The sequence below is a fragment of the Polyangiaceae bacterium genome, assembly GCA_020633205.1.
GTDB lineage: Bacteria > Myxococcota_A > Polyangia > Polyangiales > Polyangiaceae > JAHBVY01.
On the sequence record JACKEB010000010.1, the window covers coordinates 403,701 to 519,043 of the forward strand.

Sequence of the window (115,343 nt, forward strand, 5' to 3'; positions counted from 1 at the left end):
CGGTGGCACGGGCTGCCTGGCTGAACCTCGAGCGCGGCCGCGTGGCCTTTGGCGGCTCGACGATCACCCAGCAGCTCGCGGGCTTGATCGAAGCCCGTCCTCGTACGTTTCCGGGCAAGGCAGCTGAGGCGCTCGACGCCCTCGGGCTCGAGCTTCGACTGTCCAAGAGCGAGATCCTCGAACAGTACTTGAACCGCGCCTACTACGGCCGCCTGGCGTACGGCGTCGAAGCGGCAGCCAATCAGTTCTTTGGCAAGTCGGCGAAGGACTTGACCCTGGATGAGGCTGCGCTGCTCGCGGTGCTGCCGCGGGCGCCTAGCTACTACGACCCGGACAAGCACCCGGCGCATGCCCTCGAGCGCCGACGCTATGTACTGGGGAACATGGCGGCCCGAGGCTGGATCAGTCGCGCGAGCGCCGAAACGGCGGCCAGCCAGCCCCTTCGCATCATTCCGCGCGGCAAATTTCGACACGCACCGCACGCCCTCGACTACCTCGCGCAGCACAGCTCCACCGCACCACGCGAGGTGAAAACGAGCTTGGATCTGCAGCTGCAGCGCACGAGCGTCATCCGGCTGCGTCAGCACTTGAGCAATCTGGAAGCGGACGGGGCGACCCAAGGGGCGGTGGTGGTGATCGAAAACTCGACCCGCCGTGTGCTGGCCCTGGTTGGCTCTCGGGATTATGAGCAGCGTGAGCTCGCCGGCGCGGTGAACGGCGCGCTGAGCCCTCGGCCCCCAGGGTCGACGCTCAAACCTTTCGTGTATGCCCTCGCGCTCGAGAGCGGCGCGACGCCCGACAGCCCGGTGCTGGACGCTCCGCTCCATTTTGACGGTTACGCTCCGCGGAGCGCCTCCGGGGAGCACCACGGTTGGGTACGCTTGGACCAAGCGCTCGGAAGTTCCCTCAACACGCCAGCGGTGTTGGTAGCCCAGCGGGTTGGCGCCAGGACGCTCAAGCGGCGGCTGGTGGATCTAGATCTGATCCCTGAGGATACAGAGCCTAGCCTCGCGCTGGCCCTCGGTGGCTCGAGCGTGCGCTTGCTCGATCTCACGAACGCCTACGCCACCCTTGCCCAAGACGGACAGCATCAGACCTGGACGCTGCTCCGTGCAGACTCCGGGAGGCCAACTCGAACGGTGTTCTCTCCCCGGGTCGCCCGCGGCGTGCTCGCTATGCTTTCCGACGCGAAAACCCGGGAACTCGAGTTTGGAGTCGAGACACCCCTCGGTAGCGAATCCAGCGACCAGGTACTTGCGGGCAAGACCGGAACGTCGCAGTCGTTCTGCGACAACTGGGCGGTGATCGTGACTCCGCGTTTCAGCGTGGGCGTCTGGATCGGAAACTTCGACGGAGAGCCGTTGCGGGGCCTGCTCGCGATGCGTGGGGCTGCTCCGCTGGCGCGCGCGATCGCGCTCTCGTTGCCGGCCGGGTCAGCCCCCCCCTGGCGTCGACTGCCGCCCTCCACGCCTTCGGCGTGGTCGGTGCTAGCAGGCAGACCGCTACTCGAGCAGCCCAGCCAAGGAGCGCGCTTTCGCATGGATCCGCTCCTGCCGCGCGCCGCCCTCGCCCTCGAGCTTAGAGCCACACCTCGGGCCGGCCTGCGCGCGCGCTTCGAGGTCGACGGCCAGCGCGTCGAGGGCGACCAGTACCGCGCCAGCTGGCCTCTGACTCCAGGCGATCACGTCGCTCGCGTCGAGCTACTCGACGACGAAGGACACATCGTCGAAAGCTCCCAGGACCATGATTTCCACGTGGAAGGAACATGAACATGAGAACCCATAGGTTGTTGCCACTGAGCCTTGCGCTCTGCTTCTTTGGTTGTGAGACACAGCCGACGCAGGAGCTGCTCTTGTCAGCGCAGGAAGAGCTCCTACCTGGCACCAATCAGGTGCAGAACCTGCCCCCGCCGAGCATCAACATGCCAACGGGGCAGGTCGTGCTCGGGCCCGCGGGCAAGCTGCCAGTCGTGATCAAAGGGGTGGAGAGCGCGCGCCTGCGGGTCGTGCCGATCAGCGCCAGCGAGTTCGCGTTGGCGAGCAAATATGCCGGGTTCCATCCTCCAGAGCAGGACGTCCTCGACCAGGTGGCACACGGCTTCGCGGCACGCGCCACGACGCGCTTCGTCGCTGCGGAAGACCCAGCCAAGGACAGCCGCATCGAGCTCGACCCCTTCGTCGCGGTAAAAGAGGCTGGCGGGAAACGGGCCGAGCTGCTGTTCGTCGTGCTCGACACACCCGGGACCTATAGCCGCGCGAGTGTGGTTCAGCGTGGTGGTCTCGCGAGCCTGCTAAAGCTCGGGGCGGAGAGTGGCGTGGCATGGGTCACGCGAACGACCGACGGCAAGCCTCAGGCCAATGCACGAGTGACGCTGACTCAAGGCTCCAGCGTACGCTTCTCTGGGTTCACGGACCCTTCGGGGATCCTGAAGCTACCCAGCCGCTCGAAGCTGTATTTGCCCAGCGCTGCCAAGGACGCCGAAGAGCCTCTCATTCTCCGCGCGGAATCACAAGGTGCACTCGCGCTGCAGACCGAACGCTGGAACGACGGCGTCGACAGCTGGAGCTACGGTCTACCAACGGCGTACTACGAATCTGGAGATGCGCTGCGGGGCATGGTCACTGCGGAGCGCGGTATCTTCCGTCCGGGCGAGACCGTCAACCTCTTGGGCATCCTGCGCCAGAGGGACGCAAAAGGCAAGCTCCAGGTAGCCCGAGGCTCCTACCAGTTGAGCGTGCGTGATCCTGACGGAAACGAGATCCTGAGCCAGAAGTTGCAACCAACACGCTTCGGGACGCTGCGCTCCGAGCTCAAGCTGCCCACCAGCTCACGACTCGGCAGCTATCGGGTGCGCCTCGCCTCGGGCAAGGGTGACCTGAGCAGCAGCTTCGAGGTTGGCAAGTATCGCGCTGCGCGCTTCGAGGTGAAGCTCGGCGCCGCCGTCGCAGACGGCGAAGGTGGCGGCCTCGTCATTCCGGTGAGCGCCAACTACCTCTGGGGTGCTCCCGTCAAGCAGGGCAAGGTGCACTACTCCGTGAGCACCCGGGCACACCGCGCGTACAACGACGCGGGCTTCGATTTTGGTAACAGTCGGGGCAGCAGCTACTACGAGCACATCGACTCCGACCTCGAGCTCGACGAGCATGGCAACGGCAAGATCCCGGTCACGGCGAACTTGATCCGCGGGGAACAAAGTGCCCAAACCGTCGACCTGATGGTCAACGCAGATGTGAGCGATGTCGGAGGTGACAGCATCAGCACCCAAGCCGCGGTTCCGCGTGCAACGACGAGCGCCGCGGTTGGCCTACGCAACACGAGCTGGGCAGTGGATCCGAACCGCGGTTGGGATATCGACGTGATGGCAGAGCTCCCCGACGGCAAGCCGACCCAGAAGAACGTCGAGCTCACGCTGCATCGTCGCTACTGGAAGAGCTACACCGAAGAGACCAGCTATGGCAGCCGCTACCGCGGGGGCTGGGAAGACGACGAGGTAGAAACGAAGCGCGTGAGCACTCAGGTGGGTGGCTCACGGGTTCACTTCGCGTTGCCCTCAGGGGGCCAGTACCGCATCGAGGCACGAGTCGAGGGTGAGCAGGCCTATGCAGAAGCACGCGTTTGGGCCTACGGAGGTGGCGCCTACGGAGCGGCGGACAACAACCCGCGCATGGACATCAAGGCAGACAAGCAGAGCTACGACCCGGGAGATACGGCCAAGCTCTTCGTCGCATCGCCTTACGCGAAGTCCACGGCGCTAGTCACCCTGGAGCGCGAAGGGATCCTCAGCGCGTACACGACGGAGCTCGACGGTGCCTCTCGGCCCGTCGAAGTCCCCCTCACCGATACTCACCTTCCCAACGTCTTCGTCTCCGTGGCCACCGTGCCAAACGGCTTGGACCGTGGGGGCCCCTCAGCGGGAACACCTTTCCGCATGGGATATACCAACTTGGAGGTGAGCCCAAGAGAGCGCCGGCTCGCGGTGGAGCTCCGCCCGGCGAAGCAGATCTACGAGCCGGGACAGGAAGCCCTGGTGGACGTGCTGGTCAAAGATCAGTCCGGTCGCCCTGCCTCCGCCGAAGTCACACTGTGGGCCGCAGACGAGGGCGTGTTGATGCTCACCGGCTATAAAACCCCAGATCCGTTCGCACCGCTCTACGCGGAGCACGTGATTGACGTGAACACGTCGAGCAGCTTGATGCGCTTCGTCTCGCCCGATCCCCTGTACTGGGACGCAACCGGTGGTGACTCTGAGCCAGGCGCGGAGAGCGCATTCCGCTCGCGCTTCCTCGGGACGGCCTTCTTCTCCAAGCGCGGCGTCGTCACGGATCAGAGCGGCAAGGCTCGAGTCAAACTCCCGTTGCCGGACAACCTCACCCGTTGGCGGCTGATGGCGGCCGTGGCAGATGCCGGCCAGCGCTTCGGCCGCGGCGAGGCCAGCATCACGACGAAGAAGCACGTCCAGGTCGTGCCGGCGCTACCCCGCTTCCTCACGGCAGGAGACACCGTAGACCTTGGCTTCGTGGTGCACGAGCAAACGGGCAAGGGGCGCCAGGCAAAGCTGCGAGTCAGCCTCGAGTCTACAGACAAGGGCAAGACGCCGGCGCGCTTGGATGGCGACGCAACTCGCGAGTTCGATCTCACGCCAGACGGTCAAATGGCCCTCAAATTTCGCGTGAAGGCCGAAGAGCCTGGCGAGCTGGTGGTCAAGGCGAGCCTGACCGCGGGGAACGACAGCGACGCCGTCAAGCTGACACTCCCCGTGCACCCCAAGCTGCCCTACACCAAGCGCATGGTCGGCGATGGGCGGATCAACAAGTCAGCCAGCATCGCGGTGAAGCTCCCTGACAGCGCGCAGGCCGGGGTGGGCAGCCTGGAGCTGTCGCTCTCCTCGTCGGTGCTGGCGTCCTTGCAAGGCGGCATCGACTCACTCCTCGACTATCCGCACGGATGCGTAGAACAGACGACATCGCGACTCATTCCCCTCGTGATGCTCGAGGAGTTGATGCGGCGCTCAGGTGACTCAAGGCTTTCCGGAAAGGCGCATCACCGGCGGATGGACGCAGCGATCGCGCACGTACTCGAGCATCAGAACACCGATGGCGGGTTTGGGCTCTGGCCCGACTCCGACTCGGAAGGGTTCCTCACCGCCTATGCGCTCTGGGGCCTCACGACTGCGAAGAGCCACGGTTACGCAGTGCCCGGCGGTAGCGTGGAACGCGGCTTCAGCTACCTGAAGCAGCACCTCGAAGATGGCGACGACATGCACGGGCAGTTCTCGAGTCTCGAGACCAAACCGTTCGCAGCATTCGTCCTCGCGGACGCTGCGCGCGAAGACGCAGGCCTTGGCAAGCGCCTCGCGGGGACCCAAGGACTCTCCCGCTTCGCGAGCGGGCTCCTCGGCGCGGCGCTGACCAGCAAGCCAGAAGGCACCACGTTGCTCAAGGCGCTCGAGCAGGCGAAGCAACCCCTGGATGGCGGCGGAGCCGTCGTGCCCGAGCTGAAGAGCCTCGACACGTTTGCATACGGAAAAGACCTACGGTCGACTGCGGTCAGCGTGCGCGCGTTGGTCGACGCAGGCAAGCAGGCTGAAGCCGAACCGCTCGTCCTTGGAGTGCTAAGCCAACGCGCGCCGGACGGCAGCTGGGGCACGACGTACAACAACCTCTGGGCCCTCTACGCCTTGACCAGCTACGCCGAGAAGGCGACAGGAGACGGCTACGGACAGGTGAACGTCTTCCTGGGAGACAAGCGCATCGGCAGCGCAACGCTTGACGCAGCGCATCCGACCAAGCGCTTCGAAATCAACGCGAAGGATCTACCAGCACCGGGCCAATCGCTCGCACTGCGGCTCGAGACGCGCGGCGGCTCGCCACGCTACAGCGCGCTCCTACGCTACGTGGACACGGACCTCGGCAAACAACCGGAAGAACACGGGCTGACCGTCACTCGCAGCTTGCTCGACGCTGAAACGTCACTTCCCGTCACGGAAGTGAAGCAAGGCCAGCTTCTGAAGGTTCGCCTGTCCGTCTCGAGCCCCGAGCCTCGCGCGCAAATCGCAGTTCAGGACGCGCTGCCAGCTGGCTTCGAGGCGATCGACACGCGGCTCAAGACGGCGACGCAGAGTGCGGACACGGACAGCAGCTATGTTTGGAACTGGCGCGAGCTGCACGACGAACGGGTGACCTTCTTCGCTGACTGGCTGCCTGCGGGAACTCGCACCGCCGAGTACCTGGTACGCGCCACCCGGAGCGGGAGCTTCATCCGCCCGCCGGCTCGTGCTGAGGCAATGTACGACCCGGCGGTGTGGGCGTTCTCAACGTCTCAGAGCCAAGTCGTCCGCTGAGGGTCGAAGGGATCGACAAGCTCGGCCATGGGTACTAGCGTCCTCCCCGCGTCCACTTGTGGGTCGCGGGGAAGCGAGCGCTGGAATACGCGCTGGATTAACAGCGCCGTTGTTGGGGAACCATGGCCCGGAGTGACGCGAAACAAGTAGTTGGCTGGCGCGAGTACGTGGCGCTTCCGGACTGGGATATCGGCGGCGTCCTGGCCAAGGTCGACACCGGCGCCCGGACCAGCTCGCTGCACGTGGAAAACATTCGAGAACTGCCGAGCGGCCGCTTGGCCTTCGATGTGGTGCTGGATCGATCGGGTCGTTCCAAACACGTGATCGCCACGCCGGTTCGGGTGAGTCGGGTCCGCCCCTCTACGGGCCAGCTCCAACAACGCCACGTGGTGCTCACCACGCTGCGCCTCGGAAATGTGACGAAGCAGATCGAACTCTCCCTCGTCTCCCGAGGTGACATGTTGTGCCGCATGCTGATTGGTCGGACGGCGCTCGAACGCGACTTTCTGGTCGACGTCTCGAAACGCTACCTATGCGGCAAGCCGAGCGGTATGAAGCGCGTCCCTCACCCCCAAAAGAAAAAAGCTCCCTAGCTTCTGCACCGAGACTCGGTGCTCAATAAGGCAAAAGAAGCACCTCGCTGAGGCACCACAACATCCACAGGTGAGTTCGCGCGAAGGTCGCACGAACCCCCGACAGTCCCGACGCGCCGATGGAGTTCAACGCCCGGCGCAGCTACTTCCAAACGTCGCCAAGGTCAGCCGCGATGAAGATCGCCATCCTCTCTCGAGCCAAGGACTCATACAGCACGCGTCGTCTGAAGCTTGCCGCGCAGCAGCGCGGTCACAAGACGCTGGTGCTGGACACGACGAACTTCGCCATCTCCCTGGAGCGCGAACACCCCGAGCTGTATTTTCGAAGTAAGCGGCTGTCGACCTACGACGCCGTGATCCCGCGTATCGGCGCGAGCATCACCTACTTCGGTACCGCCGTCGTGCGCCAGTTCGAGCAAATGGGCCTGTTTTGCCTGAACTCGAGCAACGGCATCAGCAACAGCCGCGACAAGTTGCGGTCATTGCAGATGCTGAGTCGCCACGACATCGGCATTCCGCCGACGACCTTCGTGCGCGACCGCAGCGACATCTTGCCGGCCATCGTGCGGGTCGGCGGTGCGCCGGTCATCATCAAGCTGCTGGAGGGCACTCAAGGCGTCGGTGTGATCCTTGCGGAAACAATGAAGGTCGCAGAGGCGATCATCGAGACGCTGCACAGCGCCAAGCAAAACGTCTTGATCCAGGGCTTTGTCTCCGAGAGCCGCGGCCGGGACATCCGGGCCTTTGTGGTGGGCGACCGCGTCGTGGCTGCCATGCGCCGGGTCGCCCAAGGTGGAGAGTTCCGAAGCAACGTGCACCGGGGCGGCAAGGCAGAGCTGGTTGAGCTCGAACCGGAGTACGAACGCACCGCGGTACGCGCCGCGCAGATCATGGGCTTGAAGATGGCCGGCGTGGACATGTTGGAGTCCAACGAGGGCCCCAAGGTGATGGAGGTCAACTCCTCCCCCGGGCTGCAAGGCATCGAGACTGCGACCAACCTCGACATCGCTGACAGCATCATTCAGTACATCGAGGATCAGGTCGCTTTCCCAGAGCTCGACCTGCGGCAACGCCTCACGGTCACTAAAGGGTACGGCGTGGCCGAGCTGATGGTCCCCAAGGATTCCGACCTGGTGGGTAAAGCCATCTCTGACTGCGGGCTGCGGGAGAAGGACATCGTCGTGCTCAAGCTCGAGCGTCGAGACAAGATCATCCCGAATCCCAAGGGGAGCCGCGAACTGCGCGCGCACGACCGCCTGCTGTGCTTCGGCAAGCTCGAGGAGATGCGGGCGCTGTTGCCCAAGCGCAAGCGCCGGCGCTCCCGCAAGCTGCGCAAGCAAGATCTCCCCCCGTCGATCGTGCCGCCGCCAGTCGACATCGAGAGCGACGACCGCTGATTCTCGCTCGGCCGATCAGAGCCAGTGGCGCCTGCGGAAGTAGAACAGCAGCCCCAGGCTCACCGTAAGCATCGCGCCGAGCGCAGCGAAGTAGCCCCAGCGCCAGTGCAGCTCCGGCATGTAGTCGAAGTTCATTCCGTAGAGGCCCGCGATGAAGGACAGCGGAATGAACACGGTGCTGATGATGGTCAGGAGCTTCATCACCTCGTTCAGGCGCTGACCCTGGATGCTGTGGCCAAGCTCCACCAGGCCATCGGCGTTCTCTCGCAAAGACTCGATGAGATCCAACACTCGCGCGACGTGGTCCTGCAAGTCGCGGAGATAGGGATTCAGCGCGTCTCCGATCAGGTCCACTTCGTCACGGGCCAACGCAGCCGCTACCTCGCGCAGCGGCCACACCACCCGCCGCTGAGTCACTAGCTCACGCCGAATCGCATACACCTGCTGGATCGCCGATCCTGTGGCCGTCTTTTGCACGGTTTCTTCGAGCTGGTCGATCTGATCGTCCATATCCGCAAGGATATCGAAGTAGCCGTCCACCGTGACGTCGATCAAGCGATACGCCAGGTAGTCTGCGCCGTGCTGACGAATGCGTCCGCGGTCGGTGCGGATGCGCTCCCGCAGCGCGTCGAAGACGTCTCCTTGGTGCTCTTGAAAGGTGAGCACGAAACCGCGACCGAGGACGATGGACAGCTGCTCATCGATCACCCCGAAGTCGGCCTGTCGGTGCAGCATACGCAAGACGATATACGCATAGTCGTCGTAGCCTTCGAACTTCGGCCGCTGCCCCACGGATGCGATATCCTCGAGCACGAGGTCGTGCAATCCGAAGCACTTCCCCATCTCCTGCAAGAGTTCGACATCGTGGACGCCTTCCACGTCGACCCAGAGCACCTTGTCTGGGTTGCGACGCAGGCGACTCACCGCCTCCGGGCTGACCTGGCGCTCCGTGTGTCGCTTTTCGTCGAACTCGAAGATACGGACACGAACGGGTTCGTCCCGGTCTTCACCTGTGTAGACGATGGTGCCCGGCGGTAGCCCGCGCTTGGTTTCGCTGGGCTCCGCGTCACCGCTGAGGTTCAGTCCTCGACCAACTCGCTTGGCGAGCTCTCGTACCCACCGGCCTTGTCCTCGATTCCCCATTCCTTCAGACGGTACTGTATCGTGCGCCGGCTGATATCCAACACCCGAGCAGCCCGGCTGGTGGATCCATCGACGGCTTTCAAGGTCTGAAGGATGGCGTAGCGCTCGATCTCGGCCATCGTGACCCCAGGGATCATCAGCTTGAGGGCGTTGTCCTGGGTGTTTGGCAAGCTGAGGGGCAAGTCGGTCGCGCTGAGCGTGTCCCCCTCGGCGAGTACCACCGCCTGCTCGATTGCGTTCTCGAGTTCACGAACGTTCCCTGGCCACGGATAGTCCACGAGCACGCGCCGCGCCGCCTCGTCGAAGGCCGCCACGTGACGCTCGTTCTCTTCGGCGAAGCGCCGCAAGAAGTGCTCCGCGAGCAGCAAGATGTCGCTTGGTCGCGCACGCAGTGGCGGCACGTCGAGGCGCACGACGTTGAGGCGATAGTATAGATCCTCACGGAACTTGCCGTCGCTGACGAGCGCCTTCAGGTCACGGTTGGTGGCGCCCACGATGCGCACGTCCACCTTCAGGGTCTCGTTCCCGCCAACCCGCTCGAACTCCCGCTCCTGAAGGAAGCGCAAGAGCTTCACCTGGAGCGGCATCGGGATCTCGCTCACCTCATCAAGAAAGAGCGTGCCGTTGTCCGCCTGCTTGAAGCGACCTTCCCGGCGGGCGATCGCCCCGGTGAAGGCGCCCTTCTCGTGGCCGAAGAGCTCGCTTTCCAGCACGGAATCGGCCAGCGCTGCGCAGTTCAAGCGCACGAAGGGTCCCTCGCGGCGTCGCGAGTTGAAGTGAAGCGCGCTGGCGATCAGCTCTTTTCCAGTTCCGCTTTCCCCGTGGATCAGCACCGTGGAGCGCGTGGGTGCGACGTGGGCCACCTTGGTCAGCAGCTGTTGCATCAACGGGTGGTTTCCCAGGATGCGCTCGAAGGAAGCGAGGCTGAGTGTCTCTTGTGCAACCCGCTCGAGGCGCGCCGCGCGACGGGTGGCGCGCACCTTGTCAAAAGCGCGCGACACCATGAAGTCCAAGCACTCGATGGCGTTCGCGCTATCGACGAAGACGTCAGCACCAGCCTCCAGGGCTGCGCGCGGTTGGGCCCCGTCTGCCAGCAGCGCGATGAACCCCGCGCCTGGGCAACGCCGACGTGCAGCCCGCAACGTCTGGAGGCCCGGGTCGCCCAGCGCGCCCAGGTCGATCACGAGCACCTCGGGGTCCAGTTGCTCGATACCCGACGCGAGGTGGTCATCACGTTCGAGTGATGTGACGTCATGGGCATCTAGGCTCTGCGCCACCTCCGGGGATGTCCCGACGGCGACCACACGAATCGCGCTCATCTCCTCCCCACTATGCCGAGAGCGGGACGCAAATGACCACGAGTTCGTGTCTTCAGCCTGATTTCCGGGTGAAGGAGGCTCTTCGACGCCTTCGATCAGTGGCAACTCAGCTCCCGCGCTTGCTGCGGAGTGCGGTCGGCCGTGCTCGCGGGGCGCGCGGCAAGGCAGGCTGAGGCTCGAGCCCGGACGGCTGGTCCTCTTCCACCGCCTCGAGAACCGCATCGACGAGCCCTAGGGTGTTGTCGAGAGCGCAGCCAAGCTCTTCGGCGCGCGTCAGTGTGCGCGAAGGGTCACCCGCTCGCGCCGCGTCGAGCACGCCGTCGCGCAAGCGCTTGAGGCGCGTGAGTTCGACGCGAATGCGTTGCGCCACATCCAGTGAGATGATCATGCGATGGTCCTCGGCCTGGCTGCGGAGGTCCTCCCCCCAAAAGCAACCGCTCCGGAAAGCACCAAGCAGGTTCCGTGCCGCAGGCGAGCCTGGTGGGAAGAGATGGAAACGCGCCACAAGCGGGCAGTGCGCTCCGTGGAGCACTCGACGCCTGCGCACGCGGTGCACGCCATGCGCAACGCCTGTGTTCTGCGCTGAGTCAGGCCTTACCGGCGCGCCGAAACAACACGAACGACAGATCGTCGGGCTTGCCAGGGAGGTCGGCGTCAGTCACCTGCATGCGCTGAGCACACAGCTCAATCAGCGCCTCCCCGCAATGGCCCAGCGCACCAGCCCGCACGTGGCTCGCAACCTCTTGTTGGCGGAGATTGTCGAACAGGCCGTCACTCGCGACCACCACCGTATCGAAGCGATTCAACGGACGCCGCGGCCCGATCTCGATGCGAAGATCCGCGAATCCAATCAGGTTGTTCACGACGTTTAGATCGCGATGAATCAGCGCGTCTTCCTCGTCGATGAATCCCGCTTCGACGGCGTACGCAACCGGTGCGTGGCTGAGCGTCACGAGCTTGAGTTTGCCCAAACGGCCTGTAACCAACACCCCTGAGTCCCCGGCGTGGTAGCTGCGGACCCAATCGCGTCCGACCTCGGCGACGGCCAACGTCGTCGCGGCGCCAATACCCAAATTCATTACCGCGCGGTTAGCGGCTTCGAAGCCATCCAGGATCGCGTCGCGGCGATTGCCTTCGCGGGACTTCTCGAGGGCGCTGGTCAGCGCACGTACCGCGGCCTTGGAAGCGTCTGCGCCACCGGGGTGCCCACCCGCCCCGTCGGCCACCGCAAGCACGATGGGGCCCGCCTCGTCATCGAAGACCAGCATGCTGTCTTCGTTGATGCGGTCGGCAGGCACTGGACTCGGCTGGGTGAAGGCGCAAGCGACACCATGACTGAGCGAGAACCCGACTACGGCCTTCAACACCTCCGCGGTGTAGAGGCAGCGGGTGGTCACCTGCGTTTCCTCCCGCACCAGGGACAAAAATCCCAATAGTCGTCGAGTACTCCCCAGCCGCAGCCTTTGCAGCGATTCCCCGCCTGAACCTCCCACTCTTGGGTCACCTTGCGATGGCACCAAGGGCAGTAGCGCATGAACGGCATCAAACCGCCGGCGCAGTGCTCACAATGTGCGGAGTAGCGCTTGTCTGAATACTTCCTCTCGGAAACATCTCGGAATGCAGGTCCCCAACAGAACGCGCAGTAGCGCCAGTCGGGCTTGCGACCGCGACCGCAACGTTGGCAGCGAGCCTTGAACTCTGATGGTCCCGCGTACTTCGCTCGCGCCTTACCGCACCAAGGGCACCACAACATGCTCTCGGCCGTCGGCCCGTGGCACTGCTCGCAGGTTGCTCGCGTCATCAGCGGTTTGCCGTAGCGCCGCATGAACTCCTTGAGGCGTACCGTGCGCCAAGCGCTGGGCGTCCCCAGCTTGCTCGACATGCGCTTCTTCTTCACCCCTGGCTTGAGCGCACGAGACCGCAGGCGACGGAACGCCGCGAGCACCTTGGTCGCGTCCGCTGGGCGCTTCTTCTCGTCGACCTCGAGGCAGCGGCGCAACAGCTCGGCAAAGTCCGGATGAATCGTAGCCCTGAGCTTGGCGATGCCTGGAGGAGGCCACTTGAAGGGCCACTCCGGCAGCTCCCCCGTGAACATCTGGTACGCCATCAACGCCAGGGAGAACACGTCGCTACGTAGGCTTGGGCGCCCCAGAGCTTGCTCCGGAGCGATGTACCCGATGGTCCCCGAGCCGCTCAGAGAGCGCGTCGCCAGGGCGATCTTCGCGATGCCAAAGTCCGTCAGACGCACTCGATCCCCGCGGAACAGAATGAAGTTCTCAGGCTTCAGGTCGCAGTGGATGACCTTGTTCTTGTGAGCGTGAGCCACGGCCTCGAGCATCTGCTCGAAGTACTCGAGGGCTCGCTTCGCCGACATGCGGCTCGCCATGCGATCGCCGAGGGTCTTTTCGCCCAGCGGATAGGCGATCACGAAGACGCCGTCGATGGACTGCGCGTTCTTCACCGGGAGCACATTGGGGTGATCTAGTCGCGCCGCCAGCCGCACCTCGTGGGTCACCTGCGCCTCGCGCCCGGTCACCAGCTCAGCCCGCGGCACCTTGAGCGCCACCCGGATCCCTTCGACGGTATCCATCGCGCGGTACACCGTCGCGAAGCCCCCCTCTGCGAGCTGACGCTCGATGCGGTACTTACCCAGGCGTTGGCGCGATCTCAGAGTGCCTTTGGCGGTCACTCCCACGTTCATACCATTCGTTGCGGGTGGGCGTGGCTGCTTTCGCGCTTGCGACCAAGGATCCGCAGGCCAACGTCGAGTCGCAAGAACGCAAACATGGCGAGACCCACCGCCACGATCACCCCGACGACCAGGCGCTCGTCGTACTCGGCCCTGACGAATACCCTGGAAACGCCCACCTGCGGCGTCTGTTGGGGTGGTACGGGCAAGCCGTAGCGCTCGGCGATCACCTTGACGTTCGAGAGGTGGATCACCGGAACTCCGTCTTCGGCGAAGCGCAACATCACGGAGTCGATCGCGCCATAGGGGACCTCGGTGTTGAGTCCCGGCTTGAATAGCTTCTTGCCGACGTGAGTGCCGGTGGAAGCCGCGCCACCACCGATGTTGATGTACGCCTTGATCGGTCGATCGCCGGCCTGCTCCTGATAGATCTGCATGCGCTGATCCACGGAGTCGGTGAGGTTTTTGGGGGTGAGCTTGCGCTGTCCGTGACGCTCGATGAGTGAGTCGATCAGGTGACGACCCTCGGGAGACAAGCCAAAGCCCCGATCGTCGATGCCTCCTCTGGAAGCCGCAAAGGCGCGGAAACTGACGAGCTTGGAGTCGAACAACACCTGCTCCATGTCGAGCCACATCAGCTCGACGTCGTTCGCTCCCCACTCCGACGAAGCCGCGCTGGCGATCAGGATCGGCTTCAGCTTCAGCACCTCGAGCGCTGCGTAGGTGGACACGTTGAGGCCGGGGAAAGAGCCGCTCAGCCCAACCGCGACCACATCGCCACTCTCGACCCCTGCGCGTTTGAGGAGGTGGACCACCACCGCAGCGAAGTTCGGGTTCGTACTGGTCTGCTTGCTCTCGATGTAGCCTGTGTTGGAGGTCACTGGCGTGACCGAGTGTCCGATCATACCAGTTCCGAGCGGATCTGATTCGTTGTCGATGGAGATGCCCCTCCGCTGCTTCTCCTCCTTGATGCGATTCATCGCGACTCGCGCGAGCTGAGCAGCAGCGATCTTCTCCTTGTAGAAAGACTGCTTTCGCTCCTGGGGAAAGGTCTCCACCAGGCTCAACCCGACCAGCGCAACCGCTGCAATCAGTGCAAGCGCAGCACGAGAGATGCTCGGCGGCCGCCAATAGATCTTCTTCACGTGCCCAGCTCCAGTCCAAGCAGGATCAGAGTCATGCGTACCAAGACGCTCGCAACTGTCATCGCAGACAACGTCTCGACCACGCCCTGACGGTCGAGCCAGATCGCGATCAGACCGGGAATGATGTAGCCGACCGCGCGTCCCTCGATGCCGTGGATGAAGCTCAACTGCGGAGCAACCCGGCTAACCAAGAGCCCCATGAGGAAGCCCACCAAGATCATCGTCACGGTGCGTCGCCGGCCAAAGATCATCACGAACGCACTGGCCGTGTGAACCACGAGGTAGGTCGCAAAAGCAGCGACCAACGTGAGGAGGATGTCCATCGGTCGTGTGATGTGCAGTGCGATGTAGCCAGGCACAATCATGCCGCCTGCAGCGATGCCGAAGAGCTCGGCGAGCAGCAAACTCACGAACAGACCGACCCCAATCGAAAGGGGTAGAAACTCTTCCATCTAGCTAGCTTCCATTGACCGCATCCGACGGCGGCGCGCGATTGGCAAAGAAGGAGACGAGCGGCAGCCCCTGACCGCCGATGTTGCCCATGCCCACGATCAGGGCGGAGCGACCGGAAAGGCCGATCACTCGCTCGAAGATCTCTTCCGTACGGTACCCCTCGACGAACACGACCTTGGCCGCGTCGCCGTGACGCTCAAATGAGCGAGCGAACGCATAGGTTCCGCTACCCATCAGCACCAGGTGATTCGGGGCGGTCCAGTCTCGGAGCGCCTCAGCGAGTTGCAGCGAGCGATCGGCGCGATCCGAACGACAGTTGAAGATGGCGACCCGGGTGTCCACATCAGGGAAGCGCTGCACCATGAGGTGCCAGAGCTGCCCGGTGCTGACAGGGTCGTTGGCGGCGAACGCGTTGACGAACACGATGCGCCGTCCGAAGAAGTCCAGCTCGTGCACCGTGAGCGCGCCCGGATCGGGTTGCGTCTTCGTCATGCCCCGCAGCGCAACTTCCCGACTGACCCCCACCGACTGAGCGACGCTGAGCGCCAGCGCAACGTTCTCGCGGTGCTCCGTGTAGCTGAACTGCGCGAGTGTCTCGTCGGGGATCTGCTCGACGGTGCTGTCATCGACGGCGATCAGCTCCGTCTGGCGGTCCTTTGCCGCCCGTTCGAGAACATCGAGGTTCTGCTGCTCGCGCGTAAATAGCTTGCCGCGCACTGGTGTCATCCCGGCGAGTGCTAGCGCGACGTCTCGCGGGCCTGGACCCATCACGTCCAGATGGTCCGGCCGTGCGTTGGTGATCACGCCGTGGGTCGCACGCACCAATCCCCGTTCGCTCAACACCTGGAGCTCGGGCTGCAACGCCATGCACTCGATGACCAGCGCATCCGCGCGGTAAGCAAGCGCAGTGGCAACGATGCGCTTCTGCTCCATGATGTTCGCCCCCGCCGGTCGGAATACAGGGAGCTCACTGCCGTCCGGCAGGATCACCCGGGCGAGCGTACCCGTCGTCTTGGCGAAGGTACGGAGACCGCCCTCGCGCAGCGCCGCGGCGATCAGCCGGGTCACGCTGGACTTGCCGCGAGTGCCATTCACGTGGATGCGGATCGGGATGCGCGCGAGGTTCCTGCGGTGGAGCAGGACCTCGACCACCCCAAGCCCGAACAGGACGCTGCTGGCTCCGCCAATGACGGTGGGCAGGCTCAAGGCCCAAGTGGACATACGTATCGGCTTTCCAGACTCCAACCCAGCTCCGGCCCGAGCGGCGGGTCGGAGGCGTGGCGTCGGCTGCTGAGCAGAGAGCGTGCCAGGCCGCAGTCGCCTCGCCCCGCAACGCAGAAAGGCGTTGCCAAAAGGGCTGCTTGGTTCCGTCCGGTGCCAAGCTGACGCTGCTCACGCCCGCCGGTTGACTAGGTCGAGCGCAGACCCTGCGCGGGGCCTCGGGCAAATGGTGCACGAGGCCTCCGCGAGGCCCGCGGCGAACGCCTCTAGCGCGTGGCACGGAAACTGCTCTACTACGCGCATCGTGCAGAAGAGCCTGTGCTGGTTCGTGGTCCTGAGTGGGTGCGCTTGCGCGCCCACGGTGCGCTCGACTCCTGTGTCCGAGCCCGACACCCCGGCCGTTTCGCAGCCGAGCTACGTCAAGCGCTCAGCGAGCCGTGACCCCGCGTTGCTGCGGGGCGACTGGGAGGCGCCGAGCACGCTGCTCATCGGCTGGGACTCCGATTGGTCGGAAGCCGTCGAGACCATCGTCGCCGCGGGGTCGAAGGAAGTTCAGGTGGACGTGCTGTTCGGCGAGGACCCGCCGGACGACGGCTATGAAAAGGAGCTTTCTGCGCTCGGAGCGAATGTGATCCACCTCGACCTGGACACGCCCTGGGTGCGCGACTATGGGCCACTTCAAATCCATACGGCAACGGGGGAAAGCCGCTGGCTCGACGCGCACTACTCGTTCGAGCGCGCTCGGGACGACCAGGTACCCCAGCTACTCGCACCTGGTTTTTCCGCCATTGTCGAGAGCATGCCCCTGGAGGTCGATGGCGGAGCGGTGATTGGCAGTGGAGACGGACTCTGCGCGATCACGGATCGCAGCCTGGCAGACGCCGGCCTGAGCGCGGACGACCCGGACATGGACGCGCTGCTGCACACCATGGGCTGTGACACGTTGGCTGTGCTTCCGAACCTCGCGGACGAAACCACGGGCCATGCGGACGTCATGGCGCAGTTCACCGCACCGGACCGCGTGATGGTGAGCGAGGTCGACGCCCAGCGCTACCCCACCGATGCGGCGGTGCTGGACGAGGCGGTGCGCGTGCTCCAAGAGGCCGCCGCGAGTCGCGCCAAGCCCTTGGCCGTCGTGCGCGTGCCCATGCACATCAACGGCAAGCGCTACTATTCCTACGTGAACGGCACGCCGCTCAAGGGCCACTACCTCGCACCGAGCTTTAGAACGCTCTCGTTGGACTTCGAGGCGAAGGCGCTAGCGGCGCTCGGTAGGGCGGTTTCCCCACGCAAGCTCGTCACCGTGCCTGCGGACGCCATGGTGCATCGCGGAGGGGTCATCCACTGCATCACCCTGGGTCTCAAGGAAGCGAACGCCGTGCGGGAACTGGACGTTTCCCCAGGGGACGTCGAAGAGCAGCAACCGCTCTAGCGTCGAGTCGTCGCCCAGCGATCAGCGTGTGGCGACCGTCGGCTTCGGCGTTGGAGCGGGCCGGGGAAACAGCGGACTACCCACCAAGTGGTCCAACATGCCGAGCAGCGCTGCGCTCTCCTGCTGGGACACATCCGTTGCCTCAGGGTCCGCGTCGTCCAGGCGATGCACCTCGGGGACGCCGCTCTCTAGAGGTACAACCAGCTTGAGGCGTCGGTCCGGGTCGATCACCCCGATGCGCAGGCGATCGGTCTTGTACCAAGCCTCCATCAGGATCGGCAGCCGACGCGCAGGCGGCTGCGGAAGGGCGTGTACCAGCAGATCTTCACCGTGATAGCCGGCGAGAGAGCGCGTCGGCTCGAGCGATCGCACGAGCGTGGGCGCCAAGTCGGCGAGGGAGATGGGCTGCGCGACCCTCTTGGGCGTTACCCCGGGGATACGAACTGCCAGCGGGACGTGGACCAGGCCCTCCCACAGAAACGTTGAGTGCACCCAGAACCCGTGGCGGCCAAGCGCCTCACCGTGGTCGGCCATGATGACCACCAGGGTGTTGTCCTTGAGCCCGCGCTTGTCGAGCTCCCGCATCAATCGCCCGAACTCTTCGTCAACGGCGCGCGCCACCACGCGGTAGCGCCAGATTGGGTCTTCCTTGTCGCCAACACCAAGCGTGGTTGCGCGCTCATTGACGTAGGCCTCATCGAGCTCACGCCAGTTGTGGACGTCGAAGTTGAAGATCCAGCCAAAGAACGGCTGCTCGGCGCGATCCAGGGCCTCGCGGCCCAAGCCCTCACGCCCCAGCCCAGGGGGGTTCGTCGCGCCAGGGCGTTTGAGTTCTTGTGTGGGCGCGGTCAAAGCGCGGTCCGCTGAGGGCAGTGGGGACTTCCCTTCCCCGTCGAGTAGCGTCGCGACAGCGCGATCAACGAGCTTGCCTGCCGTCGGCTGGGTCGCGCCGTAACCCCAGACCTGTTCACCGGGGTTGTAATCCGCGACGGTCTCCATGCGGTTGAACTTGAACGATGGCAGCTCGCGACCGAGGAACTCCCCCGCGCTCCGCGGGATGATCAACGTGGTCTCCCGCCCCGTGTTTTCGGCTTGTCCCAGCACCGTCGGCGCGTGCTTGTTGGGCCCGTCGAAACGCCCGCCCAGAACCACCGGGAGCGTGCTCACCGTGTCGCTGGCGGGGCTATAGGCGCGCTCAAAGCACAGAGATTCCTCACAGAAATGCACGAAGTTCGGCATGACCTTGGGATCGCTGGCGATATCTGCGCGCAACGTGTCCACGTAGTAGACGAGGACGTTCAACTTCTCTGAGTCGGGGCGCAGCTCGGCCAGCGCCGCCTCCGTCTCCTTCGGCAGCGCTGGCGGCGTGGACCACTCGGGCTTCTCGGCGGTGACGGTCAAGTCGTAGGTCCGCTTGAGACGCTTGACCCCAGGTGCGTCCGCCGACTCTTCACCAAGCAGGTCCTCCTCGACGGTCTGTACCCGCGCCATCAAACGGCCGACGTAGACGGGTTCGCGCCAGGCAGGACGCAGCTCATCGAAGAGGCGCGTGCGCCAGAACGGAAACGCCAGCAAGCTCACGGCAGCCACGCCCGCGATTACGTTCAGTGCCTGGCCCACCCGCCGGGCATCGCGCTCGAGCGCGGTGAGCAGGCACCACGCGGCGCCAATCAGCGCGAGCAGCGCGGTGGCTTCGAAGAGCGCATGCAGGGACGCGTAGAGGGAGATCAGGACCGTCAGGTCGAGGCCCATCGCAAGCACCGCGATCGCGAACAGCAGTCCGGCGAAGACCAGAGGGGTGCGGGGGCTGGCGCTGCGAGTCACCCGGAGGATGAGCCAGCGCGCGAGCACCACGGAGGAACCAAGCAGGAGCCCGACCGGCCATGCAAAGCGCGCGAGTCGCGCGGCTTTGCCATGACTCACGAGGGGCATGATCAGCGAGTGGGCGCCCCAGGCAGCGAGCAAGACCAGCAGCACGACTGGGAGCCAGCGCCCCAACCGGAGCGCGTTCCCTGCGCGGGTCTTGCGCAGCCCCTTCGCCACTTGCGACGAAACCAACTCGAGCAACAACAGGCCGACGCCAACGCCTACGCCCCAGGCTACGTACAGCGCAGTCGATGCACCCAGATGCCAACCCAGGTTGACTTGCTGCCAATCGTGGCGCGCCCAGACGTCGGCCAGCACGAAACACAGCCCGGCAAGCGCGCTCGCCGCCACCAAACGGCGGGCGCTACGGAACCAGCTGGGCCAAGAACGAGACTGATCGACGGACATGAGTGAGGGGCGGTGAAGCACCGCGTATGCCAAACGTTCCGGAACTGTAACAGAGGAGACTGGACTTTTTGGAGCGAGTCGTGCGTGGCACCTCAACCCGCCGCCAGCGGATTTGGGGGTGAGGTCCCCCGCTCAGAAACGCGAAACGCCGCGAACCTCGAAAGGCTGCGCGGCGTTGCGGAAACACCTCACTTGAGTGGGCGAATCACCCCAATTGTCCATGAGCCGCGGCGGATCTGCCCCAGCCCGTAACAAAGGAGGCTCTCTCAGTCGGCGAGGCGGACGTCGACGCGGCGGTCCGCCGCGTAGCTCGATTCGTCGCTGCCCGTGGCATCGAGCTCCCCGCGAGACGAGGTGGTCACCTGCTTCCCGCTGAGCTTACGCGCCACGAGCACGCTCTTGACGCCACCTGCACGGCGTCCGCCGAGCGTCATGTTGTACTCCTCATCGCCTCGCGAGTCCGCGTGTCCGACGAGCAACATCTGCTTGCCTTTCAACGGACCGGTGGAGAAGCAGTTCGCGAGCTTCGTCAGCACCGGGTAGTCACCCTGCTTCACGTTGGCCGAGTTGAAGTCGAAGTGGGCCTCCGAAGACGCGATCCCACACGCCTTGAGGATCTTGTCGTCGATGGCCAGCTGGGTGGGCGCGCTCTCGTCGTCGCCTGAGGCCTTGGGGCCCGCAACGCTCGACTGGGCGTCGCCTTGGGTCGCACCGCTCGGGGCGACGGCAGGATGAGGATCGGAGCCGCACGCCATCGCGAACAGCCCTAGGGTGGTGGCAAGGAGTAGATGCTTCATATCGTTGAGTTCTGGCTGAAAAACGGGGACTCTTGATTCCCCGCGGCATCGACCGAGGTCGCTGCACTGATGTCGGGAGTGAGCGTCGAGGCTCGAACGCTCCTTAAGCACTTCGCGTGCCGACCGTAAGGCTTGGCCGAGAGCCGGGAAATCCCTCGAAACCTCGGAGCTCACCGAAGACAGCGCGCAAAACCGTCGCCGCGCTCGCCAGCCGCCGCGCACCGGGTGCACCGGGGGGCTGCTGGGCCGACGCTCTCTTTCGCAGAGGCCCAGCGGTATTCAAACTAGGAGAGCGCGTCAGCCAACGCGTGCTCCAGCGCAGTGCTCAGCCTGGGCACTCCACGCTCGCCAACGAAGGCTTGATTCAGTTCGAGTTCGAGGCCGGCGTAGGCGGCTCCAACACGTTTACGCAATGCGGTCGGCAGCCCGTCCGCGACACCGCGATACGGATAGTTCAGGCGTACTCGGCAGCCAGCGCCCGACAGGTCAGTCTTGAGGCGCGCGGCAAGCTCCCGCTCGAGCTGGCGGCTCGGGTCGTAGAGCAGTCCGATGTCAGCATTGCGTCGCTCTCCGTCTAGCTCGGGAGTGAACGAGTGCACGGCGACGTGGAACACGCGAGGGCCCCAAGCCAGCACTCCCTCGAGGTGGTGCACCACTTGCGCCCAGTGGGCGGCGTGGAGAGCTAAGAGTCGCTGTCGCTGAGCCGCATGAAGCGGCTTGCTCCAGGGGGAAAACAAGCGTGGGTGGTGGGCGCTGCGATTCAGATCGATCACCAAGCGGGAGAAGCGACCCGCGACCAGCGGCACCTCGAAGACGCGACTCAAGTGGCGCGCGACCTGGAGCGCTCCCGGATCCCAGCCGCGGTGACTGCGGAGCACTGCCTCAGCTCCGCGAAACGCTACCTCAAGCGACTTTGGAACAGCATGGCTCGCATGCTCGCAGCTCAGCACGAGCGGGAGCCCTCGTGTTCGAATCGAAGAAAGGCGCGTCCCACTCAAGAAAAGGCGCGTCCCTCGCGCAGGCACTCGCAGAGCTGGCGATACACCTCACCCAACGCGGCCCGGGTGACACCGCCTTGCAAACGCGCAACGATGCGCTCTGCAAGGCTCCCCTGGCTGACCAGGAGCTCCACACCCGAGGCGACTTCTGCTGGGAGCGGGAGCGCTTCGGCGAGCCTCCCCCAAACCCGACGCGCGGTCATCGCCGGGCTCTGCAAGCCGAACAGTTCGAGGTACTCCGCGTGATCGAGGTACGCCTCCGATCCGCGCTCCGCGCAGGCGAGGAAGATCTCCTCCAGGGCGGGCGCTTCCCAGGCCCTTTGTTCCGCGTAGCTGGACCAACGCTCCTCCACCATGCCCCGCACGAGCTCGGTAACCAAGCTGGCGACGGCCAGGTCTTGCGCGGGGCACTCCTGAAGATCGAGCACGCGGATCTCGATACTGTCGCGCACGAAGCGCGCAATCGCGCCGCGAGCATTCACCCACTCCGGCTCGAGAACTTCATCAGCCTTCTGCTGAGCGAGATCTCTCGCGATGACCCCGAGGATGCGCTCGCGATACGCGGCCTCGTCGAAGACAGGCTCCGGGATCACGCGCCCAGTAACCGAGCGGATACTGCTGGCGTTCCGACGATAGAACTCGAGGCGGTTGTCCGCGAAGCCCGTGAGCTTGGCCTCAACGACCGGCGACGATGCGGCCAGTGCAGGCAGCAGTGGCAGCACCACGCGGATCGCTGCGTGCAAGCGACCGAACTCATCGTCCCCCTGAAAGGGCAGGTTGATGTGCATGCTCTGCAAATTCGACCAGCCGTGCCCTTTGCAGCCGAACAGGCGATCGAAAGCACGATAGATGTCGTTCTGTTCATGAGGCCAGAGCTTGGTCTCCTTCAGCGGATCCATCCAAGGATGCATCGCAGTGGGCATCAATCTGGCGCCGAGCGGAGCCAAGAAGCCCTGCATCGCATCAATTTCCTTCTGGAATTGATCCGCGAGTCCGACCAGGCTCGCTACCGGACGGGACGTCTTGAGTTCCACGACGTGCAAGGCCAGCTCGTTCGACCAGCTGATTTCGCCGCGCTCGACCTCGACCTCAGCACGGCCCGTGGCTGCCTCGAAGAGCCGATCGCAAATCGGCCGCACGGCGAGGTTCGCTCGGTCGACAATCATGTACTCGAGTTCGATGCCAAAGCCCTCGAAGAGGTGGAGCCCCGGTGAGCGATCCGAAAACTCGGTCATGAGTTGTCCTCGATTCCGCTCGGTACTCCGCGCTGTCGCGCCTCGAGGCGCTTCAGGAATACACCCATGATGCGGTCGTAGAGCTCATCGCCGAGCAGTTTGTCCTCGTAGGGCGACTCGATGGACGGATTGTCATTGACCTCCATCACGACCACGCGGCGTCCGAGCTGCTTCAAATCGACGCCGTAGAGGCCGTCGCCGATCGCACGCGCCGCCTTGAGCGCAGTCTTCACCACGCCGGGGGGAGCCTCGTCGACGGGCACTGAGACCACGCGACCCGAGCGTCGGCGACCGCTCTTCAGCGTCGCGGTGACCTGCCAGTGTTTCGGGGCCATGAAGTACTTGCAAACGTACAGCGGCTGACCGTCGAAGATCCCGACTCGCCAGTCGTACTCGGTTGGCGTGTATTCCTGTGCGACGATCAGCTCCGACTTCTCGAGCAGGCGGGCCGCCATCTCACGAAACTCCGCCTCGGTTTCAGCCTTCATTACCCCCTGACAGAACGCGCTGTCAGGCTGCTTCAGGATGCACGGCAGGCCGAGCTGAGGGATCACGTCGTTGATGTTCTGTTTGTGCACAACCAGGGTGCGCGGTGTGCCGACGCCGACCCGGTCCATCAGTTCCGCGAGGTACACTTTATTGGTGCAACGCAAGATCGACTCTGGATCGTCGACGACCACCAGCCCCTCCGCCTGAGCGCGCAGCGCGAAGCGGAAGGTGTGGTGGTGGACGTTGGTGGTCTCCCGGATGAACAGCGCGTCGAACTCGCCGAGCCGGGCGTATTCGTCGCGGTGCACGATCCACGGGGTGATGTCGTGGCGCCGCGCAGCCCGCATGAACTTCTCGATGGCGCGGGGATTGGACGGAGGCTCTGCTTCGTCTGGATTGACCAAGATCGCGAGATCGAAGCGCCCCGGCTTACGGCTCCGGTGTCGCTTCGGGGAACCGAAGTACTCCTTCGCTGCTTGCTCCACGAATTGCTTGTGGCCCTCAGGGATCTCCGCCGCCGCGATGGTGGAGAGCCGCACCAAGCGCCACTCTCCTTCCTCCGTGCGTTCGAAGCGCGCCCGCATCAGCGGCGTGTGGAACACTCGAAACAAGTGCGCTGCCAGGCGATCATAGCGCTTAGCGAGGTTCTTGCCGAAGTAGATGGAGAGCACGAACTCCGTCGCTCGGATGGGCTTCAGCGCCTGCTGGATCAGGTCCTCGAGCTCGTCGGAGCGGATACGCACGACCTCGTTGCTCTTGAGGTCCTGGATGGTCGCCATGCTGGGCACCGGCTTGTGTCCGCGAGCCGCCGCGAGCAGCGAGACGTAGTAGCCGGCGCTCTGGTAGCGGTAGGAACGACACAGATTGAAGACTCGCAGTCCCCGCTGCGCAAATCGATCCGCCCGCGTGATGTATTCACGCGCGGAAACGACATCAACTGATGGGATATCAAAGGACCAGTTGTCACTACGGTCCACTACGACCAACGATTTCACTTGGGATCCTCTCGTTTGACGGATACCGGTAACTTTCGCTCGCTCTCCCGCACCTTCTTGGTCGCGTGAGGCGGCGGCTCCAGGATCAACAGATTGGCGTCGTAGGTGACGATGCCAAGCAAGATCGAGTTGAGCACACGCCCAATGTCGACCCAGTAGTTCGGATCTGGCGAGACGGGATTCGGGTGCCACGGATCGGCCACGTGCACCTCGCGTTGGTCCGCGTGATAGCCGTGAAGCACCACGAAGTGCCCCACCGGGCCGCCAGCAACGTCGTCCACCCCGCCAGCGTCCAGCTCCCGCGCGCAGCGGTAAAGATAGGTCGAGCTGAGCCCCGTAAGTACGGGGATTTCCCGCTTGAGGTAGCGTCGCAAGAGCGCCCCCGTCAGCTCCTCGAAGCGCACCTCCCCCCCAAGCTCGAGGAACTCGAGGTAGTGATCCGTCGCCCCGCGGAGCTTTGCGTTGCGCTTCGCGCTGCGCTGCGCTCGGAGCTTCGCAGCCAGATCAACCTCAGGTGCAAACCAGGTTGGGTCGAAGACCTGCAGGTTGTACGTGAAAAGCTTGGCCTTGTAGCCGCGACGGAGCGCATGCAGCGCCAGAGTGACGGCGAGTGTGCCGCCCAAGGGTAGCTCGGGGACTTCGTCTACGACCTGACGCAGCGGCAGCGGATCACCGAAGTAGTCGTACACAGCGTGAAGACAGGTTGCGCCACAGGATGAGTCGCTTGGTTGTCGCCGGATCCCAACGGGGAGTCGAATGTGCACAGCTAGCCTCGATCGCCTTCGGAGAGAATCGCACTGGCGCCTAGCATCCGACGTGCCGAACCGACGTCCAGCGCAGTCGCTGCTAGTTGGCTCCGAGAATACTAGAGCTCGAGTTGCGGATCTCGGCGACCCGTTCAGCGAGTGGCGATCGCCTGTTGCGCAGGGCCATCGCGCCACGCGAGGGACGCCGCGCAGGACTTGCACACCCCTGTGGGCTGGACTTGGCCGCGTGGATGGTGTCAGTGTGGTCAATCAAGCGTGGGAAGTTCGAAGTCCACATCTGTCAAATCGTCCCCTGAGGCGAGCCCTCGGCCGAGCACGAGACCGCGACGCTCATCGCCCAACGCCAGTATCCCGCCGGGAAAGGCATCCGGCCGAGGCACCAAATCGGCGAGCACGCCGCCGCCACGAGCGGAGCGCCCCCCATTCGAGCTCGGGGATCACGCGATCGCCGCCGGGACGCTCGAGCACCTGGAGCTGCCGGTCGCGCGGCTACCCACGGGCACCCAGCTCTCACTCCCAGTAGCCGTGGCCCACGGCATCGAGCCAGGTCCCGTAGTGTGGGTGAGTTCTGCTATCCACGGCGACGAGCTCAACGGGCTCGCTGTCATCCGCAGCATCTTGCGGCAGCTGAATCCACGCGCTCTGCGGGGCACGCTGATCGCGGTGAGCGTGGTGAACGTGTTCGGCATCATCAACGCTTCCCGCTACCTCCCGGATCGGCGTGATCTGAACCGCAGCTTCCCGGGCTCCCCGCGGGGACCGTTGGCTGGCCAGCTCGCGCACTTGTTCATCGAACAGGTGGCGCGGCGCTCCAACGTCGGCATCGATTTGCACACTGGGTCCGACGGCCGCACGAACCTGCCGCAGATCCGCTGTGACCTGGAGGATCCGGAGACGCGTCGCTTGGCGCGAGCCTTCGGCGCGCCGGTGATCCTCCACGCATCGCTACGAGACGGTTCGCTCCGCGCCGCGGGGCGCGAGCTCGGCGTCCCGGTGTTGCTGTACGAAGGCGGCGAAGCGCATCGTTTCGATCGCGCGGCGATCGAGGTCGGAGCGCGCGGCGTGCTCAGGGTATTCGCCAGCCTGGGCATGCTTGAAGAAGCCTTGCCGGATCTGCGGCTCCAACCTGTAGAGGCGCACAAGAGCAGCTGGATCCGCGCCCGTCAGGCTGGCTTCTGCGAGCTCCAGGTCGAGCTCGGTCAACGCATTGCCCGCGACCAAGCTGTCGCGACCATTTTCGATGCCTCGGGGAAACGCGAGCATCGCGTCAAGAGCAAGCTGGAGGGGATCGTGATCGGGCGCTTGCAACAGGCGCTGGTTCACCGTGGCGACGCGTTGCTCAACGTCGCTCAGATCGATGGTGCGGAGTTACCGCGCACATTCTAGTGAGGAGAATCTCACGGACGCCGGTATGGGTTCTGCTTGTTGATCCCCGGTTCGCCGGTGCCAGCGGGTGCCCCGGTCTTGGCCGGGACTGACGTCGTCGGCGGCGCTGCAGTCTCGACCGGCGCGGCGGTCTCAGTCGGTGCGGCCGCTTCTACCGGAGCGGCAGTCTTTGGCGGAGCAGTGGTCCGGGGCGGCGCCGCTTTCCCTCGGGGGTTCTGAGATTCAGTTTCCGAGTTGGTGGCCGAAGCCGCTGGAGGCAGAGATCCTCCACCGCCAGCATCCGCATTTTCGTCAACGGCGCTGGACGGCGGCCGAGGAGCGTCCCCTAGCGCAGCTGAGTTTGCGGTCGGCTCTGGGGCGGCACTCACTCCTCCGCGAAGCCAGAGCAAGGCCACCAGGCCAAGCGCGGAGACACTGACAAGCAGCGCGGCGATCCACCACCGACCGCCGTTCAGTGGCAAAAGAGGAGGTGCCTCATCCCGCGCGAAGCGGCGCTCCTGGACCAGCGGCACCGGCGCCGTGAGCTCTCGCGTCACTGCTTCCCCAGGGATCTGCCCCTCGATGTCACTGTTGGTGGCCGCAGCGACGCTTCCGCTCGCCACAAGCGAACCACTGGGCTCGGGAAGGCTCTCCGGCGTTTCATCCGCCGGGTCGCGCAGGCGATTCTCAGCTGAGATGCGCCCCCGGCGACGCTCGAGGTCGACACCGCAGTGCGCCTCGACCAGCGCTGCGACGTCTCGATGGGTGGCCAACCAGCCGGTAGCTCGATCGAGAGCTTCGATCGCTTCGATCATTTGCAGCGCGTCGACGAAGCGGTCTTCCTGCTTGATCGCCGTGGCTCGCGCAATCAAGTCATCGATCGCCGCGGGGACCTGCCGCTTCGTGGAGACTCGGGGCACCCCCTTCAGCGTGATCTCCGTAACCAGCTGGCCTTCCGTTGCGCCGGGCCAGGGAGACTCGCCAGTGAGCGCAACCCACAAGCTGATCCCCAACGCATACACATCTAGCGCCGCGCTGGTCGGAGCTCGCGCCAGATACTCCGGCGCCATGAACATCAACTTCCCCACCAAGTAGTTCTGATCCGTCGTGACGCTGGCGATGGCGCTCTTTGCGATGCCGAAGTCGAGCACACGGGTGACGCCGTCCCGGCCCACGAGCAGGTTCTCTGGGGAGATGTCCCGATGCAGGATCCCGAGCGAGTTCCCAGCGTGGTCTCGCGCGGTGTGCGCGGCGTGGAGCCCGTTCAGCGCGTCTAACCCGATCCTCAACATCACCGGGATCGGCATTTGAGTCATGCGCAGCTCGACACGGTCGACGAGCTCATCGAGCGCCGCGCCTTCGACGTAGTCGTAGACGATGTAGTAACCCTGCTCATCGCGCCCGGAGTGTTGAACCCCGACGATGTTCGAGTGGTGCAGGACCGCGGCGACCTTTGCTTCCCCGAGGAACCTCTTGATCGCGTCTGGATGCTCCATCAGGTGGGGCAAGAGGCGCTTGATCACCACCAAGCGCTCGAAGCCTTCCGCCCCAAGCGCACGCGCGAGATGCGCGGAGCCCATCCCGCCCCGCCCCAGCTCGAACAGGTGCTGGTAGCCCGCGCCCGTCATATCACTTCGATCCTCGGCACTGACTGCGCAGCATAGCCCAGAGAGCAGCAGCGCTCGAACCCGCGCAGGCCAAGGCGACGAGCCTGCTAAAAACGCCCTCGCAGCTGCACCCACCCGAGACTGGCGCTCACCTCAGCGTCGCCCCAGTCGACCGCAAACAACCCGAGATAGAGCGTCGCGGCCACGCTCACCGCGGTGGCGCCTACGAGGATATCCGTGCGGTGGATCTTGTCCAGTGCGGCGTCTCGATCCTCTTCTCGTGGTGCGCGCCCAAGGTCGTTCTTGGCGGCGAGCGCATCCAGACCGCTCCAGGTGGTGACCCCTAGCAACACCACGCTTAGAGCCGCACCCGTATAGAAGGTCCACGGCGGCAGCCCCCCGCCCACGGAGTCAGGTTGGCGATCGAAGCGATTCTTGCGATCGAGCGAGCCTGCCTCCACTGGCTTCACCGCCGCTCCCTGTTGCTGACTGCTGAGCTCGAGCAGCTGCTCCCCTGCCTTGGCATCGGTTGTGCGAATCAGCACGCGGTACCTCGTGCCTGCAACCAGATCGAGTTGCTTTTGATTGCGTTGACCGTCACCCGCGATCGCAACCAGCTCGTGATTCCCCGGCAACACGTAGCGGGCACCAGCGGTTACGACTTCACCATCTAGCGCGATTCCACAGGGCAATGGCTCACAGCTAAGGTCGAGCTGCGCAAGCTTACTGCCCGCAAAAGCCAACGCCCGGCGCGCACGCGTGACGAGCTTGGGGTCCGTACCCTGGCGCGCAATCGCCCGCTGCGCGGCCTGGGTCACCATCAAGTGCTCCCCGCCGCGTACCCCAGCGGTGATCGCATTCGACAGGGCCTCGTCACTCGGAATGAGCGAGTCCGCGCGCAGAAACGCGACCACTGCGCGCTTGTACTCGGCGCGGTCGAACGCCTCGACACCCTCGTCGTAAGCGGCCGCCGCAGCATCCAACGCCTGTTCGTTCGCAGGTTTGGCCTGTGCGTGCGCCACCGAGGGAGCGCCACCAGATGCCACTGCGAAAGCGCTCACTAGGACGATAGAGGAGAATGCGTGGCGAGAATGCATGTGGAGAGGCAGTGACACGAAGGAGAGCGCCAGCTTTCCAGCGAGGAGGGGCTATATTCGCAGCTACCATGCCTCGCGTCCGCTTGCTTGTGTTGTTGGTCTCGTTGGTGGCACTGCCGAGCGCCTGTTCTTTAGTGGTGGGCGACATCCCCGAGGCGAGGAAGTCAGACGCGGGTGCGAGTGGCGGCTCCGCCGGGTCCGCATCGACAGGCGGGATTGGGGGTGAGGGCGCGACGGGTGGTGCCGGGAGCGACGCAGGCGCGGCGGCGGGCGCTGGCGGCGCAAGCGGCAGCAGTGCAGGGACTGGTGGCAGTGCTGCAAGCGGAGGCAGTGCTGCAAGCGGAGGCAGTGCGGGAAGTGGCGGCAGCGCTGGCGCTGGGTGCGTGCAGGAATGCGACTGCGATGACGACGGGCAGCAGTCGACCAAGTGTGGTGGGGACGATTGCGACGACAACGACAAGCGCGTGTTCAAGGGACAGACGGAGTACTTCACCGAAGCCTCCAGCAACGCCGCAGTGCTCTTCGACTTCAACTGCAGTGGCCAGATTGAGCGCAAGCCCGACTTGGATCACGAGGTGAGCTGCGGACTCTTGAGCTTGACGGGCTGCTCGGGCCAGGGCTTCTCAGTCAACGCGCCAACCTGTGGCAACGAAGCGGACTGGGGCGAGTGCCGCTCGAACGGCCTCGCGTGTAAGCACGTCCCGCTGAGCAAGCGCGTGATGGCGTGCCACTAGCGCGCTGACGGCTCGGCCGGTCGCGACTGGGCGTGCTCAGTCGTTTTGCTCAGCCTCGACGGCGATGCGCACAGCATGGAGCAGCGCCAAGGGCTCGATGGGCTTCTGCAACAACACACGCTCCGTGCGCGCGACCTCGCGTTCGATGTCGGGCGAGAGAATGCCACCGCTGCAAAACAGAAGGCGCGACGCGAGCTCCGGCTTGTTGTCGAGCAGCCAACGGTAGAGATCCACCCCGCCAAGCCCCGGCATGCTGATGTCGCACACCACAGCGTCGAACTCACTCTGCTCCAGCACGCTGAGCGCTGCTTCAACGGAGCCTGCAACTTCGATCTCGCAGTGCTGGTTCAGCGCGCGCTTGAAGGCCCTCAAGATCTGAGGCTCATCGTCCACCAGCAGGAAGCGAACGCGCCGCCCCTCCGTCTGGCGCTCGCCGTTTTCGGCCGGCTCAGGCCGCGCAACGGTCAGTCCCGTCTCGAACGGCAGTTCCATCACGAAGCAGGCGCCTCCGAGACTCGAATCTTCGACCCAGAGCTGACCGGAGTGGCGGCGCACATACTCGCGGCACAGCGCCAACCCCAACCCCAACCCCGCGGTTCGCGAAGTGAAAAACGGCTCGAAGACGCGCTCCCGCATGTCCAGCGGAATACCGGGCCCTGAGTCCTCGACGCGCACCTGGACCCGCCCCGATAATTTCTGCGTGGCAATACGCACGACCCCCTGAGCACCGACCGCCTTTGCGGCGTTGTCCAGGAGGTTGACGAGCACCTGTAACAGCTTGCTGCGATCGGCAACCACCTGCTGCTTGAACTCGAAGCGTGTCTCGACGCTCGCGTGCAGCCGCATGGTACCGGCCAGCAGCCGGATGGCGGCGTTGATCACCTCCTCCAGCTGCACCGGTTGTGGGTCCAATGGGCGCATCCGCGAGAACCGATGCATCTCGCGTACGATGTCCGCGATGCGCCGAACGCCCTCCAGGCTATCCTTGCACAGGGCGAGGAGCTCCCTCCCCTCCTCGCCGTCCGCTTGATTCGCAAGGCGCTCCTCGAGCTGACCAAGATTCACCAACACGAAGTTTGCGGGATTGTTGATCTCGTGAGCGACCCCAGCTGCGAGCTGACCAAGCGCCGCAAGGCGCTCAGACTGCTCCAGGCGCTGCTCCAGACGCAGGCTATGAGCTCGCTCCAGGGCAAGACCGATGACCCGCGCCAGCTCCGTTCCGACCAGAGCCTGCTGCTTGGAAATGTAGTCGGAGGCGCCAGCCTTCATCGCAGAGACGGCCAACCCCTCATCACCTCGCCCGGTGAGGATGATCAACGGCAAGTCGCAGGCCGCGTAGCGCTCCCGCAGCATGCGCACCAGCTCGATGCCATCGGCCCCTGGCAGGCCGTAGTCGATCAATGCGCAGCTCGGCAGCTCCTGCTCACACTCGCTGATGGCTTCGTCCGCGGTGCTTGCCTCACGGATACGCAGAGCTAGGCCACCGATCAGCTCGGAGTACAACTCGCGGTCACCGGGGTTGTCATCGACGATGAGCACGGTGGAGCGTTGCGCTCGCGATGTGGGACCGCCCTCGGAGTCGGGGACTCGCATCCGGCTCTGGGACTGGGCCGGGTGCTCAGCGGTGTTGGACAGTGCGGCGGCCATGGCGTTGGGCCCAGCGAGCGTATCATGGGTGCGCGGGGTGAACTCAACTGGCTTTCTCTCACTCCTCGGCTGGCGCGGAATCGATACCGCGCGGAGACTCGTCTGGCTGACCGTGGGAGATGGAACTCGGCGGCCTTGGCCCATGCTCGCTGAAGCGGGGCCAGGTTGATTGGGGTCGGGGTGTCTACTGCGCTTGGCTTTCACAGCATGTTTCGACTGCGGCGGTGCTCACGCCGCTTCTTCATGACTCTGGATCGTTCGGCACCGCAGCCACTTTCGAGAAGCATCTTCTAGCGATCGCGACCAGGCTGACCGAAGAATTAAGGCGTCGACGCGCGAAACAGCGATCGGTTTTGCGCTTTGTAGAGTTATTCCGGTTCCTGCTCGCAACCGTTGCGTGTGCGCCGTCCCAACTCAGGGGGTGGCCATTTTCGCCAGCCCTGAACTGCGGTGCGCAATCCAAGCTGTCTCCGGCTGGCGCGAAGTGTCACCGAGTCACTATTGCGATGGGAGACTCAGGATGAGTTGCGCGATGGCATCTTGCCCCGGCTGGTTCACCAGCTCGGTTCCCAGCGGAGGCATGGCCTCCAGGTCCCGGAGCCCGCTCCGCACCCAAAGCTGGCTCTGCGCCGGTTGTCCGGGAACCACGATGATGGTCGTCCCACCGATCGTGTGCTTGGCCGGTACCCCCGGAGCACTCGCGGCGAAGTCCGTCTGGGCGAAGGACGTGTCGCTGCTTCGCAACCCCAGGTGCAGTCCAAGCTTCTGCCCGAGCGGATGCTCTGCTCGGTGGCAGTGCCCGCAGTTTCCGTGAAGATACCCGAGCCCCGAAGCTTGCTCGCTAGTCCCTGGCGCGTGGTACTCCGCAGGTGGCGCAGCGTTGAACGCCCCGGTAGCGGCGAAGCGCTGTAGCTCGCTCTGGCTTCCGGCGGTCGAAAGCTGCACCAAGCTCAAGCCCAGGAAGTAGTCATGAGAGTTCGTGTGGCACTCTAGACACTGCGACTCCGAAGGTACGTCATGCGCCGTCCCGGACGCGTTCTCGAGGCCCTGGGGCGCCACGTCGGCGTCGCTCCCATCCGGCCGCCAAATGTACGCCACCGTGTCGAACCCGGCGACGGTCTTCTTCACGATGCGCGTCTCGATCAGCTTTCCATCGCGCTCGAACTGCTTCCACGCCGTAGCGCCAACCGGGAATACCCAGTGGTCAGGATCCGACACGTCGATTGTGGTTCCCGGAGGCAACATAAAGTAGCGGGTCTTCACGCTGCCATCGGACCACAGCGGATACTGCACCCCGTAGGTCACGACGCCCTCCGCCAACTCACGCGTGCCGATATCCCTGTAGAGACCAGTCTCCGACAGCAGCTGCGGGCCCTGGTAGTCGCCACCCGTGCCCCCCGTCGGCGTCGTTCCTGCGCTGCCTCCCACCTCGGCTCCGCCAGCGCCAGCTCCAGCCGCACCGGCCATCGCCCCAGCACCGCCGACCAGCGAGCCGCCAAACCCCGCGCTGCCGCCGGTCCCTGACGCCCCGGGTGTGGCTTCGCCGCCACTGCAGGCGCCGAGCACCAGGCTCATCAGCCAAGCCGCCGCTGGTATCTGCTTCCGCATGGTAATGTCGTTCAGTGTCCTGAGTGGCTCGGGGCTGGGTCGCTTGGGGCACTGCCCATGGACTTCCTGGGGGAGAGGGATAGCGTCGGGAGCCCCCCAGCAAGCAACTGTTCCAGCTCGGAGTGTAGCATCCAGTAGCTGCCGAGCGCTCGCACCGCCCGAACGCCCGCCGCAAACTCCGCCCTGCGAGCCGCCATCAACTCGAACACCCCGACACTCATCGCGTTGTACGCGAGCAACGTCTCGGCTGAGATCTTGCGGCGTAGCGGCAGCACCACGTCCTGGTAGTGACGTGCGAGATCACGAGCCAGCGCGAGCTGCGCGCGCACTCGGCGAACTGCCGAACGAACATCCGCCGCGGTAGCGCTGCTGTCTGCCCGAGCGCGCCGGCGCTCGCTCTCGGCTCGCCCCAGTGCGCCTTGGCCTTGATCGAACAACGGGATCTCCAAATGGACCGCCGGTCCGACGCCCCACTCATCATCCTGACGCTCGACACCGACGCCAGCGCTCACATCCGGTAGCGCGCCGCTCAGTCGAGCCGCATTGGATTTCCCAGTCGCTTCCGCGTAGCGCGCGCGACCGACGCTCAGCTCCACACTGGCTTCGAGTGCAGCTTTCTCCGCCGCAGGTTCGCTCAGGCGCTCGGCGGCGGAAGGCGGAGGCAGCGCGGGCAGCTGCCCACGCACTTGAAAGTCGGTTCCCAGTTGCCAAAAGCCGAGTAGGCGCCCGAGCTCGAGCTTCGCGCCGCGCTCGCCAAGCTCGGCCTCAGCCACGGCTAGCCGCGCTTCTTCGTACGCCGCTTGCTCCGTCGCGAGCTCCAAGTCGTTCAGGTTGCCCGCCTCATGCAGGCGCTTCGCCGCCACATAACTGGCGTTGCTTGCACCCGTTTGCTTGCGCAACAACCCGAGGACGCTGCGCTCGATTTGAAACTGGATCACCGCGCGCCGCACCCCGTAGCTCAGGTCGAGCGTCGCTCCGAGGACTTCGAGCCGCGCGCGGTCGAGGCCCGCATCAGCGGCGTCGGTGCGACTCGGAAGCGTGAGCAAACGTGTCAGGCTCATCGTCACATCGAACTTGAGTTCGGGATCGCTTTCGTTGCCGTAGAACGTAGCGTCGGCACCCAAGCGAGGATTGGGCAGCTTCCATGCGGATACTAAATCCGCACGCGCCATTCCGATGCGCTCGAACTCCGCCTGTATCCGAGGGTTGTTCAAGAGCGCGATTTGCACCGCTGCTTCTTGATCTAGGGGCTGCTTGACCAGCTCCCGGATGCGCTGCTCCGCTGCTTTGGTCCCGTCGAGATGGTACCAGCGCACCTCCTTTCCGGTGCGCGTTCGAACGTCTTGCTTGAGGTCGCCGTAGCCCGCTTGCTGAGACACGCAGCCCACCAGGGACAGGCAGCTCAAGAGCACTGTGAGTGCACGCTTCACTTCGCTCCTCCATGGGCGGCTGGTGCGGCGTCGCCAGGTGTCGGGGAGTGAGTCTCATGCCCGCTAGCATCCGGCGTGGAACCAGCGGTTTCCGGCGTGGGCTTGGCGGAGGACGCAGGCTGCGCAGTGGAGGATGGCGCAGCGGTTGAAGATGGCTGCGCGGTTGAAGATGGCACAGCGTGGCCACCATGCATGTGATGCTGGTGCCCTTCTGCGTCCCCCCCGCGGAGCTCTGGATACGCCACAAACGGGTCGAAGTCCTCGGCGAGGGCGCTCGGCGGCGGTTGCTCCTCACGGATTGCTGCGCTGGGGTCAGCCGCGCTCCCTGACACCACCGGCAGCTGCGAACTCGAGCACCCCGAGACGACCAAGCTCATCCCAAGCCAAGAGGCAGCTTGCACTGCCGCACGGAATCCGATTCCGGGCCTCATTTCTTGATCCCGTCTCGGCGTAGCTCGTCCAAGCTGGCTGGTCTCGCCTGGGTTCCAGCGGGCAACACGTACCACCCGGGGTCTTTGTCGTAGGAGGCGAGGTCGTCCCGCACCTTGAGGATCGTGAACATGCCGCCCATCGTGATGTAGTCGTAAGGTCCCTTGCCACCGACCATTGGGATGCTGTTCTTCGGCACAGGCATGCCCATCGTGCCCATATCCCCCATGCCGTCTTGCCCCATCGTCATGTAGCCCGGCGAGACCTTGCCCGCGCGCTTGTCCAGGTCGCCCTTCTTCACTCCAACCAAGCTCGGAACGCCGTGCCCCATCTGGTTCATCACGTGGTGGGTCATGTGGCAGTGCATGGCCCAGTCCCCGGGGGCGTCTGCAATGAACTCGACGTCACGGGTCGCGCCGGTCGGCACCAAGACGGTGGTCTGGGGCGTCTGAGCCTCTACCGGGATCTGCCCACCGTCGGTAGCCACTACCTTGAAATGGAATCCGTGTAGGTGGATCGGATGATGATCCATCGCGCTCAAGTTGCCGAAGCGGATGCGCACTCGATCCCCAGTCTTCACGACCAGTGGCTGCGTGCCAGGGTAACAACGAGCGTTCATCGTCAACACGTTGAAGTCGCTCATGGCGTTGGGATCAGGGCGCTTGCGCCCAGGCTTGATCGCCCACTCCGAGAGCATGATGGCGAAGTCTCTATCCACGCGGTAACCTGTGCTTGGCTTGCGAGGGTGTACGACGATCATGCCGATCATGCCCATCGCCATCTGGGTCATCTCGTCGTGGTGAGAGTGGTACATGAAGGTGCCGTGCTGACGGAACGTCCACTCGTAGCGGAACGTCTCCCCCGGCTTGATCGCCGCCTGATTCAGCCCACCGACTCCATCCATGCCATTCGGCAAATACACACCGTGCCAGTGCACCGTGGTCGGGGCCGATAGGCGATTGGTGACGTAGATGCGCACCCGGTCGCCTTCCACCGCCTCGATCGTCGGCCCGTGCACGCGACCGTTGTAGCCCCAGCACTTCGCCTTCAGCCCCGGCGCGAACTCGTGCTCGACTTCCTCGGCGATCAGGTGGAAGACCTTCACACCGTCCACGATGGTCCACGGCAGCGCCGCGCCGTTCGGTGTGATGACTGGCTTGTAGTCCTTGCCTGGCTGCCCCGGAGCTTGCGCTTGCTCCGGGCCGCCACTGTAGGACCGCTCCCAGCCTCCGCCGCGTGCATCGAGCTGCGATGCCTTGCTGGCGCGACTCACAAGGGCTGCGCCCCCCAGGGCGGCAGCGCCACTGACGAGGAGTTTTCGTCGACTGACCATGCACGCTTCCTCGTCAGATCCGGCGCCGCCGTCAACTAGCGACATTGCCACGCTGAGGCGTCGATCCCGCAGCGATCGTGCTGATCCGCAGCAAACTCAGCCCAAAACCAACCCTGGACCAAACCACAGACCTTGGCTCCGTTTTCTGCCAACCCTGTTGTTTCATACGGGCTCCTCCAGGCATTGTCAGGCCGCATTGCTGATGCATGCTGAGCGGCGTCCCGCAGGTCGTGCGCGAACCCGCACAGGACCAACAGAGAAATCCCGCCGGCAATCCGGCGCGAATTTCGCAGGTGGATCCGTGGAAATGAACGCCAAGCACTCGTGTTGTCACTCACCCCCTGCCCTCGAGCCCGAGGCGCCCCCGAAGCCGTGCTGCAAGAGTAAGCACAACACACGCTCCGCGGAGCCGTTGGTCGAGGCCGAAGCGCCGCACCAGAGCGAGCACACCCCAGCTTGCGAGCACCACGCCAAGAAGGCGGAAGCGCATCAGCACCACGGGCCGGCCTGCCACGCGGACCGAGCCCTGGTGTCAGCTCCCGAGCCAGCTCCAGATGCTTCCGCGGGGCACTGTTGTCACACGCACACCCCGCAAAAGCCGAAGTCGGCGGCCGAGGCCGCTCGCCTAGCTGACGTCGAGCACATCTGTCCCATGCACCCCGAGGTGCGCCAAATGGGGCCCGGCACCTGTCCCAAATGCGGCATGGCACTTGAGCCCGTCGCGTTCAGCCTGAGCGACGAAGAGGACCCGGAGCTCGTGGACATGCGGCGGCGCTTCTGGCTGAGCTTGGTGTTCTCCGTGCCGCTGCTCGTGCTCGCCATGGGGCCGATGTTGATTCCGAGTCTCAGCCACAGCGCGCCCACATTATTTTCCCCATGGATTCAGCTAGCGTTGGCTACCCCCGTCGTGCTCTGGGCCGGTGCGCCGTTCTTCCAGCGCGGCTGGCAAAGCGTGCGTTCGCGCCATCTGAATATGTTCACGCTGATTGCCCTGGGTACCGGGTCCGCATTCGTGTTCAGCGCGCTGACGACGCTCGTCCCTGGGCTCTTCCCGGATTCCATCCGTGACGAGCACGGTATGTTGCCGGTCTACTTCGAGTCCGCGGCGGTGATCATCAGCCTTGTGTTGTTGGGGCAGGTGCTCGAGCTCCGGGCGCGTCAGCGCACAGGCGCCGCGATTCGTGAGTTGCTCGAGCTCGCCCCCAGCACCGCCGTCCGCATCAGCAAGCAGGGCGTGGACGAAGAAGTCGAGATCAGCGAAATCACTCACGGCGATCGCCTGCGAGTGCGCCCCGGCGAGAAGCTGCCGGTCGACGGCGTCGTCGAGAGCGGCAAGAGCCAAATCGACGAGTCGATGCTCACTGGCGAGCCAATCCCCGTGCTGAAGTCGGCAGGCGACAGCGTGGTCGCCGGCACTCTCAACGGGCAGGGCGCGCTCGTCATCGAGGCCACCGCGGTGGGTTCTGAGACGCTCTTGAGCCGCATCGTCCAGCTAGTGGGTGATGCGCAGCGCAGTCGCGCTCCCAGTCAAAAGCTCGCAGACTCCGTTGCCGCGTGGTTTGTCCCGGGCGTCGTCGCGGTCAGCGTAGCCACGTTCGTGCTCTGGTTCTTCTTCGGGCCGGATCCGCATTTCACCCACGCCATCGTGAACGCGGTGGCGGTGCTGATCATCGCCTGCCCGTGTGCCCTGGGCCTGGCAACTCCCACGTCGATCACCGTGGCGATGGGGCGCGGCGCGCACCTGGGTGTGTTGTTCAAGAACGCCGAGTCGCTGGAGGCGCTCGCTCAGATCGATACGTTGGTGGTCGACAAGACAGGCACGCTCACCGAAGGCAAGCCTCGCCTGCACGATCTGCAGCTCGCAGATAGCTTCGCAGAAGCGGATGTCCTACGCTGGGCCGCTAGCCTCGAACGCGAGAGCGAGCATCCCCTGTCTCGGGCGGTACTTGCTGAAGCCGAGGAGCGAAACCTCGAGCTCTTCAACGCGCAAGACTTCGAGGCGGTCCTCGGGCGCGGCGTGTCCGGTCGAGTCGATGGGCGTGCGGTACTCGTCGGAAACGTGGAGTTTCTGCGGGAGCGCGACATCGATCCCGGCGCGCTGATCGAGGCCGCCGAGCGCAAGCAAACCGATGGGCGGGGCGCGCTGTTCGTTGCCGTGGACGGGCGCGCTGCAGGTGTGCTCCTGGTCGAGGATCCCATCAAGCAGAGCTCGGCTGAGGCGGTGCGGGTGCTCCAGGAACGCGGCGTGCGGGTCGTGATGCTCACCGGGGACAACGAGCGCACCGCGAAAGCCGTTGCCGCACGGCTAGGCATCGAAGAGGTTCACGCGGACGCCCGCCCAGAAGACAAGCAGCGCGTGGTGTCGGAGCTGCAGCAGAGCGGCCGCGTCGTCGCGATGGCCGGCGACGGAGTCAACGACGCCCCGGCTTTGGCTCGCGCGAACGTCGGCATCGCCATGGGCACCGGAACCGGCGTGGCAATCGAGAGCGCCGGAGTCACTCTGGTGAAGAGCGACCTCTCAGCGATTCAGCGCGCGATCGCCCTGTCCAAGGCGACCCGGCGCAACATCCGCCAGAACCTGTGGTTCGCGTTCGGATACAACAGCATCGGCGTGCCGCTGGCCGCCGGGATCCTGTTTCCGTTCTTCGGGCTCCTGCTGTCTCCCATGCTGGCAGGCGCCGCCATGAGCCTCAGCTCCGTCAGCGTCATCACGAACGCGCTTCGGCTGCGCCGCGCTCATGTCTGAGTCAGCGCGACGTGAGTCCTGAGTAACGAGCAACCGAGCGAGGCACCATTTCAGTGCCTCGCTCGATTTCTTTTTGGGGGGAGAGTAGCGACGGTGCGTTACTCGGCCGGCACGGGTGTCACCTCACGCTGGGTGCGTCGCACGCCCACGGCAACCACCAGCCATACCAGCGTGAGCATGCCAGCCCCGAACGTGATCGGAGAAAGGCTCTCCCCGTAGCCCTCCATTGGAATCCTCGCGGAACCGTCCCAGTCCTTGAGGCCGGAGACGTAATAGAACACCGTGGAGAGGTCCATGGCCATGGCGGTGAGGCTCGCGAAGCAGGTCGCGGTGCTCAAAGCGCGAATCAAGACCAGGCGCCGCTCCGAAGGATTCACGCTGAAGAGCACCGCGTTGATCAAGGCCGCCATGCTAAGCGCCAGTACCACCCACATGCCCCAGCCACCCGCACGGAAAAAGTCCACCATGTCTGCCTCCAAGTTCGCTAAGTCGCGCCAAGCAACGCGACGGTTGTCGGAGTCGCACGAGCGACCCAGAAGCACTGCGCAGACGCTTGGCGACGCCTGCTGACCGCGCTTCCTCACCCCAAACGAACTGGCGGCGTGAACGTGACCGCCCTGCTGCCTTTTTTTCAGGTGTCGCTCGCGAAACGAATATTTCGGGACCTTTTTCGGGGGTTCTGGTGTCTGCTGGCTCCGAACCACGGCCTGACTGAGCTCTGACCCCATGCCCACCGAACTGACCAGCGACGAGATGCGTCGCCTCGTGGCCGGCTTGCAAAGCGGTCGGCGTGAAGCCCTCGACCAGGCGTTCGACAGCTACCGACCGCGGGTGTTTTCGTTACTGGTGCGCATGACCAAAGATAGCGCGCTTGCGGAGGACCTCACCCAGGAGGCGTTCATTCGCCTGGCTCGCTCTGCACCCAAGTTGCTGCCAGACACGCGCCTCGATGCTTGGTTGATGACGGTCGCTCGCAACCTCGCACTGGACCACTTCCGCTGGCGCCGCATGCACCGCGCCCTGACCAGTGACACGAGCGTAGGTGAGAGTTTCGCAAAACCGGAAACACCGTTCGCCAGGGTTGCGCTGTCGCAGACTCAGCGCCGCGTGGAGCAGGCACTCGGGCTCTTGAACGATGAGGAACGAGAACTCTTGCTGAGCGTCGGCGTATCGGGGTCGACTCCAAGCGAATTGGCGCGCACACTAGGCTTGAGCGCGGGGGTCGTGCGTAAGCGACTGAGCCGCGCCCGAGCGAGGCTCCTGGCGCTGCTGGAGCAAACGGCATGACTGGCGACCGCGATTTTGAAACCCTTTCAGAGCTCGCTGACGAGCGTTTCCTCGCGGCGCTCGAGCACGAGGTGGACGAATCGGGAGATCCGCTGGTCGCACTGTGCGCGGCGCTGCCCGCCTACGACTTACCCCAGGCCAACGTCGCAAAGATGCGGGCTCGCCTGCACGCCGAGTTCGAGCTGAGCCATGCGGGCGCAGAGCAAGCCACGCGGCGCGAGCGCCTTGGCAGAGCGGGCAGACTGATCGAGTTCGCCGTGGTCGCCTCGGTATGCGTCATTCAGATCGTGTGGCTCTTCAGCATGCTGTCGCACCACTGAGCCCGCTGACGCCTCACAATTTCCTCAAGGGAATAGCGCCTAACCCTCGGGGCGCAGCAAGAACAACGCGCCCAGGACAACGAACAACACTCCGGCGCCGCGTCGCAACCACACGGGCGACACGTAGCGAGCGACGACGTCGCCCGCGAGCACCGCGAGGGCGCTGGTTGCGATCAGCGCGAGGGCTGCTCCAAAGAACACCGCCCAGCGAGAACGTCCTCCACCCGCAAGGGCCATCGTGGCGAGCTGCGTCTTGTCCCCAAGCTCTGCGAGAAAGACGGCGGCGAAGGTCGAACCAAGGAGCTTCCAGTCCATGGCGCTCCGTAGCACGCCCCAAGGCTTGCGTCGGCTAGCTCGACCACGGGGCCACGACCTCGGGGGGCGTGACAAACTCCGACGGCGCGCGACCCAAACAGGCGCGGAACGTACGCGTCATGTGCGCGTGATCCGCGAAGCCCGCTGCTTGGGCCACACTCGCTAGATTCCCACCAGGCAGGGTGAGCGCGCGTAAGAGACGGCCCCAGAGCACGTGTCGCCGGAGCACCAACCCCGTCTCGCGCCTCACCAAACGCGAAAGATGATCCAGGCTCACGCCGCAGTCACGAGCCAGCGCGCCAAGCCCTTTGCCTGGGTCAGCCTGCAGTGCACGCAAGCAGTGCGCCACCCGCGAGTCGACATTTTCTACTCCTCGCGGAAACAACTCTTCGGCACACAGCTCGACCACTTCCGAGCCTTGTCTGCCGTCCGCCGTGTCGAGGGGTAGACTGAGGAGGCGATCCACCATCCGGCCATCAAGCAACCGTGGACGCGCGTCGTCGCGCCAAGGCGCGTGACGACTGCCCGGCGCGAAGAACACGGCGATCGACCCGCCCACAGCGCCAGTCGAGTGGCTGAGATTGGGTGGGATCAGGATTCCGCGCACGCCTGCAGCCGGTGGAAGCTTCAGCTCGGGGCAATTCAACCAAACCGGCGCGTCGAGACCGAGATGCAGCTTCCACGCGTAGTGGGCGTGGGTCGTTGTGCGCTCTCCGCGACTCAAGTGAAGAGCCGCTTGAGAAAAGACGCGCGCCACGCCCGCTTCCCCGGAAACGTTCAAGCCGGCGGGGAGCGGATTTGCCATGCCTCCACTATGGCTCGCGATGCTCTCGCTGCCTACACGCTTTGTGTGGGCCTCCTGGTGTTGAAGTTCTTCATGACCATCTCGGTTCAAGCCTGGGTGCGCATGCGGACAAAGCGCTTCCAGTATCCAGAGGATGCCCGCGCGTTCAGAGGCGAGCTGGCGCCCGAAGAGGCCGACAGCGTGGTGCGCGCCCAGCGCGTGCTACGCAATGACGGAGAGAGTCAGCCATTCTTTCTGGCGGTGGCTGGTCTGTACGTGGTGTGCGGCGCCTGGCCCAGCGGAGCTTGGTTCTACTTCGGCACCTATGCGCTAAGCCGTTGGGTACATACTTTGTGCCTGCTGCGCCCAACGCAGCCGCTCAGAAACTTCGCGTTTGGCTGCGGCATCTTGTGCTTGTTCGCGATGCTGATCCACGTCGGGGTGACCCTTTGTTTCCGCGCGGCTTAGCGTTGCACGGTTCAGCTCAGCCAAATCAACGGCTCGCCAACGGAGTAGCCATCGTCTGTCGTGATGAAGCGCGTCGGCTTGCTGGGGTTATCCTCGATGGCACGGCGTAGCTTGCGCACCGCGGCCTGCAGGCGATTGTCATGACGCAGCGGGTGATACTCCCGCTCACCCCACGCCTCGAGCACGAGCTGTTCCTTGCTAGCCCGACCGCCATGGCTAACGAGCACCTGCAGCAGTCTGCCAAGCAGCTCCCTCTTGCTCAGGTCGACGACGCGGCCATCTGGCAGAGTGACCATCAAGGACTGGGCCCACATCCCCCACGCCTGCTCCCAGCGAATATCCTGCTGGTCACAAACCACGCGGATACGCTCCGCGTGCTGAAGCGCGCGGATGGCCTCCACGATCAGCTGGTCGTACGCGTCTAGCTCCACGCTCGCACCCAGCAAGGCGCGCACCCGGCGACTCGTCGCGGGCGAGACCAGCGATTCGCTCGCCAAGCGCCGCCAGAGCGCGATGTCCGGCTGATCGCTACGAGCGACTGCTGCGAAGAACTCCGCGTCGGACTGGCAGCGTTGAGAGCCGAGGCGGTCGGCGACCACCGACAGACGGCGGGCTTCTGCCGCGAGCTCGCCCACCCTCCCCAACACGCAGAGCACTTCACAGCGCCCAGCGCGCGTCGACCCGAGCGCCACCCCGAGATCGAGCTCCAGCGCCAGCTCGATGGCTTCGTCCACCAACTCGAGCGCGCGCTCCCCTCGCCCTGCGAGCAGCGCGGCCTCCGCCGCAACCCCCAGATTGACGACACCGACTTTGGGAAACTCCGCGCGCTGCACCCGCTGCAGAATGTCCGCGACAGTTGCGTCATCCGGCACCAGCCGCAGCGCGGCAACCTCCGGATCCCCAACAGCAACCGCAATGTGCAGCTGAGCCCGCAGCCTGTAGAGATGGAACATGCGCGCGTTCAAGCTCTGAGGGTCCGCGACAGGACACTCTCGCGTGACGACCTGCCCGGCGCGACCGAGGTCGACGGCCAACAGCAGTCGATAGTTCTCTGCGACGCAGCTCAAATTACTCGCACCGACACGCTTTCCGTAGGCACTCACCTCACTCAGCGCGTCGTCGAGACCATCTAGTTCCCCAAGGAAATACCTGCAACGCGCATCCAGCAACGACATATGCGGGCGCAGCATGCTCACGCTTCCGACGAAGGGCCAGAGCATCGCGAGGATATCCCGGCAGTCGTCCAGGTCCCCTCGCGCGTGCTCGATGCTCGCCCGCGCGAACAGGGCTTGTCGACCTTGCTCGCTGTAGAGCGCTGGGGCAGGACCAGCGTCGACTTCGTCCATGAGCTTGGACGCCTCGCTCACCCGACCCACTTCGTAGAGCGCCGACGCCAATCCGCACTTCGTCTCTGCCTGCAACTCGGCTGGCAACTTCGGCAGCAGGGTGGTCAGCGCCTCGAGTTCCCCTTCGGCTGCCGCGCGCTCGCCTGCGAGTGTCCAACTCCGAGCGAGTAGCAGTGACCGCCTTGCGCGGCTCGCAGGATCGTGCCCAGGGAAGGCTTTGAACGCTTCAGCGGCCTTCCCCCACTGAGCGGTGTTCGCGTAGCACCCTGCCAAGAGTAGCGCGGCCTCGAAGCCCAGTTCGGCACGCTGCTGGGAGCTTGCTTCGGAACTGGTGAGTTCCTGCATGACCGCAGCGGCGATCTCCAACGCGTCCTCGAACTGGCCGCGCCTAAACAAGACGCGCCCCCAGAGCAGCCGATCTTGGAGGTCGTGACTGCCAGGCGGGGAAAGCACCACCAGTTCCTTCGCGGAGGCCGCTTCGACAGCCACCCGCAAGCGCCAGCGCTCCAGATGCGGGCCGCTGGCTCCTTCGAGGAGCTGCCACAGGCTGCGGCCGTAGCCCTGTTGGATCCAGGTTTGCCCACGGCGCTCCAAAACGCCTGCAATCCGGGCGTCGAGACCGAGTTCATTCATCAAGCGAAGCGCTGCTAGCGCCGCCTCGGGATCCTCCGCATCGATCAGCGCCGCGGCGACTTGCCAATCGAACGCGGAGTCCGGCGCGCAGACCTTGGAGCGCTGAAGCTCCTCGCGCACCAACTCATGCACTCGGAAGCCATCCCCCTGGCGCTCGAGCATGCCCCGATCCTGGAGGCGCGAAAGGCTTTCCTCCCCGCAATCAATACCCATGCTCTCGAGCTGAGCGTCCGTTAGAGGCACTGCCGCACGGCACAGCGCGAGAAGCAGAGCGCGATCCGCCCCCGCCAGCTGCAACAAGTTACTCCCGGACTCGAGCGCCACACCCTCTTCCGCAGCCACCAGCTCCTGCTGCAAACGCCACGGCGATCCCTGCGCGGCAGACACAAGGCGTTCCCGTGCGCCCGCGTCGAGGGCTGGCGCGCGAAGCTCCAGGATTTGTTCGAGCTCCGGGCGGGTCAACTCGAGGAGTCGGACGGCTTCGGCGCCGAGCCGTGCGTCGAAGCCAGCGTCGTCGTGAAGGATCAGCCAACGACTGCGACTCGCGTAGCGCAGCAACAGGTGTGCGAACTCCCGCAGGGACGTCGGCTCCGCGCGCTGCGCGTCATCAACCACGATGCACAGCTCATGGGCCTCCGTGAGGTCGAGCAGCACGGCGCTCACGGCGTCCAGATCATTGAGCGCGCTGCGCCAAGTCTGCTCGTCGAGAATTCCCATGCGGAAAAACGCACTCCCGAGCACCAGCCTCAGGTCCTCCGCAGGCCGCGTCGCGGGAACCGGAACGTAGATAGCGGGTCCGCGAGTGGGAATTGCCTCATGCAGCGCGCGCGAGACCAGCGCGGTCTTGCCCATTCCCGGAGCGCCGAGCAGGAGTGTGAGAGGGTACGTGCCCAAGCGGAGAGCGAGGCGCCTGAGTTCGACATCACGCCCCGCGAACACCGGAGGGGGATTCGGCACGCGATACCGCAGCGGAATCCGCGGCAGCGGGGGGAGCGTCGAACGCGGTGGCTGGGAGAGCGTCTCCACCATCGAGATTGAGAGTAGGACCGCAGGGCCCCCCGCACAATCGCCCTGGCGCCGCTATCTGGCGCCACGACTGTGAGAGCCGGGCGGGCGTCGCCTCACATCAGACGTGTGATGACTGCGTCGGCCCGCAGCCATTCGGCGGGCGGAATGCGCACCCGCCCGAGGTCCAGCGGAAGCGCGGGAATGGAGCTATTCGCCGTTTCCTTCTCAACCCCAGTGAGGCTCCCCTGCTCTGGAACCCCCTCGAGCATCCCTGCTTGCAGCGCTCGCCTGACCGCGCGCTCGCGATCCTCGCCAAGCGTGAGCTGAAGCTCACGCAGCGTCGCACCGAGATCCAGCCCTTCGCGCAAGCGCAAGCCGAGCATCAGGCGCTCGGAGAGCAGCGTCTCCGCATGCAGCGGCTCAAGCTCACGCACGCCTTCTCCAACCGAGAACGCGCGGCCGAAGCCGGCCGCGAGGTAGCGCTCTGCTGACGGTTGATTGCGATACCGTACGGCGAGTGCCCCCTCCTCGAGTTCGCTTCCCCACGGTAGCTGGCTCCGCCCCAGGGCCAACGTTCCCCATGCTCCGCAACCAAGCCCCAGGTACGCGCTCCCACGCCAGTACCCCAGGTTGTGTCGCGACTCACAGCCGGGCTGCGCGTAGTTGCTGATCTCGTAGTGAACGAAGCCGCGCCGCGCGAGCTCGGCCTCCACCTCCAGATACGCCTCCGCCACCAAGTCATCGGGCAACTGCGGCAGGCGGCCCTTGCGCGCCAGGGCGCCGAACTGGGTCCCGGGCTCGATGGTCAGTGAATAGGCGCTTAGGTGCTCCACACCTAAGTCCGCAACCTGCGCAACTTCTTGGCGCGCCTCCGCCGGCGTCTGCCCAGCCACCCCGAAAATCAGATCGCCACTCACGCGCGGCACCCGGGAGGCGACCGCCTGAGCGAGAGCAGACAGCCCAGCCTCAGCGTCATGCAGGCGGCCAAGGAACTTCAACCGCTGATCATCCGTGCCTTGGATGCCGAGGCTCAAGCGATTCACCCCCACGTCCGCGAGGCGATTGGCGTGATCCAGGTCGAGGCTCGTCGGGTTGCACTCGACGGTGATTTCGCAGCGCTCGTGGTGAGGAAAGCGCTCCAGGATCCCCACCAGGACGCGCCCGAGGGCGCTCGGGTCCCACAAGGACGGGGTCCCCCCGCCGAAGAACACCGAACCTACGTTGCAGCCTCGGAGTTCCCCGAAACCCTGGTCCAAGCGCGCATCCAGCTCTCGCAGCACCTGGTCCGCGTAGCTCTCGTGGGGCAGTACGCTCCGGTCCGGCTGGGCCAGGCTGAGAAAGTCACAGTACGGACACTTCTTCAAGCACCACGGAAAGTGCACGTAGATGCCGAGCGCTGAAGCCACGCCGCGGGATGTAGCACTCGGTTCAGCGGGCGGGCCAGTTGGCCAGCCCGTGGGGCGGTGTTAGATTGTGACTTCGCGCAATCCTTGCGATGAAACCGCGCCCCTGGCGCATCCAACGACCCCGGCGGACCGCCTGGGGCACCCCGGCAAAAACCCAGTGCTAGCCGCACAAGACCTCGTCGAACGCGTCACCCACTACCACCCCAACGCCGACAGCGACCTGATTCGGCGCGCGTACGACTTCGCGCAGTGGGCCCACCGGGACCAAACCCGGAAGAGCGGGGACCCCTACTTCATCCACCCGGCGTCGGTGGCGGGCATCATCGCGGAACTTCGCCTGGACACCGCGAGCGTGATCGCCGGGTTGTTGCATGACGTCGTCGAGGACACAGAGACTTCCACTGCGGAAATTGCGCGAGATTTCGGCGACGAAGTCGCAGACCTGGTCGACGGTGTCACGAAGCTTGGCAAGATCAACTTCACCTCGAAGGAGGATCGCCAAGCGGAGAACTTCCGCAAGATGGTGGTCGCGATGTCGAAAGACATCCGCGTGTTGCTGGTCAAGCTGTGCGACCGTCTGGACAACATGCGCACCCTCGAGCACATGAAGCCCGAGAGCCAAGAGCGTATCGCCAGGGAAACGATGGAAATCTACGCACCCCTGGCGAACCGCCTGGGCATGCACGCGATCAAGAGCGAACTAGAAGACCTCTCGTTCCGCTACACCGAAGCCGTCGCCTTCGACGACATCAAGGGCAAGCTCTACAAGAGCCGTCGCGAGCGAGAGCGCTACATCGAGGGCGTCTGTCGCACCATCCAGTCGCGTTTGGCCGAGCAAGGCTTTGGCGCCGACGTCAGCGGCCGGGCGAAGCACGTCTACTCCATCTACCGCAAACTCAAGCAGCACAACTGCGACTTCGACAAGCTCTACGACCTCATCGGTTTCCGCATCTGCGTCGAGAGCGTCGCAGACTGCTACGCGACCCTTGGCGTGATTCACTCGAAGTGGACGCCCATCCCGGGTCGCTTCAAGGACTACATCGCGCTGCCGAAGCCCAATATGTACCAGTCGCTGCACACCACGGTGATCGGCCCGGGTCGGCAGCGCATCGAGGTGCAGATCCGCACCCACGAGATGAACCGGGTCGCTGAGCTGGGCGTCGCCGCGCACTGGCAGTACAAGGAACGCCTCTCCGGCGGCATCGACCCCAAGGATGCAGCCAAATTTGGCTGGCTGCGCGAGCTCGCCGACTACCAGCGGAACCTAAAGGATCCCGCCGAGTTCCTGGAGAGCGTGAAGATCGATCTCTTCCCCGATGAGGTCTATGTCTTCACGCCAAAGGGCGACGTCGAGGTGTTTCCACGCGGAGCCACTCCCATCGACTTCGCCTACTCGATCCACACCGAGGTGGGGCACCACATCTCCGGGGCCCGTGCCAACGGGCAGATCGTCCCCATCCGGTACAAGCTGCGATCCGGCGACGTCATGGAGATCATGACGTCACCGTCTCAACAGCCCAGCAAGGACTGGCTCGACGCCTGCGTCACCACCCGCGCCCGCACCCGCATCCGCAGCTACCTTCGCTCAGAGCAGCGCACGCGTAGCCTCGCCCTCGGCCGCGAGCTACTCGAGACCGAGCTCCACTCCGGCGGCATGAGCTTGACCAAGCTCCTCAAGAACGAGACCGAAGTGCGACGCCTGGTCGACCACTACAAGATGGGCAACCGAGACGAGCTGCTGCTGGCAATCGGCTACGGGAAGATCCAGGCCTACGACGTCGTCCAAAACATCAAGGCGCGCCAACCAGGCGTGGTGGAGGCCCCTCGGGAACTCAAGACCAGCATGGTCGAGAACCTGGTGCGCAAGGTCACCCGGCGCGACGCAACCGGCATTCGTGTCAGCGGCATCGACGACATCCTGATCCGCTACGCGAAGTGCTGTAACCCCGTCGCCGGCGATCCGATCATCGGCTTCATCACCCGCGGCCGCGGAGTGACGATCCACCGTAGGGACTGCATCAAGGCATTCGATACAGACCCGGAGCGCCGCATCGATGTGAGCTGGGACACCCGCACCGGAGTGCAGCGCCCGGTGCAGGTGCGCGTCACCACCCAGAACGAACCCGGGATCTTGGCGACGGTCAGCGAGACCTTCAGCGCACAGAAGATCAACATCAGCGAAGCCAACTGCCGCGCGACAGATGACGGTCGCGCTCAGAACGTGTTCACCTTCATGGTGGGCGATCTGGAACAGCTGAAGCGGGTGATGAAGGCGCTGCAGCGAGTGAAGGGCGTCGTGGGCGTCGAGCGCGTTTGAGCTGGCGGGCCCGTCTCCCACAAAGCAGCCCTCTCCCCCAAGAAGAACGCCCTCCCCTAGAACAGAACTCGAGGGGGCGCTAGATCAGCGAGCGGCACTCTAGGTGGTCGCTGATCACGCATATCCTCCCGGCATCACCGGTAAACGCGATACCGGTGATGGGCGCAGACACGGAGAACTCGGTCAGCTGCTCCTGGGAGTCTGCCTTGGCGACCTCCACATGCTTGCTCCGGGCAACCGCCAGTAGCTTGCCGTCAGGCGACAGCCTCGCGAAGGCGAACAGCGGCAACTTCAACTCCTGCGCCTTGCCTTTGACTCCACCAATATGCACCGCCTGCCCGCCGCATACCGCGAGGTAACGCTTGCCATCGCGGCTGAGACCAAGCTGGACCCCGCAGTTGTTGTCGCCAAAGCTCGAGTGACCATCGCGAAGCGGCTCCCAGCGCACGAAGCCTCCCGCTTGCTCGCCGGCGATTGCGTGATGCAGCAGTGCCTCGGTGCTTTCCCAGGCCATGGCACCACCGTCGAGTCCTGGTTGGTCGCGGCGCTTGACCAGACTCGCGTCGTTGACACGCCTGACCTCGGCGCTGCCCTCGCCGACCCCTAGCAGCAGGCGACCCGAGTCACCCAGGGCGACGTCGACGTAGTCGGCAGCGAAATGTCGCATGATACTGTGAGTGCCTACGTCCAAGAGCACGACAAAGCCTTTGCCCTGGTCCGATCGGTAAGCAACGGCGAGCACTCCGTCATCTGCTCCAACGGCCATGTCCTCGACGCGCGCGGGCTGTTCCGGACCCAGATTACTGAAGTCGAGCCGAACCAGCTTTTCCGGCTTTTTACTATCCGCAAGGAAAACTTCATGGGAAGAGTTCCGCAACGCGAGCCAGTGGTCCCCCGCGACCAGCTGCAATAGCTTGGGCTCCGCGTTCTCCTCGATCTCCGGCTTCACGGGAGGCGGAGGTCCAGGATCCACGTGCTTTTCCTCGCGGGAACAAGCAAGCAAGAGCAGCGCGATGACGAGCAACGTCCAGCTGGTGGAAGGGCAGGCTCCACGGAGCATGCGTACAGACTACCAGGCGTAGAAACGGACCTTCGAGTAACTCTGCTGACAGGAGGCTGTCAGCAGGGGGTCCGTAGAATAGCAGCATGAAAACCGTCACTTCGACCCAAGCTCAGCTCTTCCCATCAATCGACACACACATCACCGCACCCCCGCTCTCTCTGGCTCCATCCGCCAAGGCATGGGTCGGCGTGGTCTCGAAGGACCATGTGATGCTTGCTCTGCAAGGTGGCTTCGCCCAGGTGTGTCGTGGCAAGCGGGCTCCCCTCGCGCGGCTCAAGCCAGGCGATCTCATCACCTACTACTCTCCCCGCACCGAGATGTTTGGCGGGGGTGAGGCGGTGCAGTCGTTCACGGCCATCGGTCGCGTCGTCGATGATCACATCTTCCCTTTTCAGATGCCCGATGGTCGCGTCCCGTTTCGTCGGCGCCTGAACTTTCTGACGATTGCTCACGAACTCCCCGTCGCGCACGTGAACAAGCAGCTGGCATTCACTCAAGGGAATTGGGGGCTGCTGGCTCGGAGGGGCTTGTTCGAAATTAGTCACTCGGACATGCAGATCATTGCGGCAGGTTTGGGGGTGAGGGACACAACGGTGAGAGACGACACGGCGCTACAAGTCAGCGCGTGAACCGCAGGGAGCATCCAGCGGAGCCAACGTGTTTCCATGGGAGATCGTGTAGACTCCCCCCATGCGCTCCCGAATGCTCTCGCATCCACTGGTCCTGTTGTGCGTCACCTCCCTCGTTGCCTTGTCGGGGGTCACCGCCTGTGGAGATGACGACTCCGGCGGCAGCGGTGGCAGCGGTGGAACCGGCGGCAGCGGGGGACAACAGTCCGGCGGCAGCAGCGGAGCCGCAGCAACGGGCGGAACCAACACCAGTGGAGGCTCGCAGAGCGGCGGCAGCGGCGGCTCGACCGCAGGGAGCGGTGGTTCCGCAGGGCAGTCCGGCAGCGGTGGAACCGGCGGCAGCGGCGCAGGTCGCGGCTACTACTCGACGGATCGCAGCGAGTTCTTCGGGGCGCCTCGGTGCGCCGACCTGGAGGTCGATCTCTGCGACGACTTCGAGGCAGCCTCCCTCGACACCAACACCTGGACTGCCCGGGGCACCGTGACCTTGGACAACACCTTGGCCGCCCGAGGTAGTCAGTCGGCGCACTTCCACGCGGAAGGCAACGGCTTCGCGTACATCAGTGAAACCAAGACGTTTCCTGCAACGAACAATAGCTTCTGGGGGCGCATGTTCTTCTACATCGATGCACTCCCGGTGACTCCCGACTACGCCCACTTCACGCTGATCGAAGGCACCGGGACAGGCGACACGTCCCGGGTTCGTGTCGGCGGCCAGTATCGCAAGTTCGGCGTTGGGAGCGACGGCGGCCCCACGGGCGACTGGACCAACATCGACAAAGATCCGACCCAGCAGAGCGCCAAAGAAGTCCCCGAAAAGGAGTGGGTCTGCATCGAGTGGCAGTACGACGGCTCGAAGGACGAAACCCACTTCTTCTGGGACGGCGTGGAGCACCCGTCCCTCGCCACCTACCCCGCTGTGCCCCACGGGGGAAACTCTGGGGCGCAGTACCTGTTGCCCGACTTCAACGAGGTGTGGGTCGGCTGGTGGATGTATCAGGGCGGCTCGACGCCCGACCACTTCGACGTGTGGATCGACGAAGTGGCCATCGACGGCGAGCGCATCGGCTGCAGCCTGTAGCTCCGGTCGCTTCAGCAGTGCGCGCGAATCAGGCGTGCCGTCGCCTGCGGAGGGCCAAGATACTCATTGCCGCGAGGATCCACACGCCGTGGGCGGGGCCACCGCCGCTCGGGGTGCGGCAACCGCAGCCGGAGTCGCGAGTCGCGACTCCGCTACCATCGAGCATGTCACTGCCAGCGGAGCCACCTGTTGCAGGGGCGCCGGCGCCACCACCGTTACTGCTCGAGCCTCCCGAGCCGCTAGGCGTACAGTCTTCGTCAACCTCACCGTCGCAGTCATCGTCCAAGCCGTTGCAGATCTCGTCGCTGCACCCCGCTGCTTCCGACGCAGGGCCCGAGCTGAGCAGCGTCGCGCGATACTCCAACGCATCCCAGCCCCCTTGATCGGTGAACTCCTGCAACGTCCACTCACCCTCGAAGCCTGCGCCGGTGCTCAATCCGCAGCGCCACCCGAGCACCCCGCGCCCGCACCAGTCTGCGAGGCCATCTCCGTTCACATCGGCGAGGGCAAAACTCGAGTAGTACGCTTCACCCTTCCATTCAGCATCGTCGCTCCACGCGGGGCCGTCGATTTTCTCGAAGGTGCCGTTGTGGAAGACGTGACAGCGCACGCCGGCGTTCGCGCGGATGCATAGGTCCTGTCGTCCGTCGCCGTCGATGTCGCCAACGCGCAAGGTGGAGAAGTTCGACGGGTCGGACCAGCCACTTTCGTCGGTGTAGCCAGCTACTTGGATCTCGGGGTCAAAGCCGTTGCCGTTCGAAAACGCGCAGCTGAGCGAGGTCGCGCTCTTGCCGCATAGATCTGCCTTACCGTCGCCGTTCACGTCTGCGAGGCGCAGGGTGGACCAAGCCGAGAGCTTGTCCCACCCCTGATCGTTGCTCCAAGCCGGACCATCAATCTTATCCGTAGAGAAACCAGTGTCTGCCGCGAGCCAGCACACCACGCCCGCATTCGCACGGGCACACACGTCGCTCTTCCCGTCGCCGTTCAGATCGCCCATGCGAATCGTGCCGTAGTTGCGAGCGTGGTCCCAGCCGCTGTCGTCGGAGAGCGCCGGCCCCGGGAACTGGGTCCCGAAGCTCTTGCCATCACTCAGATGACACTCGAAGCTCGTCGCTGAGCGACCGCATAGATCTTCCATCCCGTCACCGTTGACGTCGGCGAGGCGCAGCGTGGTGTAGAACTTCGGGCGGTTCCAGGAGCCCGCGTCCGCCATGCCGTCATACCAGCGCCCGCTCCCGGGTGCGTCGAGCCCTTCAGCTGAGCCCAGGGAGCACTCCACGCCGTCGTTTGAACGGGCACACAGGTCAGCGAAACCGTCTCCGTTGATGTCGCCCATGCGGAACGTGGAGAAGTTGCTCACGTCATCCCAGCCTTGAGCGTTCCCCCAGCCTGGCTTCGTCTCGGTCTTGGCCGCCCAGCCGCTGTCTTGGGCGAAGTGACACCACACCCCCGAGTAGCCACGGCCACATACATCCGCCTGGCCATCTCCGTTCACGTCAGTAGTGGAGGGAGGCGCATAGGCTCCCGGCTCGTTCTGCAGCAAGCCGACTTCGCAAACGTCTCCTTCGTCGATCTCTCCGTTGCAGTTGTCGTCCTTGCCGTTGCAAGTCTCCGTCGCCGCGTTGCAGCAGCCGCCGCAGCCGCACTGGACGTACTCCATGAACTTCTTCCAGTCCCATCCAGCACCAGGATCGGTGTGATCGGAGCAATCGGGCGTCTCGCCGTGGCCGCGGATATGGGCGCGGTCACACGGAATATTGTTGCGGTCGCAGATCGACTTCACGAGCTTGGCGCTCGAGCAGTACATGGCGTCGGTGAACCACTTGTTGGGATCATCGACGAACCCTTCGTGCTCGATTCCAACAGAGTGCGTGTTGAAACACGCATCGTGGTAGGCGACGTCGTTCTCTTCTACGAGCTGCACTACCTCGCCGCCGGAAGACACCACGTAGTGCGCGCTGACTCCAGACGCGCAGTTCTTGAGCCAGCCCCAGCAGCCAGAGAAACCTCCCTGACAGGTGTGGATCACGATGTCCGTGATGTCCGAAGCACCACGATTGGAGGCGCTGTAGTTTCCGCTGCACGCCGGGCCAACCCAATTCGCTCCACTGTAGTCCGGCTTGAGTTCTGCACTCTGTTGCCCGAGGGATTCACCGCCGGAGTAAGCACCATCGAAAACGATGCTGAGGCCGTCGCTGTCCGTGCCGCGCACCCCATCCACGGCCACGCGAACCACGCGCCTCGCAAACTCAACACCGGCGTCCGGGTTCACCTCACCTGGCCCGAATGCTTGCAGCGCGGCCTCCCACGAGCCCTGACGTTCCCGCAGGTCAGCGAGAACGAGAGCCGCGCCGTAGATGTTGGCTTCGGCGTCATCACTCAGATCGTCCTCGCTCAGGCCCGAGAGTCGCGCTGCGCTGGTGAGGCTCTGCCGCTCGACCAGCTGCATCAAGCCGTGGCCACCCCAAGCAGACGGCTCCGAATGGCGCGTGGAAAAGCGCGTCTGCACGTAGGCAACACCCACGAGGTACTCCACGGGCACTCCGGTTTGCTCCGACACCCGTTGGAACGACGCCACCAACGGAGACGACCCGCGCAGCGCTCGCTGCGACGCGGAGCTGCTCGGCGCTGGGCTCTCCCCCGCGCTACAGGCACCGAGCGCGCCTGCGGAGAGCAACGTGAGACTCAACCCAAATACTGCGCTGCGAGCGCGCTTCCAAGAATGCACAACCAAGGCCATTGCCCGCCACGACTGCAGTTAGGGTGCCAAACCCGAGGAGCCGGCGCGCACTACACCCCGAACGTCGCTTGCTGCTGAGCTTGGAAGCTAGCGCCTGAGAACGGGCGAAACGGCGCAAGAATGCCCATAGCCGCTGGGTGGCCGGCCGCCTTCGCCGAGAGCGTTGTGCAAGCGCTTGTGCAAGTCGTGCAGGGATTTGTGCGCCGAGTGAATCCCCGCGGCACGAACGCCTATGTCTGTTCGGCCGGCCAGGTGAAATGGAATCGCGCTCCGCTGCCGAGCTCCGAGTCGACCGAGACGCGTCCCCCCGCGGCCTCCACGAGCTTCTTCACGATGGCCAGTCCAATTCCGGTGCCGTCCTCGGTGTCACCGCTCAGCGTCTGGAAGATCACCCAGATCCGCTCGTGGTGTCGTGGGTCGATGCCAGGGCCGTTGTCACTGACGGTGAAATGGACCGCCTTCCCTTCGAGTTCCGCGCTGACTTTGACCTCGGGAGCGGTTGGATTCGCGAACTTCGTGGCGTTGCTGATCAGGTTCAACAGCACTTGCTCGAGGGGCAGGCGTTGGGCGGAGATCTCGATGGCTGCGGGGACGGCCACCTCCACGTCCTTTCCCGACGGAACCATCTCGCAAACTTCAGCGATCAGGCGGGCAACGTCCAAGCTCTGATACTCGTGGGTCTGGCGTCCTGCGCGGCTGAAATCCAGCACGCCGTTGATCAGTCCTTCCATACGGGCCACGCGCTTCTTCATCAGCAAGAGATGTTCCTCGATCTTCTCGAAGTTGCCCTCACGTCGTTCCTCTTCGATCCACTCAGACAGCATCGAGATCCCGCGCAGCGGCGCTTTGAGGTCGTGGCTGACCACGTAGGCGAACTGGTCAAGCTCGCGGTTCTTGCGCTCGAGCTGACGGATCAGGCGGTCGTGCTCCTCCTGCAGACGCTTCTGCGCGTCGATGTTCGTGTTGGTGCCAAACCAGCGCAGGATGCGGCCATCGGCGTTACGGAGCGGCGCGACGCGGGTAAGAAACCAGCGGTACTCCCCGTCAGCGCCTTTGAGCAGGAACTCCATCTCGAACGGTTCCCCTGTTTCGAGACAACGATTCCAGCGTGCCAGCGCCTCTTCCAACAGGCTGGGGTGGTGCAGGTCCCTCCAACCCCAACCGGCAACGTCATCGAAGGTCTTGCCGGTATACTCGTAGAAGCGGCGATTGTAGAAGTCGATGTATCCGTCCGGTAACGCAGACCAAGCAAGGGCCGGGACGTTTTCCACTACCGCCCTGAACTGCTCTTCGCTGGCACGAGCTTGTTCGAGCAGCTCCTCTCGCTCCGCTTCCGTGCGCTTCTGTTCGTCGATGTCCGTACACGTACCGAACCACTTGACGATACGCCCCCGTGAGTCCCGCACGGCGACTGCACGAGCCAAGAACCAGTGATAGACACCGTCCCTCCGACGCCTCAGGTACTCCATCTGGAACGGCTCTCCGCTCGCGAAGCACATCTGCCACTGACGTTCGGCGTTTTCCCGGTGGTCCGGATGCAGGCTCTCAGCCCACTGCGTGGCGGCAGGGGCGTCCTCTGAGTAGCCGGTGTATTGATACCAACGCCGATTGAAGTAGTCGTGCACGCCGTTCGGCTCGGCCATCCACACCAGGTTCGGGATCGTTTCCGCAAGCAAACGATATTGGTGTTCTGAACCCTCCTCCAACCAGAAGCGCTCCACGCCGATGCTGAGCTGAGTCGCAAGGGACATCAGCGTCTCGAGCGAGCTCGGAGGCAGAGGGCGAGCCGTCCAAACCAAGAGCACGCCCACAGCGCGCTCTTCGACGGCCATTGGGAAGACTGATGCCGTGGAGATCACCGTACTCCCCAGGTGGATGCTCTCGTTGAGCAGCGGCCGACGTCGCTCCATCGAGCGCTTGAGCCAGTCCTCTAGCCCGAGCCGCTGGGGCGCCTCCGAGTTAGCACCTGGCGCTAGATGGGCCGCCTCCAGCACCAGCTCCGTTTCGGACTCGAAGGTCCAGACCGCGGCGCCCTCCGCCGCCAACCGCAAGCCGATCGCTCGGCAGCTGCTCGACAGCGCCGACTCGAGCGTCAGGGACTCCGAGAGCGCCACGCCCACGTCACCCGCCAGCGCCGCCGCCGCTTCGCTCTGCTTGCGCTCCGTTACGTCCAGTACCGTACCGATGAAGCGCAGCGGGGTGTCACTCACCACGCGACCACTGGCGGACAGCCAGTGCATTCGCCCCGCGTGCCCGAAGGTACGGTAGTCGATGTCGTACTCGCCGCCCTTGCCGGCTTGAAGCGCCGCCTGCACCGCGGAATCGACGCGCTCTCGATCCTCCGGGTGCACGCGCTCGAGGAACCGCGCGTAGCTCACCGCAGAGTCCGCCGTGAGTCCAAAGAGCTCTCGCGTGCGAGCGTCCCAGTTGAGCACCTCAGTGGAGACGTTGTAGTCCCAAATCCCGATACCAGAGGCCAACGTGGCCAGCTGCAAGCGCTCAGCGAGGTGCTCGCTGCGCGCCCGAGCAGCTCGCTGACGCTCGTAGAGCAACGCGTTGTCCAGAGCCATGGCACAGCGACTCGCGAGCTCTTCAGCGACGCGCAACGTACCCTGGCCGTGGCGTCGGCTAGAACCCCCGTACACCAGCGTAAGCACCCCGAGCACGTTTCCGTGTGAGACCAGCGGAACACGCGCCAGTGAGTCCACACCCAACGCTTGCAAGAGCTGCAGATGCTGTACGTCACCAGCTGCTGACTCCAGAACATCGCGGGGTACTTCGATGTTGAGCGCCGAGACGCCGCTCTGGGCGACCTCGTCGGCGCTCTTCATGCACGCCGGCGCAGCGCGGCAGTGGAGCAGGAGTTCGTCTGCCAGTCGCTGAAGCCCTGGGTCGCGGTGATGCACGACGACTCGTTCGAGGGCACCGCCGTCGACCACGAGGTCAAGCACGCTCCAGTCGCCCAGGCTCGGCACCACGAGGCGTGCGATCTTGCCCAGCGTAGCGCGGAAGTCCGTCGCGCCAGCGAGCAGCGCACCTGCTTCCAGCAGCAGGTTGAACGCGTCGGGCGGCTCATCGGAGGTGCGGGGGTCAGCCAGGGGACTTCTCCTTGAGGCTGTCGAGCAGCGTCATGAAGGCTTCGCGGGCTGCCTCCACGGTGTTCTTCGGCCCCGTGAGCTTCAGGAAGTAGTTCCCCGAGGATTTGGTCTGAGCGATCGCTCCAATCATCGCAAAGCCCGGCTTCGGCGGCTTGGGGGCCATCGGTCGCCCTGGCTGGTACGTCCCTTCAATGTCGAAGAGCGTGAGCTCGATCGCTCCCAGCGTTTTCTTGCTCTGCTTGCCGTCGGCGACGCTCTTGCCGAACTGCCCGGCCCAGCGCTTGAGGTTGGGGTCGGTGCCACCGCCCATGCTGGGACCGAAGTAGAAGACGCCGAGCTCTGCGTCTTCTGCGTCACCTGCTTGCTTCGGGTAGCGGTAGGCAGCGCGGCGCACGTCCCGCGCCTGGAGGGTTTCTACGATCCAGGGACTCGGTGCCTCCCACGCGATCTTCAGCTCCACGCGTGGGGCGCCGACGCCGCTCTTGCCGGAAGTTGGAGTGGTCACTGCAGTGGCGCTTGGCGCGCTGCTCACCGCCGCTCGGTTGGTTCCCCCTTGATCGTCGGTTCGCTCACAGGAACAACACTCCAGCAGCACGATGAGCGCTACTAGGCGCCGAGGTTCGAACATGGGGGAGAGTCTGAAGACGCCCGCGAGTTCGGTCCAGCGCATTGCGTCGTAGGCGCTGCAAGACGCTGGCTGGGACGCACGCGCGTATGGGCAGCGGCGCAAACGCCACGCTCCCTGCAGCATGTTGCGGCCGTCTCTTGCAGGAGAGACCTGTCCCGAAATCCTAAGCGGCGTCGCTTCATTTCCTTGTGGTTAGAAGGTGAACTGGCGACGCTGGGGCATGTCACGCCTCTCCTCCCCGCTCGCCGTTTTGCTTGGAGCCGCGGCTGTCTTCTCGTGCTCGACCTCCGAGTCAACACCCGAAGGCGATCCGAACCAGCTCATCGTGCAATCCGACGCCGTGACGGTGCCCGCCGGGAGTGAGCGCTACATGTGCTACGCGCACACGCTCACCGAAGACGTCTACGTCGACCGCTTCGAGTACAGCGCGCGACCGGTGGTGCATCACTTCCTGCTGGCGAAGACCCTCACCCCCGAACCCGAGGGTCTAACCGACTGCAGCGACGTGCTATTCCGCTTCAGCTGGCTTCCGCTATTTGGAGCTGGAAAAGGTGACTCGCAACTCCAGCTCCCTGACGACAGCGCCGTGGTACTGCCGAAAGGCACGCAGGTACTGCTCCAGCTGCACTTGCTCAACACGACGAACAAAGAAGTCACCGATCGCCCACAGATCACCCTACGCAAGACCCAGGACAAAAGCCGCATGCCTGCCGGCATCTACGCTTTTGGCACGGACAAGATCGCGCTTGGCGCCAACGCCAAGGGCAGCGTGGTGGACAACTGCACGATGACGGAAGACATCGAGCTTTTTGGGTTGCTCGCTCACATGCACTACCTCGGAGAGAACCTGACCTTCGAGACGGCCTCGAGTGGCGGGCAGCTCGAGCAGCGTTACCGCAAGGATCCATGGAACTTCGATGCGCAGATCATCGAACCGATTTCCTTGAAGCTCAAGGCGGGGGACCAAACCCGGGTGACATGTAACTACGACAACAGCACCCCAGGGGAAGTGGGCTTCGGGGAGAGCTCCAACGACGAGATGTGCTTCCTGGTGGGTTTCGCCAAGAACCGTACGTCCCTAGACGGCTGCTTGACCTTTGGTGGTGGCGGGGACCAGGACGCCGGGGTGCCCCCAGATCCCGATGCTGGGGTATGCGGAGAGCAGCAAGAGAACCCCACGGGAATCGGCCGCGCTTGCAGCAAAGGCGGAGGTGAGTGCGCCGACGGGCATGTCTGCTCCTCGGATCAGGGCCAGACCCCTGACGGGGCGCCCGGCTTCTGCCTGAAGATCGGCTGCGCCGACACGGCGGCTTGTGGCGGCGGCGGCGCGACCTGCTGTGCCCCGGCCGAGGGCGGAGGCGTGATCAAGATCTGCGTGCCTGAAGCCTGCCGCCCCGCGGATTGTATCCCCGCGGAATAAACTTCAAGTAAGCTACACCATCAGGGGCTGCAGACCATGCCGACGCTCACGTTGTCGAAGCGTCCGGTATACTGACCGCTACAGTTTCCGATGCAGCCCGCTTGGAAGTACGGTCCGCTGTAGTTCAGCGCCTCCCCGGTGTACGTGCCATCGACGGCTGTACTCGAGAACCCGTAGCTCCCCGACTTCGGATCGGCGAAGCTCGACCCGTCGTTGCGCGCCTCGAGGCGCCAGGCGTTGGTGCCCGCGGTGTAGGTCACGCGCGCGCTGAGATAGCTCTCGGTGCCAAACGTCCCGCTCTCAATCAGGCGCGTGATACTGCCGTTACGCAAGCCGTTGACGAACCGCACGAGCTGCACCCGCGGCGAGCTTGAGCTCCCAGGGGCAAAGATCACCGCGTAACCCTTGGAGGTCGCGCTCGCACTACACGTGGTGTGGCTCGCATCGAGTCCCGTCGCGGAGTCCGTGGCGAGCACGTACGCGAGACCGACGGTGACGCCGTTCTGGCTGCTCGCGGTGGAACAGCTGAAGCCGCCGTTCGTCGTGGTGCTGGGATTGCTACGCTGGAAGTTGAAGCTCCAGACGACGTCTTGGCCGGAGTTGGCGGACAACACCGAGTTGTAGAGCGAGGTGTCGTAAGCCGCGCCCGTGCCCGCAGTAGCGACGTAAGCGTAGCCTTGGCCGTGGTTGCCGTGACTACTCAACACCTCGAAGCGTCCGGAGTAGATGCGATCTCCGAAACCGGAGCGGGTGATCGCGCGCCAGGGGCTACCGCTGATCGGAACATCGGAGCCCGAGGTGTAGCTACTGGAAGAAGGCGTGGAGAACGCGTCGGCGAATACGCTGGTGAGCGTGGTCGGGCACGGCGGACGGCAGCTACCGTTTGTGTCACACGTGTCTCCAGGACTGCAGTCGTTCGACGAGAGGCACTCAACACAAGCGGAGCTCGTACCGAGGTCTTTGCAGTGCGGCGTCCCAACACCACATGCGGTGCAGCTGTCACCGCAGGCCGCATCCGACTTGCAAACCTGGCAAGCACCAGCGCTGCATTGCTGATTGCTTCCGCACGGCATACACGAGGCACCGCAGAAGGCGTTCGACGTGCAGGCCTGGCAGCTTCCGGAGACGCAACGCTTGCCGCTACCACACTGGGCGTTCGTCAGGCACTCCACGCAGGCGAAACTCGTTTGGTCGCAGTACTCCCCAGCAGCCTGGCAGTCACTGCAGGAAGCGCCGCAGTGGGTGTCGGTGTCACACACCGTGCAGCTTCCGGTCTCACAGTAGTTGCCGCTCCCGCAGCTTTGGTCCGTGGAGCAGTCGAGGCAGCGCGCGCCGCTGCAACCAAAGCTGCAGGTTTCGTCGGTGTACCCGTAGTCGCAAGTCCCGCCGCTGCAGGTACCCGTGGCGTCGTAGCGCCGAAGCGCGTTCGCCGACGCGCAGCTGTCAGCTGGCGGATTCGCGCAGCTCACGCCGGCGCACGGATCGTTGACGCAAGCGCCCGCAGAGCAGCCGTCTGCGCAAGTGAGCGTCATCGACGTGTAGTCACAGCTACCCCCGTTGCAGGTTCCCTGGGGATCGTACGCAACCAAGTCGTTCCCGCTACATTGGTTCGCTGGAGGAGTGTTGCAGGTCACTCCCACGCAGGGATCCCCGACGCAGGCATCATCGGCGCAACCATCACTACAAGGAACGCGTTGTTCGCTGTAGCTGCACGCTCCGTTGTCGCAAGTCCCTGGGACCTCATACGTGATGAGGTAGCTCGCGTCCGCAGGGTCGCAGTGGTTCTTGGGCGGCAGCGTGCAGGTGACTCCTTCGCAAGAATAGGTCGCGCCAGAGTTTCCCTCTCCCCCAACCCCGCTCGTCCCTCCCGCTCCACCTACGGAACCGCCTGAGCCTGCGTTGGCGCCCGTCCCCGCCGCGCCCCCGGCGCCGCCTTGGCCGTTCGGCGAATTAGAAGACGCAGCGCTGCACGCGCCCAGCAACGTCAGGCACAAGAAGCCAAGCAACCGTTTGGTCATCCCGCCATCCTAACAGAGGCCGGGCGGCCGGATTAGAGCCTTCTAACCAGCGGAGATGCTTGAAATATTTGGGAAACCTGGCGACAGGCTAGCGCACCTTGAGAACACCTAGCTCTTGGCCCCAGCGCAGCACGTGCTCCGACTCTCCGAGCCCGTCGTGGGAAATCCGCTTGGCGTAGTGGGGCAGACGTCGCGCCACCGCGGCCATCTCCGGGTGCTCCCCGCCAAGTCGCGGACGACTCAGGAGGCGAGAGCGCGAGATGGAGAGCTGCGGGAGCACCGGGGGCGGCGCAGGGTTCTCGAGATAGTACGGGTCGATGCACGCAGAGAAGTCGTTGGTCACCGCCACGCGATCGTTCAGGTAAGGGATCCCGAAGCGGGTAGACAGCGTCTTCGCGACTGAAGAGTGCTCGAGTTGCGCGCTCACGACGCATCCGCGCCGAACATGGGGCCCGAGCACCAGGCTCGGTACGCGGAACCCCAGCTGCTCGAACTCCGAGCGCTCATCGGTGGTCTTCGGAGGCGGAACGTGATCGTAGAAGCCGCCGTGCTCGTCATACGTGATCACGAACAAGCACTTATTCCACAGGGAACTGGAAGCGAGCGCCGCAACGATGGTTGAGATCAGCGCCTGCCCGAGCTGCACGTCGTGGTCCGGGTGATCGTCGTTGGCGCCTGCACCGAAGAACTGCGGGTCGATGAGCGAGAACTGGGGCAGCGTTCCCATCACGCAGGCCTCGAAAAACTTCGAGATCGAAGCATTGCCCGAAGTCTTTCCCAGGCCGCCGAGGGCCCACGCGAGATCGTGGTAATAGTTGGTGTTGGAGATGTTCGCGTCGTTGAGCCGCGCCCAGATCGATTTCGAATTCAGACCAAATTGAGGCAGATTCGACTTGCCACCGTTGGCTGAACCCGCGTGCAAGTAAAAGCGATTCGGCCACGTCGGCCCCATCACCGATGCGTAGTAGCGATCGCAAATCGCTCCCGCATCCGCCAGGGCGTAGGTGGTCGGGATCTGGCTCCGCACGTGATAGCCCATCACGTCCTCTTGGGAGCTGCCCGCGTGTTCCAACACGAAGCCGTCGTTCAGGCCACCGTTGAACTGGTTGTGACACGCATCCCAGCCGTGAGGCGGATCCTCCGGAGTGAAGTCGTCGAGCTGGTGAACGAATACCTGGCCACCGTTGGGAGCCGGGTTCGTTTCCGTGCCCGTGAGCCCGTCCACACTCATCCCCTCGAGGAATTTCAAGGAGCCCAGGTAGTGATCGAAGGAGCGGTTCTCCATGCACAGCACGACCACGTGGTCGATCTTCGAGAGCAGCTGGGAGGGCGTCAGGCCATTGGTCGCCGTGCAGCTCGGCTCTCCGCCTTCACCACCCGTACCACCAGTTCCCGCTTCGCCCGCGCTACCCGCAGAGCCGGCTTCACCACCTGCTCCACCGTTTCCGCCGGGATTCGTGCCACCGCTAGCTCCGATGCCCCCGTTGCCCGCGGTCGCACCGCCCACGCCTGCGGTGCCGCCGGACGTGCCTCCAGCGCCGCCCGCCCCGGTGTTGGCCGTGGTGGACTCCCCGTCAGAACCGCAGCCGACCACGCTGCCGCTCACTGTTGCCCCGATGCCCGCCAGCACCGTGCGTCGTGTGATCCCTCGCTTGCTCTTGCTCATGCCTCTCCTCACACGCCGTCTGTCGGCGTCTCCCGCACGGAAAGTATACTGACACCACGTGCACCGTGAGCACGCGTTCGCACTCGTCTCTTAGCGGCCCACGCACACCCCCGCCTGACACACGGCTTCCCGCAGGTACGGAGACCACAGGACGTCACCGCAGTGCTGCGCTTCCCAAGCGTCTTCGAGGGGACGCATCGCCCGAGCCGACGACTTCGCAACGGCGTCCGGACAGGTGCGCGCGAGGGCGTTCGGGCATTCGTGTCCCCCGTAAAGATCGCAGTCTGCGTCGCTGTCACAGGTTTGGGGGAGCTTCGCCAAGCGCGCCTGCTCACGCCGCACGTCTTGACGGATCTGCTCGCAAGACGCGCCAGGCGACGCCGATACAGTGGGCCGTGCGGCACTCGGCGCTGGCTCCGGCGCCTGCTGACAAGCGACGATCGCCACCGCCAGCATCGGAAGTCCCCACGCGCGCATGCGTCAGTTTACGTCGCCGCGCCGTCCCCGCTGCCTCCGGGTTTGGGGGTGAGGCGCGGCGCACAGTCCCCCGGGACCAGCCCAAAGCAACCGCTCGGCTCAGCACCGGCCACGCGCCCCGGACGCACCGCACAGAAATGTTTCGAGTCGCCTTGACAGATCCGCCGCCGGCCAATACAAGTTCGCTCCCTCCTCAACGAGGGACCGCTTGCGGGAGTAACTCAGCGGTAGAGTGCAACCTTGCCAAGGTTGACGTCGAGGGTTCGAATCCCTTCTCCCGCTCTATTGAAAAGAAGCCCCATTCGGGGCTTTTTTCGTTTTGTCAGGGTTCTCTGACCTCGGGTACGCGAGCAAAGCTCGCGCAGACTCCCTCGGTTTCGAATCCCTTCTCCCGCTCTATTGAAAGAAAGCCCCTTCGGGGGCTTTTTTCGTTCCATCAGGGTTCTCTGACCTCGGGAGCGCCAAGCCTTCGGCTTGGACGCAGACTCCCTCGGTTTCGAATCCCTTCTCCCGCTCATAGTCGGACGCTGAAGCGTCCTCCCAAGGTCAGGGAATCGACCTCCGCGCATCACGGCAGCTTCGCTGCCGCGGAAGCACGCCGTCTCGACTTCCAGGCGCGTCCACGCACCGGGTTGACATCGACGCGAGCCCAGTATCCCCAATCCTTGGCGCTCTTGGCGTCCTTGGCGGTTCGTCCCGAAGCCGCCACTCCTCCGCATCCATGCGGATACACCAGAGCTCAGCACTGGAGTTCGCTTGATCCTTTCGATAGAGTGGACTACATCCAATTCATGTCCTTCCAGGCGTACATCGACAACATCCAGGCGAAGACGGGGCTGACGCCCGAGCAGTTTCGGAAAGCGGCGGAGAAGCGCGGCCTGCTGGGGGACGTGCGCGCGACCCAGTTCACCGACTGGCTCGCCGCGGACTATGATCTGGGCCTGGGGCACGCCCGGGCGCTGTGGGCGTACTTCAAGAACCAGGGCTGGGTCGGCGCGGCAGGCGCGGTGACCAAGGCGGCGAAGGCAAGCAAGACGGCGAAAGCCACCCAGACGGCCAAGCCAGCGAAGACCGCCAAGCCAGCAAAGACCGCCAAGCCAAAGCAGGCGAAGGCCAAGTGACGACTCAGGCAATTCGCGCCCGGGAGGCGCGAACAAGTAACAATCCTCCCGGATGCGGAAACTGAAGAAGCGAGCGTATTCGTCCCCTCTGCGTGAAGAAGGCCGAGCGCAGACCCAGCGCCAAATCCTGGACGCGACGCGCGATCTGCTCGGCAAGCAGAGCCTCGAGCAGGCCACCATCGCCGACATCGCGGAGGCCGCGGGCGTAGGGACCTCCACGGTCTACGCCGCCTTCAAGTCGAAGGACGGCATCGTGCGTCAACTATTCGAAGAGGCGCTATTTGGTCCGAAGTTCAAGGCGGCGTTTGCGCGCCTGGAAACGGCGAGCGATCCCATCGACGCCGTCGCAGCCACCGCGCAGGTCGCTCGGAGCATCTACGATGGCGAGCGAGCAGCTCTGGGGGACTTGCGGGCGCACGCTGCGGGCTCTGCGGCACTTCACGAGCTCGACCAACGCTTCGAAGAGCTTCGCTTCGAGATGCAGCGCGCTCGCGTCGAGCGCTTGGCAAAAGCCGGGCTCTTGCGCCCCCCATTGAAGCGGCTGGAGGCACGGCGAATCGCTTGGATGTACACGGGCCGCCCCGTGTACACGATGCTCGCCGTCGAGAGCGGCTGGGGTTCCAAGCGCTACGCCCAGTGGTTGGAACAGACGCTACTCGAAGCGCTGGTGTGTCCCCAGGCCCTGGCGGAGTGGCGCGAGAAGCGCTAGCCAGCGACTCCTGCATCCCCGTGGATACGCATAGGGAGCGCACTGGCGTTCTCTCCCGCGCCGAACTAGGGTGCAGCCGCGATGAGTGCAGTGGGACGCAGCGGAACGATTGAGGCACTGGACAGCGATGGTCTAGGCTGGATCGCGCTCGACGGCGGCGGACGGCTCCGCTTCGGCGCGTCGGCTTGTGGATTCGCGCCACGGGTCGGACAGCGAGTCACGGTGCTGGAACAGAAGGGCGGGCTGCTGCGCAGCAAACGGGCAACGAAGCTGCGCCTCGACAGCGCGGAGGCAGCAGAACCGCCAGCGGCGCGGCCATCGAGCATTGACGCCATCGAAGCCCTGGGCGTCACCATCGACGAAGATCTGCGGCGGGTGCTGGCGCGCTGCGACGAAGACGACCAACTCTTCAGTGACTTCGCGACCGTGCTGTTCGACGTCGAACCCTTCCCCGCGACGGAAATCGACTGCCACAATCCGTGGCTGTTGGTGATAGCCATGAACGGCGGCGGCAGCGCCTACGGCCTGTACCTCCACCCGGACGCGGGAACGGAAGCCGGCGCGCCCTGGGTGTTCTGGGAGCACGAGGACGGCACCGTGTACTCCCTCGCCGCGAGCACTCGAGAGTTCTTCGAGAGATTGCTCAGCAGCGCAGACTTCCTCGACGACCAAGCGCCGGTGGAGCGCCTCCGCGGCGCGCTTCTTGAGCTGGGTCTTACGTGCAACGAGCGCGCGCCACGCTTCGACACGGACCAGCTCGCGCCCTGGCTGCCGCCGGCCAACGCGGACCTCTTGTCCCTCGATGACTACGTCACGCTTGCCAGCGACGATCCCGCGCAAGCCGAACAGGGTCTGCTGGGACACCTGGGCGCTGAGAACGAACCCGAGGCACTCGAGATCCTGGAAGCACTATATCGCCAGCGCGGTTGGTCGCTGCCTTTCCAAGCTTAGCGCGCACGCAAGCCTTCAGCGCCTACGCATCGTCCGTTCAGTCCGTGTGTTTCCGTGTGGTTTGTTCTCTCCCCCAAAAACCCGCTCGGAGGGCTGGGGCGTGGCAAAGTCGCTGCCAACGCCCCGTGTCAAAGAGCGCCGGGTTGTCACGATCGCCGCCCTTCAAACTCGCAAGGGTTCCCTGTAGTCTGAAACCAGGAGGCGGAGCCGGAACGCGGCGGAAACTCGGATGAAACGTGAGTCGATGGCACAAGCAGAGGAGGTGAAGGTCCCCATCTTCTCAAACTACGAACCCCTCCCCGGCGCTCACGACGAGCTGTTCGAAGCCCGAGGCGAACCCTGGCCGAGCATCGCGCCCATCATCGGCGGGCTCGAGAGCCTGGGCGCCGCGCGCATGGAGCGTCGCCAGCGACTGGCTGACAACACCTTCCTCAAGGGCGGCGTGACCTTCTCGGTCTACTCCGACAATCGAGGGGGTGAGCGCATCTTCCCCTTCGACTTGGTCCCCCGGGTGGTCACCGCAGACGACTGGGAGCTGGTCGAGCGCGGGCTCCTGCAACGCGTGACGGCCCTGAATCATTTCCTCGGGGATGTCTACGGCGAGGGGCGCATTCTCAAAGAGAAGGTCGTCCCCGCGGAGCTCGTCCACGGAGGCACTGGATACCTGAAGCAGGTCCACGGCATTCGCCCTCGCGACGGCGTGTACGTGCAGATCGCCGGTATCGACCTGGTGCGCGACGGGAAGGGGCGCTTCCTGGTGCTGGAAGACAACCTGCGCTGCCCTTCTGGGGTGTCGTATGTGCTGTCGAACCGCAACGTCCTCAAGAAGGTGCTACCGAAGATGTTCCGCACGGCGACCGTGCGGAGCGTCGACGAGTACCCGACACGCCTGCGGGAGCGCTTGAGTGAGCTGGCGCCGCCGCGCGGTGACTCGCCCCGCGTCGTGGTGCTGACCCCTGGGGCCTTCAACTCCGCCTACTTCGAGCACGGCTTCCTGGCGCGACGCATGGGCGTCGACTTGGTGCAGGCGAGCGACCTCTTCGTGCACGACGATCGCGTCTACGTGAAGACCACCCGGGGCCCAGAGCCCGTCGACGTGATCTACCGGCGCATCGACGATGAGTTCATCGACCCCGAAGTGTTCCGCCCGGATAGCCTCCTCGGCGTGCCCGGCCTGGTACGCGCCTACGCCAAGGGCAACGTCACCCTGGCTAACGCGATCGGAAACGGCGTCGCTGACGACAAAGCGGTCTACCCCTACGTCCCCGACATGATCCGCTTCTACCTCAGCGAAGAGCCGATCCTCGGTCAGGTGGAGACGTTCTTCTGTGGCGAGGCGAGCCATCGTAGCCACGTGTTGGAGAACCTGAGCAAGATGGTGGTCAAGGCGGTGGACGCCTCCGGCGGCTACGGCATGCTGATCGGCCCCCGCTCCACGGCTGAACAGATCAGCGAGTTCCGCGAGCGCATCACGAACAAACCTCGCGGATACATCGCCCAGCCGGTGGTGGAGCTCTCCACTTGCCCGACCTGGCTCGACGGCAAAGCTCGACCGCGCCGCGTCGACCTGCGGCCCTTCATCTTGACCGGCAAGAGCAGCTGGGTGCTCCCCGGCGGCTTGACCCGCGTGGCGCTGGTGGAAGGCAGCTACGTAGTCAACAGCAGCCAAGGTGGCGGCTCGAAGGACACCTGGGTGCTCGGCCACCACGCGGACGACGCCAGCAGCAAGCACCGCATCGAGAGCGCACCCCTCGCCTCTCGCCCCAGCCCCCCGGAGGGTGACCAATGATTTCCCGCGTCGCGGAGACTTGTTTCTGGCTCGGTCGCCAAGTGGAGCGGTCCGAAAACCTGGCTCGGCTGTTGTCCGTCAATCAGTCCTTCGTGCTCGACGTCGAGCTCGATCCCCCGCAGCGTTGGCAGCCGGTCATGGTGGTGAGCGGCGAGCTACCGCGCTTCAAGGAGCGCTTCCCCGAGGAAGCAATCTTGGATGGTGAGGTGGTCCAGCGCTACTTGACCTGGGATCAGGACAACCCCGTGAGCCTGGTTAGCGCCGCGTACTGGGCGCGGGAGAACGCGCGCACCATCCGCGAAGTAATTAGCCTCGAGCTCTGGGAGGCTCTGAACGAGTTCTGGCGCTGGCTGATGGATGGCCCGGGCAAGCGCCTGTATCGCTCGGATCGCGAGGCGTTCTACAGCCGCTTCAAGGAGATGGCCGCGCTGACCCACGGCGTAGCCAGCGCGACGATGCTGCACGAGGAGCCCCTCACCTTCATGCAGCTCGGCTGGCACCTGGAGCGCGCACAGCAGACAGCACGCATCGTCGACATCAAGTACCACACGCTTGGGCCGACTAGCTCCCGGGAGACACCTCTGGAAGCCGCTCAGTGGCTCGCGCTGTTGCGCTCCTGTTCGGCCACGGAGCCTTACTACAAGTGTCACAAGAACCCGCCCAACGGCCTCGCCATCGTCGACTTCCTGTTGCGCTACCCCACTTTCCCGCGCTCCATCCTCTACTCACTCAAAGCGTCGCAGGTCGATCTGCAACGCATCCGTGCGGCAACTACCGAGCGTGGCGAGGAGTGTGAGGTGCGCGTGCAGAGACTGCTCGACTACCTCGAAGCAGGCAAGAGCGCCGACCTCAGTGGCGGCGGTGTCCACGCCGCGCTGACGCGCGTAGTCGACGAAACGTCGGAAATCTGCAACCTCCTGCACTCGATCTACTTCGATCCGAGCATGCCTGAAGCGCCGGCCGCTGAATGACGCGGCCTACGCCCACCTACACCTTCAACGCACGGCGTCAGCTGTAGATCAGCCGGATCTGGCTCAAGGGTTGGGGGTGAGGAGCGCCGATCGGGCGCCACAGGCGCCAAAAGCGCGCCGTTGAAACCTGTCTGTCGTTGGCTTGTGTCGTCAACGCAAGCTAAACGTGTCGCTTGGGTTAGCCGTGGAACATCCACGTCAACCTCCCCCCCAAACTCGCGACAGCTCCCAGCGCCGGCACGACATGGACGACTCGCCCCACTCGACACACCTACTCGGCTTGTCCTTCGACAGTCCGGCGTCTCCAGGGCTCCAGCTGCATCGTCCCAAAGAAGAGACCGAAGCGCTGCAAGTCCCAGGCTGGGGGATCGGCTGGTACCCGCCGGACGAAGTGGCGAGCGTGGTGGTGAAGGAGCCTGAGCCACGTGACGAGGAGTCGTTCCGCTCACTCGTTGACAGTTGGCAGCGCTTCCGCTCGGCGACCTTCGTCTGCCATCTGCGCGGAACCACGAAGCGCGTGAACCAGGCGGACGCGCAACCGTTCTCGCGGACTTACGCCGGCCGCGATTGGTTGTTCGCGCACCAGGGCACGCTGAACCAGGGTGAGCTGCGCGCGCTGTCACTGGGTTTCCGCCCGGTATTCGAGCCGGTTGGCTTGAGCGACTCGGAGCGGGCGTTTTGCTGGTTGCTCACACAGATCCGCGCTCAAGGTTGTCGCACCATCGGTGACCTCGACTTGCTCGAGGTGCGGCGCTGGCTGCGCGACTTGAACGAGCTAGGCAGCGCGAACTTCCTGCTTTCCGACGGCATGGACCTCCTGGCCTACGCCGACGTGAAAGGCTTCAAGAACCCGCACTACGCGCGCATCGTCCCGCCCCACGAGGACATCGAGCTATCGAACCACGTGCTCGACCTCGACATCGACAACCCCCTCGACTCTTCTCGCACGTTGACCGTCGTCGCGACGCGGCCGCTGTCGAACAGTGGCTGGAAGCAGGTACCGAAGGGCGAGCTGATCGTCGTGCGGCGCGGCGTGGTGCTGTTCGAGAGTTCCCAGTTCCCCGAGGAACAGGACACAGCGCACCACATCGGTCCGAGCCGCGGCTTTGGTCCCATGCAGCAGCCTCCACCGGGGCCACGTGGCGCCGCGGGTGGGGCGCCCCAGCTGGCCCAGACGCGGCTGGCTGAGAGCGACGGCGCCGAGCCCACGAGCGATCGCGACGCGAGCGGCCTCCATCGCGTGAGCAGCAACGAGGAGCCGACAGACGTCGCGCCCCGCAACGCGCCGGCTTCGGTGCCCGCACCGCGCCCCGAGTGGGTCACGATGCGCGTGCGCCACCTCACGGCCTACAGCTACGAGGAGCCAGTCGAGCTGAGCTCTCACGTGTTGCGTCTGAGCCCTGTGCAAGACGCCGAGCAGCGACTGATCGAGCACCGGCTGGTGGTGGAGCCGACCACCCCCGGCAGCGACTTCGAGGACGTGTTTGGCAACCGCTCGCGACGCATGCGCCTCGAGAAGCCGTACACCAAGCTCAGCGTGCTGAGCGAGTCCATCATCCAGGTCAAGCAGCCGCCCGTGCTGCACTCCCCCCAGCGCCGGATGACCATCCCGCTGGTGTGGATGCCCTGGCAGCGCCAGATGATGCTGCCCTACTTGCTCCCCATGGAGCTGCCGGAGACGCAGCTCAGAGAGCTGTCCGAGTTCGCGATGAGCTTTGCCGAGCGTCAGGACTTCGACCTGGTCGAGACGCTCGTCGACATGAATCAGACCATCTACCGCGACTTCGCCTACGTCCCCGGCTCGACCAATATCGAGACAACGCCGTTCGACGTCTACACAAAGCGGCGCGGCGTGTGTCAGGACTTCGCGAACTTGTTCATCTGCCTCGCGCGGCTCTTGAACATTGCCGCGCGGTACCGCGTTGGGTACATCTACACTGGCGCCGACTACGCCAACCAGGTGCAGTCTGAAGCGTCCCACGCCTGGGTGGAGCTCTACCTACCGTGGACGGGCTGGCGCGGCTTCGACCCCACGAACGGCATCCTCGCCGGCACGGACCACATCCGCGTCGCTTGTGGCCGCAACTACCGCGACGCGACGCCAACCTCCGGGACGCTCTACAAGGGCGGCGGCGGGGAGCGCCTCAAGGTGTCCGTGCGCGTTGAGCCCATCGACCTCCCCGAGTGACATCGGGCGACAGGGCGGCAAGCAACTCAGCGCGTTGACAGTTGCTTGTTTGGTAACGAACAGCAAACAATCGGTTTCACGGGGAAACGCTCTAGAACCCTGGATGACACGGCGTGTCGGACGGTTCGACCTGTGGCGAAACAGGTTGAGACAACCTTCCCGTGCGGATCCGAGGTGAGTTTTCCAGCGCCTGTGCCACGCTTCCGCTAGCAGCGTTTTCGCGGGCAAAACGCCGGCCGCTTTGCTTGTGCAGTGACAACGCTGCTCGTCATAGTGGCCGAATGCAGCGTCCTCCCCGAGTCACGCAGCTCTGGAACTGGCTCCCCGCGTTTCGCGCCGTAGCTGAAACGCAGCACCTTCCGAGCGCGAGCAGCGCGGCGCATTTGAGCCCCTCCGCGCTCTCTCGCTCGGTAAAACAGCTGGAAGACGAGCTCGGGGTGGAGCTCTTCAAGCGCGTGGGTCGCACCCTGGTGCTCAGCCCCGCGGGAGAGGATTTGCTCCGCGCGGTGCGTGAGGCGATGCAGCGGGTCGAGGAAGGCGTTCGACTGGCGACCGACGACTGCTTCTCCGGCACCCTGAAGCTCTCCGCGCCGAGTCCCCTGATGGCGACGTTCGTGCTGCCAGCCCTCGCGAAGGTGCGGGAACAGCACCCGCGCCTCGTGCCCGATCTGATCGAGCTGAGCAACGAAGCAACGCGAGATGCACTACTGAACGGCGGCTTGGATCTGGCGATCGTCGACGCAACGGAGCAAGAGCCTGGCCTCCACGTCACTTGCCTGGGCGTGATCACGCGTGGCGTGTACTGCGGCGAGGGGCATCCGCTGTACAGCGACCCGGAGCCCACTCTCGACAAGCTCTTGGCACACCGCTTCGTGGCGCCCAGCAACCCTCGAGAAGAACACTGGCCCCAGCAGTACAAACGCCAAATCGCCATGCGCACTCAACGCGTGGACCTCGCGCTGCGGATCTGCGCCGACGGCGAGCTGCTCAGCTTGCTGCCCGATTTGGTGGCGCAGGTCTACTCAGGCCCGGGCAGCCTGCACCGCATTCCTCTCGAACTCTGCGAGCCGACCGCGCTGTACGCGGTTCAGCGAGCGTCAGCGAGCGACCTGGCTCGCCAGCGGGTGCGCAGCGAGCCTCCGGCGAGCAGCAGTCGCCCCAGCGTCCCTCGCCCCACCCCGCGGAAACACGACTCAGAGCCTGAGATCGGCGCCGTGAGCGTGGTGCTCGCCGCAATCCGTCAGGAGTTCGCTCGAGCGGCCCGACGCTCGAACCCCTACATCAACTTGGCGAGTCATCCGCAGGGGTTCGAGGCTTTGGGCAACTGACCCTGAATCAGGGTTCGTAGTACGTGACCTTCAGGTCGTAGCTCGAAGCCGCGTAGCCATACACCAGGATCCCGGCTTGGCTCACCCCAGCCGGCACCGTCAAGTCACACACCTCGGCCGAGCCGTCGAGGTAAGGCCGGCACACGTACTGCGTGAGCGTTGGCGAAGCGTCCCAGCGCACGTATAGATCCGCGTCCCCGCTGCCCGAAAGCTCGACCTGGAGGCGCGTGCCCGACGCCACGGGCAAGAGCTGGTAGCTCTGGGACTGTCCTTGCCCCACGGAACCAGACGCCTGACCGACGCTGGGTGACGACGTGCCGCCGCCCGAGCCACCACTGCCGCCCGAGCCACCACTGCCGCCCGAGCCACCACTGCCGCCCGAGCCACCACTGCCGCCCGAGCCACCACTGCCGCCGGCTCCAGCCGTCCACGCGACGCTCAGGTCGTAACTCGCAGCCTGATAGCCGCGCACCATGACGTACGCCTGGCTAGCACCGCCCGGCACGTCCAAGGAGCAGGTCTCGTTGGATCCATTGAGGTACGGTCGGCAGTCGTAGGCCGTCGTGGTGGGCTGGCCCCCAAAGCGCACGTACAGATCCGCATCGCCCGTCCCAGTGATGCTCGCGTCAAAGCGCGTCCCCGGTGCCACCGAGTAGGGCCCATACACGTCGCTGGCGTTCTGAGCGACGCTGCCGCTCTGGGAGTCGGACTGGTTGCTGCCCCCGCTCGGCGGTGGTGTCGAGCCGCCCGGGGCGCCGTACAGCGCCGCAGCACCTTGAGCGTCGTAGTTCGTGATCGCGAAGCCGGTGTTCACGCCGTTGCACTGTGGGTAGTGCATCACGCTCTGACGATCGTAAGGCGTCAGCTCGCGCCAGTTGTTGTCTTCGAAGCAGGCTCCGGACTCGGGGCGTGTGTGTTCGTGGCGAAAACCCAAGGTGTGCCCCAGCTCGTGACGCAACACCCCGGCGGCGCTCACGCCGGAGCTCCAAGTGCTGCTGTCGATCAGCACGTTCCGCGAGGATCGGCTCTGCCCCGGGAAGAAAGCGCGTGCAAGGTAGCCCTGTCCGCTGACCGGGCTCACGTCGAACACCACGTTCCCGTTGCTGCCATTGCAGCTGGCGTCCTGGGCGGAGACGTAGATGAAGTCGACGTCGGCGACCGCTTCCCACGCCCCCGTCGCCTGCTCCATCGCACTCACCACTTGGCTCTTGCGGGAGCCAAAGTTGTTGCTGACGCAGTAGGTGATGTTCTTCTTCTGGGTGGAGTTCCACTTGGCGTCGGTCGAACCATTGCGCTGAACGATCAGGCGCTCCCCTGAGGCGACGTAGTCCCGCCAGAACTCGTAGAGCTGCTTCTCGTTCTCGATCGGCGTGTCGCCGTTCACGATGAAGACGCCGCCCTCGAAGTCCTCGTGGTAGGTGCCAGCGAGGAACTCCTCAAAGCTCACGCCCGCGTTGGTGTCGCTCAGTGGCTCGGGCTGTTCGGAGTCTGGGTGTGCCGAGCAAGCGGCGAGCAACAAGCAGGCAGTGAACATTCCACGGCGCGGCGTGAGCCAGTGGACCAGGTTGGGGTTACGAAACCTCACGGCGAGATACCTTTCTCTACGAGCGATGCTCGTGGCGCGGGGACGCGCCTGGTTGGTCGACCGCACTCGAGCGCGATCAGGGGACGAACGAACCAGCGCACAGCGATGTGCGCACGCAAACCTCCCAGCCGCGTCCGCCTGTGACGCGCTGCCCCATCATCCTTGCTGTTGTTCCGCGCGAAAACGTTCGTTTGGTGAGCCGTGCGGCTCCTACTGCGGGCTCGTTGGGGCGTCGGAGCGGCTTTGGGCAAAGCAGCGCCTCAGCCCCGGGTGTTCTGGGCTTGTTATCGTCTGCGCGGAAAGTTCTTCGCGTCTGGGATCGCGAACGAACAGCCAGTGGGCTGAGCCGCGCGTGAGCCGCGCGGCTACTCGATGCGGCCTCGGTCGGGGGACGAACGCGGCCGGAAGTTTCGCGTAGTGGATAGCTACCGAGGACGGCGTTCTAGGTCCATCGCGAAAAGCGCAACGTCGCGTGAGCACACGCGCAACGAACGGCCTTTGTGCGGCGTTTTACGCCTTTTTCTTTGGGGGAGAGGGACACCCACATCCTCCCACAAAGAATCCGTACGGCAATATTCGCAACCCAAACGTCAGCGCATCTGGGCGGCGCTAGCGAGCAAACCATCCACATCGAGGTAGCGCTCGAGGTCTTGCGCAATCGCGTCCAACGCCTGCTCCACCTGAACGTCATACGCGAAGCCAGCACCCGCCACACCCAGTTCCTCGAGGAACCGACCTCTGAACGCATCACTCGCGAACAGGCCGTGCAGGTAGCACCCGCTCACTTGGCCGTCGCGGGAGCGGGCTCCGTCCAGGTGCAAGTCATCGCCTGCCTCGCTGCGTAGCTCGAGGAGTGGCGCGTCCGTCGCTGGGCCGCTGGTGCGCCCGACATGCATCTCGTAACCCGTTACGGCTGCGCCCGTTGGCAAATGGCTGCCGCCAGCCGCGCGCAGCGTCTTGTCCGGTAGCAGCTCCGTCGAGACGTCGAGCCACCCCAAGCCACTGGCGCTGCGCGGAGCGCCCTCAATCCCCAGCGGGTCGGCGATGTGGCGACCGAGCAGCTGATAGCCCCCACAGATCCCGAGCACTTGGCCTCCACGGCGCAAATGCGCTTCCAGATCGACGTCCCAACCCTGGGCTCTCAGGAAGTCGAGATCCCCAAGCGTCGCCTTGGTTCCAGGCAAGATCACGAGTCGCGCGTCGCCGGGCAGCGCCTGGCCCGGCGGCACCATCACCAAATCCACGTCTGGCTCCTGGGCCAGCGGATCGAAGTCATCGAAGTTCGAGATCCGGCTCAGCATCGGTACCGCGATCTTCACGCCCGCACCGCGGCTCCGTGTGCGCTCGAGCGCCACGGCGTCCTCTGCGGGCAAGCGCGCCGCCAGCGGCAGCCAGGGCACCACGCCGAAGCTCGGCCAGCCGCTGCGAGCTTCGATCGCCCGCAGCCCGCCGTCGAAGAGGCGAATATCCCCGCGGAACTTGTTGATGATGAAGCCCACCACCAAGTCTCGCTCTTCGGCAGGCAAGAGCTGCTGGGTACCGACCAGCGCCGCGATCACGCCACCGCGATCGATGTCGCCGATCAGCGCTACCGGCACCCTTCGCGGCAGTGCGAAGCCCATGTTCGCGATGTCCCCCGCTCGCAGGTTGATCTCCGCCGGCGAGCCCGCACCTTCAACCAACACCAGGTCATGCTCCGCGCACAATCGCTCGAAGGACTCCAGCACGGCGCCCAGTAGCTGCGACTTCATGCCCTGGTAGCCCGCGGCGGCAGCGTTTCCGATCACCTTCCCCTGCACCACGACCTGGGCGCCGACATCCGACTGGGGCTTTAGCAGGACCGGGTTCATGTCGACGTGAGGCTCGACCCGCGCGGCACGCGCCTGTAATGCCTGAGCGCGACCGATCTCACCGCCGCTCGGGCAAACCGCCGCGTTGTTCGACATATTCTGCGGCTTGAACGGCGCCACCCTGAGGCCCCGATTACTTGCCACACGGCAAAGACCGGCGACGAGCAGGGACTTGCCCACATCGGAGCCTGTCCCCTGGAACATCAGCGCGCGAGCCACTAGCTCACTCGGCGCTGGTCGAGCCCGATGCCGAAGCGGAGTCCGCGTAAGGCGTCGCGTGGGCCTTCACGAAAGCTTGCAAGTCGTCGAGGGCTCGATCGGCCATGGCTTGGTAGCGGTCGCGCTTCTTCAAGCGCTTGCCCTTGGCGTCTCGCCCCTCGAACGCAGCGAAGTGGCTGAAGGTGATGTTCGACGGCTGATAGTCTTCAGGATTACGACTGAGCTGCGTCAACAGCCCGGCGTGGGCTGTGGTCTCCGGAGGTAGCGTCGGCTCACGTCCTTGCAGGCGCTCAGCGATGAAGTGTGCTGCGAGCCAGCCGCCCGCGGCACTCTCCACATAGCCCTCGGTGCCGCTGATTTGACCGGCGAAGTAGATCCCGGGGTGACCGTTCAGTTGCATCGTTTCATCGAGGAAACGCGGCGCGCAGATGAAGGTATTGCGATGCACCGCGCCGAAGCGCTGAAACTCAGCTTGCTCGAGTCCGGGGATCATGCGAAACACGCGCTGTTGCTCAGGCCACGCCATGCGCGACTGAAAGCCGACCAGGTTGTAGGCGGAGCCCGCTTCGTCTTCTTTACGTAGCTGCACCACGGCATAGGGCCAGCGCCCAGTCCGCGGATCCGTGAGGCCAGCGGGCTTCATTGGACCAAACGCCAGCGTCTTGATGCCGCGCTCCGCCATCACCTCGATGGGCAGGCAGCCCTCGAAGTAGCGCACCTTCTCGAATTGCTTCGGCTCAACTTTCCGCGCGGCAACAATCTCAGCCACGAAGCTCTCGTACTGTTCCTTGTTGAAGGGGCAGTTGACGTACGCCTTCTGGTCAGCCTCCGTATCGCCCTTGTCCCAGCGCGACGCGATGAATACCTTATCCCAGTCGATGGTGTCAGCGCTGATGATCGGGGCGATGGCGTCGTAGTAGGCCAGGCTCCCTTCGCCGAGCAGCGCCTCGAGCGAGCCCGCCAGGGCATCGCTCGTCAGCGGCCCTGTGGCGATGATCAGCGGCCGCTCTTCCGGCAGCCCTCCGACCTCGCCGTGCACGATCTCGATCTTGGGCTCTGCCTGCAGACGCCTGGTCATTTCTGCAGAGAATTTTTCCCGATCGACGGCTAGCGCGCCGCCAGCTGGCACCTTCGAGAGCTCGGCGGCTTGCATCACCTCGGAGCCGAGGCGGCGCATCTCCTCCTTGAGCAGCCCGACGGCGTTCGTCAGGTGCGCGCCGCGAAACGAGTTCGAGCACACCAGCTCGCAAAGTGAGTCGCTGCTCTGCGCCGGAGTGCGCTTCTCCGGCTTTTGCTCGAGCAAGCGCACCCCAAAGCCGCGCCGGGCGAGCTGCAGTGCGGCCTCAGAACCAGCCAATCCAGCGCCGATGATCGTGACGTCTGACATGTTTCCGGCTGGCTATCGCACCCGGAGCGAGGCGTCGCAAGTCGCTGCGCTCGATCACCATCAAGCCAGCCGAAAGCGACCCCGGCGGTCACGCTCGATGCGCCCTTCCAGCATGAGTTGCACCAACGCGCGCTCGACGACGCTCCGTGACCATTCCAGCGCCTCCGCCAGCTCGCTGCCGCTCCGGGGCCCCCCTTCCAAGGCCCCGAGTAGCTGCGACGGGTTTTGCCGAGAGACGTCCCGAGTGAGCGGCCGCACGCTGGACTCGAAGGGCGCCTCCCCCCCAAACCAACCGGCAGACTCAAACGCCTTGGACGAGTCCTCAGCAGGCTCCCCAATTTTCGGGGGTGAGGGTGCGGCGTCGGCCACTTCGAACTCCCAAAGACTCTCGAAGTCGAGCTGCGCAGCGGCGGCGCCGGGCAAGCCGTAGAGCCGCTGCGCCGCCAAGCACCCCAGCACATCCCGCGCATCGAACAGCGGCGTGACCCCACCCAAGCGATACTCTGCCGCGAAGCCACTGCGCTTCTTGTCCCAAGGCGACGCGGGAGGCCAAAACACCGGGCGCCCCAGCTTGCGGGCACGAGACGTGGTGTTGCGCGTGCCGCTGCGCACCGTCGACTCGATGGCCACGACGACATGCGCGAGCGCCGCCATCACCGAATTGCGCCGAAAGAAGCCCCACGGCTCAGCAACATTGCCGTCCGGAACCACGCTCAGGTACCCACCGCCATGACCCAGCACCCGCTTGAACAGCGCTGCGTGCTCGTCAGGGTACGGGCGCTCGAAGCTACCAGGCGCGACCACCAGCGTCTGTCCAGATGCCTCCAGAGTCGCCTCGTGCGCCGTTTGATCGATGCCGACGGCGCCACCACTCAAGATGGTCACTCCACGCCGCGCTAGATCACGCACCAAGCGTTCTGCGAACTCCCTACCCTGCGCCGTTGGCTTTCGGGTACCGACGACAGCAACCATGGGACCACTCGGCAATTCGCCGCGCAGCCAGAGGCGCTCAGGCGGATCCTCGAGGTCGCGCAGGCGGGGAGGCAGGGAGGCGCCCTCGAGGATGCGAGAAGGCGATGCAGGCAGGCGACGCGTCACCGCCCGCTGTCGGTGAGAGCAGCGGGCGGTTGCTTGTTTTGTGCGCGCCGTAAGGGGGCAGCGCCTACTTCATGAACACTTGGGCCGCGACGGGGCCCGCGCCCCGCGTTGCCTTGAGGATCACCTTGCCGGGGATCCCGCTTGGCAGCACGTTCTTCACGCAGGGGGTGATGGCGGCTTCTGGACCGCCGGTGCTGTCCACCGCGAAGGTGGGATTGATGGGCAGCGGGAGATTCGGGATCGGCTCGAGCTTGATCTCGATGTCGAGCTCGGTGATGCCCGGCCCGCCTTGGGCGATCACCGAGTAGCACTTGCCCCCCGCGACCATCAGCGGAACCTCATAGGTTTGCCCCTCAGCCAGCACGGCGCCAAACGGCTGATCCACCGCCTTCATCGGGTAAGGCGCCTGCTTGGTCACACGCTTCTTGATCGCCTTGCCGAGGTCCTCGAGGGTCAACGGATCGAGCGCCACCGGCTGCGGAGGCGCGGTTGGAGCGGCGCTCGGAGTCGCGCTGGCGGTGGGCACGGTGTTGGTAGGCGGCGCGGTCGCCGTCTGCGTCGCCGTGGCGCTCGCGCTGGGATTCGGCGGTGGATACTCCACCTCCTCCTTCTTGCGACAGCCCACGACGACCAACGCGCCGATGCCTAGCCAAGCGCCGACGCTCAGCAGCTGCTTTGCCCCACGGAACCGACTGTTCGGAGACGGAGACTTTGAGTGCTCGTGCATGTATTCGCTCACTTGGAGTAGGCCTGCGCGCCCACCATGCCCTGGCCCTTCACCACGTGCATATCGACAGTGACCGGCATCGCGATTGGGCTCGGGCTACGCAGACACTGCTCGTTGGGGCCGACGACGGGCTGGTTGCCAGCGCCAGGTGCGCTCTGAGCCAGCACCTGTGGAGGCAAGGGTGGCGCGGTTGTGATGTTGATCTGGAACTCGAAGACACCGAGGCCACCAAAGCCGATGAAGGTGTAGCACTTGCCTGGCATCAGCGTGAATGTCGCCTGGGCGTGTCCATCTTGCTGGAGCTTGGCGCTCATCAGCTCTCCGTCGGCGCGCGCGCCCTTCGCGGAGGTGCCGGCGTTCATCTGAATGCCACTCTGCACTGGGCCGAGCTCACCACCGGTGACAGCGCCGAGCGTGGCCTGACCACCGGCGAGAGCGCCCGACAAGATCCCTTGCAGCGCGTTCGGATCACTGAAGATGGCGCCGAGCGGGTTGGCTGGCGGCGCCGCGGTCGCGCTTGGTTGCGCAGTGGGCTGCTGACCGTACGGCTGCTGCCCGTAAGGCTGCTGCTGCTGGTAGGCCGACTGAGGCTCCTGTTCCTCTTCCTTCTTGCGACATCCAACCTGAATCAGAGAAACCGCAACCGCTGCCACCAAGAATTTCGTTGTCCGACGCATGGTCCATTGCCTCCCCCCGAAGCGTGGACGCGGCGCTGTCGACGCAACCGAATCCACATGGGGCTTTAGAAACCGAGAACGTACGCGAGCTTACAAGAGCAAAAGGGGATTGTGTCCCCTGTTCAGACGAGACCTGGAGTGTTTTGAGTCAGCGGACGGAGCCTGCGGATGCGAGTCTAGGTCGGGTGCCCCAATGTGGGACATCGTGCTACAGGGGCCGAGTGGTTGCCCCCTCCCCCAAGGTCCTCGTCGCGACCCATGGCCACTGCTTCGACGGCTTGGCGAGCGCGGCGCTCTTCACCCACTTGCTGAGCTCCATCGAGGGTGGGGCGCTGCGCTTCAACTACCTGGCGTGCGGCTATGGCCATGGTCAGCGGCGGCCCGACTCGGCCCTCGGTGGGGCCGATATCAGCGCGATCCTCGACTACCGCTACAGCGCGTCCTCGCACCTGACCTGGTTCTTTGACCACCACCCCACCGCCTTCGAGTCTGCTGCCGCACGGCAAGACTACGAGCGTCGGGCCGTGGACGAGGCGGAGCGGATGTTCTACGACCCCGGAGCTGGTTCGTGTTCGCGCTTGATCGCGGACACAGCGAGCGATCGCTTCGGTCTCGATCTGACTCACCTGCGGCCGCTCATCGATTGGGCGGATCGCGTGGATACGGCGAGCTTCGAGTCCGCAGAGCAGGCGGTCGACCGGGGCAGCCCGGTGATGCAGCTGGTGAGCGTGGTGGAGCACTACGGTGACGACCGCATGCTGAAGCGCTTGGTCCCGAGGCTGCTCAACGAAGAGCTGGTCGACGTCGCCAAGAGCGCAGACATCCAACGTCTGCACGCTCCTATTGCCTCACGGCAACAAGATTTTCAAGCGCGGGTGAAGCACCGCGCAGAGCGGCGGGGGCGCGTGGTCCTGGTGGACTTGACCGACAAGCCCCTCGAGGTGATCGGCAAGTTCGTGACCTACGCGCTGTATCCGGACTCGACGTACTCAGTGGTCGTGGGCCTGCTGAAGACGGGCGTGAAGATCTCCGTCGGCTACAACCCCTGGTCCGGACGTAGCCTCGACACGGACATCTCCAAGATCTGCGCGAGGTTCGGGGGGGGAGGACATCCCGTCGTCGGCGGGATCGCGTTTGCGTCGAACGAGCTAGAAAGGGCGCGTGAAGTCGCTCGCGAGATCGCGGAGGAGCTTCAGTGAGTCCGGCAGACGTCTATGCGAGCTGGCGCCGCACCATCGGTTGCCCGCCGTTCATCTTGGGGCACCGCGGTGCCCGGCATGCCGCGCCGGAGAACACCCTCGCGGCGTTCGAGCTCGCGCGGGACGAAGGCGCAGACGGCATCGAGCTCGACGTGCGGCTCAGCGGCGACGGCAACGTGGTGGTCGTCCACGACGCCACCCTCGAGCGAGTGTCCCAAGGTCGTGACGTGCGACGCGTGGATCAGCTGACTCGGGCTGAGCTCGATGCGATTGACGTCGGAGACGGTGAGCGAGTCCCCAATCTGCGACGGGTGTTGAGCTTCTGCCAGGAGCACTCGCTGCGGGTGAACGTTGAGCTGAAGAGCGATCTGAGTCCGGACCTCCGCGCCCAGGCCATCCAGCACCTACGCCTGGTGCAGGGCTGTGCCGCGCTGGTGAAGGATCTGCAGTCGCCAGGCGAGTTCGTGCTGTTCTCGAGCTTCAACCCGCTGCTGGTTGCGATGCTTCGGCGCCTGGTCCCCGACGTCCCGGGTGCGTGGCTCGTCCACCAGGGGCAGGCACGCATGCTGCGGGCGGTCAAGCAACGCGCCGCTCGATCCGCGCTCAAGCTGAACGCCGTGCATCCCCAGGGAAAAGTCACAGATGCCGAACTCGTGAGCGCGTTGCACGCCCAGGGTAGCTTGGTCAACGTGTGGACCGTGAATGACAGCGAAGACGCGCGACGCCTCGATGCCTTGGGAGTCGACGCGCTAATCAGCGATTGTCCCGGTCAGCTCCGTCAGAGCTTGAACGGCTGACGGCCCCGGGCGCGGCGCCAAGCGGTGCGCTCTCCCCCGAAAAAAACACAGAAGGAGCTTCACTTGTCTTCGCAGTAAGACTGCTGGACTTTCATGCCGCCTGAGGGCGCCTGGATGAAGGTGCCAGCGATCAGTGGCGGATTGTGCTCGATCGACTTGATGCGCATCGTCAGGTCCTTGTCCTGCTCGGGGACTTCGATGCGTACGCTCCGCGGAAGCTCCGCGTCGCACTTGGGACCACTCGGAGGGATGTCGGCGCTAAGCCCGTCCGGATCAACGAATGGCTTCGCGGTGTGAGCGGGCTCGTAGTCTTTGAGGATGGCTTCGTAGAGCACGTAGTCGCGCTGCTGGACCTTCACCTCCACGACCCGCAAACGCTGCTCCTTCCACGGCTTCTCCCAGTCCGCTTCGTAGGGCTCGAGGCGGATGATCTGCGTCGCCTCGTGCTTCGAGCGAATGCTGATCTCGTAGGCGCCGCCACCCAGGAAGGCGCCGTCCCACTCGATGCTCGCCTGAGCAGGCTCATGAACCAACACGGGAGCTTCGCCCCCCATCATGGTCACGAGCGCGTGAGGTGGCACCGGCACCTGGGTGAAGCGCTCGACGTTGCACGTCCGCGCCGGACCATTGAGGAAGATGCCGTTCAGCTTGTCGGCGAGCGCGAAGCGCTCACCGTCTGACGTGAGAATCAGCGCCATCCCGAGGTTGCTTGGAGCCAGCACGTCGAAGCGCAGGCTCTCTGGGCGTACAGCGAAGAACAGCGCGCTCGTGCGCACTCGACCTTCGTCGCCAAAGTAGTCGATCTTCGCGTCGGCGCGCACCCCGAGGCTGCAGCTCTGGGTCGCGCGCATGCGCTCGAGCGCGGCGTCCGCCGTGGGGAACTGGGAGGGCGGTGGGCCACCGCAAGCAACCGCGAGCATCGACGCACAGATCCCAATCCAGGATCCGCGCGGCAAGACGTGCGTTGACAGTCGCTTCACCGCCCTCACCTCTCAGTTGCCCTTCAAGGCGTCAAAGAGCTCAAGGTCCACGACAGGCAACGTGATGCGGGTGTGTTGCACGCCGATCCCGTGCTGCTCGCACAGCGCTGCGAGGCCAAAGCCATCGAGCAGCATCACCGGCGCTGCCCCGCTAACCTGTGCCTCTTCGCGCGCGCCGCTCAGCACCTGCCCAGTGGTAAGCATGAAGCCTGCATGGGCGGGGCCGTAGTGGTGCAGCGAACCGCGCAACTCGGTGACGCGCTCGCGGCCGACTTCCTTGCCGTCCTTGCGCACGACGATTGCCGTTTGCACCCCGCCAGCGAAGTCAGGCGCCTTCGCCGAGAGGTGAATTTCGTTTCCGCCAGGACGCCGCACGTGGCTGATATTGGTGTAGCCAAGGCGCTCGAACAGCAGGGCGATGAGATCGCCCAGCGCACGCTGCGGGAGGTCCTGGAAGCGGCGCAGCAGCTGACGGCGGACCTGCTCCTGGTAGCGCAAGACCTTGCCCTGGATCTCCTCTTCCAGGCGCCGCAGGTCACCGTCCAGGCTCCCGTCCGTGCACGCTACGCGCCCTGAAGAGAAGCGGAAACGCTGACGCTCGCCGCGGGCGGCGCGCTTGAGGTTGTCAGCGCGCAACATCGCGTTGACCAGGCCCATGGCCTGGCCGACGTCCTGAGCTAGATTGTGCTTCCGCGAGGCAGTGTCCGCGATCTGCTTGATCGCGACGAAGCCGCCTCGGCGATCGATGTTGGTGATGATCGAGGCGAGCACCTCGATCACGTCGCCTTCGTCGTCACTGCGACGCTTGTCTCTGCCGCGGTCTCCGCGGTCCCGATCCCGATCTCGGTCGCGATCCCCGCGATCCCGGTCACGCTCACTGCGGTCGCGGTCGCGGTCACCGCGATCCCGATCGCGATCGCCGCGATCGCGGTCATTGCGATCCCGATCACCGCGGTCGCGGTCATTGCGATCCCGGTCACTGCGATCCCGGTCACTGCGATCCCGGTCACCGCGATCCCGGTCACCGCGTTCACGATCCCGGTCACCGCGCTCGCGTGAGCGTGGCTCCCGAGGCTCTTCCTCGTCCTCGATGCCGAGATCGAGATCCAGCGGCGCGTCCGAAACGGTGTAGCTCGGGAGATCGTCCCCGCCACTGGACTCGTTCCCCTTGCCGTTGCGGCGGCGGCGCCGGCGGCGCCCGCGGCCTCCGCGCGGATCTTCGTCGGACTCGGGTGCCTCTTCTGCCTCCTCCTCGGAGCCAAGAATCGGTTCGTCATCGTCCTCTTCGACGTCGAAGAACTCTCGTGCGTGGGCTGCCATCTCGGCGCGCTGCAACTCCGCAGCGTCCCTCGGCGCGTCCTCATCGGACACCGCCACCGGGCTCGACGCGAGGACGGTCTCAGAGTCGTCCGCTTCGCCGTTCGTCTCGCGCTTGGAGAGGTACTCGAGGGCCGGCGTGCGATCCGCCAGGCCACGATCGATGGTGGCTTGATCCCAATCGCGCAGGGCGAACACGCCAGGCTTCACGCGCACGAGCGGGGTGGTCTCGTCTTCTTTTTTGACGACGGCAGCGAGCCGCGCCCCCATCGTCACCTCGGGGCTCTTGCCCACGTGGCTCAACAGGTTCTTCTCGATCGCGACGTCCGTGATCTCTTTGTAGTGGAGCGGCTTACCAACTAGGCGCAGCACTTGGGCCGCGGCTTCTGTGAAAGTCATCGGATGCATTCCTCCGCCGCGCCGTTCCAGCGCAGCCGAATCGAGACTCATGGGTCTCCGTGTGGATCCGGGACTTCTCACCTATTGCGAACATCAACTGCGTGGCCTGAAGTCGCCAACCCAGGCCTTCGCCCGCATAGTCTTCGGGGGCTCCGAATGCTGACACCGGGACTCCTGGAGGAGACCACAGCGGCTCAGAGCCCGGACGAAGCCGGGGAGAGGGTGACTGACTGGCGACTGTTGAGCGTGAGTCCGAGCGCGGCGCATGTGACGCTCGCGACTCGGGACTTCCAATCCAGGCTAACGCTGAATTGATGAGTTCGACGACTGCTTGCTCTGCCCCTCCGTCATCGGCCGCCGCCTGCCACGCCACGAGTCGCGCGGGCTGAACGCCGCGGGACGTTTCCGTAGGGTTCGCCGTGAGCGGGCGAAGCCAGACGGGTGGCAGTGACTCAAGCATGGGAGCGAGGACGCGAGAGCGCAGAAGCAGAGGTGTGAAAATTCCCGTAGAGGGCCTTGTCGGGAGCGATTTGTTTCATGCTCCGAGTCGTGGCGGCGCAGCGTAGGAGGCGCGGGAGGCGCTCCCTCGAGTTGCAGCCCGAGTGGACGACAGAGTCCTTCTGTGGAGCGAGCTAGCACAGCCACCCGCCCGCTGCGCTCACAAAGCGTGCCCATCGCGCTCCAAAAACGACCCGGAGTGCAATGGGTTCAATGTTTTTAGATACTTAGCGGCGAGGCGTTGGGATGCGTTGGCGCCTCGAGGAACGACCCGGAGTGTTCGGGTCGATGCTAAACTCGAGGCGTGAGCGCTGCGTCGACGCCTGAACCTGACGAGCACGAAGTGCTCTTTCAGGAGCTGGTGGGCGTCGCCCGGTCTCTCGGCCTGGAGGTTCGCAGCGAGCGGTTCCAGAACAGCGGGCCGGTCTCCGGTGCGCTCTGCCGGCTCCGCGGGAAGCAGATCATCCTGCTCGACCAGAGCGCCCCGAGCTACGAGCGAGCCCACACGGTCGCGGCAGTGTTGAGTCGCTACGCCGACGCGCCGCTCGCACTCGGCAGTGCCGCCTGGCGCCTGGTTCGCAAGGCTGGCCGTGAGCGGAAAGCCGGCGAGGTTCGCGTCCCAGTGATCGAGTTCATGCAGCCCCCGATCCCGCGCAAGCGCGGCAAGCCGGGCATCCGTGCCTGCTCGTCAGGCATCGAACCACCGAAGTCGCGGAAGACGCGGCCCCGACGCTGACACCTCATGTTACGAGCGGCAGGTGACTGAAACCCTTGCACGCAGCACCACGCTCGGCGTCGGCGGCCGGCCACTGCGCTCGGTCCGCGTGTCCAGCGATCACGAGCTCGAGCTAGCGGTGGCGGAAGCACAGCGCGCAGGTCTTCCGGTGTTGGTGCTCGGCGGAGGCAGCAACTTGGTCGTCGCAGACGACCAGATCAACGGCTGCGTGGTCGAGATGCGGATCCAAGGTTTGACCTTTGGCTCCTCCCCCCCAAACCTCCAGTCCCCTACGGAAACAGTCATCGTGGGAGCAGGCGAAGTTTGGGATGACTTTGTGGCGGCGGCCTGCGCGCGAGATCTATCGGGAGTGGAGTGTTTGAGCGGCATCCCGGGCTCCGTGGGAGCCACTCCGATCCAGAACGTCGGCGCGTATGGTCAGGAGGTGGCGGACACCATCAAGTGGGTTGAGGCGTTCGATTTGCAAAGCAGCCGCTTCGAGCAGATCCCGGCAAGCGCGTGCGAGTTTGCCTACAGATCCAGTCGCTTCAAGCACCGCGAGGCGGGGCGTTGGGTCGTCACCCGTGTCGCTTTCGAGCTGGTGCGCGGCGGAGCCCCCAAGCTGAGCTATGGCGAGCTCCAGCGCGCTGCGGACAAGCTGCCTGAGCTCACCCTTGCTTCCGTGCGACAACTGGTGATCGAGCTGCGCCGCGGAAAGAGCATGGTGCTCGACACGAAAGACCCCAACGGGCGGAGCTGCGGCTCGTTCTTCACGAACCCCATCGTTGCTGACGAGCTCGCACTCAGCATAGCAGACAGGGCCGCAACACTCGGATACGGGAAGCCGCCATCGTTTCCTCAGGGGAATGGCATGAGCAAGCTCTCCGCCGGATGGTTGATCGAACGCGCAGGGCTCGCAAAAGGTACGCGCGAGGGCAACGTGGGTCTCTCCACCAAGCATACGCTGGCCATCGTCGCGCATGCTGACGCGAGCGCCGCCGAAGTCGTGCGGTTTGCCTGGCGAGTACGCGAGACGGTCGAAGCCTTCTGGGGCGTGCGTCTCGTCCCAGAGCCCGTCTTTTGGGGGTTTGGCACGCTGGAAGACGGTCTCCCCCAGCGCTAGGTCAGCCGCCGACGGTCAGGGCGCGGTGGTTTGCTCGACCACGCTGTAGAGGCTCTCGATCGCGGCGCCGAGCTGGGTGACGTCGGTTCCCCCAGCCTGAGCCATATCGGGACGTCCGCCTCCAGAACCACCGACCTTCTCGGCGACGCTCTTGATCAGATTTCCCGCCTGGAAACGTGATGTGAGGCTCTTGGACACGGTGAGCACGAGCTGCGCCTTGCCTTCAGCCGCGCTGCCCACGAGCACCACGCTGTCGCCCAAGCGGTCACGCAGCTTCTCTGCGAGCTCGCGGAGCGCACCGCGATCGGTGATCTCCGTCTGAACGCTGAGCACCTTGGCGCCCCCGACGTCGCGCGCGCTGGCCAACAGGGCATCCATCCCGCCCGAGCCGCCGCCCTCCATCAGCTTGCGTTGCAGCTCCTCGATCTTCTTCTCGAGCTGCTTGTCGTGAGCCAAGATGCGCTCGATCTTCTCAGCGAGATCGCCGCCACCGCTCTTCGCGACCTTCGCCGCACGGCTGAGCTGATCCTCTAGGGCACGCACGTGAGCGACCGCGTTCATGCCGGTCGCGGCTTCGATACGTCGAACGCCCGCGGCGACACCCGACTCGCTGAGGATCTTGAAGAGCCCGATGTCGCCGGTGTTCTTCGCGTGAGTGCCGCCACAGAGTTCGAGGCTGTCAGCAATGCTGAGCAAGCGCACGGTGTCCCCGTACTTCTCCTCGAAGATCATCATGGCGCCGCGCTCCTTCGCCTGCTCCATGCTGAGCACTTCGGTCTGAATCGGGGCGCTCCACTGTACGCGCTCGTTCACGATGTCTTCGATCTCGCGGATCTGTTCCAGCGTGAGGGGTTCGCCGTGAGTGAAATCGAAGCGCAGTCGATCCGGGCCAACTAGTGAACCCTTCTGCTGCGCATGCTCCCCGAGCACCCGGCGCAGAGCGAGATGCAAGAGGTGGGTCGCGGAGTGATTTTTCCGCGTGGCATCTCGCTTGGCGCTATCAACCTTCAGCTCGAACTCTGAGCCGACCGCAAGCGCACCCTGCTCGAGGGTACCCTTGTGAACAACCAGGCCGGTCATCGGACGCTGTGTGTCGTGAACCTCGAAACGCATGCCGTCGGCGACGATGACTCCGCTGTCTCCCGCCTGACCGCCGCTCTCCGCATAGAAGGGTGTGCTTGCGAAGACGAGCTCCACACCCTCGAGCGCGCTGCCGTCCAGCTGATCGAACAGCGCGCCATCCTTGAGGATCGCCAGCAGCTTGGAGCGCTCTTCGCTGCGCTCGTAGCCGATGAAGCGCACGCCGCCTTCAGGCAACTTGGCGGTCGCGTCTCGGTAGACGTCGGTGATGGCCTTTTCTTGGCCGGCCCACTGGCTCTGCTCTTTGGCTTTCTGCAGGGCCGTCTCATAGCCGTCCTTGTCGACCTCGTAGCCGCGCTCTGCGCAGATCACCTCGGTCAAATCCAGAGGGAAACCGAAGGTGTCGTAGAGCTTGAAGGCATCGTCTCCAGCGAGTGTCTTCTGCTGGGCGTCATCCATCGCGGAGAAGCGTTCGTCCAAGAGACCCAAGCCACGCTGAATGGTGCGACGGAAGCGCACCTCTTCTTGCTCGGCAACGCTCGCGATCAAGTCACGCCGTTCGTTGAGTTGCGGGTACTGCTCCCCCATCAGTTCGGCGACTTTGAGGGCTACCTTGTGCAGGAACGGCTGCTCGATCCCGAGACGATGACCGTGACGAATCGCGCGCCGCATCACGCGTCGCAACACGTATGGGCGCCCGTCACGATCAGGAAGGATCCCTTCGGAAATGAGGAACGCCGTCAAGCGGGAATGATCCGCGATGACCCGCATGCTGACGTCATCCGGCGCCATGGTGTGGCCGTAGGGCTTGCTAGAGATCTCCGCTGCGCACTCCACCAGCTCACGCAGCAGATCGATGTCGTAGTTGTTCGTCTTGCCCTGGATCACGCAGGCGAGACGCTCGAGACCCGCACCAGTGTCGATGCTTGGCTTCGGAAGAGGCTGCAAATCAGCGTCTTTGGAGGTGCGATCGTACTGCATGAACACGAGGTTCCACAGCTCCATCCAGCCGACGCCTTCGGGAGTTTGCTCGTCGCCGAAGCTGCCGAAGTCGATGTCTCCGCTGCCACCTTGGTAGATGTGAATCTCGCTCGACGGACCGCAGGGCCCGGTGTCTCCCGCCTGCCAGAAGTTGTCTGCTTTACCCAGTCCGATGATGCGGTCGTCACCGAAGCCGGTGAGTTTCTTCCAAAGGTCGCGCGCTTCCGTATCCGCAGGGATCCCGTCTTCACCACCAAAGTAGGTGCAGACGAGGCGATCCTTCGGCAGCCCGAGAGTCCCCGTGAGGAAGTCCCAGGCGTACACGATGGCTTCTTCCTTGAAGTAGTCGCCAAAGCTGAAGTTCCCGAGCATCTCGAAGAACGTGTGGTGCCGCGGCGATGGGCCCACAGCCTCCAGGTCGTTGTGCTTGCCGCTGATGCGGATGCACTTCTGCGCGGTCGTAGCGCGGGCGTAGTCGCGCGTCTCTTTGCCAGTGAAGAGGTCCTTGAACTGCACCATGCCCGCGTTGGCGAACATCAAGGACGGGTCGTTCGGCGGCACGAGAGGGCCGCTCTCGACCACGCGATGCTCCCGTGCGGCGAAGAAGTCCAAAAACGCGCTTCGGATGTCGCTGGCTGTCTGAGACATGGGCCGGCTTCTCTAGCACGCCGCGCCGCCCCCAAGCACTACACTCCGGGTCCATTCGCAGCGGGCGATCTATGCGGAGATTTGGCGCTCGATCCACCGGGCCCGAGTACCGACCGCACACTCCGGGTGGTTTTTCGGTTGGCACACGCCGCCGGCCGCCGCCCACAGCCACACCGCGGCGCACACTCCGGGTCGTTCCCAATGCACTCCGGGTCGTTCCTCGCGCGTCGTTGATCGCGAGGGAGTGGGGATGCGCGCTAGAGAGCCCAGTCCTCGATGCAGTGTCCGCCGGTACAAGTCGTGTTGGCCGGACAATCACTCTGCATGGTGCAGTCCTGGCGCGCGCAACGGTTGGTGGCACCACAGGTGAACATCGGGAGGGGGCACATGCCACCAGAACAGGCCATGATCAGGCAGCGACCGGTGCCGGTCGCGCACTCCATCCCCCACGGACAATCGTCCGTGGTTGAACACTCGATGATGCAACCGATGCCTGGCTCGTTCACCGAACCGGGTGGACAGCCACCGCCCTGACACTGCCCGCCGGGCACCGTGTGGCTGCAAATGTTGCCGGGACAGTCCGCGTCGTTCGTGCACTGGCCCTTCGGCCGCGTCCCAGGATCGAAGCCACCCGTTCCTCCGGCGGACGTTCCGCCAGCTCCGCCAGTAGTGGCGCCCGAGGTTCCACCCGTAGCCGCACCGGAGCTTCCGCCGGAAGCCGCGCCAGAGGTTCCACCCGCGGCCGCACCAGAAGTCCCTCCCGCGGCTGCGCCTGCCATTCCGCCCGTGGACGCGCCAGCGCTTCCACCGGTAGTTGAGCCGGAACTTCCGCCTACACCAGCAGCGCCGGTCCCGCCGCTTCCGGCGGCCGACCCTCCGCTTCCACCGGCTCCAGCACCACCGCTCCCTGCGCTTCCCCCGCTCGCGCCGACGCCTCCGGTTGCTCCAGAACCACCGCCAGGCGAGTCGCTCTCTGAGCACCCAACGGAGAGCAACAACAACGGGATCATCCAGGTCAGCGCACGGGTCATAGGAGTCTCTCTTCTTGGTAGGACCGCCGGGGCGGAGGGCGGCTCCTACCCGCTCCTACATCGTCCGTCAATGGCGCAAGCCCTGGATATCTGGCCCCTTGATGCACTCCGGGTCGATCTCGCCGGGTTCGCAACCTACCGAACTTAGAGTCCTTTTTACACTCCGGGTCGGTTTTCGCTAAGGTGGAGGGATGGCGGATGTCGTCGCAGCCTACCTGGATGAGCAGGAGCTCGGACGTCCCCTCGCCCGCGTCGAACTCAAGGGCAAGCTCGCACCAAACCAGTCGGCGAAGCGCGTGGTCCTGTGCAGGACCACCAAAGGTCTCTGGCTTGTGGCCGCCAGCTCGCGCAAGGACGGTCGCTACCTCGACGTTCTCGCTCGTAGCGCGCTCAGCTACCGCGTGGGTCGCGTCGCCGATTACCTCGACCTCGGCGGCCTGGCGTTCCGGATCCCAGCGGGGCGAGGTGCGGAAGCCCGCGAGCAGATAAGACTCGCCCGCCTGACCCGCGATGCCAACGACGCGCCACCAGCCCAGCTCGACTTCACCGCGGGGGAGCTGGTTCCTAGCGTGAACGAGGAGGAGCGCCTCGCGCTCCAGAGTCGCCTCGAACCACAGGAACTCCTCCTTGCGTGGCTCCCCACGGCAACGAACATCGCGATTCGCTCCCCCGTGCTCGAAGATGCCGAAGGCACTGCCCACTTCCTGCTCACGGATCAACGTGCCGCGTTGATCGCGATTTCGAGCGTTGGCGACATCAAGCTTGAGAACGTCGAGCGTGGTCGGCTGGAGATCCTGGAGAAAGGCCGCGAGCTAACGCTCCGGTCGGCGCACAACGAGTGGAAGATCGCCAACTCACACAAGCGCCACTACGCAGCCCTGGAGCGCGCATTCCAAACCATCGGAGATCAACGCATCCTCCGCGTCGCTCAAGCTGAATGGGAGCTCTCGAATCGCTCGAGTGCGCCTCGCAGCGAGCGACTGCTCCGTCACCTCAAAAAAGAGGGCACACACACCAACAGGCTCGAGGCGAGCGTAGCCCTGGGGTTTCTCGAACTCGCGCGAGATCGACCGTTCGAGGTCCAAGACCTGGCAACCAGCCTCACCGCGGCGCCCGCTGAGTTCGAAGTTGCCGCGAGGATTTGGCGAGGTTGGGAGTTCAACGTGGAGAGCGCTCGAGCGCTTCTCGCTCAGCTCGATCGGTCGCAAGATCGACTCGCTCCGTGGGCGCTCGCGCTGCACCGGGAGGTACATCGGAGCGTGCTCAAGGCCCACAAGGCTCGTGACGACCAGGACCAACCAGCGCTAGCTGACGTCGAGCTCGCTCAGCACTTGCTAGACGCTGGCGAGGGGCGGGAGGCCGAAGCGCTCCTCAGTGCGCGCCTCGAGCGCCTGCCGAGCGAGGAGCTTGACGACCTGCTCCCCGCGCCAGATGCCGATCTCACCCGTGGAGCAGGAGGTCAGACGGTCCACATTCGGCTGTATGAGCTGCTCGCGAGGGCCCGCGAAAATACGCCGGAGGCGGCGGAAGCGATCGCGGAGCTTGCCCGCCTGCAACCGTTGGTTCCCGCCCGTTTGCGGGCGCTTTCCGCAAGCGCCGGCGCGTCTCTCGCGGCACGTTCGAACGACGCGCTCGAGTGCTTGGGCCCCGGAGGCCTCGCGCCGGGGGACCGCACGGAAACAGTCGAGGTCCTCGCGCTTCCGAGACACCTGGTCGAGGGCGTACTCCCTCACCCGCTCGCCCGCACGGGATCCGCGCTTGTCAGCCGTCTCCAATCCTTGCTTGCGCAGGTCGAGGTTCCGGATCTTGGCGTGCTGCGTGACTACTGCGAACGCATTAGCAGCAAGGAAACCGACGCCTCGCGCGCGCTTCAAGCAGCGTCGACTGCGCTCGGGATCGCTGGGGTAGAAGGCTACATCTCACGGGGCAAGAAGAGCATCGGAACCCGAGCCTACGAAGGCAGTCCCTCGTTCGTGCTGGTCGGAGGAAGGCATCTCGAAACCGATCCAGCGTTCCGCCTCTCGCCCCTAGAGCTTCGCTTTGCGCTGGGAGCCGAAGTCGCTCACCTCCGCTACGAGCATACCCGGGTCACCTCCAGCGAACTCTGGGCCGGTGCACTGGACGCTGGCAAGCAGAGTCTGGACCTGGCGCTCGGCGTCTTGCCATTTCTGCGCGGCATAGGTGTCGCCGGTCGCATCGGACAGCTAGCGAGGCGCTTCCAAATGGAGGATGTGCAAAAGGTCATCAGTGGTGCCCGGGCGGTGGATCGACTGCGAACGTCCTACATCACTGGCAAGCCTCCCGCGCCCGAACCAGAGGTGGACACGTCGGTCATCACCGCCCCCAATGAGGCACTCATTGCCGCGCATCGCGTCATGCAGCTGACTGCCGACCGCGCGGGATTGGTGCTTGCCGGTGACCTTCGAGCGGCTCTAAGGGCGATGTTTCTCGTTCGCCCTGATTTCCGCGCAGAATTAAACAGCGTTGAACAACATGGTCTTGCGGACGTTCTAGGCAGGCGGACAGAGGACGGCAGCATGGCGTATCAGGACCTCGCAGTGCGCATCGCCGCACTGATCACCTTCTATCTCTCCGAAGACTACGCAAGGCTCCGTGGAGCGCTCACGGGACGCAGCAACTTGGTGCCCCAGCTCACGCAGTAGCCGTACCGCGCGTTCTCTTTTTTTTGGGGGGAGGTTCAGAAGCGCGGCTCAGGGCGCTTCTGTACGGACTGCAGGGCATCGGACAGGTCGTTCCCGGAACGCAAGCAAGGGTAACAATCTCCAAGCTTCAGGAAGCCGCAGCCCTTCTTCACTGCCAGCTTCTGCAGCACGCGGGTCGAGCGCGTATCGCCGTGTAGCGTGGCCTCAGGCAGTAGCTTCTTGTAGTCGTTGCACGCCCGCGCGTCGCGCAACGACATTGCGACGCGCAGCGCTGGTGAGAATTTTGCCTTCATCTCCGGGCTCTCGAGCAGCGATTTGGCTAGCGTCGTCTGCTCGTTCTTGGCTTTCGTCGCGACCCAGATGTCGTAGAGCATGTCCGCCCCAACGCTCCCGAGGTGACGCTCAGCGATGGATATGGCGAGGTTGCCCGTTTCCGCATGGTTGGCACCGGCTCGTACGTGGCCGATGATCGAGCGATTCTTCGCGAGCTTGCTGTCGAGCTTCAGGGCCCGGTCGTACGCCTCCAGGCCTTCCTTCGCGCGGTTGTTCGCGGTGTAGCCTTGGCCTAGCGCCAACCACTCCTGCGCGGAGCGATCGTCGGCGGGACGCTGCTCGAGCTTCTTGATGGCGTTGATGTCGCCGGTGGAAGCGCTAGCGAGCAACGCCCTGACGTCGGGATCCACCTTGGCGGTCGCCGTCGCGGTGCCCCCGTCGATGTCACCTTCTGGGTTGCCAGCGGCAGAACGGCCCGAGGAGGGCCGGGCGGCGATGAAGATGATGCTCGCGAGGAAGGCTCCGAGAAAGAGTAACCCTAACCCCCCAACCCCAAGTACGACGAAGGGGACTCGTACCCCGGGCATTCCCCGCACCCGATCCACGAGGCTCATGGGGCGGCCGACTGGATGGTTCAGTACGGTCTGGGCGGAGGTCTGCGCGGCGACGCTCGACGGAGGAATGAGCGAGAAAGACGCGGACATCGGCGGCACGCTGGCGTGCAGGATTGATGAAGGGTCCTGCATCAGGCGCCCCAGAATGGAGTCTAGTTCCGCGAGGAAATCCTCTGCGCTCTGCAAGCGATCATCAGCATTCTTCTCCAGCTGGCGCGCGACCAGCGCGCGGAGCTGGGGGTCGATGTGCGCCGGCAACGGATCGGGGACGACAGTGATCTGCTTGGCCAGGATGGCGCCAATCTCGTCACCATCGAATGGCAGCGTGCCGCTCAACATTTCGTAGAGCATCATGCCGACGGTGTAGAGATCCGCGCGGCGGTCCACCGTCTGCCCAGCAGCCTGCTCGGGTGCCATGTACTGCGGCGTACCAAACACCGTTCCGAGCTGAGTAAGCGCGGGGCCCCCCTTGCCCGTGTCTAGCTTGGCGATGCCGAAATCGAGCACCTTCACGTGCTCGATGCCCGTACCGCGGTCGATGAGCATCACATTGTCGGGCTTTAGATCGCGATGAACGATCCCCGCGGAATGCGCGGCGGCGAGCGCGTCGACGATTTGCCGCGCTATCACCAACGCGCGCTCTTGAGGAAACGGGCGCTGAAGCTCGAGAGCCCTCGAGAGACTTTGGCCCTCGACGTACTCAAGCACGAGAAAGAAGCTGCCGTCGACGAGTCGCCCGAAGTCGGTTGCCTTGGCAACGTTCGGATGATCGATGAGGCCCGCTGCGACTGCCTCTCGCTCGAAGCGAGCAACGACCTCTGAGATGACCGTCAGTTCGCGGTGCAACACCTTCACCGCAAACGGCTTCTTCATGTGCACGTGTTCCGCGAGGTACACCGCGCCCATACCGCCTTCGCCGAGCAGCTTCATGATCCGATAGCGCTCGGCGACGATCGACCCGATCAGCGATTGTGCTTCGGCTTCTGAGTCGAATGAGGTGAACGAGCCGCGGAAGCTCTCGATGGCTTCGCCGGAGTCGGGGATCGACACAGGCGCGCTCTGCAAGCTCTCCGGGGCACCCTCGTCACTCATCATTCCGACCCTATTCCGCAGGTTCAGGCCGTCAAGCGCAGCGCGCGCTCGTACAGAAGCTCATACTGCTGAGCCACCCGGCGGGCCGAAAATCGCTCTCGGACTTCGCCCTTCGCCTTCTCGATCAACTCGATTCGACACTCCGGGTTGTTCGTAAGGCCAACACACGCCTGCACCAACGCATGGGGATCACGAGGCGGTACCTGACAGACGCTCTCCAGGTCATCGAGGGGACCGCCGGAAGCAACGACAATCGGAACTCCAAGCGCCATCGCCTCCAGCAGGACGATGGGCAAGTCCACCTTCCCCCTCAAGTCGTCCACTGGGAACAGCACCGCACTGCTCGTCGCGATCAGCGGCAAAATCGACTTCAGCTCGCCAGCAAAACGCACCCGGAGTGTTTGGAGGCGGCGTTTCATCGCAAGTTCGATGTGTTTGGCCGCCGCTGACTTCTGGCGGCAAGCGAACACAACGAACGCGTCTGGAACACTCCGGGTCAATTCTTGAGCAGCCTCCGCCACCACCTCTGCGCCGCTGCTGGTCTCCCAGTCGCCCGGGTAGACGAAAAGCGGGGCGCTCGCGGGTACGTCCAACTCCAAACGCATCTCGGCTTGAGCCTCGCGGGACACCTGGGCGATCGCCCCAACGCAGGGAGGCACGACCTCCACCCTAGGCGCCCTGGCTTCTGCCATCAGGCGCTTCGCGGTCCACGTGGACTGGGCCACGACAATGTCGCCGAACAGCCACTCGGACGCCCCGCGAAAGCGTTGGGGCGGTGATGCCACGGTCTGGACCGTCGGGATCCCCCGCACGCGTCGGGCAACTCTACCCACACCGCTGCTGAGCGCGTTTGGGGCAAAAACGAAGTGCCAAACGTCGGCAGCACTGCTCCTAAGCAGGTGGACAGCTGCACGCGCGTTGTCTGCGAACGGAGGCGAAAACCCGCCAGCGCCTCGATACACGGGAACCGTCACCACGCCCGCACGCTCGTACACTCCGGGTTGCCCCATCACCAAGGGTTTGAAGGCCTGAAGCTCGCCGGACAGGTCCCGCACGAGACACTTGGTGCCGTCATGGAACGGCGGGGCAATGGGCTTGGAAACGAACAGAACTTGGCGCACGAACTCTTCTAGCGGCTCAAGCTTTCCGCTCCAACCCTGGAACCCGGAGTGTGAGGCTAGTCGTTCGCAGCTGCATCCAACGCCTCTGGCGCACGTCGCATCGCGCTTTCCACCGCGGCCATCAGGACCTCACGCCGGAAGCGCGACATCGCCCGCTTGTTTTTGACTTCGCTGGCGGCGACGCGCGCGGTGGCGCTGCCGGAGATCTTCCCCCGGATCGAGCGACCGGGCATCGTGTGCATGATGTATTCGACCTTCACGGTCACCACGACTTGAGAGCCCTCGTTGTGCTTCTTCATCGTCGCGAGCCGTCCACTGACGAGGACTTGAGGCAGCTTCGATGATTGCTTGCTGCCGTCTTCCTCGATCAACACTCCGGGAAGGGCGGCGAATTTCTCCCGGCTCGCAAGGTCAAGCTGCTTCATGACCGATCGGGACCGTGTGGAACTGCCGTTGGTCATCTTCCCGATGCTGACCATCACGCGTGGCTTGTTGGCGCGGCTCTTCTTCGCGTCCCGGAGTGCGTCGATGGCAGCCTTGATGGCGCTTCGGACAGCGGCCGACTTGTCCTTTTGATGCTTGGTCAGCGCGGGAATTGCGTCAGCATCGCCGAGCACCTTCAGCGCCGCCGCTGCCGCCGCTCGTACCGCAGCGTTGCCATCGTCCAACGCCTCTTCCAAATGCGGACGGGCCTCGGTGTTCTTGGTCTTGCCGAGCTCAAGGGCAGCTTGTACTCGTACGCGGAAGTCGCTTCCGTTGTGCAGCCGCTCGGCGAGGCGGTCGATATCCGAGTCGGCGAGCGCTGAGATACTCAGGCTCAGGATCATCAACAGCGGCGCAAACAGGCGGAGGAACTTCACGAACGTGGGAGGGAGCAAGTGGGTTGGTGGGCTCACAGCACCCTAGACGGCAGGGGGCGCCATGGGTTCAGTCCAGGTTACGTAAGCCTAAGCTGAGCATCCCCAAATCCCGAGGCAATTTCCCCGCCCGGGGGTCAAGTTTCTCCCACAGCTGCACTACTCTCGTACACTGGGATCCGGAGCCAATCGGAGTCGTTCGGCCCCCCAAGACCTACACGACCTCACCCATTTCCGTGCGTAAATAGGGAGCCCCAAATGCAGAAAGTCCCGAAGCACTCTGCACTCCGGGACCTTCAGCGGGCTGGACGATCGAGCCTCAGAACATGATGCCCATGTACCAGCGAAGGGCCTGCGCCGTGCTCGTATCAGCCGCGCCCGAGTTCTGCAGACTGTCGCGCAGCGTGTCCGCCTCGAGTTCCTGATAGCCGAGTCCGGCGAGCGGGAACAGAACGCCCCACTCGAGCATGGTGTAGAAGCCACCCATCTTGTCCGGATCGTCGTTGAGCGCACCGTCCTTGGACTGGAAGTAGAGCTTCAGATCGAGCTCGACCCCGAGATCTCGAGCGTGGCCCGGCGTCTGCACGAACTCGCTGGCACGCGTCCAGATGACGGCTGCCCCGCCGCCAAGCTTTTGGCCGCTCGGCTTGCGCATGAAGTCGTAGTCCACGCTTGGGCGGAAGTAGTAGCTCCCCTGAACCCGACTCAGGATGTTGCGGTTCAGGATCAGGTCGATCTTGTAGTTGGGGTGGAAGCGAAACGTGCTGATCGTGTCGTCGCCGAATTGGGGCTGGAGGCCCTTCGCGATTGGACTGATGCCCTTCACGTCCGGATCGCCACTCGCCCAACCAAACTTGAACTGCAGTCGCAAGCGATCCTCGACCAGTTTCTGCTCGAGTTCGGTCGCCAGGCCCCACATGTTGATGCTCTGGGCGGAGCCACCATCGGCGGCTTGATTGCTGTCGATGTCACCTTGGATGGTTACGAGTTCGCCCTCGAATCGGAACTTCTTGTAGAGCAGCTGTACCCAAAAGTCGGGGATCCAGGTCACCGCGCCTCGACGGACGAATCCGCTGTTGGCGCGTTCATCCGCGGAGCGGTCCAGCGCGTTTACGTTGGGCGTCGTTCCAGACAGGTCGTTCGCTAGCACCTGACGCCGGTGAACCACGTAGGCACCACCGTTGAGAACCAACTTGCCCTGAGCGAGCTGCAACTTCTGAAGTTCCGGATTCGTCTTGCGCACCAGGACGAACACGTACTGATCCACGTCGTCGAGCTGCCCCAGATCGTAGGGCTGCCCCTCCGGGTTGCCGAGCGTCTCGCTCGTTGCACCTTCGTTCGTAAAGTCCCAAGCGCCAGCCAGATACAGGTCGATCGACTTCAGACCCGTGAGGAACATGATGCGGTCAGACGTGGACTGATAGTCATCGTCGTACCCGTCGCCAGCGTTGGCCGAGATCCCTAGACCCCATTGGCTGGGCATCCGCCCAAAACGCAACATGCCCACGGGGGTGAGGTACTCGCCCCAAACGCGCTTCACGCGGATGGAATCGCGGAGGCTGTTTACCCCTGCTGACGGCGGCTCCTGTGTGTTGTCGAACGCTCCGAGAGGAGCGTATCCGCTGCGCTGGTACACGCCGCCGGTGGAGTCGACGGCGTAGCCGTTGGGCGTAGAGCCGAGAACGAGGTTATCGAGAAGATCAACCTGGCTCATGATCCGCAGGTTGTCCGAGATGTGAAGCTCAGGGTTCAACCTGAACCTCATGTTTGCTCCGGCCTGCGTCTTGTTTTTGCAGGGGTACGTCGCGTCGGTACTTGTCCCGCCGGAACTCTCCGGCGATTCCTCTGCTGTACAGAGCGCCGGACCATACTCGTTCGACGTTGTGACGTAGTGGTTGTCGATGGGCATCGGCCACATCGCAAAGTTAGGTTGATCGATTCGACCCAGGCTGAAGTTGTGGAACAGTTCCGCGCGCAAACGGTAGTAGCCGTGTAGCTCCAAGACGGGACGCGCGTGAGACCACCAATCTTCCGCGTAGACTTCCTCTCCGTCAGGCCCTGCGGAAGCCTTCGGCTTCGTCTTGGCGGTGGGACGCTGGGAGCCCTGGGCGCGAAGCGCGCTCGCGTCACCTTGCGGGCGTGGGAACACCGATAGCGGCGATGGGGCAGGTGCAGCGGGAGCGTCTTGCCCGGGTTGCGCATCGCCGTCGTCGCCAACGTCATCCCCCTCGTCGGCATCGTCGGCGTCCGCTTTGGGATCCGTTTCATCCGCATCATCTTCGTCGCCGTCGGTGGCGCCGGCAGTTGGCGGCTTGGGCTGCGCAGTAGCAACGGCCGGCAGCATCGCCGCGTCCAAAGCGAACCAGCCGAGGGCTGCGACGAGGCTAAGAAGCGAAGCTTTGCCGAACCGAGAAACTCTGTGCGTCGGGGCGTGCATCAACGCGGATCTCCAGGAAAAAAGGTGGACGTGGCTATTGCACGCGCGGCTTCGGAGTGTCAACGCGCATCCCGCACCGGAGCACTCCGGGTTGGTGGGGGAGTACCTTGGCGCCCACTTCTGCTCGCAGAAGTGCACTCCGGGTCGTCTGGCGGGCCGCTATTCTGGGGGTTCTGGGGGCTTTTCCCCCCGAGAGCTCTCGCCTGAGCCGTACGCGGCGAACATTGCAGTCCGGAGTTCCTCACCCTCGGCTCCACCCATCTTGGGGAGCGGCTGAGTACCCATGGGGCCTCCCAACTTGCCCGCTGACTCCTTGCTCGGAGGAGGCGTCGCTTCCAGCTGCTTGCTGAGCGCGCGTGCGTGGCGAGCGAAGTCCTGCTGAACCTCCCACCCTGCGCTGTCCAGCCCAAGTGCCTCCCGAAACGCCTCGCCGAGTTCAATCGCAGACGCGAATCTCAACGCCTTGTCCTTGGCCAGGGCGCGGGCCATCAGCACATCCAGGACCGGTGGGGCCGATGCGACGTGATGGCTGACCGGGGCGGGTGTTTCTTCGAGCTGGGCCGTTCGGATCATGATCTCGTTTCGCTCGGGCCGATCGAAGGGAGTGGTGCCCGTCAACATTTCGTAGAGCACGATGCCCGCACTGTAGAGGTCGCTCCGCGCGTCAATATCCCCGGCTGTGACCTGCTCCGGCGACATATACGCCCCGGTTCCTGGTGCCATCCCACCGGTCTTCCTGGCTTCATCAGCCGGCACGCGAGCGATCCCAAAGTCCGTCAACTTGACCATCCCGTCGCGGCGGATGAGCACGTTTGCGGGTTTGACGTCGCGGTGGATGATCCCCAGTGCGTGGATGCTCGCAAGCGCGCCGAGCAACTGCGAGAAGTAATGCCACGCTCGAGCGAACGGCAGGCACGGCAGCCTCGAGTTGCGCTCCTTCAGCAGGCGTCGTGCGATGATCTCGCTCAGCGCCTGGCCTTCCACGAGTTCGATCACGATCGCCAACTGCTGCCCGTCATCAACGAGTCCGAAGAAGTGGACGATGTTCGGGTGGTTGAGGCGCTCGAGTGCCATCGCCTCCCCGAGGAAAAGCTGCCGGGGCCGCTCTCGGCCGCGCAGCATGGGATGGAGTGCTTTGACAGCGACCGGATGAGGGTGAGCCCCTCCCTGCGGACCGTCGGGGTTGTAGTAGAGCCAGCCCCGATGCACGACGCCCATTCCGCCCTCACCGAGGCGCTCTCCAACGATGGCCTTTGCCCATCCAAGATCGAGCTCGGTGCCGTTCGAGATGCGACCAGTTGTGTCGGGCTTGGTTAGCGCGAGACCACAGTGTGGGCAGAACTGACCGTTCGCATCCACGACACTCCGGCACCTCGCACAGACAGCCACGGCCCTACGATACCCGTTTGGTGCTCGACAGAGTAGAGATGCCCCCTCGGCGCTTTGTGAATGAATTCAGAAGAGCGTTGCTACCGGATGGAGGACTGGCCTAGCCTAGTCTCTAACTAGAATCATATCCTCTGGCCGGAATCTCGAGAACATGCGTGATTTGCTCCCTGCTCCCCCCGCGACCTCCCCGTCCCTGAAGCTCGCGTCCCACGTCACCATCGCACTAGCGATGTCTGGCGCTTGTGTACTATCGGCGCCCACCGCCTACGCACAGTCGACGGATGGCGAATTCTCGATTCAGCGCTTCAACCCCGCGCCGGGTCCCAGAAACTATTTCACGACCCGGGGAGCCCGCGTCGACGGGGAAATGGCCTGGAGCGCTGGTCTCTTCGCGAACTATGCCTACCAACCCTTCGTGGTTCGCAGTTGCCGCAGTGAAACGGACTGCGACTCCGCCAACGCGGTGTTGCAGGACGACGTGAAGGTCGTGGAGAACCTCTTCACCGCGGACTTCATGGGCAGCCTCACCCCCATCCCCAGACTCCAGTTGGGTCTGCGAGTGCCCGTCACCTACGTTAAGGGACAGGGCATTGGCGACAATGGGGGCGCGAGCGATGATGGGCTGAGCGCGGTGGGAATGGGTGACCTCGAAATCGAGGCCAAGGCGCGCGCATATGGGGAGGTGAAGGACCCGTTTGTGGTGGGTGCCTCGCTCTTCGGCACAGTCAACACGGGGAGCATTACTGCCGAGGGAAATTACATCGGAGACAACACGCCCACCGTGGGCATTCGTGGGATCTTCGACGGCTCGGAAGGTCCTTTTTCCTTCGGTGGCAACCTCGCGGCGGTGTACCGGGGAACCGGTCGCGTTGGCTCGACGGAGCTTGGCCCTGAGTTTCGCTACGGAATTGCCGGAGGCTTCAAAGTCAGCCCAGTCCTGCGAATCATCTTGGATGGGTTTGGCGGTACGAAGTTCAGCGCCAAGAACGGAACCAACTCGTTGGAGGTCGATGGCGGAATTCAGGTCACGCCGCTCTCCTCGAACATCGCTATCTCGGCGGGCGCTGGCACGGGGCTGATACAGGGGATCGGCGTACCTGCGGTGCGCGGCTTTCTTGGCTTCACGTTCATCCAGGAGATGAGCGACAAGGACGGCGACGGTATTCGAGACGAAGATGATCAGTGCCCCACGGTACCGGAGGACCTGGACGGCAAAGAGGACACCGATGGCTGTCCGGATGGAGACAACGACGGAGACACGATCGCTGACGCGCAAGACAAGTGCCCCACGGTACCGGAAGACCCGGACGGTTTCGAGGACACGGATGGCTGTCCGGAAGACGACAACGATAAGGATGGCATCAAGGACGACGCAGATCGCTGCCCGAACGAGCCAGAAACCAAGAATGGCTACAAGGACGAGGACGGCTGTCCAGACGTGCCTGACACGGACAACGACGGTGTGCCGGACACCAAGGACAAGTGTCCGAACGAGCCCGAGGACACCGATGGCTTCCAAGACACGGACGGCTGCCCCGACCCGGACAACGACGGCGATGGCATCCCGGACAATGCAGACGAGTGCGTCGATCAGCCAGAAACGAAGAATGGATTCCAGGACGAGGATGGGTGTCCTGATGAGGCCGAGGATAAGAAGGGTAAGAAGAAGTAGTCCTTCGGCGCCGCCAACCCCACTCCGGGTCGTGTCGGCCGCCGCGCTCGGCCGAAATCGCACTCCGGGTCGTTCTTTGGAGTAGGCTATCCAGATGAAACACTCGGTCTTCTTCCTCCTCGCCGCCCTCGCCGTCAGTTCGAACGGCTGTGTCAAAGGCGGCCCCGATGCTGAGAGCGCTTCTGCCGACCACCCTCTACTGGGCTCCGAGGCACCGGCATTTCAGCTGAAGCGGTTCAACGGGGCTGAGTCGCTCAGCCCTGGCGCCAGCAGGGGGAAGGTCACGATCGTTGATTTCTGGGCAACCTGGTGCGCGCCCTGCAAGGAGTCGTTCCCCGCATACGAGGCGATAGCGAAAGAGCATCCCGAAGACGTCGTGGTGATTGCAATCAGCGAGGACGAGAAATCAGATGGGATCGCTGCGTTCGTTGCGGAAACGGGAGTCACCTTCCCAGTCGCTTGGGACGAGGGGCAACAGGTCGCGAGCCAGTACGACCCCTCAACGATGCCCACCAGCTATATCCTCGATCGGAATGGTATCGTTCGGTACGTCCACGTCGGCTTCAACTCAGGTGACGAAGAGACACTGCGAGCGCAGGTCGTGTCACTCCTAGAGTAGGCGACCCGCGGCTGGCGGAACGGAGCACTCCGGGTGGAAGACTGAGGAGTGGTTCTGGCATGGCGCACGCCGGCCTTCGCCGCTGGCGGCCACCCACCAATACTCCCTACCGGCGCTGGCATCGGATGCTACCGGGTTGGCACGTCGTTTGGAGATGCCTGAGCGTGACTACCCCCCGAATCGTGTGCGAAGGCGATGTTGTGTTCGCATCCGCGCGTTGCGTTCAGCGCCAGTTCCTGCTTCGCCCCGACCCGCGTCTTACCGCAGGGATACGATACCTACTTGGCCACTACGCGAACAAGCATGGAGTGCAACTATACGCCGCATGCGTAATGTCTTCCCATCTCCATCTGGTATACCGAGACCAACGCGCCCGAGGGCCGTATTTCCTCAGAGATTTTAACCGAGGAGTAGCGCTACTGGTCCAAGCCTTGTACGACTGGCGCGGTGGAGTTTTCGAGCATAGGCCCTCGCAAGTACGGCTGCTCACGCCTGAATCGGTTCTTGCGAAGATCGCCTACACGCTTGCGAACCCCGTTGAATCCGGCGGCGTTTCGCGAGCCGCAAAGTGGCCAGGGCTCTGGATCCCTTCCGGAAGTAGAACCGCAGAAGTTACTCGTCCGTCTACGTTCTCCCCAACGAGTCGGCTTCCCGAACGCACCAGACTTGAAGCACGAGTCCCCGATGCTCTTGTCGAGGCATACGGCGAGTCGGTCGCAAGGCGGCAGCTGTCGCTCGCGTTGGCGCGCGCGGAGAAGCACAACAGGCGCAAGGTCGCGGCAACCGGCGGGACGTTCCGGTCGCCACGCCTTTGCACGCGGTTGCCGCCCACGTCCCGATCGGCGCGACGCGAAGCAAAAGGCAGGCGAAAGCCGGGCTACTCCGCACTCGGGGCCAGTGAGGATCGGTTGCAAGCCATTCAGGACGACAACCGCGTTTTCCGCCGGCGCTACGCCGAGGCGCTCGCTCGTTTCCGCGCGGGTGAGCGCGACCACCTCTTTCCGACTGGAACCTTCGCGATGAGGTGGTCATTGGCGGTGGCTATCGAAGGCGAGCGACAGATAGCAGGTGACGATGAACGTCTGCTTCGGCAGGATGCTGCCGATGGAATCCCTTTGGACGTCAGACGACGAAGCGGCCTACATTCGGCGCTACGCGGCCACGGGCTGCCCACCTGAGCTCGCTACCAGGGTTTATACATCTCACCTGCTCGGTCGTCGCCCGGATCTTGTTCTTCACGGTGGCGGTAACACCAGCGTCAAAGCGACCGCTCAGGAAGTCGACGGTCGGATGTGCGAAGTCCTGTTCGTGAAGGGCAGCGGCTGGGACCTTGCGTCGATCGAGCCAACTGGCTTTCCCGCGTGTCGACTCGAGCCGCTGCTGCGACTCTGTGAACTCGCAGAATTGTCCGACGACGACATGGTCAAGGCGCTGAGATCGCAGATGCTCGACGCCAATAGCCCCACGCCGAGTGTGGAAGCGCTCCTCCACGCGCTTATTCCTGGCAAGTACGTCGACCACACTCATGCAGATGCGGCGCTGGCCCTTCTGGACAGACCCAACGGACGCGAGCTCGCAACGGAGGTCTGGGGTACCGAAGCGCTCGTGTTGCCCTACGTCATGCCTGGGTTCGTGCTTGCCCGCGCCGTCCATGCACTCCGGGATGATCCTGGGCTGCCAGCGGCTGGCTGCCTCGTTTTGGACAAGCATGGTGTCTTCACCTGGGATCAAACCGCTCGGGCGAGCTACGACCGCATGATCGAAGCGATATCCAAGGCCGAAGCACGACTGGAAGTTGAAGCGCGGGCGCGGACCTCGAGAAGCGCGGAGGTGCCACACGGAAGTGCGAGCGTGCGAAACCGCATCTCCGTGAGTGTCCGAGGCGAGATCCTTCGCCAGCATCCTGATTACCCAACAGTTGGTACCTGGCTGTGTGAAGGTGCTCCCCTAGCATTGGCAAACCACCCCGAGGGCCCCAGCATTACTGTCGGTCCCCTCACCCCCGACCACGTGATTCGCACGAAACCGTGGCCCCTCTGGCTGCCAATCGATGAAGGCAAACCTCTTCGATCACAGGTGGAAGCCGCGCTCCGCGACTACGCGCTTCGCTACAAGCGATACTTCGACGCAAACGTCGACGGCCGCGAGTTGCGCCGACTCCGGGCGACTCCCCATGTAGTCTTAGTTCCTGGCCATGGGGCCTTCTGCATCGGCACGAGTGTTCGCGATGCCAAGATTGTAGCCGACATCTATACCCACACGGCGCGAACCGTATTGCGCGTGGTGGAGGTCGCAAAGTTCGAACCAGTCCCCGAGAGCGAGCTGTTCGAACTGGAGTACTGGAGCTTAGAGCAGGCAAAACTGGGCAAGCGATCGTCCGGTCGTCTGGGAGGCCGGGTTGCCGTCGTGACAGGCGCGGCTGGTGGGATCGGAGAGGCGACGGCGAGGGCCCTTCTGCTCCTGGGATGTCACGTCCTGCTCAGCGACCGCGACGAATCGAGGCTGGCTGAATGCCTAGGCGCACTCCGGGTCGAATTCGGTGAGAGGGTGGCGGGATGGATGTGCGACGTGACGCTCGCGGAACAAGCTGAGGAGCTGATTTCGCATTGCATCGAGACCTTCGGGGCTCTCGACTTCGTGGTGAGCAACGCGGGCTTCGCTCCGACGGGGTTTCTTCACGAGCCCACCGGCGACCGTAACCTTCACAAATCACTCCGGGTGAATCTGTTGGGACATCAGAACGTGGCTAGCGCCGCTACCCGGTGGCTGATCGAACAGGGGGCGGGTGGTTGTTTGTTGTTCAACGCGTCCAAGGCTGCGTTCGCACCTGGACCAGGCTTTGGCCCCTATGCGGTCGCTAAGAGCGCGTTGGTGGCTCTGATGCGTCAGTACGCCATCGACGCCGGACAGCATGGAATCCGCGTAAACGCTGTGAACGCGGACCGCATCCGGACGGGGCTCTTCGGTGGCGGAGTGCTGGAGCAGCGAGCCGCGGCGCGCGGGCTCACCCCCGCCCAGTACTTCCAACAGAACCTTCTGCATCGCGAAACACTCGCCACGGATGTTGCGGACGCGTTCGCCTGGCTCTGCCAAGCCAAGGCGACAACGGGCGCTGTGATAACGGTAGACGGTGGAAATCCGGCAGCTTTCCCTCGATAGAGCCCCCGGCGATCGAACCATTGGCCTGGCTACCCGTAGGCCCTTTCCGATCGTTGAGTCAGACTGGACAGGTACTTGCTCTCGGCGGACGTCCGGGGGACTCGACCCAACATCTCGTGTTGAGTATGGGACGAAGGTGTTTGAGCGGAGCGCACTCCGGGAGAGTGTGCGGCACAGGAGGAATGATGAACCGCATCGCAATCTTGGTTTGGCTTACGGCAGGAGCCCTCGCGGGTTGCTCGAGCGACGGGGGCAACGAAGCCTCGGGCGGTAGCAGCGGTTCTGGCGGGAGCGGAGCTGCGGCGGGTAGCACCTCCGGAGGCACGGGTGGAGCAGGTGCCACGGGCGGAGCCGGCGGGTCCGCAGGTGGAGTCGGAGGTTCCGGGGGCTCGACGCCGCAGTGTGCAGACGGCCCCGGCTACGCGACAAACCCGACGCCCTCGCGCGTTGATCAAGTCCTCGCCAAGGTGGTGAATCCGCAGGGCGCACCAGTTGCCGATCTCTTGGCTCAAGTCTGTGGAACTGACTTCTGCGTCAACGGCAAGACGGACGCGACGGGCGCCGTGGTCACCTGTCAATCGGGAGGGCAGATCTGCACTCCGGGTATCAACCCTGGGCAGGACATGACGCTGCCAGCATTCAAGTACGGTGCGGGCCTAAACTTCGTGAAGTTTGCGTACCCGTTGCCGTCCGGCACAACCCAGTTCGATCTTGGGACCCTAGCCATTGTCCCGCTCGGTCCTCCCGGATCAGGCCAAACGCTGACCTCCGGCGCGACGGTCACTTCCAACGAAGTAGAGCTAACGCTTGCGGAGAACACGGCCGTCAAAATCGACCAGCTCACATACTTGACAGAGGATGAGCAACAGTTCCGCGCGGTGGTATTCGACCCCGCCGACGCGCCGGACGCGGTGGACCCGAGCCTCAACCTCGAGCTCCTCGTCGGGACCACTCCGATCGAAACTGAATTCTGTCCCGCGGCCACACTCAGCCTTCCCAACAGCAAAGGCTGGGCCGCGGACGCAGACGTCGAATTCTTCGTTCACGGGGTGTCGATCGAGGAGGAGTGGGCGCCCTACGCGGGCTGGGCGAAGGTATCTGACGGGAAAGTTTCATCGGATGGCACCAAAGTGGTCACGAACGACGGTGAAGGCATCCCTCATCTAAGCGTCATCGGCGTGCGCCTGAAGCCATGAGAATCGCGATTGCGATAGTCGCACTGGCGGTGGCGACGCCACTTGGTTGTGGCTCGAACACGCCGGAAATCCCGCAAGAATACCTCTCCGGGTCTGGCGGAACTGGCACGACCACCACCTATCCCGCGGGACCGTACGGAAGCGAGGAGGGGGACACCGTCAGCAACCTCAGCTTCTCCGCAGGCTGGAGCAATCCCAAGGCGGTTGGCTACGACCTGGCTCAACTGGACGCAACACCGCTGAGCCTCTCGGATTTCTACAACCCGGAGAGTGATCCTGACCTGCCGGAGGTGCTCCTCCTCAACACCGCCGCCCTATGGTGCCAAGCTTGCCGAATTGAGCATGAAGAGCTCGACACGAAGCTCGCCGAGTTTGGCGCGCGTGGCCTGGTGATATTCAGCACGCTCTTTCAGGACCTTCAGAGCCAGCCTGCCCAGCCGATCCACCTCCAGATCTGGGCTGAGCAGTTCGAGGTGGCGTTCCCGTTCTTCCTCGACCCGGAGTATCAAATGGGCGCGTTCGCCCGTGCCGAAACGGCACCGCTCAACCTGCTGATCGATCTACGCACGATGAAGATCCTCAAGAAAGTCACGGGCGAAGGTGGCTCGGTGATCTGGCCTCTCGTCGACGAAACCCTCACTGCCCGCGGCCGGTAGCGTCCAGCATGACAACCAGACACCGGAGCACCCGGAGTGTTGGACACCCGAGGTTCCCGCTACCCGCGTCCGCGAGAAAATGCTCCCGGAGTGTGATCCCCACCAGAAAATGCTCCCGGAGTGTGATGGTTGGGGTGGGAGCGATGGTGTTGCTCGGATCCGGCGAGGCAGCGGCGTTCGAAGCAGGGACGCTGGATGAAGAACCCGTCCAGGTTGACGTTACGAACGCCGCCAGCGTCCTCTACAACGCAAACAACCGCGACTCGCGTCCCAACGACGTCACCCGTGCAGCGAACGACGACTGGGGTCTTTTCTACAACCGTCTCAACCTGCAGGCGGCCAGTGGCAAGTGGCAGCTAGGCCTGCGCCTCGACACCGCGTGGTTTTATACGAGCCCAAACGCTGTAGAAATCGCGACAGATCTCGAGCGGGCCCGCCCCCGTCCACTCACTCCGGGTTCACTTTCGCCGCCCGACTACTTCCGTCAGCGCTTCTACGAGGCGGGTGGAGAACTCTCGAACCGCTACATCAACTGGACGTATCCGGCGAAATACTACGTTGGCTACACGTCGCGAGACGTCGAGCTCACCTTGGGAGACTTCTACGCGCAGTTCGGCCGCGGTTTGGTCCTGAGCGTCCGCAAGCTGGACGAGCTCTCGAGCGACATCACAATCCGCGGCGTCCGCTGGACCAGTCACCTGGACATCGACGACGCGCGCATGAAGCTGACGCTACTCGGGGGGGAGATGAACCCGCTCCGCTTGGACGAGGCGAGCGGTCGCTATCTCGGCGTGACCAGCGACGTGACCCCCGGCTTCCTCACGGTTACGGAGGCAGGCATGCCTCGACAAGTCGAGACGGACTTCATTCCGTCTGCGTCCGCCACCTATGCACCTGATCGGATCGTCGGTGCACAGGTCGAAGCTGGGCCGAATCAGTTCACGTTGGGCACCCAGGGTGTCGTGCTGTTTCGCCAGGATGCACTCAACGCGGACACGGTCCGCACTGCCAAGACCATCTTCGTCGGGTCCCAGTCGCTCGACATCCCGCAGGTGGGTGACTTTGGCGCGGCGTACGTCGAAGCGGCGGTTCAGAGTCTTGACGGCCCTGCAAACATTGACACCGGGCACGCGCTCTACGCTTCCTTCAACATATTCGCAGATCCAGTGACCATTCTCGTGGAGGGGAAGCACTACCGTCGCTTCTTCCCGCTCAGCGCAAACGTCGACCTGAATCATGCGCGCGAGTTCAACCTGGTGCAGTACAACGCCCCGCCGACGACGGAAGTCTTCTACAACGATACGCAGTTCGAGACGTTCAACGTTTGCGTTTCCGGGGGGAGAGCGAAGACCGACTTCCACGCGGGCAAGGACGAAGACCTGTTCGCGTGGTTCGGCTACTACAACACCTGGAGCGAGTCGGCGAGCAACGACCAGTGCGACATCGCCGATAGCAAACGAAACCGCGTGATGGACGCTGCGATTGGTGGCGAGTTCACCAGTCAGCAGCGCAAGAGTCGGGCTAGTGTGACCCTCGGCGGCCGCCACGACGTCGCCGATCGAGATCTGCAAACGGCTGGCGGCGACCAGACCGACATCGCCTATCAAGAAGGCTACCTGCGCTACGACATGGTCCGCTGGATTGACGGCCCCTACTCCATCCAGTTTCAAGGGTGGCACCGTCGACGTCGGCAAACCCTGGGAGGACCCGAAGGTGGCTGGTGGGAGGGACAGCACCTAACGGGCTTCGAGTGGGCCCCGCACGTCTCCCTCGCGTTCGGCGTGGAGTACAACTCGAACGAACTCTTCGCGGCCGCAGACACCGCAAGCCCCCAGGAGCTTCCTGACGTAACGCTCTACTTCAACGGTCAGGCAACGTACCGAATCGACTCCGCATCGAGCGTGAGCCTGTTCGTCGGACAGCGACGAGGAAGTCTGCGTTGCGTGGGCGGTGTCTGCCGCGTTTTCCCGCCATTCGAAGGCGCTCGGCTGGACGCAACACTGCGCTTCTGACGCAACACTGCGCTTCTGACGCAACGCTGCGCTTCTGATGCAACACTGCGCTTCTGACTGCTGGACCCACCTCCCCGCTTTTCCGCGAGGAGGTGCATTCAGAGCGGGCGACGAGACAACGTCGCTCGGCGGCCAAGTCGATTCAGCAGACGGTTCAGCGAGACAGCGCGGCTTCGATGTCGCGCTCGAGGGTGTTGGCATCTCCGGTAACGTAGCCCTCTTTCTTGGTGATGATGCGGCCGTCACGCCCAATCAACACGCTGTAGGGCGCGCTGGTCTTGGGATTGTACAAGGCCACCACCCGCGTCTCCTTGTCGAGCAGGATGGGGAAGGACACGCCGAGCTTCCTCACTTCCGTGCGGACTAGCGAGAGCGCGTCGGGCCCGTCGATAGAGACGCCGAACACGACGAACCCCTTCGACTTGTACTTCTTGTACAGCTCATCCAAGTGGGGCATCGCCGCCATGCACGGGTCACAGAAGGTCGCCCAGAAGTCGACGAGGATGACGTTCTTGCCCAAGTGATCGCTCAAGCGCACCGAGCTGCCGTCGAGGGTCTCCAGCTCGAAATCAGGCGGCTTGGCGCCCGTCGGCTCCGCGCTTGCTGTAGGCGCGCTGGAGGTGTCTGGCGCAGGACCCTCGCTGGAAGCGGTTTCAGGCGTCTGCCCCGCAGCCGTCGGCCCCTGCTGTGCCCCGCCGCACGCGGCTAGCAGAAGTCCCAAGCTCAACCCACCAATCCAGCGCTTCATCATCACCATCTCCTTTGCTCCGGGCTTACCACATCGCGCGACGGCCCACGCTCAACTTGTCTCTAGCGTATGCCCACAATCCCAAGCGGTTGCTTCAAGGCCGCACTTCGCTCGAAGTCGGGGCTCCTCAGACAGGCGCCAGACGCGTGCCGCGAGCGAATGAATGAGCTTCTTTGGGGGTGAGGCGCTCCTCGAGCCAGCCCGGGCGCCCTCCAGTAAGCACCCATCCGGGGCGCCTCTGAACAAAACGCAAACCGCCACCAAGCCTCGCGGCAGGGTGGCGGCAGCGAGCCGATGCGCGCTCAGCTCAGAGCTTGTTCAGCTGAGAGTCGATCGCATTGAGCAGACCCTCGGTGTCTCCGCCCGGCAACAGCTGGATGATCTCCATGGTCTTGGCGTTGACCAGGGTGTTGTTGGGGATCGCGTCGATCGAGAACAGGCCACCAAGCTTGAAAGAGGTGTCGACGACGAACGGAAACCCAACCTCGAAGGACTTCACCCAGGCAGCTCCGTTCGCCGGCACCGGCGGATCGTAGTTGTTGTTCTCCATCAGCGAGCCGAAGAACATCACGCCCTTCTCCCGATACTCTGCGAAGGTGCCGTTGGTCTTGAAGTGCGAGTACTCCGCCTTGCAAGGTGAGCACCACTGGGCCGATGAGTTGATCAGGAGGATCTTGATGCCCTTGCTTCCGTCGGGATCATAGAAGTCGGAGAGCTGCACGGTCTCCATCCTCTCGACGTCGTACTCCGCCGCCTGGGGGTTGCTCCAACCCTTGAAGCGGTAGTTCGGCAGCACGGAGTGGAGCTCGGTACCGTAAGGACCCTCAGGGTAGTCCGCGAGGTACTCAGGCATGTCCTCAGAGCTGGAATCACCACCAGTCCCTCCAGTGCCCGCGGAGACTTGACCCGGCTGACCTTTCTCGAACGGTGTGCCGTCCTTGATCGTGTCCTCGCCGCCACAAGCCGCAAGCAGGCTACCTGCCACCAAGGTCGAAACCAGAAGTCCAATCGTGCGCATCGAAACACTCCAAACGGATGAGTGAGTTACCAAGCCTGTTTGCACAGTACTCGGGGGGTGCGGGCCGTCAAGCCGGGCCGCGGGTGAGAGCATAGCGCATGGGTTGCCAAGTGGGAGAGCGGAACGGCGACATCCAGCGTTGTTTCACACTGTCTCAAACGCCGCTCCTCTCCCCCAACCCCGAGTCCGAAACATCCAAGATCACTTGAAATGCACACGGCATTTTCAAGATTCGGCCTGCGTCTCGGAGAGTAACCCGACACAAGCCCGAAATGGTTTGGCTGGATTCAGCACGCCAAGACGGGCGCGAATTTCCTTTAGCCATCAAGCTTCCCCATCACGCGCCCAAGCAACGGGCGCTTGACGCTTGGTATGTCGCTCGTCTCGCGGTAGTACCGCGAACCGCTTGGACCCGCGTTCCCTCCGGGAACCCGTCTCTCCTGAGGATCTCATGCAGCACTCGATCTCCCGCTTGGCATCGTCTCTTAAGTTCACCGCGCTCGCCGCAGTCTTCGGCTTCGTCGGGCTGGCCTCTGGCTGCTCCAGCGGCACGGAAAAGTGCGGTGGGGTGGAGGTCGACGGCCAGTGCTACGCCAAGTGCACGGACAACCAGTGCGTGGAGGGCAACCGCTGCGTGCCGGACCTCGTGTCGGGTATCTCTGGCTGCGTGCCGCCGTGCGGCATCCAGGACGACTGCGCCGTCGGCACGAACTGCGTGAACGTGAACTTCGGCGAGGCGGACAGCGGTCTGTTCTGCGTGGCCCTGCTTGGCGGCAAGACCGGTCAGGATGAGGCCTGCTCGAGCAACGCGGACTGTGACACTCGCCGCGGCTGGAAGTGCCTTGGCGACGCCGAAGGCAACGACAAGAGCTGCAAGCTGGAGTGTGACCGGCACGCGGACTGCTCCGAGGGACAGCTCTGCACCACCCACTTCGTCGACAGCGACACTCAGGAAGAGGTCAACGCTTGCGTCACCGGTGCCTGCACCAGTAACGCAGGCTGCGATATCCAGCCCGGCTACCACTGCATCGACAGTGAGTGCGTGCAGGCGGAGTGCGTGGAGCACTCCAACTGTGTTGGCGGGATCTGCAAGACCGATGGCAGCGACGCCGACGGGAACACGGTCAACTACTGCGCGGCCGCTCCCAGTGGCGAAAAGCGCGGCCCCGGCGAGTACGGTAGCTCGTGTCCTGGCGGCGCCGCGGATTGCGCGGACGGCTTCCGCTGCTTTGGGCGCGGCGAGGGCGATGTCTACAGCTACTGCACCGAGTTCGACTGCAGCCAAGACAGCGACTGCGGCACGGGCTTTCATTGTGGTCGTGTGCGCGTCGGTGACGCGCCCTGTGCGGACACCTGCACGGGTATCCCCGGGGATACGGCCGCGGGGTGCGTCCCCGCAGCGGACATCGGCGCGGGCAAGAAGTACGAGTGCGGGGCGCTCAACCTGATGCGCAACGTCTGCATCAAGAACGAGTACTGCGCAGAGTGCCAGACCGACGAGGACTGCCTCGGCGAAGCGAACCAGATCTGCGCGAAGGGCCCCGACGGCAAGAAGCAGTGCACGGTGGCGTGCGACCCGAACGTCGACAGCTGCCCGTGGGGCGCCGCCTCGGAGTGCAAGGTCTTCGATACAGACCGCGGGATCGCGACCTGTGGCCACAAGTTTGGCGCCTGCACCGGCACTGGCGCGGGCTGTGAGCCTTGTGTGGATGACGGCGACTGCGGGCCCCAAGGGATCTGCCTCGACAGCAGCTTCACCGGAGAGAAGTACTGCCTCGACCTGAGCTTCACTTGCGACTGCACCGGGCTTTCCAAGAGCGACATCCCCCAGGCCTGCAAGGGCGGCGGCTGCCCGAAGACTCCGGGTGGGCTCGACATGTACTGCTTCGGGTTCCTCAACGACCCGACCAGCCCCATCGACAACAAGTGTTACGGCGCGAACTCGAACACGATGCCGTTCTCCTCGCCCCAAATGGGCTGCTACCCCAACTGAGCGAAATCGCTCAGCTTCAAACACTCCGGGTGCTTCTCCAAGGCACCCAGAGCGAGCACTCCGGGTCGTTCTGGTGGCGCACCCGGGCGTCGGGATTTGCACTCCGGGTCGCTTTGGCGGCGCAAACTGTCACAGCTTGAGGCAGCGAGTTTGCGGCCCGGAGACTGTGTGTGCCGCAAGCGTGGCCCTTGCAGAAGAAGCGGGTTAGCCTTGCATCCGCATTGGGGTACGTCCGTCATACGACGAACGGGGATGGGGCCCGCTCTGCGGGGTGACCTCAGTTAGAGAACCAAGGAGTGCTTAGATGTCGAAGAAGATTCGTGGGTTTCACCGGCTAGCAGCGCCGGCACTGCTCGTAGGCTTGGTGATTCCGCTGACCGGCGGTTGCTCGAGCGATGCGCTCGATCCGACCAGTTGCGCGGCCAACCTGGAGGCAAAGGTCGACGCACTGCAAGGTGCCGCTGAT

The 115,343-nt window shown here is 64.4% G+C and carries 83 protein-coding genes, 1 tRNA gene and 2 pseudogenes (2 of these 86 cut by a window edge); 36 read left to right on the forward strand and 50 right to left on the reverse strand.

What is annotated here, in order from left to right; genetic code table 11:
- The 4 genes from H6718_01710 to rimK form a co-directional block, all read left to right on the forward strand.
- On the forward strand, window positions 1-1,769 hold the 3' portion of the coding sequence (locus tag H6718_01710; protein ID MCB9584080.1) for a transglycosylase domain-containing protein. Its footprint begins 328 nt before the window's first position; only the last 1,769 of its 2,097 coding nucleotides appear in the window; its start codon lies off the left edge, out of view; it ends in the stop codon at window positions 1,767-1,769.
- A 2-nt stretch (window positions 1,770-1,771) separates the two neighbouring features.
- Entirely contained in the window at window positions 1,772-6,340 is a 4,569-nt protein-coding gene (locus H6718_01715; GenBank protein ID MCB9584081.1) for a hypothetical protein, read from the forward strand.
- 122 nt (window positions 6,341-6,462) lie between these two features.
- Window positions 6,463-6,933 (forward strand): ATP-dependent zinc protease, encoded by a 471-nt coding sequence (locus H6718_01720; protein ID MCB9584082.1) that lies wholly within the window; start codon window positions 6,463-6,465, stop codon window positions 6,931-6,933.
- A 173-nt stretch (window positions 6,934-7,106) separates the two neighbouring features.
- Window positions 7,107-8,330 carry a 30S ribosomal protein S6--L-glutamate ligase gene (gene rimK, locus H6718_01725; GenBank protein MCB9584083.1) on the forward strand — a complete coding sequence of 408 codons (1,224 nt, stop codon included), beginning with the start codon at window positions 7,107-7,109 and terminating at the stop codon, window positions 8,328-8,330.
- A gap of 15 nt (window positions 8,331-8,345) precedes the next feature.
- On the opposite strand, the gene corA is transcribed toward rimK, so the two are convergent.
- The 8 genes from corA to pgsB form a co-directional block, all read right to left on the reverse strand.
- A complete protein-coding gene (gene corA, locus H6718_01730) occupies window positions 8,346-9,473 on the reverse strand; it encodes a magnesium/cobalt transporter CorA (protein MCB9584084.1) in 1,128 nt (375 codons plus the stop codon).
- On the reverse strand, window positions 9,410-10,792 hold the full coding sequence (locus tag H6718_01735; GenBank protein MCB9584085.1) for a sigma-54-dependent Fis family transcriptional regulator: 1,383 nt from the start codon (window positions 10,790-10,792) through the stop codon (window positions 9,410-9,412). The genes corA and H6718_01735 overlap by 64 nt, the downstream gene beginning before the upstream one ends.
- A 106-nt stretch (window positions 10,793-10,898) precedes the next feature.
- Window positions 10,899-11,180 carry a hypothetical protein gene (locus tag H6718_01740; GenBank protein ID MCB9584086.1) on the reverse strand — a complete coding sequence of 94 codons (282 nt, stop codon included), beginning with the start codon at window positions 11,178-11,180 and terminating at the stop codon, window positions 10,899-10,901.
- Window positions 11,181-11,379: 199 nt separating this feature from the next.
- Window positions 11,380-12,189: a protein phosphatase 2C domain-containing protein gene (locus H6718_01745; protein MCB9584087.1), complete on the reverse strand. Its 810-nt coding sequence runs from the start codon at window positions 12,187-12,189 to the stop codon at window positions 11,380-11,382.
- Window positions 12,186-13,493 carry a protein kinase gene (locus H6718_01750; protein ID MCB9584088.1) on the reverse strand — a complete coding sequence of 436 codons (1,308 nt, stop codon included), beginning with the start codon at window positions 13,491-13,493 and terminating at the stop codon, window positions 12,186-12,188. Before H6718_01750 ends, H6718_01745 begins: the two co-directional genes overlap by 4 nt.
- Entirely contained in the window at window positions 13,490-14,626 is a 1,137-nt protein-coding gene (pgsW, locus tag H6718_01755; GenBank protein ID MCB9584089.1) for a poly-gamma-glutamate system protein, read from the reverse strand. Before pgsW ends, H6718_01750 begins: the two co-directional genes overlap by 4 nt.
- The gene (gene pgsC / locus H6718_01760; GenBank protein ID MCB9584090.1) at window positions 14,623-15,078 is read right to left on the reverse strand and encodes a poly-gamma-glutamate biosynthesis protein PgsC; all 456 of its coding nucleotides are present in this window, start codon (window positions 15,076-15,078) and stop codon (window positions 14,623-14,625) included. Before pgsC ends, pgsW begins: the two co-directional genes overlap by 4 nt.
- A 4-nt stretch (window positions 15,079-15,082) precedes the next feature.
- Entirely contained in the window at window positions 15,083-16,300 is a 1,218-nt protein-coding gene (gene pgsB / locus H6718_01765) for a poly-gamma-glutamate synthase PgsB (protein MCB9584091.1), read from the reverse strand.
- A 304-nt stretch (window positions 16,301-16,604) separates the two neighbouring features.
- Here pgsB and H6718_01770 point away from each other — a divergent pair, with 304 nt between their 5' ends.
- Window positions 16,605-17,732, forward strand: a complete 1,128-nt coding sequence (locus tag H6718_01770) for an agmatine deiminase family protein (protein MCB9584092.1) — start codon at window positions 16,605-16,607, stop codon at window positions 17,730-17,732.
- Window positions 17,733-17,753: 21 nt separating this feature from the next.
- Here H6718_01770 and H6718_01775 read toward each other — a convergent pair whose 3' ends face one another.
- From H6718_01775 to H6718_01800, 6 genes and pseudogenes are all read right to left on the reverse strand, one after another.
- The gene (locus H6718_01775; protein ID MCB9584093.1) at window positions 17,754-20,006 is read right to left on the reverse strand and encodes a sulfatase-like hydrolase/transferase; all 2,253 of its coding nucleotides are present in this window, start codon (window positions 20,004-20,006) and stop codon (window positions 17,754-17,756) included.
- A gap of 266 nt (window positions 20,007-20,272) precedes the next feature.
- Window positions 20,273-20,803: an OmpA family protein gene (locus H6718_01780; GenBank protein ID MCB9584094.1), complete on the reverse strand. Its 531-nt coding sequence runs from the start codon at window positions 20,801-20,803 to the stop codon at window positions 20,273-20,275.
- 284 nt (window positions 20,804-21,087) lie between these two features.
- Window positions 21,088-21,753 carry an N-formylglutamate amidohydrolase gene (locus H6718_01785; GenBank protein ID MCB9584095.1) on the reverse strand — a complete coding sequence of 222 codons (666 nt, stop codon included), beginning with the start codon at window positions 21,751-21,753 and terminating at the stop codon, window positions 21,088-21,090.
- 44 nt (window positions 21,754-21,797) lie between these two features.
- Window positions 21,798-23,036 (reverse strand): glutamate--cysteine ligase, encoded by a 1,239-nt coding sequence (locus H6718_01790; GenBank protein MCB9584096.1) that lies wholly within the window; start codon window positions 23,034-23,036, stop codon window positions 21,798-21,800.
- Window positions 23,033-24,520 (reverse strand): RimK family protein, encoded by a 1,488-nt coding sequence (locus H6718_01795; protein MCB9584097.1) that lies wholly within the window; start codon window positions 24,518-24,520, stop codon window positions 23,033-23,035. Before H6718_01795 ends, H6718_01790 begins: the two co-directional genes overlap by 4 nt.
- A gap of 74 nt (window positions 24,521-24,594) precedes the next feature.
- Window positions 24,595-25,284, reverse strand: a pseudogene (locus H6718_01800) (hypothetical protein).
- Window positions 25,285-25,731: 447 nt separating this feature from the next.
- Here H6718_01800 and H6718_01805 point away from each other — a divergent pair.
- Window positions 25,732-26,673, forward strand: a complete 942-nt coding sequence (locus H6718_01805) for a succinylglutamate desuccinylase/aspartoacylase family protein (protein MCB9584098.1) — start codon at window positions 25,732-25,734, stop codon at window positions 26,671-26,673.
- Between the two features lie 11 nt (window positions 26,674-26,684).
- Here the strand turns inward: H6718_01805 and H6718_01810 are convergent, their stop codons facing one another.
- Together H6718_01810 and H6718_01815 are read right to left on the reverse strand one after the other, a co-directional pair.
- A complete protein-coding gene (locus H6718_01810; protein MCB9584099.1) occupies window positions 26,685-28,280 on the reverse strand; it encodes a protein kinase in 1,596 nt (531 codons plus the stop codon).
- A gap of 86 nt (window positions 28,281-28,366) precedes the next feature.
- Entirely contained in the window at window positions 28,367-29,281 is a 915-nt protein-coding gene (locus H6718_01815; protein ID MCB9584100.1) for a hypothetical protein, read from the reverse strand.
- Window positions 29,282-29,424: 143 nt separating this feature from the next.
- Here H6718_01815 and H6718_01820 point away from each other — a divergent pair, with 143 nt between their 5' ends.
- Window positions 29,425-30,090, forward strand: a complete 666-nt coding sequence (locus tag H6718_01820; GenBank protein MCB9584101.1) for a hypothetical protein — start codon at window positions 29,425-29,427, stop codon at window positions 30,088-30,090.
- A 36-nt stretch (window positions 30,091-30,126) separates the two neighbouring features.
- Here the strand turns inward: H6718_01820 and H6718_01825 are convergent, their stop codons facing one another.
- The 5 genes from H6718_01825 to H6718_01845 form a co-directional block, all read right to left on the reverse strand.
- Window positions 30,127-31,737, reverse strand: coding sequence for a response regulator (locus tag H6718_01825; protein MCB9584102.1), 1,611 nt, complete (start codon window positions 31,735-31,737; stop codon window positions 30,127-30,129).
- 498 nt (window positions 31,738-32,235) lie between these two features.
- Window positions 32,236-33,345 carry a hypothetical protein gene (locus tag H6718_01830; GenBank protein ID MCB9584103.1) on the reverse strand — a complete coding sequence of 370 codons (1,110 nt, stop codon included), beginning with the start codon at window positions 33,343-33,345 and terminating at the stop codon, window positions 32,236-32,238.
- Window positions 33,346-33,356: 11 nt separating this feature from the next.
- Window positions 33,357-34,775 (reverse strand): TolC family protein, encoded by a 1,419-nt coding sequence (locus tag H6718_01835; protein MCB9584104.1) that lies wholly within the window; start codon window positions 34,773-34,775, stop codon window positions 33,357-33,359.
- Window positions 34,772-35,206: a hypothetical protein gene (locus tag H6718_01840; protein ID MCB9584105.1), complete on the reverse strand. Its 435-nt coding sequence runs from the start codon at window positions 35,204-35,206 to the stop codon at window positions 34,772-34,774. Before H6718_01840 ends, H6718_01835 begins: the two co-directional genes overlap by 4 nt.
- Window positions 35,203-36,537, reverse strand: coding sequence for a copper oxidase (locus H6718_01845; GenBank protein ID MCB9584106.1), 1,335 nt, complete (start codon window positions 36,535-36,537; stop codon window positions 35,203-35,205). Before H6718_01845 ends, H6718_01840 begins: the two co-directional genes overlap by 4 nt.
- A 307-nt stretch (window positions 36,538-36,844) precedes the next feature.
- Between H6718_01845 and H6718_01850 the strand changes: the two genes are divergently transcribed.
- The gene (locus tag H6718_01850; protein ID MCB9584107.1) at window positions 36,845-39,283 is read left to right on the forward strand and encodes a copper-translocating P-type ATPase; all 2,439 of its coding nucleotides are present in this window, start codon (window positions 36,845-36,847) and stop codon (window positions 39,281-39,283) included.
- A gap of 98 nt (window positions 39,284-39,381) precedes the next feature.
- Here the strand turns inward: H6718_01850 and H6718_01855 are convergent, their stop codons facing one another.
- Complete coding sequence (locus H6718_01855; GenBank protein MCB9584108.1) at window positions 39,382-39,750, reverse strand: hypothetical protein; 369 nt, start codon at window positions 39,748-39,750, stop codon at window positions 39,382-39,384.
- Window positions 39,751-40,009: 259 nt separating this feature from the next.
- On the opposite strand from H6718_01855, the gene H6718_01860 reads away from it, so the two are divergent.
- The gene (locus H6718_01860; GenBank protein ID MCB9584109.1) at window positions 40,010-40,570 is read left to right on the forward strand and encodes an RNA polymerase sigma factor; all 561 of its coding nucleotides are present in this window, start codon (window positions 40,010-40,012) and stop codon (window positions 40,568-40,570) included.
- Entirely contained in the window at window positions 40,567-40,890 is a 324-nt protein-coding gene (locus H6718_01865) for a hypothetical protein (GenBank protein MCB9584110.1), read from the forward strand. The genes H6718_01860 and H6718_01865 overlap by 4 nt, the downstream gene beginning before the upstream one ends.
- A gap of 39 nt (window positions 40,891-40,929) precedes the next feature.
- Here H6718_01865 and H6718_01870 read toward each other — a convergent pair whose 3' ends face one another.
- Together H6718_01870 and H6718_01875 are read right to left on the reverse strand one after the other, a co-directional pair.
- Entirely contained in the window at window positions 40,930-41,205 is a 276-nt protein-coding gene (locus H6718_01870; protein ID MCB9584111.1) for a TMEM165/GDT1 family protein, read from the reverse strand.
- A gap of 34 nt (window positions 41,206-41,239) precedes the next feature.
- Window positions 41,240-42,010 (reverse strand): helix-turn-helix transcriptional regulator, encoded by a 771-nt coding sequence (locus H6718_01875; protein MCB9584112.1) that lies wholly within the window; start codon window positions 42,008-42,010, stop codon window positions 41,240-41,242.
- Window positions 42,011-42,019: 9 nt separating this feature from the next.
- Here H6718_01875 and H6718_01880 point away from each other — a divergent pair, with 9 nt between their 5' ends.
- Window positions 42,020-42,457 carry an MAPEG family protein gene (locus tag H6718_01880; GenBank protein ID MCB9584113.1) on the forward strand — a complete coding sequence of 146 codons (438 nt, stop codon included), beginning with the start codon at window positions 42,020-42,022 and terminating at the stop codon, window positions 42,455-42,457.
- 11 nt (window positions 42,458-42,468) lie between these two features.
- Here the strand turns inward: H6718_01880 and H6718_01885 are convergent, their stop codons facing one another.
- Window positions 42,469-45,465 (reverse strand): AAA family ATPase, encoded by a 2,997-nt coding sequence (locus H6718_01885; protein ID MCB9584114.1) that lies wholly within the window; start codon window positions 45,463-45,465, stop codon window positions 42,469-42,471.
- Window positions 45,466-45,557: 92 nt separating this feature from the next.
- A complete protein-coding gene (gene hemW, locus H6718_01890) occupies window positions 45,558-46,850 on the reverse strand; it encodes a radical SAM family heme chaperone HemW (protein ID MCB9584115.1) in 1,293 nt (430 codons plus the stop codon).
- Window positions 46,851-47,007: 157 nt separating this feature from the next.
- Here hemW and H6718_01895 point away from each other — a divergent pair, with 157 nt between their 5' ends.
- Entirely contained in the window at window positions 47,008-49,167 is a 2,160-nt protein-coding gene (locus H6718_01895; protein ID MCB9584116.1) for a bifunctional (p)ppGpp synthetase/guanosine-3',5'-bis(diphosphate) 3'-pyrophosphohydrolase, read from the forward strand.
- Between the two features lie 79 nt (window positions 49,168-49,246).
- Here H6718_01895 and H6718_01900 read toward each other — a convergent pair whose 3' ends face one another.
- Window positions 49,247-50,227: a hypothetical protein gene (locus H6718_01900; GenBank protein ID MCB9584117.1), complete on the reverse strand. Its 981-nt coding sequence runs from the start codon at window positions 50,225-50,227 to the stop codon at window positions 49,247-49,249.
- Window positions 50,228-50,313: 86 nt separating this feature from the next.
- Here H6718_01900 and H6718_01905 point away from each other — a divergent pair, with 86 nt between their 5' ends.
- Complete coding sequence (locus tag H6718_01905; GenBank protein ID MCB9584118.1) at window positions 50,314-50,859, forward strand: EVE domain-containing protein; 546 nt, start codon at window positions 50,314-50,316, stop codon at window positions 50,857-50,859.
- A 61-nt stretch (window positions 50,860-50,920) separates the two neighbouring features.
- Entirely contained in the window at window positions 50,921-51,940 is a 1,020-nt protein-coding gene (locus tag H6718_01910; GenBank protein ID MCB9584119.1) for a hypothetical protein, read from the forward strand.
- A 28-nt stretch (window positions 51,941-51,968) separates the two neighbouring features.
- Here H6718_01910 and H6718_01915 read toward each other — a convergent pair whose 3' ends face one another.
- The 3 genes from H6718_01915 to H6718_01925 form a co-directional block, all read right to left on the reverse strand.
- Window positions 51,969-54,671 carry an N-acetylmuramoyl-L-alanine amidase gene (locus H6718_01915; GenBank protein MCB9584120.1) on the reverse strand — a complete coding sequence of 901 codons (2,703 nt, stop codon included), beginning with the start codon at window positions 54,669-54,671 and terminating at the stop codon, window positions 51,969-51,971.
- Between the two features lie 242 nt (window positions 54,672-54,913).
- Window positions 54,914-57,661: a PAS domain-containing protein gene (locus H6718_01920; protein MCB9584121.1), complete on the reverse strand. Its 2,748-nt coding sequence runs from the start codon at window positions 57,659-57,661 to the stop codon at window positions 54,914-54,916.
- A gap of 112 nt (window positions 57,662-57,773) precedes the next feature.
- On the reverse strand, window positions 57,774-58,409 hold the full coding sequence (locus tag H6718_01925; GenBank protein ID MCB9584122.1) for a hypothetical protein: 636 nt from the start codon (window positions 58,407-58,409) through the stop codon (window positions 57,774-57,776).
- Window positions 58,410-58,629: 220 nt separating this feature from the next.
- Between H6718_01925 and H6718_01930 the strand changes: the two genes are divergently transcribed.
- Window positions 58,630-59,829, forward strand: a complete 1,200-nt coding sequence (locus tag H6718_01930) for a hypothetical protein (GenBank protein MCB9584123.1) — start codon at window positions 58,630-58,632, stop codon at window positions 59,827-59,829.
- A gap of 20 nt (window positions 59,830-59,849) precedes the next feature.
- Here the strand turns inward: H6718_01930 and H6718_01935 are convergent, their stop codons facing one another.
- The 3 genes from H6718_01935 to H6718_01945 all read right to left on the reverse strand — a co-directional run bounded on the left by H6718_01935 (window position 59,850) and on the right by H6718_01945 (window position 63,990).
- Window positions 59,850-61,847 (reverse strand): hypothetical protein, encoded by a 1,998-nt coding sequence (locus H6718_01935; protein MCB9584124.1) that lies wholly within the window; start codon window positions 61,845-61,847, stop codon window positions 59,850-59,852.
- Window positions 61,848-61,935: 88 nt separating this feature from the next.
- Window positions 61,936-63,513, reverse strand: a complete 1,578-nt coding sequence (locus H6718_01940; GenBank protein ID MCB9584125.1) for an alkaline phosphatase family protein — start codon at window positions 63,511-63,513, stop codon at window positions 61,936-61,938.
- Window positions 63,514-63,603: 90 nt separating this feature from the next.
- Window positions 63,604-63,990 (reverse strand): hypothetical protein, encoded by a 387-nt coding sequence (locus H6718_01945; protein ID MCB9584126.1) that lies wholly within the window; start codon window positions 63,988-63,990, stop codon window positions 63,604-63,606.
- A 210-nt stretch (window positions 63,991-64,200) separates the two neighbouring features.
- On the opposite strand from H6718_01945, the gene H6718_01950 reads away from it, so the two are divergent.
- The 8 genes from H6718_01950 to H6718_01985 all read left to right on the forward strand — a co-directional run bounded on the left by H6718_01950 (window position 64,201) and on the right by H6718_01985 (window position 73,047).
- Window positions 64,201-64,272, forward strand: a tRNA-Gly gene (locus tag H6718_01950).
- Window positions 64,273-64,781: 509 nt separating this feature from the next.
- On the forward strand, window positions 64,782-65,111 hold the full coding sequence (locus H6718_01955; GenBank protein MCB9584127.1) for a DUF4287 domain-containing protein: 330 nt from the start codon (window positions 64,782-64,784) through the stop codon (window positions 65,109-65,111).
- Window positions 65,112-65,163: 52 nt separating this feature from the next.
- On the forward strand, window positions 65,164-65,820 hold the full coding sequence (locus H6718_01960) for a TetR/AcrR family transcriptional regulator (protein MCB9584128.1): 657 nt from the start codon (window positions 65,164-65,166) through the stop codon (window positions 65,818-65,820).
- Window positions 65,821-65,901: 81 nt separating this feature from the next.
- Window positions 65,902-66,771 (forward strand): SMI1/KNR4 family protein, encoded by an 870-nt coding sequence (locus H6718_01965; protein MCB9584129.1) that lies wholly within the window; start codon window positions 65,902-65,904, stop codon window positions 66,769-66,771.
- A 244-nt stretch (window positions 66,772-67,015) separates the two neighbouring features.
- Window positions 67,016-68,560 carry a circularly permuted type 2 ATP-grasp protein gene (locus H6718_01970; protein MCB9584130.1) on the forward strand — a complete coding sequence of 515 codons (1,545 nt, stop codon included), beginning with the start codon at window positions 67,016-67,018 and terminating at the stop codon, window positions 68,558-68,560.
- Window positions 68,557-69,531 (forward strand): alpha-E domain-containing protein, encoded by a 975-nt coding sequence (locus tag H6718_01975; GenBank protein MCB9584131.1) that lies wholly within the window; start codon window positions 68,557-68,559, stop codon window positions 69,529-69,531. Before H6718_01970 ends, H6718_01975 begins: the two co-directional genes overlap by 4 nt.
- 244 nt (window positions 69,532-69,775) lie before the next feature.
- A complete protein-coding gene (locus H6718_01980) occupies window positions 69,776-71,719 on the forward strand; it encodes a class II glutamine amidotransferase (GenBank protein ID MCB9584132.1) in 1,944 nt (647 codons plus the stop codon).
- A gap of 281 nt (window positions 71,720-72,000) precedes the next feature.
- Complete coding sequence (locus tag H6718_01985; protein MCB9584133.1) at window positions 72,001-73,047, forward strand: LysR family transcriptional regulator; 1,047 nt, start codon at window positions 72,001-72,003, stop codon at window positions 73,045-73,047.
- Window positions 73,048-73,804: 757 nt separating this feature from the next.
- Here the strand turns inward: H6718_01985 and H6718_01990 are convergent.
- From H6718_01990 to H6718_02015, 6 genes and pseudogenes are all read right to left on the reverse strand, one after another.
- Window positions 73,805-74,581, reverse strand: a pseudogene (locus tag H6718_01990) (matrixin family metalloprotease).
- Window positions 74,582-75,222: 641 nt separating this feature from the next.
- Window positions 75,223-76,686, reverse strand: coding sequence for a cobyric acid synthase (locus H6718_01995; GenBank protein MCB9584134.1), 1,464 nt, complete (start codon window positions 76,684-76,686; stop codon window positions 75,223-75,225).
- A 19-nt stretch (window positions 76,687-76,705) separates the two neighbouring features.
- Window positions 76,706-78,088, reverse strand: a complete 1,383-nt coding sequence (gene trmFO, locus H6718_02000) for a methylenetetrahydrofolate--tRNA-(uracil(54)-C(5))-methyltransferase (FADH(2)-oxidizing) TrmFO (protein ID MCB9584135.1) — start codon at window positions 78,086-78,088, stop codon at window positions 76,706-76,708.
- 60 nt (window positions 78,089-78,148) lie between these two features.
- Window positions 78,149-79,186 carry a DNA-processing protein DprA gene (locus tag H6718_02005; GenBank protein MCB9584136.1) on the reverse strand — a complete coding sequence of 346 codons (1,038 nt, stop codon included), beginning with the start codon at window positions 79,184-79,186 and terminating at the stop codon, window positions 78,149-78,151.
- Between the two features lie 64 nt (window positions 79,187-79,250).
- On the reverse strand, window positions 79,251-79,913 hold the full coding sequence (locus H6718_02010) for a hypothetical protein (protein ID MCB9584137.1): 663 nt from the start codon (window positions 79,911-79,913) through the stop codon (window positions 79,251-79,253).
- An 8-nt stretch (window positions 79,914-79,921) separates the two neighbouring features.
- The gene (locus H6718_02015) at window positions 79,922-80,590 is read right to left on the reverse strand and encodes a hypothetical protein (GenBank protein MCB9584138.1); all 669 of its coding nucleotides are present in this window, start codon (window positions 80,588-80,590) and stop codon (window positions 79,922-79,924) included.
- A 221-nt stretch (window positions 80,591-80,811) separates the two neighbouring features.
- Here H6718_02015 and H6718_02020 point away from each other — a divergent pair, with 221 nt between their 5' ends.
- Both H6718_02020 and H6718_02025 read left to right on the forward strand, forming a co-directional pair.
- Complete coding sequence (locus H6718_02020; protein ID MCB9584139.1) at window positions 80,812-81,789, forward strand: hypothetical protein; 978 nt, start codon at window positions 80,812-80,814, stop codon at window positions 81,787-81,789.
- On the forward strand, window positions 81,786-82,586 hold the full coding sequence (locus H6718_02025) for a glycerophosphodiester phosphodiesterase (protein ID MCB9584140.1): 801 nt from the start codon (window positions 81,786-81,788) through the stop codon (window positions 82,584-82,586). The genes H6718_02020 and H6718_02025 overlap by 4 nt, the downstream gene beginning before the upstream one ends.
- 59 nt (window positions 82,587-82,645) lie before the next feature.
- Here the strand turns inward: H6718_02025 and H6718_02030 are convergent, their stop codons facing one another.
- Together H6718_02030 and H6718_02035 are read right to left on the reverse strand one after the other, a co-directional pair.
- Window positions 82,646-83,566 carry a hypothetical protein gene (locus H6718_02030; protein MCB9584141.1) on the reverse strand — a complete coding sequence of 307 codons (921 nt, stop codon included), beginning with the start codon at window positions 83,564-83,566 and terminating at the stop codon, window positions 82,646-82,648.
- 12 nt (window positions 83,567-83,578) lie between these two features.
- On the reverse strand, window positions 83,579-85,282 hold the full coding sequence (locus H6718_02035; protein MCB9584142.1) for a restriction endonuclease: 1,704 nt from the start codon (window positions 85,280-85,282) through the stop codon (window positions 83,579-83,581).
- 802 nt (window positions 85,283-86,084) lie between these two features.
- On the opposite strand from H6718_02035, the gene H6718_02040 reads away from it, so the two are divergent.
- Both H6718_02040 and H6718_02045 read left to right on the forward strand, forming a co-directional pair.
- Window positions 86,085-86,516 (forward strand): hypothetical protein, encoded by a 432-nt coding sequence (locus H6718_02040; GenBank protein ID MCB9584143.1) that lies wholly within the window; start codon window positions 86,085-86,087, stop codon window positions 86,514-86,516.
- Entirely contained in the window at window positions 86,458-87,618 is a 1,161-nt protein-coding gene (locus H6718_02045) for a UDP-N-acetylmuramate dehydrogenase (protein ID MCB9584144.1), read from the forward strand. Before H6718_02040 ends, H6718_02045 begins: the two co-directional genes overlap by 59 nt.
- Window positions 87,619-87,633: 15 nt before the next feature.
- Here the strand turns inward: H6718_02045 and alaS are convergent, their stop codons facing one another.
- Both alaS and H6718_02055 read right to left on the reverse strand, forming a co-directional pair.
- Window positions 87,634-90,327: an alanine--tRNA ligase gene (gene alaS, locus H6718_02050; GenBank protein MCB9584145.1), complete on the reverse strand. Its 2,694-nt coding sequence runs from the start codon at window positions 90,325-90,327 to the stop codon at window positions 87,634-87,636.
- A gap of 257 nt (window positions 90,328-90,584) precedes the next feature.
- Complete coding sequence (locus H6718_02055; GenBank protein MCB9584146.1) at window positions 90,585-91,358, reverse strand: hypothetical protein; 774 nt, start codon at window positions 91,356-91,358, stop codon at window positions 90,585-90,587.
- Window positions 91,359-91,549: 191 nt separating this feature from the next.
- Between H6718_02055 and H6718_02060 the strand changes: the two genes are divergently transcribed.
- Window positions 91,550-94,021 (forward strand): hypothetical protein, encoded by a 2,472-nt coding sequence (locus H6718_02060; GenBank protein MCB9584147.1) that lies wholly within the window; start codon window positions 91,550-91,552, stop codon window positions 94,019-94,021.
- A 35-nt stretch (window positions 94,022-94,056) separates the two neighbouring features.
- Here H6718_02060 and H6718_02065 read toward each other — a convergent pair whose 3' ends face one another.
- The 5 genes from H6718_02065 to H6718_02085 form a co-directional block, all read right to left on the reverse strand.
- Window positions 94,057-96,000, reverse strand: a complete 1,944-nt coding sequence (locus tag H6718_02065) for a serine/threonine protein kinase (protein ID MCB9584148.1) — start codon at window positions 95,998-96,000, stop codon at window positions 94,057-94,059.
- 23 nt (window positions 96,001-96,023) lie between these two features.
- Window positions 96,024-97,121, reverse strand: a complete 1,098-nt coding sequence (locus H6718_02070) for a glycosyltransferase family 4 protein (GenBank protein ID MCB9584149.1) — start codon at window positions 97,119-97,121, stop codon at window positions 96,024-96,026.
- A gap of 56 nt (window positions 97,122-97,177) precedes the next feature.
- Window positions 97,178-97,981, reverse strand: coding sequence for a HEAT repeat domain-containing protein (locus tag H6718_02075; protein ID MCB9584150.1), 804 nt, complete (start codon window positions 97,979-97,981; stop codon window positions 97,178-97,180).
- A 316-nt stretch (window positions 97,982-98,297) separates the two neighbouring features.
- Window positions 98,298-100,415, reverse strand: a complete 2,118-nt coding sequence (locus tag H6718_02080; protein MCB9584151.1) for a TIGR04551 family protein — start codon at window positions 100,413-100,415, stop codon at window positions 98,298-98,300.
- 159 nt (window positions 100,416-100,574) lie between these two features.
- Entirely contained in the window at window positions 100,575-101,804 is a 1,230-nt protein-coding gene (locus tag H6718_02085) for a protein kinase (GenBank protein ID MCB9584152.1), read from the reverse strand.
- Between the two features lie 151 nt (window positions 101,805-101,955).
- Between H6718_02085 and H6718_02090 the strand changes: the two genes are divergently transcribed.
- The 6 genes from H6718_02090 (at window position 101,956) to H6718_02115 (ending at window position 111,118) form a co-directional block, all read left to right on the forward strand.
- Window positions 101,956-103,476, forward strand: coding sequence for a thrombospondin type 3 repeat-containing protein (locus H6718_02090; GenBank protein MCB9584153.1), 1,521 nt, complete (start codon window positions 101,956-101,958; stop codon window positions 103,474-103,476).
- A 94-nt stretch (window positions 103,477-103,570) separates the two neighbouring features.
- Entirely contained in the window at window positions 103,571-104,095 is a 525-nt protein-coding gene (locus H6718_02095; GenBank protein ID MCB9584154.1) for a TlpA family protein disulfide reductase, read from the forward strand.
- A gap of 1,104 nt (window positions 104,096-105,199) precedes the next feature.
- Window positions 105,200-107,254, forward strand: a complete 2,055-nt coding sequence (locus H6718_02100; GenBank protein MCB9584155.1) for a bifunctional aldolase/short-chain dehydrogenase — start codon at window positions 105,200-105,202, stop codon at window positions 107,252-107,254.
- 185 nt (window positions 107,255-107,439) lie between these two features.
- Entirely contained in the window at window positions 107,440-108,450 is a 1,011-nt protein-coding gene (locus tag H6718_02105) for a hypothetical protein (protein ID MCB9584156.1), read from the forward strand.
- Window positions 108,447-109,106, forward strand: coding sequence for a redoxin domain-containing protein (locus H6718_02110; protein MCB9584157.1), 660 nt, complete (start codon window positions 108,447-108,449; stop codon window positions 109,104-109,106). Before H6718_02105 ends, H6718_02110 begins: the two co-directional genes overlap by 4 nt.
- A 125-nt stretch (window positions 109,107-109,231) precedes the next feature.
- Window positions 109,232-111,118 carry a hypothetical protein gene (locus H6718_02115; protein ID MCB9584158.1) on the forward strand — a complete coding sequence of 629 codons (1,887 nt, stop codon included), beginning with the start codon at window positions 109,232-109,234 and terminating at the stop codon, window positions 111,116-111,118.
- A gap of 154 nt (window positions 111,119-111,272) precedes the next feature.
- Here the strand turns inward: H6718_02115 and H6718_02120 are convergent, their stop codons facing one another.
- Window positions 111,273-111,875, reverse strand: a complete 603-nt coding sequence (locus H6718_02120) for a TlpA family protein disulfide reductase (GenBank protein ID MCB9584159.1) — start codon at window positions 111,873-111,875, stop codon at window positions 111,273-111,275.
- 298 nt (window positions 111,876-112,173) lie between these two features.
- On the reverse strand, window positions 112,174-112,884 hold the full coding sequence (locus tag H6718_02125; protein MCB9584160.1) for a TlpA family protein disulfide reductase: 711 nt from the start codon (window positions 112,882-112,884) through the stop codon (window positions 112,174-112,176).
- 451 nt (window positions 112,885-113,335) lie between these two features.
- Here H6718_02125 and H6718_02130 point away from each other — a divergent pair, with 451 nt between their 5' ends.
- Together H6718_02130 and H6718_02135 are read left to right on the forward strand one after the other, a co-directional pair.
- Entirely contained in the window at window positions 113,336-114,877 is a 1,542-nt protein-coding gene (locus H6718_02130; GenBank protein ID MCB9584161.1) for a hypothetical protein, read from the forward strand.
- Window positions 114,878-115,181: 304 nt separating this feature from the next.
- Window positions 115,182-115,343, forward strand: partial view of a hypothetical protein gene (locus H6718_02135; GenBank protein ID MCB9584162.1) — the 5' portion only. It continues 1,068 nt past the right edge of the window; 162 of the gene's 1,230 nt are visible here — the first part of the coding sequence; it begins with the start codon at window positions 115,182-115,184; its stop codon lies off the right edge, out of view.

Excerpts from the sequence above, each read along its gene's own strand:
- H6718_02055 (MCB9584146.1), bottom strand. The coding sequence starts at position 91,358 with ATGACCCGTGCGCTGACCTGGATGATCCCGTTGTTGTTGCTCTCCGTT.
- H6718_02100 (MCB9584155.1), top strand. The coding sequence starts at position 105,200 with ATGGAATCCCTTTGGACGTCAGACGACGAAGCGGCCTACATTCGGCGC.
- H6718_01850 (MCB9584107.1), top strand. The coding sequence starts at position 36,845 with ATGAACGCCAAGCACTCGTGTTGTCACTCACCCCCTGCCCTCGAGCCC.
- H6718_01865 (MCB9584110.1), top strand. The coding sequence starts at position 40,567 with ATGACTGGCGACCGCGATTTTGAAACCCTTTCAGAGCTCGCTGACGAG.
- H6718_01910 (MCB9584119.1), top strand. The coding sequence starts at position 50,921 with ATGCGCTCCCGAATGCTCTCGCATCCACTGGTCCTGTTGTGCGTCACC.
- H6718_01955 (MCB9584127.1), top strand. The coding sequence starts at position 64,782 with ATGTCCTTCCAGGCGTACATCGACAACATCCAGGCGAAGACGGGGCTG.
- H6718_01830 (MCB9584103.1), bottom strand. The coding sequence starts at position 33,345 with ATGCGGAAGCAGATACCAGCGGCGGCTTGGCTGATGAGCCTGGTGCTC.
- H6718_02095 (MCB9584154.1), top strand. The coding sequence starts at position 103,571 with ATGAAACACTCGGTCTTCTTCCTCCTCGCCGCCCTCGCCGTCAGTTCG.
- corA (MCB9584084.1), bottom strand. The coding sequence starts at position 9,473 with ATGGGGAATCGAGGACAAGGCCGGTGGGTACGAGAGCTCGCCAAGCGA.
- H6718_01870 (MCB9584111.1), bottom strand. The coding sequence starts at position 41,205 with ATGGACTGGAAGCTCCTTGGTTCGACCTTCGCCGCCGTCTTTCTCGCA.
- H6718_01980 (MCB9584132.1), top strand. The coding sequence starts at position 69,776 with ATGGACGACTCGCCCCACTCGACACACCTACTCGGCTTGTCCTTCGAC.
- H6718_01925 (MCB9584122.1), bottom strand. The coding sequence starts at position 58,409 with ATGTTCGAACCTCGGCGCCTAGTAGCGCTCATCGTGCTGCTGGAGTGT.
- H6718_01860 (MCB9584109.1), top strand. The coding sequence starts at position 40,010 with ATGCCCACCGAACTGACCAGCGACGAGATGCGTCGCCTCGTGGCCGGC.
- H6718_01965 (MCB9584129.1), top strand. The coding sequence starts at position 65,902 with ATGAGTGCAGTGGGACGCAGCGGAACGATTGAGGCACTGGACAGCGAT.
- H6718_01975 (MCB9584131.1), top strand. The coding sequence starts at position 68,557 with ATGATTTCCCGCGTCGCGGAGACTTGTTTCTGGCTCGGTCGCCAAGTG.
- pgsB (MCB9584091.1), bottom strand. The coding sequence starts at position 16,300 with ATGTCCACTTGGGCCTTGAGCCTGCCCACCGTCATTGGCGGAGCCAGC.
- H6718_01905 (MCB9584118.1), top strand. The coding sequence starts at position 50,314 with ATGAAAACCGTCACTTCGACCCAAGCTCAGCTCTTCCCATCAATCGAC.
- H6718_02090 (MCB9584153.1), top strand. The coding sequence starts at position 101,956 with ATGCGTGATTTGCTCCCTGCTCCCCCCGCGACCTCCCCGTCCCTGAAG.
- H6718_01960 (MCB9584128.1), top strand. The coding sequence starts at position 65,164 with ATGCGGAAACTGAAGAAGCGAGCGTATTCGTCCCCTCTGCGTGAAGAA.
- H6718_02110 (MCB9584157.1), top strand. The coding sequence starts at position 108,447 with ATGAGAATCGCGATTGCGATAGTCGCACTGGCGGTGGCGACGCCACTT.
- H6718_01995 (MCB9584134.1), bottom strand. The coding sequence starts at position 76,686 with ATGTTCCAGGGGACAGGCTCCGATGTGGGCAAGTCCCTGCTCGTCGCC.
- H6718_01735 (MCB9584085.1), bottom strand. The coding sequence starts at position 10,792 with ATGAGCGCGATTCGTGTGGTCGCCGTCGGGACATCCCCGGAGGTGGCG.
- H6718_01940 (MCB9584125.1), bottom strand. The coding sequence starts at position 63,513 with ATGAGCAAGAGCAAGCGAGGGATCACACGACGCACGGTGCTGGCGGGC.
- H6718_01780 (MCB9584094.1), bottom strand. The coding sequence starts at position 20,803 with ATGAAGCATCTACTCCTTGCCACCACCCTAGGGCTGTTCGCGATGGCG.
- H6718_01790 (MCB9584096.1), bottom strand. The coding sequence starts at position 23,036 with ATGACCGAGTTTTCGGATCGCTCACCGGGGCTCCACCTCTTCGAGGGC.
- pgsC (MCB9584090.1), bottom strand. The coding sequence starts at position 15,078 with ATGGAAGAGTTTCTACCCCTTTCGATTGGGGTCGGTCTGTTCGTGAGT.
- H6718_02065 (MCB9584148.1), bottom strand. The coding sequence starts at position 96,000 with ATGAGTGACGAGGGTGCCCCGGAGAGCTTGCAGAGCGCGCCTGTGTCG.
- rimK (MCB9584083.1), top strand. The coding sequence starts at position 7,107 with ATGAAGATCGCCATCCTCTCTCGAGCCAAGGACTCATACAGCACGCGT.
- H6718_02120 (MCB9584159.1), bottom strand. The coding sequence starts at position 111,875 with ATGGTGATGATGAAGCGCTGGATTGGTGGGTTGAGCTTGGGACTTCTG.
- H6718_01740 (MCB9584086.1), bottom strand. The coding sequence starts at position 11,180 with ATGATCATCTCACTGGATGTGGCGCAACGCATTCGCGTCGAACTCACG.
- H6718_01845 (MCB9584106.1), bottom strand. The coding sequence starts at position 36,537 with ATGGTCAGTCGACGAAAACTCCTCGTCAGTGGCGCTGCCGCCCTGGGG.
- H6718_01935 (MCB9584124.1), bottom strand. The coding sequence starts at position 61,847 with ATGACCAAACGGTTGCTTGGCTTCTTGTGCCTGACGTTGCTGGGCGCG.
- H6718_01825 (MCB9584102.1), bottom strand. The coding sequence starts at position 31,737 with ATGGCCGCCGCACTGTCCAACACCGCTGAGCACCCGGCCCAGTCCCAG.
- H6718_02125 (MCB9584160.1), bottom strand. The coding sequence starts at position 112,884 with ATGCGCACGATTGGACTTCTGGTTTCGACCTTGGTGGCAGGTAGCCTG.
- H6718_01880 (MCB9584113.1), top strand. The coding sequence starts at position 42,020 with ATGGCTCGCGATGCTCTCGCTGCCTACACGCTTTGTGTGGGCCTCCTG.
- H6718_01810 (MCB9584099.1), bottom strand. The coding sequence starts at position 28,280 with ATGACGGGCGCGGGCTACCAGCACCTGTTCGAGCTGGGGCGGGGCGGG.
- H6718_01720 (MCB9584082.1), top strand. The coding sequence starts at position 6,463 with ATGGCCCGGAGTGACGCGAAACAAGTAGTTGGCTGGCGCGAGTACGTG.
- trmFO (MCB9584135.1), bottom strand. The coding sequence starts at position 78,088 with ATGTCAGACGTCACGATCATCGGCGCTGGATTGGCTGGTTCTGAGGCC.
- H6718_01885 (MCB9584114.1), bottom strand. The coding sequence starts at position 45,465 with ATGGTGGAGACGCTCTCCCAGCCACCGCGTTCGACGCTCCCCCCGCTG.
- H6718_01775 (MCB9584093.1), bottom strand. The coding sequence starts at position 20,006 with ATGTCCGTCGATCAGTCTCGTTCTTGGCCCAGCTGGTTCCGTAGCGCC.
- H6718_02010 (MCB9584137.1), bottom strand. The coding sequence starts at position 79,913 with ATGCACGAGCACTCAAAGTCTCCGTCTCCGAACAGTCGGTTCCGTGGG.
- H6718_01750 (MCB9584088.1), bottom strand. The coding sequence starts at position 13,493 with ATGAACGTGGGAGTGACCGCCAAAGGCACTCTGAGATCGCGCCAACGC.
- H6718_01985 (MCB9584133.1), top strand. The coding sequence starts at position 72,001 with ATGCAGCGTCCTCCCCGAGTCACGCAGCTCTGGAACTGGCTCCCCGCG.
- H6718_01715 (MCB9584081.1), top strand. The coding sequence starts at position 1,772 with ATGAGAACCCATAGGTTGTTGCCACTGAGCCTTGCGCTCTGCTTCTTT.
- H6718_01930 (MCB9584123.1), top strand. The coding sequence starts at position 58,630 with ATGTCACGCCTCTCCTCCCCGCTCGCCGTTTTGCTTGGAGCCGCGGCT.
- H6718_01900 (MCB9584117.1), bottom strand. The coding sequence starts at position 50,227 with ATGCTCCGTGGAGCCTGCCCTTCCACCAGCTGGACGTTGCTCGTCATC.
- H6718_01945 (MCB9584126.1), bottom strand. The coding sequence starts at position 63,990 with ATGCGCGCGTGGGGACTTCCGATGCTGGCGGTGGCGATCGTCGCTTGT.
- H6718_01840 (MCB9584105.1), bottom strand. The coding sequence starts at position 35,206 with ATGAGGCCCGGAATCGGATTCCGTGCGGCAGTGCAAGCTGCCTCTTGG.
- H6718_01970 (MCB9584130.1), top strand. The coding sequence starts at position 67,016 with ATGGCACAAGCAGAGGAGGTGAAGGTCCCCATCTTCTCAAACTACGAA.
- H6718_02035 (MCB9584142.1), bottom strand. The coding sequence starts at position 85,282 with ATGACTTTCACAGAAGCCGCGGCCCAAGTGCTGCGCCTAGTTGGTAAG.
- H6718_02130 (MCB9584161.1), top strand. The coding sequence starts at position 113,336 with ATGCAGCACTCGATCTCCCGCTTGGCATCGTCTCTTAAGTTCACCGCG.
- H6718_02015 (MCB9584138.1), bottom strand. The coding sequence starts at position 80,590 with ATGCGTCGGACAACGAAATTCTTGGTGGCAGCGGTTGCGGTTTCTCTG.
- alaS (MCB9584145.1), bottom strand. The coding sequence starts at position 90,327 with ATGTCTCAGACAGCCAGCGACATCCGAAGCGCGTTTTTGGACTTCTTC.
- H6718_01875 (MCB9584112.1), bottom strand. The coding sequence starts at position 42,010 with ATGGCAAATCCGCTCCCCGCCGGCTTGAACGTTTCCGGGGAAGCGGGC.
- H6718_01820 (MCB9584101.1), top strand. The coding sequence starts at position 29,425 with ATGCCTCGCGTCCGCTTGCTTGTGTTGTTGGTCTCGTTGGTGGCACTG.
- H6718_02080 (MCB9584151.1), bottom strand. The coding sequence starts at position 100,415 with ATGCACGCCCCGACGCACAGAGTTTCTCGGTTCGGCAAAGCTTCGCTT.
- H6718_02105 (MCB9584156.1), top strand. The coding sequence starts at position 107,440 with ATGAACCGCATCGCAATCTTGGTTTGGCTTACGGCAGGAGCCCTCGCG.
- H6718_02060 (MCB9584147.1), top strand. The coding sequence starts at position 91,550 with ATGGCGGATGTCGTCGCAGCCTACCTGGATGAGCAGGAGCTCGGACGT.
- H6718_01855 (MCB9584108.1), bottom strand. The coding sequence starts at position 39,750 with ATGGTGGACTTTTTCCGTGCGGGTGGCTGGGGCATGTGGGTGGTACTG.
- H6718_02115 (MCB9584158.1), top strand. The coding sequence starts at position 109,232 with ATGGTTGGGGTGGGAGCGATGGTGTTGCTCGGATCCGGCGAGGCAGCG.